Raw genomic sequence first — 89,870 nt, 5'->3', positions numbered from 1 at the left:
CCGTGACCCCGCCCGCCCCCTTAGCCAAGCCTGATGCGCCGAGACGTCTGTCGCTGCGTGCGCCGCTGGATCTGCTTTTTCTGTTCTGCTGCGTGGTGCTGACGGCCGACGTGCTGGTCCCCGAGATTTTCGGCCACGGCAAGACCAAGGACTACTTGCTCTGGTACTGGGCCGGACAGCAGGTCTTGCAAGGTGGGCCGCTCTATCCTGCTATGGCCCGCGACTATTTCGACTTCATCTATCCGCCCCTGCCTGCGATCCTGCTGGCGATCCCGACCTGGTTCGGCAAGATTCCGCTCTATGTCGTCCTGTCGATCTTGAATGCTGTGGCGTGGTGGTACACCGGGACGTTCTCCCAAGTCATGACAGGCTCGGACCGCAAGCCTGGCCGCTGGCTGGAGGCGCTGCCGGTCCTGGTCACGGTGGCCTTCGTGTTCGACATGTTCGATCTGGGCCAGCCGAATCTCGTCCTGCTCGCGATGATGCTCTATGGCTTCTGGAGTCTGCGGCACCAGCGGGCGTGGCTCGCCGGCTTCTTGTTCGCGCTCGCCGCCGCCATCAAGGTGTTTCCGATCGCTGTGCTGCCCTATCTGCTCTGGCGGCGGAAGTGGGCCGCCCTTGTCAGCACCATCGCCTTCATCGGCATTCTTCTCTATTTCGTGCCGGCGCCGATCCGTGGCTTCGAGCGCAACGCGGCCGAACTTGCGACCTGGTACCAGGGCATGGTCGGGACGAACTCGGAGAAAGGCTTTGGCCAGCGTGACGAACAGAACTGGTCGTGGGTCAACCAGTCCCTCATCGCCGTCACGCATCGCCTGGTCCGGCCGATCAACTACAATCAGGACGATCCCAGCAAACCGCCGCGCACGATCAATGTGGTCGAGGTCGACTACAGGACGGCGAACTGGATCGTGCTTGCGGTTTCGGCGTTGCTCGGGCTCGGCTTCATCGCGATCATGCCAGGGCAGGCGCGGCGAACGGCGCGCTCGGATGCCGAGGAACTCGGCATTCTGTTCTGCCTGATCACGGTGGCCTCGCCTCTGGCCCGGCAATACTACTTCATGTGGCTGTTCTTCCCGATCACGGTATTGATCCATCGCGCCGCATTCGACGCGCGGGCGCATGTGCGCGTGGGAACCTGGCTTGCTTTGGGGGCCGCCGGCGTCCTCATGCTGCTGTCGCTGCCGTGGTTTCCCAAGGTCATCCAGGCCTGTGGCAACAACCTCGCTGCGACGGCCGTCCTCGCAGGGTGTCTCGCCTGGCACATCCGGCATCCGCCGGTTGCGGCTGGCCCCAAGGCCGCGCCGGCGTTAAAAGCGCAGACATCTTGAGACCCCCGCAATCAGGAACACGACAATGTCAAACACGCAGCTTCAATCCGTGCTCGACCACATCGACAAGGATTTCGACAACAGCCTGGAGCGCCTGTTCTCGTTGTTGCGGATCAAGTCGATCTCGGCCGATCCGGCTTTTGCGGATGATTGCAAGGCTGCGGCCGAGCATCTCGCCAGGGACATCGCCAGCTTCGGTGTCGCGACCGAGGTGAGGCCGACCGCGGGCCATCCCGCCGTCGTCGGCAGGACCGGAGCGGGCGGACGGCCGCACGTGCTGTTCTACGGCCATTACGACGTGCAGCCGGTCGACCCGCTGGCTCTCTGGCACCGTCCGCCGTTCGAGCCCGTTGTGGCGGATCATGCCGACGGCCGCAAGATCATCGTTGCGCGCGGCGCCGAGGACGACAAGGGGCAGGTGATGACCTTCGTCGAGGCCTGCCGCGCCTGGAAGAAGGTGACGGGCTCGCTGCCGGTCGACGTCACCTTCCTGATCGAGGGCGAGGAGGAGGTCGGCTCGAAGAATTTCGTGCCCTTCATCGAGGCGAACAAGCACGAGTTCAAGGCAGACTACGTGCTGGTCTGCGACACCAGCATGTGGGACAGCAACACGCCGGCGATCACGACCTCGCTGCGTGGCTTGCTCTATGAAGAGCTGAAGATCACCGCGGCCAATCGCGATTTGCATTCCGGCGTGTTCGGCGGCACCGCGATGAACCCGATCCGGGTGCTCACGAAAATTCTGGGCGGCCTGTTCGACGACGACAACCGCATCACCATCCCCGGCTTCTATGATGGTGTGAAGGATACGCCGTCCGACATCCTGGAGCAGTGGAAGAAGCTCGAATTCACGCCCGAGACCTTCCTCAAGCCGGTCGGGCTGTCGCTCCCGGCTGGCGAGAAGGGCAGGCTGCTGGTCGAGCAGGCCTCGACGCGTCCGACCTGCGACGTCAACGGCATCTGGGGCGGCTATATCGGCGAAGGCTCCAAGACCGTGATCCCCTCACATGCTTCGGCCAAGGTGTCGTTCCGCCTTGTGCAGGGCCAGGATCCCGCCAGAATCCGCAAGGCCTTCCGCGACTACGTATCGGCGCGCATTCCCGGCGACTGCAAGGTGGAGTTCGGGGACCATTCCGCTGCGCCCGCGGTGGCGCTCGACTGGACCATGAAGCCGCTCGCCGCCGCCAGCAAGGCGCTGGCCGCGGAGTGGGGCAAGGAGACTGTGCTGATGGGCTCGGGCGCCTCGATTCCGATCGTCGCCGACTTCAAACGCACGTTGGGCCTCGACTCGCTGCTGGTGGGTTTTGGCCTCGACGACGACAACATCCACTCACCGAACGAGAAATACGACCTGCGGAGCTTCCAGAAGGGCATCCGCTCCTGGGCAAGGATCCTCGCCGCGCTGGCCGAGGTGAAGTAGGGCGCGCTATCCCGTCATTGCGAACCTAGCGAAGCAATCCAGAATCTCTTCGCGGAAGCAGTCTGGATTGGTTCGTCGCAAGGGCTCCTCGCAATGTCGAGCGGAGAGGCCGACGGCCCAACAAAAACGCCGCCCGGGATTGGGCGGCGTTTCATTCCAAAAGGCGTAGAGGTTCGTTGGGCGCTACTCTACACCAGATCGAAAATATCTCAAGACCTGTAGCCGGGATTGACGCGGTCGAGCTTGCGCAGCAAGGGCGGCCACACGAGATTGGTCGCGCGCAACTCGGCGCGGTCGCGGTTCGACAGCAGCTCGGTGTTCTTGTCGATCGCGATATCGTCGACCGGATAGACCGGCGTGCCCAGCGCGCGCGTGCGCACCTGCATCGAGCAGGCGCGCTCGAGGTGATACATGCGCTCGAAGGCGGAGGCGACCGAGCGGCCAACCGTGAGCGTGCCGTGGTTGCGCAGGAGCATGTGGTTGTGGTCGCCGAGATCCTTCTGCAGCCGCGGCCGTTCGTCGTGATCGAGCGCAATGCCTTCATAATCGTGATAGGCGAGGTCGTGGGTGACGAGCTGGGCAGTCTGGTTCAGCGGCAGCAGGCCTTCGGCGCTGCTTGACACCGCAGTGCCGTCGAGCGTGTGGAGATGCAGCACGCAGATCGCGTCCTCGCGCACCTCGTGGATCGCCGAATGGATGGTGAAGCCGGCCGGGTTGATGCTGTATTCGCTCTCGGAGAGCTGGTTGCCGTGCAGGTCGACCTTGACGAGGCTCGAGGCCGTGATTTCCTCGAACATCAGCCCGTAGGGGTTGATGAGGAAGTGATGGTCGGGACCGGGCACGCGCGCGGAGATGTGGGTGTCGACCAGATCGTCCCAGCCGTACAGCGCGACGAGGCGATAGCAGGCGGCCAGATTGACCCGTTGTTGCCACTCCGCCTCCGTCATGTTCGACGGCACTTCCCTAAGGCGCGCTTCCGCTGGCGACATGGCTGATCTCTCCGAAACATCGTTGTTGCGGGGAGGGAGCGTAGTCTTGGCGGCGATCGGCAGCAAGGCGATCAAAGCGCGGCAGTCAAGCGTAGCCCGCATGGAGCGCAGGCGGAATGCTGGGAGCCCAGCCAAAGACTCCGCGATTGCGCCGCGAGGTCCGGGGCTACGCCCAAGAGGAAATCGCTACGGCGCCGGGATCGACAGCAGGGTGGAAATGCCGCGGCCGCGGATGTCGTAGACGCGGGCGAACACCACGTCGTCGCGCTTGATCTCGACCATGACGGGCGCGGTGAGGCCCTTGCAGTAGAACTCGCCGAGCGTCATGGCGAAGTCGGCCGCATTGGAATCCCAGCCGATGGTGAAGTCGGGCCCGAGCGCGACCTGGGCCGGGCGCTGCGGACCGCAGACCGCAACCTTCCATTTGCGGTTGCTGGGCGGCACTTCCTGGCGCTCGACGAGCTGCTCGCGCAGTTCGTCGGAGGCCTGCTTCAAGGCGAGGCCCCAATAGTCCAGCATGAAGCGGTCGTCGGCGCCGCGAACGGTCCCGGCGACGTGGTTGAAATGCGTGTATTGGTAGGGGTGCAGCCGGATCATCTCGGCGAGCGACAGCGCAAGGCCGAAGCAGAAGGTGGCGAGCACGACCGGTTGCCAGGTGCGGTGATTGGCGCGCAGGCGCTCCATGGCCCAGGCGAACGCGACGCCGCCGAGCACCGCCATCGGCGGGATCACGAAGACGAAATGACGGATGCCATTGTACAACGCCGGGCGCTTCACCATCGCGATCGCGAGCGGCAGGGTTGCGGCCAGCGTCAGCATCAAGAGGATGGTCTTGCGGCGCGCCGGAACCCCGCGCCGCGGCAGCATGGCGAAGGTGCCGAACACGGCGCCGGCCGTCAGCACCAGCATGACCTCGGGCAGCTGCAGCGCGAACAGCGTCGGCAGATAGGACCAGGGCATGTCGGGCACCGACACGATCGCGCCGTCGAACATCTCCTTCCACGGCTTCTCGAAGAAATGCGAGAAGTAGGTCAGCGCCTCGAAGGGATTGCCGGGCTCCATGATCGACCACGGCCAGATCAGGCCCATCACGAGGTAGCCGAGCACGAGGCCGGGCAGCAGCACATAGACGACATGGGCGAAGCGGCGGACCGATTCGCGCAAGCCTTCAGTGCGCAATTCCTCCAGGAGCAGCGGCATGAAGCCGAGCACGGCGTAGACCAGTGCGAGCCCGCCGAGAATGCGGCATCCCAGCGAAAGGCCGGCACCCAGGCCGACGATGAGGACCGTGCGTGGCGACGGCTGCGGATATTCCTCGGCGAGACGGACAAGGCCGAGCATCAGGATGATCATGGCCACCGCGAAGGGCGCATCCTTCGGGTTCATGAACATGTGGCCGTAGAAGATCGGGCAGAGCGCGAGCAGCAGGAGCGAGGCAAGACCCGCAAGAGGTCCGCCGATGCGGCGGCCGAGCCGCCACGTCACGGCAAGGCCGATCACGCCGACGATGGCGCCGACCAGGCGGCGCGTCTCGAACAACTCGAGCGGAATGAGCTTGTGCAGGAGGGCCGCGACCATGTCGAAGCCGCCGCCATACATGTAGAGATTGGCGAAGGAGAGCGCCGCGGTGTCCTTGAAGCCGGAACCGAACATCCGCAGCAGCAGGTCGGCGTATTCGGCGTGGGTGTAGTCGTCCCAGCCGAGCCCGTAGTCGCGGAAGGTCAAGCCTGCGATGACGGCGACCGCAGCCAGCACCAGCATGGCGAGATCGTCGCAGGTCCGTTCGACCGAGCGCCGAAGAGGCGTGTCGATCGCCGAAGTCGTGATGGAAGTCATGGCTATCGGTGCCCCGGAATCCCCTCTCGGCCCTGCTGGTGCGCGCGGACCTGCTCCCTAGACTCCGTATATCGCAGTTCCATTACCAAGTAATTGGGCATTATGGCTAAATTCCTGATGCGACGCAGCAATTCCGTTTATTGAGAGCAGCCTTATGCTGTACCGAGCGGGAGCTGAAGGGAATGTGAATAAGTCCCTGATTTCCTTCCCTTTAGGAACACCGCCTACAATTGGTGGTTGGCGTGGAACATCGTATGACGGTATCGTGGATAGCGGTTGTCGCGTGTGGATGCGCGGCCGGGGGTGAGTTCGATGAACTTGGCATTGTTGATCGTGGGGATTTGCGCCTTCCTGGCGGGTCTCCTTGCGATCATTTTCGGCCTGACGATCAGGGAATTCAGCCTCGGAGGAACTCTCATAATCTCCGGCGCCATTGGCGTCTGCTCCGGAATGTTACTGGTCGGCCTGCATCTCGTGGTGCTCGAGCTCAAGGGCATCGCTCGCCGGCTGGCCGCTGCGATCGCGCCGTCCGAGGTTCGGGTCAGGCCCGTGCTGCCGGGCCTCGCTGTATCAGGCACCACCGCGCCCGAGCCGGCGCCACCGTCCGCTGGTCCGCCGCCGTGGCAGAGCGAAGCTGCCGCGCGCGAGCGTCCGCGCGTCGAGGGCGCGCAGGAGGCCGAAGCCCCTGCGCCGCCTCCTGCCCCGGAAGCGCCGCGCCGGCGCAACCTGCTGTTCACCTCGATCTCGCGCAAGGAACGCGAGCGCGCGGAGGCGAAGGCCACTGAAGGTGCGCCGCAGCCGCCTGCGGAGCCCAGTGAGGCCCCTGACCATCCGCCTGCGAGCTTTGACGTTGCCTGGCCGAAGCCGGACCGTATGCGGCCGCAGGAGCCGCCGGCGGCCCCGCGCCGTCCGCCGCCGCGCTCCCCGTCGACCTTTGCGGAGGCCGCCCCGCCGCCTGCACCCGAACCGCCGCCAGCTGTCGAGCCGGCACCCGTGACCGTGCTCAAATCCGGCGTCGTCGACGGCATGGCCTATTCGCTCTATTCCGACGGCTCGATCGAGGCGCAGATGCCGGAAGGCATGATGCGCTTTGGCTCGATCGACGAGCTCCGCGCCCATCTTGACCAGCGCGCTTGAGGCCGCTGCGCATAGTCAAGCGGCGCTGTCCACCAGTCATCAGCGCCTCGTCGTCAGTCGTCCTGTTTCAGCCGAACGTGTTGTTGACATGGAATACTCTGGCGTCGTCAATCCCGTGAGACGCAAGGCGAGGGAGAGCGGCCGATGTCGGACGCGGGGGCCAAGAATTTCATCGAGCTGACGGCGAGCATCGTGTCGGCCTATCTCAGCAACAATCCGACGCCGGCAGCGGAGATTCCGAACCTGATCAGCCAGGTGCATGGCGCCCTGGTGCGGGTGTCGTCGGGCCGCACCGAGACGGCGCCGCTCGAGCCCGCAAAGCCGGCCGTGTCGCTGAAGAAGTCGATCGCGCCCGATTATCTGGTCTGTCTGGAAGACGGCAAGCGTTTCAAGTCGCTGAAGCGCCATCTGCGCACGCAATACAACATGACGCCGGAGCAATACCGCGAGAAGTGGGGCTTGCCGGCCGACTATCCCATGGTCGCCCCGAACTATGCGGTGGCACGCTCGCAGCTGGCCAAGCAGATGGGTCTCGGACAGCAGCAGCGGAAGCGGAAGTAATTTCCTACGACGCCTCCGCGAGCGCCTCCTTTGCGTCGGTCTTGATGCGCTCGACCATCGAGCGCAGGCCATTAGAGCGCTGTGGCGTCAGATGATCGCGAAAGCCGAACTCGTTGAACACGGCGATCGCGTCGGTATCGAGGATCTCTCGCGGCGTGCGGCCCGAATAGAGCGCAAGCACGATTGCGACCAGCCCGCGCACGATATGCGCGTCGCTGTCGCCGCGATATCTGAGAACCGGCTCGCCATTGCCGCGGTCGACCAGCTTCTGGAGCCAGACCTGGCTCACGCAGCCCTGCACCTTGTTGGCGGCGGAGTGTTCCGCCTCCGGCATCGGTTCCAGGGTACGGCCGAGCTCGATGACATACCGGTAGCGGTCGTCCCACTCGTCCAGAAGCTCGAAATTGTCCCTGATTTCGTCGATCGTCGTCATGCTGGCCCGTGTTCGCGTTCAGGCCAATATAGGGTCGCGAAGCCGTGAAATCGATAGGGCTTGGGGGCTAATTCGAGACCTCAGGGCCGCGCCATTCCAGCGCGAGGTCGTCCTGGGTCAGGGTGTCGCGCGGCGCTTCGCTCGCGGCAATGTCGCCTTCGCCGGCCATGGCGATCGAGCCGGTATGGTCGGGCGCCTTCTTGTTGTCGGTCTTGTTGCCGTCGTTCTTCTCGTTGGTGATCTGCTCTTTCTTGTCGTTGATGATCTGGTAGAGCTTCTTCGCGCCGTCCTGGGCCCGCTGGCCGATGATGGTCGCGGCCTGTCCGCCGACCTCGCAGGCGGCCGGCTGGCGCTTGCAGAAATGGGTCATGTCGGAGACAGCCGCGGTCGCAGCCTGCACCGCGTCGGCGGCGCCGATCTGCGGCAGCTTCTCCGATTCGGGCGTCTTGTCCCGCGGCAGGAGCACCAGTACCAGCCCGAGCCAGAATGTGATGCGAAGCAGAAAGCGCATCTTGCGACCTGTCCGTTAGATTCCGCCCGCGGCGATCTCCGCGGAAGTCGGACCTAGCAACTCTCGATAAATCGCAAGTGATTGCCTTGAGCTTAATTCGCGGAAAATTTACGCAAGATTCTTCGAAGGCGACGGTGTCGTAAATTTTCGATTGACGCCCGCGCCGCGGTTCTGCTGGCCGCCCGCATCCACCAATTCGAAACCATGCGGCGGAAGGTGAAACCCTGTGTTCACCATCCCGACCGAAGACGTCGCCAAATCGTCTAAAAAGCTTCGCGATCGCGCGGTGTCGGGCCGCACACGGCGTCGCCTTAGCACTCGTTTAAGGTCGCTCTGACACGGTGGCTCAACGACAAGGAGGCGTTCCGGCGCGTCTTCCAAGAGACGATTGAGCCGAAGCGCGAGACCCGTGACAGTTTTGAGTATCATCCGCGATTGTCTCGATGCGCTGCTGCATCCCTCCGCGCGCTACGATGCGCTGATGCGGGCGCGCCATCGTGCCTTCATGGCGCCGCGGCTGCTCGGCAGCCTGGCCGCCTTTGCCGCATTCCCGGTTTATCTCGCCATGCGTGGCGCCCCGAGCGCAGTCGAGGTCGCGGCCTTTGCATGGCTGATCGCGCCCATCATGCTGTCCTGGTTCCTTTCGCGCACCGGACGCTACGAAGGCGCGCATGTGCTGTCGTCGCTGGCGCTCGTCGGCCTGATCATGGCGGTCGCGGTCACGACGGGCGGCATCCAGTCATTCGCCGCGGTCTGGCTGGTCGTGGTTCCCCTCGAAGCCGCGCTGTCGGGCTCGCGCCGCGTCGCGGCTTTCGCTTCGCTGCTCGCGCTGTCCTGCGCCGGGATGCTGATCCTGATCGGCCAGCTCGGCTGGCTGCCGCTGGAGGAGCCGAGCGCGGCCGAGCGCGGCGTACTGATGGCCCTCGGCGTTGCGTCTGCGACTCTCTATGCCGCAGGCCTCGCCTTCGGTGCGGAATCGCTCGCGCGCACCAGCGTCGCGCTGTTGTCGCGCGAGGAGGAGCGTTACCGTCTGCTCGCGCGCAACATGAGCGATGTCATTTCGCGACATCAGCCTAACGGTGCGGTGCAGTTCATCTCGCCGGCGGTGGAGGCCATGCTCGGCGTGCAAGTGGAGCAACTGCTCGGCCACGGCCTGTTCGACCGCGTCCATGTCGCCGACCGGCCGGCCTATCTCACCGCTCTGTCGGATGCGGCGCGCGGCGACGTCGCAAGCGTCGAGTTTCGGCTGCGGCGGGAGCCCGTTGGTTCCGAGCGCGGTGAGGTCGATTTCATCTGGGTCGAGATGCGCTGCCGCCCGCTCGACCCGGATCTCGGCCGCCGGCATACGGATCGTGATTCCACCCGTGAGGTCGAAGTCGTCGCGGTCATGCGCGACGTCACCGACCGCAAGCTTTTCGAGCAGGCGCTGGATCAGGCGCGCAGCGCCGCCGAGGCGGCCGATGCCGCCAAGACCGGCTTTCTCGCCACCATGAGCCACGAACTGCGCACACCGCTCAACGCCATCATCGGCTTCTCCGAGATGATCGCGCAGGAGCACAGCCTGATGCTGGGGGCGGCCCAGCGCAAGGAATACGCCCAGCTCATCAACGATTCCGGCCAGCATCTGCTGTCGGTCGTCAACGGCATCCTGGACATGTCGAAGATGGAGTCGGGCAATTTCGAGATTGCGTCCGAGCCGTTCGCGCCGCGCGCGTCGCTGCTGCATTGCTGCAATTTGCTGGCGCTGAAGGCGCGGGAGAACGGCATCGACCTGATCACCGACGCGCCGCAGGACCTGCCCGTCATGACCGGCGATCCCAGGGCGTTCAAGCAGATCGTGCTCAACCTGGTCGCCAATGCCATCAAGTTCACCGAGCGCGGCGGCCAGGTCTCCGTATCAGCCGCGGTGTCGGGTTCGCAGTTGACGCTGCGCATCAGCGACACCGGCGTCGGCATCGCAGCCGACGACCTCAAGCGCATCGGCGCGCCGTTCTTCCAGGCCGGCAGGACCTATCAGCGCCGTCACGAAGGCACCGGTCTCGGACTTTCGATCGTGAAGAGTCTCGTGGCGTTGCATCTCGGCGAATTGACGGTACAAAGCAGGTTAGGAGAGGGCACCGCCGTCACCGTCAAGCTGCCGCTCGTCTACACGCCGCCCCAGGTCAGGCCGGCCGAGAGCAACATCGCGACGCTGACGCCGGTGCTGCGCCAGGACCTTCAAGACCAAACTCACGACCAGTCTCAGGACCAACCCGCTCTGGTGAAGAAAAGTGCCTAGGAAGTCTGCCAAGGATGAAGCCGCTCCGCGCCGCCGTGGCGCGAAGGCCGCGGCCGTCGATGTCGAGACCGAACGCAACCTCGTGATGCGCGTGCTGCTGAACAGCCCCAAGGATACGCTGGCCGGCCTCGTCGCCGCCGCGGCGATCAGTGCGATCGTTGCCAATGCGCTGTTCCTGCAGACCGGCCGGCACCCCGCGCCGATGTTCGGCACGGTGATCAATCTTCCCGCGCCGTCGTCCGTGCCGCTGTCGAACCCGATGCCGCGTCCGCGCCCCGTCGGCGCCGATACATCGCCGCTCGAGCCGCGAGCGACGGAGTTTCGCGTCGAGCCCAAACCTGCCGAGCGTGCCGTCGAAAAGGCGCCCGAAAAGCCCGTCGAGGCGACCGCCTCGACGCGCTCGAACGATCCCATGACCAGCCTGGTCAAGGCGACGACCTCGACGCCGCCCGCGGCCCTGCGTCCGCCGGCGCCGATTCCGGCGCAAAGCCCGGCCGCGCGGCGTATCGCCGGCGTGCAGCGCGCGCTGTCCGAATATGGCTACGGCAATCTGAAGATCACCGGCACGATGGGCGGCGAGACCCAGTCCGCGATCCAGAAGTTCGAGCGCGAGCACAAGATGCCCGTCACCGGCCAGGTGTCCGATCGGCTGCTGCGCGAACTCGCTGCTGCGATCGGACATCCCGTTGAATAGCCGCACGTCAAACCGGCATTGACGTAAATCAATTCCGACGTCCGACGCCCGCACAACAGGCCAGGTCCGCAAGAGCGCGATTTGCGTGGGATCAATGACGGCGGGCGGCTTCGGGGAACATGATCACTCATCCTCATCAAGGTAGAGAGGTCGTCATGTTCAAGGTTTCGATTCTCGTCTGGATCATGCTCGGCACGACGCTGGCGGGCATCAGCCTGATCGTGGTGCTGATGGTGCCGAGCTTCGCCGCCGACGCCATCAGGAACATCCCCTATGCCGTGGCCGTGGGATTTGCGCTCGCGATGCCGCTGTCATATTTCGTCGCGACCCAGATTCGCGGCGGCCAGGGCGGCGGCGCGCGCAAGGCGTGAGTCTCACGACGTGAGGCTGGCGTGAGACCTCGTGCTGGCCTATCGTCGAATTCATGCGTTTGAAATCTAACATTTGGGTGGCGGCTTACTTGCGCCGCTGCCAGACCGAGGGCGTGTTCGGCGCCGTGCGCCGCCGCGGCGCCGAGGAGGCGGGCGCGGTGTTCGTCAAGGTGTCGCTGCTCGATGGCAATGCGATGCTGTATGCGCCGGCGCCGCAGACCGTCTATGACGACGGCCGGCCCATCGATCGCTTCTTCGTGCCCGTGTCGCCGCAGCCTCTGCCGGAGCACACGATCGAGGAGCGGCTGATCAAGGAAATCCGCTTCGATCCCGACGCGTGGATCGTCGAGACCGAGGATCGCGCGGGCCGGCATTTTCTGGAATTGGCGAAGACGTAGCTGCTGCTCCAGGATCATTGCGAGCCAACGGGTCCGCGCGAACCGCGGCCCGATGACAGGCTCCGCGAAGCAATCCAGAATCTTTCCGCGGAGGGACTCCGGATTGCTTCGCTGCGCTCGCAATGACGAGCTTGTGGAGGCGTTGCGCACCCCACATCCAATATCGCTGCCTCATGGCCGGCTTTACCGGTCCGACGACCCGCCGGTGCCCTTCCGCACCCCCGGCGCGGAGCCCGGCTGCGCGCCAGGCCGCGTCTGGCTCGCGCCGCCACGTGCGCGCTGGCGTTCGCCGTCGTGCAGCGCTGCCTGGTACTTTGCGCGCGTGACAGCGAGCGTCGAGCCGCGCCAGGCCGCCAGCATCACCAGCGCCGAGTGCTCGGCGAGGCGGTCGTAAAGCCGCGACAGCCGGTACACGGCGTTCACGGAGGTGCCGATCTCCGGCTTGAAGAACAGCAGGATGCGCTGGAAGACCGGGCTCGGCATGTCGAGAGCGCGCGCGGCGACCGCGAGTGCCTCGCCGCCGGCATCGTCGACGATCTGGGCTGCGGCGCGCGAGGGCAGGATCAGGCTGTCGCCGAGCTCGAAGGTGAAGTTCTCGACGTCGCCCGCGATCGCCGCCATTTCCAGGATCTGGATCGCGCGCTTGGCGCGCACGGTCGGGATGCGAGGGGCGGCCTTCAGCGGGGTCTGCGCCAGATTGTGCAGGATCAGCGCGCGCTGGGAGGCCCCGGCGCGGAAGAATATGTCGTGGATCTCGGCCGCCTCCTTCGGCTGCATCGCCATGTCGGCGGCCATGCGCTGCTCGGCTTCGGTCGGCGCGCGTGCCGGAGAGGGGCCGGCCGGCGGGGCGGGGAGCCCCCGGGCCAGTGGAACCCTGCGCCCTTCCTGTGTCGCGACCAGCCCGAGCTTCTGCAGGATCGGGACGGGCGTCTGCGGATAGACCGCGAGCCGCGCCTTTACGGCGGCGCGCGTCGCATCGTCGACCTGGTCGATCAGCCGCGTGGCGAGCTCGACGAACTGCCGCTGCTCATCGTCGCTGTGGGTGCCGGTCTGGACATACAGGTCGGTCAGCACGCGCAGCAGCGTCGGACGGACATCGACACCTTCGCGACGGGACAGGGTCATCAGCCCGTCGAATCCGGGAAACAGCGACTTGCTCATGGAGGCGTACGCAACTCGGAAAAAGATACTCGCGAGCGAGTCTAGCGCAGGTTCTTTTAAAGCCTCGTTAAGGAAAACGAGGCGTGAAGCCGACTGTGGAATTCGAGGCGTTGTCGTGCCGCAACGGGACGCCGCGCCTGACCCGTGTGGTTACGGTCCGCAGGCCGCGTTTACACCCCGTTAACCATGAGCTGATCTTAATGAACGAATATTGCTGGGGCGCGTTCGCTCGCGCGGCAATTGAGAGAGCTGACATGGGGACCATCATCGAATTTCCGGCCGGTCGCCGGGTGGGCTCGTCGGGGGATGTCGCTCCGCGCGCGGACATGGGAACGGTGCTGATCCTTCCCGTGATCCGGATCGAGCGTGAGGCGGACGAAACCAGCGGCGATCGCGGGCCGGAGCAGGGCGCAGCGCCGGGGCGCCGTCGTCGCCGTCGCTGACATCCGGCCTCATGCAATGCCGGAATCCATCCGCCAGATCCGGCCTGTCCGATCGGCCGTCCTGCTCGCCCTGCTAGGCGCGGGGCTCTGCGCCTGCAGCGGCGGCGATTTCGGCCGCACCCGCGCCGACATGCGCAGCGACGACATGCATCGCTGGCTGGGCGCCGAGGTCACCTCGAGCGTCGGCCTGAGGCCCTCGCAGTTCCAGCTCACCGACGAGGAGCGTCAGCTTCGCGACCTCGCCTATCCCATGATCGAGCCGCCGCTGTCGCGGCCGGCCTGGAAGAGCGTGTTCGGCGACTACAAGGCGCTGCCATCGCCCTGGCGGCAGAAGATCTTGTTCGACCGCACCATGTACGGACGGACGCTGATCGACGAGCCGCACCGCTCGCATTCCTCGCGCTATGCGCAGCTGATCGAGGACGTCCGCAACGACATCACCCGGTTCGAGCCGTTCTTCGCCAGCGCGATCCGCGTCATCGATCTCGACAGGAAGCGCGATGCCAGTATGGCGCGCGTCTCCGCGCTCTCGCCGAGGGAAAGGGAGGACGCGGTCGCGCGCATGCAGGAGAACTCGCTGATCGTGCAGTGGGTGCAGCAATGCCTGGAGCAGCGCGTCTCATCGTACCGCTGGGCGCTGGAGCGCCTGGTGATCCAGGCTCCCGACGGCATGGCCGCCGACGCCGATCGCCTGATCGGCGAACTGGCCGCCCAGACTGCCAATCCGCCGGTCGCGGCACAGCCGCCCTATGGCCGGGCGGTCATCTCGAAGGGCTGATCATACAACGCCGCCGCTGGCCGAGTGCAGCCATCTCGCCCTCGCGGCAAAATCAGCAAGTTGACCTGAGGCGCCCACCCATCCCCGGACCTCGCCGGCCGTAGCGCCTAGCCCCATTGAGGCATCTGGGAACCGCCTTGATGGCCCTTGTCCTTCCGTGCGGTCCGGATAGGATCATCTCGTTTATTGTTTATTCAAGTCATTTTTCCAAAGGTTGTTCGAGATGAGCTTAGACGCCATTGGTCCGTTTAAGAGCCGTCTGGACGTTACCCCACGCCAATTGTTGGCACTCGCCCTTCTGCTCGGATCGGCCGGCTCCGCAGCCGCGCTGACCAAGGAGGCGGCGATCGAGAACTGCCGGATGACTGTCGGCAGGCCGATCGTGCAGGCCTGCATGCGTGCAGGTGGCGGGCCGGCTGGCGGTGCCAATCTCGAAGCTTGCCGCGCCAAGGCCTCAACCCAGGTCAGGGCCTGCGTGATGGCGGCGCTGAACGCCGCCAATGGCCGTGCCAACGTCGCAGTCGAGCTTCCCAAGGAAATGGCACCCAAGCTCGAGGCGGGCACCGTGCTCCCGAAGGACTTCGTTGCGCCGCCGCGCAGCATCGCCGACATCACGGCGATCCTCGACGGCGACAAGCCCGACGAGAAGACGATCGCGGAATTGAAGTCGGACGCCGAAGCCGTGCCGACCGGCAAGGAATCCCGTCAGGATCTCGCCCAGCTCTATTTCGATCGCGCCAATGCGCGCGCGCAACTCGGCCGGCTCGCCGAAGCGATGTCCGACGCCGACAAGGCCGTGGAAGTCGGGCGCGGCGCCGTCAGTCCGAGCTTGCTGGCGCGGATGTTTCAGCTTCAGTCCCTGCAGCACGCTCTTGCGGGGGACCCGAAGCGCGCGCTCGAGATCATGCAAAGGCTTTTGCGCGAAGCGGCCAGCATGCCGGGCGCCAAGGGATGGCAGTTCAACACCAACCGCGCGATCGCCGCCGTTCTCATCCAGATGGGCGACGTCGCGCAGGCTGAGGCCTATCTGCGCCGCAGCCAGACCGCGATCCAGGAGGCCCGGACCAGCGGCCATCCCAATTGGCGATCGGCTTATTCCAGGTTTGGCCAGAGCTGGGAAGGCGAGCTGGAGCTGGCTCGCGCCCTGATTTTCGAGGCGCGCGGACAGTTTGCCGACGCCGAGACCGCCTATCGCAATGCGGAGGTGCGCAAGCGCGCGAGCACGAAGGCGATCATGGAATCGGACAACGCGCCGGCGGAAACACTCCTGCAGCAGGCGATCGACGGCACCGTGTTGAACCAGGCGCGGATGAAGGCGAAGCAGGGCAGGCTCGCTGAAGCCGAGTCGGACGCGCGCCGCGCGCTGCTGTCGCGCCTGAAGGACACCGGCAAGTACAATCCCGTCACGCCGCGTTTCGTGATGGGGCTGGCGGGCATTCTGGTCGATCAGGGCCGTTACGAGGAGGCCGAGAAGCTCGGACGTGTGGCGCTCGAGATCAACAAGAGCGTGGGTGTGCCGGAGGACTCGCAAGCGACGGTGCAATTGTTGTCGCAGCTCGCCGGCATTCTGACGCTTCGGCGCCAGAATGCCGAGGCGAATGCGATATTTGCGAGGATCGACAAGGCCGTGGCCAGCTGGGATCCGCAGCGCCGTCAGGTTTTCGAACTCAATCCGTCCCGGATCCTATCGCTTTATGGCTCCGGTCAGTTGGACGCAGGCATCGCCGCGGCCGAGCAGCTCGTGAAGAAGCAGATCGCTCGGGTCGGCGAGAATCATTTCGATTCCGCCTCGGCGCGCGGCACGCTGGCGGTCGGACTGATGCGCGCACGGCGCGATGCTGAAGCCATCCGGGAGTTCAAGGCTGCGATCCCGGTCATGGTGGCGAGCGCCGGAGAAAACGCCGACGACGAGAACACGACGGTGGTGGCCGCGCGCAGCCAGCGGCTGCAGACCATCGTGGAGAGCTATCTGCTGCTGCTTGCCAGGGCCGTCGGAACCGGCAAGGAGGTCGGCGAAGAGACGTTCGGCCTCGCTGATGCTGTCCGCGGCCGTTCGGTGCAGCAGGCGCTGGCGGCTTCGAGCGCGCGTGCGGCTGCAAAGGACCCTGCGCTTGCCGAACTCGTGCGCAAGGAGCAGGACCTCAACAAGCAGGTCAACGCCCAGCTCGGCACGCTCAACAACGTGCTCGCGCTTCCCGCGGCGGAACGGGACGAGAAGGGCGTCGCGCAAATCCAGGCTTCGATCAGCGCCTTGCGCGCGCAGCGCGACAAGGCGCGCCAGGAGATCAAGCAGAAGTTCCCGATCTACGCCGATCTCGTCTCGCCCAGGCCGCCCAGCGTCGCCGAGATCCGCACCACGCTGGCCGACGATGAGGCCATGCTGTCGTTCTATTTCGGCCAGAACGGCAGTTTCGTCTGGGCCGTGCCGAAGTCGGGGCCGGTGGCATTCGCCGCCGTCCAGGCCAGGATCGGCGACATCGAGACGAAGATACGCAAGCTGCGCGAAGCGCTCGAGCCGCAAGCTGCGATGATCTCTGACATTCCGCCGTTCGACCTCAAGCTCGGCTACGAGCTCTACGAACTGCTTCTCAAGCCGGTCGAGAGCGGCTGGAAGCCGGCGAGGAACGTGATCGTGGTGACCAACGGCGCGCTGGGATTGTTGCCGCTGTCCTTGTTGCCGACGGCGCCGGCGGAAGTTGCCGCCGACGAGGACCCGCTCTTCATCGGCTATCGCAAGGTCCCGTGGCTCGCGCGGACGCATGCCGTGTCGACGGTGCCTTCGGCGGCGGCGTTGCGCACGCTGCGGCAATTGCCGCCGGGCAGGCCCGGCCGCGGCGACCTCGTGGCCTTTGGCGATCCCTATTTCAACAGCGAGCAGCAGGCCGAGGCGGAAGGCGAAGGGGAGAAGGTTCAGATCGCCGACGGCGGTGGCAATATCACACGCGGAGGCCCGCTGAAGCGGCGCAACAGTCCAAGGCTCGAAGGCGTCGACAGCGCCGAGCTCGGTCTCCTGCCTCGTCTGCCCGATACCGCCGACGAGTTGAAATCGATCGCGCTGGCCTTGCAGGCGGATCCCTCCAAGGTGCTGTTTCTCGGCAAAAGCGCGACCGAGAGCGCGGTGAAGACCATGAATCTGTCCGGCTTCAGGATCCTGGCCTTTGCCACCCACGGACTGGTCCCGGGCGAGCTGAACGGGCTGACGCAGCCGGCGCTCGCTTTGTCGTCGCCGGCGGTGACCGGGGAGGGCGGCGACGGCCTCCTGACCATGGAGGAGATCCTCGGCCTCAAGCTGGACGCGGACTGGGTCATTCTCTCGGCCTGCAACACCGGCGCCGGCGCTGGAGCAGGGGCCGAGGCCGCATCCGGGCTTGGGCGCGCGTTTTTCTACGCCGGAACGCGCGCGCTGCTGGTGACGAACTGGTCGGTCCATTCGCAGTCGGCGCGGCAATTGGTGACCGACCTGTTCAAGCGGCAGGCCGACGATCCCAAGCTGTCGCGCAGCGAAGCGCTGCGCCAGGCGGCGATGGCCCTCGTCGATGGTCCGGGCTATCTCAACAGCGAAGGCAAGACCGAGTTTGCCTATGCGCATCCGCTGTTCTGGGCACCGTACACCATCATCGGCGATGGCGGCTTTCGTTGACGAACAGGGAGGAGGGGCAGGGAAAATGAAGCGGAAAGTCTTGTTGGGCCTTGTGGCTGCAGGTTTGTCGTTCTCGGCACCGTCGCGCGCCACGCTGTTGATCTCGGAGGAGGAAGCGAAATTGCCGCCGCCGAAGGGAGCGGTTGCCGTCGATCAGCGCGGCATCCTGCGCGGTCCCAAGGTCGAGTTCGTCTCGCCGGGCGCCTCGGCAAGCTCACCTCTCCGGCTGGTGTTGAAATTTCAATCCTATGGCGGGGCAAAGATCGATCCGGAGTCGGTCAAGGTGATCTTCCTCCGGACGCCGAACGTCGACCTGACCCCTCGGGTCAAGCCCTTCGTGCAGGCCGACGGCATCAACATGCAGGATGCGGAGCTGCCGCCCGGCGAATACACGGTGCGCGTCGATATCAAGGACAGCGATGGCCGGCCGGGCACGACCGTCTTCACCCTGAAGGTCGCACCCAAGTGACGTGTCCTTACTGCCGGTCCGAGAGTGCAGAGGGAGCGCTGGTTTGCGCCTCGTGCGGGTGCGACATCGCCGTTCCCGCCACGCTGCTCGCGGAGCGCGACGATCTGCTGCGCAAGCGCGAGAAGCTGCGCGATGAACTGCGGCGGGCCAGGGACGAGGTCGAAGCCATCATGAGGCGGAGAAAGTCGCGCTAGCGATGGAATGTCCGTTTTGCGCCGAGACGATCAAGGACGAAGCCATCGCGTGCAAGCATTGTTCGCGAGACTTGCGCGTCGTACGGCCGACGCTTATCGAGATCGAGGAGATCGTCGCCGAGCTGGACAAGCTCAGGCGCGATCTCGACCGCGTCAATGTCCGCCTCGAACGCTACAACAATCCGCTGCGCTATTTTGGAACGCATGCGGTGCTCTATATCTTGATTCCGTCCCTGCTGCTGGTGATCGCGCATGTGCTCGTGACCATCACCTTCAACGTGTCGCCGATCCCGCTTCGGATTGCATCGATCGTCATCCCGCTCCTGTTCGGATTCGTGGCCTATCCGCTGCACCGGGTCTCCGCCCTGACGGCATTCGTGCTGGCGTTCCTGGCCGCAGGCGTCAGCATTCTCGCGATGCTGACGGTCACCGGCCTGCACGATGATGTCCCGATCTTGCCGACGGTCTGGATCGAGTGGCAGGAGGTCTTCGAATATGGCGCGAGCATCCTACTCGCTTTCGTCTCCGGAAACATTCTCAGCGTCGTGATCTTCCAGATCCTGCCGCGTGTGCTGACCCAGGGCGGTAAGCCGAATGCGTTCGCCTTCCGCGTGGCGCGCCTGCTGGGGCAGCACGTCGGCGAGGAGCAGCTGCGCCGCCGCGCCCGCCTGATCCAGGACCTCATGCAGACGGCGGGGCCGCTTGCCGGCGTCGCTGCGACCGGTGTCGGCTCCATCTACGCCGGACTGAAGGGCTTCTTGCTCGGATAGCGGAAAAAGAGGCCCCAGCTCGCGGCGGTATTGGGGGGCATTGAGCTGGGGCCATCGGGGTCGCCCTTGGGGAAGGGCAGCGGGAAAACTCGGCAATTGCAGAAATGTTCCTGTCCTACGTCCAGGCCGCGAGGTGTCCAAGCCGGCGCATCCGCTCCGATGCATCACAGGGTCGCTATCCCCAGCGCCGGTCGCAGCGTGTATTTACGGCGTTCCGTTCCGCCGTTGGAACAAACAAGGCTGTGTGCGACAAGGCAGGGCGCCAGGCGGGCAAGTTGTGGCGGCGGAACGCCTGACGTCGTTGCGCCTGTTTCGCCGCTTGGACAGTGGCTCGCAGCATCCGTGGCGACAGCATCGAGCCGAGCAGTTGCTGCTCGAGCCTGGCCTCGCTTGTTGGCGAGTGGATACGGATCGTCGGGAGTGCCGGATGCATTGAGGGTACTCCAGTGGCAGGCAAGCCTGCTTGCTCATGGAGCTGCAAGCCGCCGTCGAGAAAGCACAGTCGCACTGGCGGCAACAGAACCGGAACTGACTCACTAGATTAGAGCTCTCCTCCTACATCGATGAGCCCCGCCTTGGCCCCACCTTGGAGGTTTGCGGTTCGGTTCGGCGTGTGAACTCTTCGTGACGCGCCGCCGTCATGCGCCGGTTGACAGCCCGGCTTCCCAGGTTTCTATTCGAGCCATCGGGGATATGCGATCTCCCCGCGAGGCGACATGCCCAAGAATCGCGTCCTGATCACCAAGGGCGCAGCATGTCATCCTGCATCTCCGTTCATCTCACAAATTGTCTCCTCGGCATGACGACGGACCAACGCATGCGCGTCCGTGCCGCGACTCTGTTGCGCTTCTTGGGCTTCATCCGGAGCAGCGCGACGAAACAACTTCACCTGGGGCAGGGACACGGCCAGGAGAACGACCATGCGACCACGGACGATCCTTCACATGCTCCTCATTCTCGCAATCGCGAGGGGCGTATCGACCGCACGCGCGCTGACTCAAGAGGAGCTCGCCGCCAAGCTTCAGGCGGCCGGTTACACGCAGGTCAGCGACATCAAGTCGACAGCGGAAGGGACGACCGCCAAAGCGGTGAAGAACGGCAAGCACGTGCGGCTCGTCATCGACAGCAGCGGCCAGATCAAGGAGCAGAAGTGAGTGACTGGCTGAATTCCAAGCTTGAGGGAGCAGATCAATGCGAAAGACAATCTCGGCGCTGATCGGCATCGGCGCCTGCTTCGTCGCGAGCGCTCACGCGCAGGACGTCGACTGGCAGAAAGTCGACGACATGCTGGCGCGAAAGCCGGCCGTGACCGGCGACGTGCATCGCTACGGCTTTCCGCGCACCGATCTCACGGTGACGCTCGACGGCGTGACCATCAAGCCCGCGCTGGCGCTCGGCGGCTGGGTCGCGTTCAAGCCCGCGCATGGCGGCGTCATGGCGATGGGGGATCTGGTGCTGCTCGAATCCGAGATCAACCCGGTCATGGCGAAGATGATCGCGAGCGGGCTGGAGATCACCGCCGTGCACAATCATCTGCTCGGCGCGAGCCCGGCGACGTTTTACATGCACGTGGCCGGCCACGGTGACCCCGTCAGGATCGCAGCGGCCCTCAAGGAGGCGCTCGCCGAAAGCAAGACGCCGCTGTCGGCTGCCACTTCGACGGCCGCTCCGCCGGCCATCGAACTCGACACTGCGCGGCTCGACAACATCATCGGCGTCAAGGGCCAGGCGAACGGCGGCGTCTACCAGTTCAATGTCCCCCGCCGCGATCCCGTCACCGAACACGGCATGCAGTTGAGCCCGGTCGGGCCGCTGGGCGTTGCAACCGCCGTCAACTTCCAGCCGACCGGCGGCGGCAAGGCCGCGATTACCGGCGACTTCGTGCTGACGGGCGACGAGGTGAACCCGGTGATCAAGGTGTTGCGGTCGCACGCCATCGCCGTGACGGCCCTTCACAGCCATATGCTGGACGAACAGCCGCGTCTGTTCTTCATGCATTTCTGGGCCAACGATGATGCGATCATGCTCGCGAGCGGCGTGCGTGCCGCGCTCGACAAGACCGCGAGCACGAAGAGCTGATCTTCGCAGGAGGTCCGCGAGCCTCTGCGCGCCGGGCAATCGGCCGGCGCGCAGAGGCGCCGCAAGCCTATCGAGCTTCGACCACTTCGCCGTCTTCTTTCACGAAGCGGCCGACGGGATTGTCCAGGAGATCGATCACGGCTTCCGACGGTCGGCACAATCGCGCGCCCTTTGGCGTCACCACGATCGGACGGTTGATCAGGATGGGATGGGCGAGCATGAAATCGAGGAGTTGGTCGTCGGTCCATTTGGGATCGTCGAGGCCGAGCTCCTTGTACGGTGTTCCCTTCTCGCGCAGCAGCGCGCGGACCGGAACGTCCATCGCCGCGATCAGCTCCTTGAGCTTGTCCCGTGACGGCGGCGTCTTGAGATATTCGATGATGACAGGCTCGACACCGCTCTGCCGGATCATCGCCAGGGTGTTTCGCGAGGTGCCGCAAGCCGGGTTGTGATAGATCGTGACGCTCATCGACGTGTCTCCGTGACTGGCCGACCGGTATCTATCGTTGCCGCACCGCCGCCGGCAAATGATGAGTTCATTGGCGGGCCTCGGCGGTCGTCGGGACTTTACCGGTCCCCGCTTCGTACCAGCCCCGCGTGGCCGTGACGATGCGGACGACGGACAGCATCACCGGGACCTCGACGAGGACGCCGACCACGGTCGCCACCGCCGCGCCGGAGTCCAGGCCGAACAGGCTGATCGCGGCGGCGACCGCCAGTTCGAAGAAGTTGCTCGCGCCGATGAGCGCCGCTGGAGCCGCGACGCACCAGGCCACGCCGAAACGCCGGCTCAGCCAATAGGCCAGGCCCGCATTGAGATAGACTTGCACAAGAATAGGGACGGCGAGGATCGCAATGACGGCGGGCTGTTTGACGATCTGCTCTCCCTGGAAGCCGAAGAGCAGCACCAGCGTCGCGAGGAGCGCGACAAGCGAGAGAGGCTGCAGCATCCGCATGACGCGGTTGAAGCTGTCGTCGCCTCCTCGCAGCAGCACCTTGCGCCACAGCTGAGCGACAATCACGGGAACCACGATGTAAAGCACGACGGACAACAGCAATGTGTCCCAGGGGACGCTGATCGAGGCCACTCCGAGCAGCAATCCCACCAGCGGCGCGAACAGGAAAACCATGATCACGTCGTTGAGTGCGACCTGGCTCAGAGTGTAGTGGGGTTCCCCCTCGCACAAATTGGACCAAACGAACACCATCGCAGTGCAGGGTGCAGCCGCAAGCAGGATCAAGCCGGCGATGTAGGACGGGATCTGGCCGGACGGTAGCCACGGTGCGAAGAGGTGACCGATGAAGAAGGAGCCCAGCAGCGCCATCGAGAACGGCTTCACGGCCCAATTGATGAAGAGGGTGACGCCGACGCCGCGCCAATGCTCCCGGACCTGGCCCAGTGAGCCGAAGTCGATCTTCAACAACATCGGCACGATCATGAGCCAGATCAGGATCGCGACCGGCAGGTTGACCTTGGCGACTTCGGCGGCTGCAACCGCGCCGAAGAAGCCGGGCATGACGTGTCCCAGTGCCACGCCGACCACGATGCAAAGCGCGACCCACAAAGTGAGGTATCGTTCGAAGATGCCCATCGTCACGCCACGTCGCTTTTGCCGGACGTTGCCCCCTCGGAGCGGTCGATTTCCCGAAGCTTGGTCCCCAGCGAAAGCCGGTCTATGCCGCTGAGAGGCAGGTTCACGAACGCGCCGATACGGTTCTTCTGGTAGCGGAAGGCCCGCGAGAAGGCCGCAAGTCTTTCGATCTCGGTGCCTTCGACGGCCGCAGGATCTTCGATGCCCCAATGCGCGGTCGTCGGCCGGCCCGGCCAGACCGGACAGGATTCGCCGGCTGCGTTGTCGCAGACGGTGAAGACGAAATCCATCACCGGCGCATCGGGCGCCGCGAACTCGAGCCAGCTCTTCGAGCGCATCCCGTCGACCGGATAGTCCATGCTCTGCAGCGTGCGCAGCGCCAGCGGATGCACGGCGCCTTTCGGCGTGCTCCCTGCGGAGAAGGACCGGAAGCGCCCGGCACCGTCCTTGCGAAGAATCGATTCCGCGAGCACGGACCGGGCCGAATTGCCGGTACAGAGGAACAGCACATTGTAGACGCGATCAGGCACGGGCCTTCTCCTTTCGCTTGGGAGCGCAGCACGATTGCAAAGTCTCGACGACGGGCTCGCAGACTTCCGGCCGTCCGCCGCAGCAATCGCGCAGCAGGAAGACGGCCATGTCGCGAAATTCGCCGAGGTTGGCGCGGTAGATGATCGAGCGGCTGTGCCGCTCGGAAGACACCAGCCGCGCGCGGCTCAGGATCGACAGATGCGCCGAGAGCGTATTTTGGGGGACTTCCAGCAGGCGCGCGAGGTCGCCAGCCGCAAGACCGTCAGGCTCGTGTCTGACCAGCGTCCGGAACGCCTCAAGGCGGGTCGGTTGAGACAGCGCGGCGAGCGCCAGGACGGCTTCTTCTGTTTCCATATATCGAGATTTATGGAATTGTTGTCGTCGCGTCAACCTGAAATCCGTCACCCGTGAGCAGATATTTCGAATATTCTAGCAATAGCGTTTGACAGGAGATGTGCATGTGTGCATCGTGGCGCCCATGAAGGTCGATGACGCAGCAGCACATTTGGAAGCCCTGGGGAATCGGACCCGGCTTCAGATCTACCGCGCATTGGTCCGGGCCGGGCACGCGGGCATGCCGGTTGGCCGCCTGCAGGACAAGCTGAAGATCCCGGCGTCAACGCTGTCGCACCACATCAAGACCTTGGTCTCGGTCGGACTGGTCAGCCAGGTCAGGGAATCGACGACCCTGATCTGTCACGCCAACTTCGATGCCATGCGGGGCTTGGTCGACTTCCTGGTCGCGGAGTGCTGTGCGGACGAAGCCGGATGTAAGGACGCTCAGACCGCAGCCTGACTCATTTGGCCATTTTTTCCATAATTCTAGAAGGATGGAGAGTTCGCAATGGAGAAGAAGACGGTAGCGATCATCGGGGCGGGGCCGGTCGGTCTCGCGGCCGCCGCGCATGTGCTCGAACGCGGCATGTCCCCCGTCGTGCTCGAAGCCGGACCCGAGGCCGGACATGCGGTGCGTCAATGGCAGCATGTCCAGCTCTTCTCGCCGTGGGAATACAACGTCGACAAGGCGTCGGCGCGCCTGCTTGCGCCGACCGGCTGGAATTCGCCGAACCCGAGCTCCTATCCGACCGGCGGCGAGCTGATCGAGCGCTACCTCGCGCCGCTCGCAACGCGAACACCACTGCGCGACACCATCCGGACCTCGAGCCGCGTCACGGCCATCAGCCGCGTCGGCTTCGACAAGGCCAAGACGAAGGGGCGGGAGCAAGCGCCTTTCGACCTCCGCTATCAGAACGGCAGGGGTCCCGAGGTGCTGCGCGCTGACGCCGTCATCGACGTGTCAGGCACGTGGTTCTCGCCCAATCCGGCCGGCAGCAACGGTCTGCCTGCGATCGGCGAACGCGAGCGCACGGATCGCATCGCCTATGGCATGCCGGATGTGCGGGGCACGGACCGCGGCAGATATGCCGGCAAGACCGTGGCCGTGCTCGGTGCCGGCCATTCCGCGCTGGGCACGCTGATCGATCTTTCGCGGCTCGCCGAGGAGGTGCCCGGCACGCAGCCCGTCTGGCTGCTGCGCGGCGGCGATCCTGCAAAGGCCTTTGGCGGCGGCAGCAACGACAAGCTTGCCGCGCGCGGCGAGCTGGGATCCACCTTCGCCGCGCTCGTGGCTGCCGGAAAGATTCGAGTCGAGACCGACTTCGGTGTCACCCATCTTTCGGAATTCGAAGGACGTCTCAGGATTTCGGCAGGCGCCTGCTGCGGTGCGCGGAGCGTGATTGCGGATGAGCTGGTGGTATCGACCGGCTTCCGTCCCGATCTCTCGTTCCTGTCCGAGCTGCGGCTTCGGCTCGACCCGGCAATCGAGGCGCCCGTCGCGCTCGCGCCGCTGATCGATCCCAACGAGCATAGCTGCGGAACGGTGCGGCCTCACGGCGCTCGCGAACTCGCGCATGACGAGCCGGGCTTCTATCTCGCCGGCATGAAATCCTACGGCCGGGCGCCGACCTTCCTGATGACCACCGGATACGAGCAGGTCCGCTCGATCGTCGCCGGCATCGCGGGCGACAAGGAGGCTGCCGCACGGGTCGAGCTCGTGCTGCCCGAGACCGGCGTTTGCACACGTGGCAGCGTCGAGTCCGCCGGCGCAGCGGGATGCTGCGGCGGTCCGGCCAAGGCCGAACCCTCAGCCTGCTGTGCGGCGGACGAATCGGCCAAGAAGGCAGGCGGCGCGGGATGCGGCTGCTCATGAGGCGAGACACTGCGAGGCCGCTCGCTGTCGTCGTCGCGCTCGGCAGCGCCCAGACCGTCGCCTGGGCGTCGAGTTACTATCTCCCGGCGATCCTGGCTGCGCCGATTGCGCACGATCTCGGTCTTGCACCGACTTACGTGTTCGGCGCGCTGTCGGGAGCGCTGGTCATCTCCGGCCTGCTCGGTCCGAGAGTTGGTCATGCCATCGATACGTTCGGAGGGCGCACCCTGCTTGCCGTCTCGAATCTCGTCTTCGTGGCGGGCCTGTTCCTGCTGTCCGTGTCCCATGGCGCGGCAGCGCTGATCGCAGCCTGGATCCTGCTCGGGATCGGCATGGGCATGGGCCTCTATGAAGCGGCGTTCGCGACGCTTGCGCGCATCTACGGCGCCAATGCGCGAGGAACGATCACCGGCATCACCCTGATCGCCGGCTTCGCCAGCACCCTGGGCTGGCCCCTCACGACGTGGCTCGCTTCGGAATACGGCTGGCGCACTGCTTGCCAGCTATGGGCGGTGATCCATATCGGCCTTGCATTGCCGCTCAATCTTTCTCTGCCTCGTGCCGCCCCATTGGAGCAGGACTCCCGACCGGGCACGAATGCGAGCCAACAAGCCGGCGGCCAGAGCGAAACCTTCGCAATGATGCTGCTGGCGTACATGTTTGCGGCCGCAAGCTTCGTCAGCTCCGGGGTCTCGGCCATTCTACCGGCCATGCTGGTTGGGTTCGGCGCCACGCCGTCACAGGCGTTGTTCGCGGGAGCATTGGTCGGACCTGCGCAGGTCGGCGCCCGCCTTCTGGAAGCAGGATGGCTCAGCCGGTTTCATCCGCTGCTGTCGGCAAGGCTCGCCATGCTCATGAATCCGATCGGCGTGCTTGCACTGGTCGCGGGCGGCCCCTGGCTCGCTCCGGCCTTCACGGTGCTCTATGGCGCGGGCAACGGCATCATCACCATTGCCCGTGGTACGCTGCCATTGGCGCTGTTCGGGCCGGTGGGATTCGGCAGGCGTGTCGGTGTGATCTCGCTGCCTTCGAGGGCAACAGGCGCCTTCGCGCCGCTTGCGCTGGGACTGATGGTGGAGCATTTCGGCAGCAGCGCACTCTGGATCAGCGCGCTGGCCTCGGTCTCCGCCTTCTTCGCGCTTCTGCTGCTTCGTGCAGATCGGACGACATGAGGCCCAGATCCGATAGGAGGAGAGCATTCGTAGCTTGCACGGCTGGCCGCTGATTGCGGCGATGTGCATCGGTCAGCTCGGCAATCTGTTGCCGCATGTGACGTTGTCCGCGAATCTGGCGCAGCACCTCATGCCGGCGTGGGGGCTATCCGCCGCGGAAGGCGGGCTGATGGCGAGCGGTTACGCCTTTGGTTACATGCTGGCAGTGCCTGTACTCACGACGCTGACCGATCGCATCGATGCGCGGCTCGTACTCCTGGGCGGCTCTGTCGTGAGCGGACTCGCGACTGTCGCGTTTGGCATCTTCGCGCAAGGGTTCTGGTCAGGGACGATCATCTGGTCACTTGCGGGATTGGGTTTTGCCGGTGCCTACATGCCGGGGCTCAAGGCACTGACAGACCGGTTGCCCGCCGGCGACACCTCGCGGGCAGTGACGCTGTACACCTCGAGCTTCTCGGTGGGCGTCGGCCTGTCGTTCCTGGTTGCGCAAGTCCTCGCCGATCGCTGGGGGTGGCGGACAGCCTTTGATGTGACCGGCATCGGTCCGGTTGCGATGGTGGTCGCGTGTCTTGCGATCGAGCGCCGCAGCCCCGCGCCGAGAGCGGGACGTCTGTTGAACTTTGCGCCCGTCTTCGCCAACCGCGAGGCGCTCGGCTACATCTTCGGTTACGGCGCTCACTGCTTCGAGCTCTATGGGATTCGCACCTGGCTGGTCGGATTCTGGACCTTCGTCGTCGCGCATCAAGGCGCGCCGTCATGGCTGACGCCCGTTCTGATGAGCTTCTGCTTCGCGGTGATCTCGATGCCGGCCAGTATCCTCGGCAACGAGGCTGCGCTGAAGTTCGGGCGGCATCGGGCGATAACGGTGGTGATGATCGGTTCGGCCTGTGTTGCGCTGGCCATCGGTCTCAACGCGACGGCTCCGGCATGGGTGCTCGCGCTGCTGCTCATGATTTATGGCCTGACGGTGCCGGCGGACTCAGGCGCGCTGACGGCCGGCATGTCGGCCGCGGCTGACTCCGAGCATCGCGGGGCGACGCTGGCCCTCCATTCAACGGTTGGCTTCGGCCTCTCGGCGATTGGAGCGTGGGGAACCGGGGTTGCGCTCGATGCTGCTGGCGGTCCACAGAGTGCAAGGGCCTGGTTGCTCGTGTTCATCGTGCTCGCGGCCGCGATCGCGTTGGGTCCGCTCGCGTTGCTATGGGCGCGGATGCCTCCGTCCGAGACGCACCTATCGAGGTCAAGATAGCCAACCCGAGCGTTCGCAGCGTGATCGCGGTGAGGCGCCGGAATCCCGGTCACGAATGCTTGACCCGGATCAAAGAATGCATTCGGCCGCGGGATATGTTACAAACGCTGCGGTTCCAGAAGTGTCCAAACGGTAAAAGCAGATTTGATGCGGATCGTCCGTACCATCCTGGCATTCGTCATCGCCATATCCCTGGCGATGCTGCCGGCTGGCGCGTCCGCGTCCAGCCTCGCCGTGTCGTCGGGCGACATGCACGCGACCACGGTCATGAGCGGCGAGGGCGACATGTCGATGGACGATTGTTGTCCCGACATGAAGGGAACGGGCTCCGACACCGCCGGCTACAAGTGCGGGATGGGCTTCTGCTGTGTCGGGAGCACCACCGCGCTCGCAGACGTCCGTCCCCTCGCTTTCGAATTCATTGCCGTAGGGGCGGGGAAGACCGCCATTCCCGCCGACCAGGTCGTCTCCTTCCTCGGCGGCAGCCCTCCCTTCCGGCCTCCTCGAGCCTGATCTCGCAAAGCCAGCGACGCGTGCGGCACGGCTGCGCGCGACGATGACTGACGTGCGCGCTCCATGCGTCACGGCGGAAGATCAATCCATGAGGACAGGACAATGCTTTCCAAATTCAGCACCGCGGCCGTTGCCGCCACCCTTTCACTCGCCGCAACGGCCGCGATGGCGGGTGCCGGCGATTACGCGTTCGAGCCGGTCAATCCCGAGATGAAGAAGGGCGACGATGTCACGCTCGCCGTTCGCTTGACCAACAAGCAGACCGGCAAGCCGGTCGCGGATGCCGTCATCTTCAAGACGCGCGTCGACATGGCGCCGGACGGCATGGCCGAGATGGAGTCGGCCGTCGCGCCGCTGCCGTCCAGGGAGCCAGGCGTCTACGCCTTCAAGACGGACCTGCCGATGGCCGGCCGCTACCAGGTCACGCTCTCGGCGAAGGTGCAGGGCGAGCCTGACACGGTCACCGGCAAGGTCATCGTCAAGGCGACGAAGTGAGCCTTCGGGCGCCCGATGGCGCCCGAACTTCTCTCTCCCATTCACATGGACGCGCGCCCGAGGCGCGCGGAATCTGGCGATGAACACGCTCCGTCTTCTCACCGCACTCGCGCTCGCCGGCGGCCTGGCCCTGGGCGCTGCCTGGTCCATGAACGGACGCTGGTCCGTTCATGCCGAGGTCGCTCCGGGCACGGCCAACGCTGCCCGGGCGCCGCTTTATTTCCGCGATCCGGGCGGCGCGCCGCTTTGGTCGGCCGGTCCAAAGAAGGATGACCGCGGGCGGGACTATCTGCCGGTCTACGATGACGACGAGGTAACTGCAGCGGCAACGAAGCCACCGCAGGCGGCTTCATCGCGAAAAATCCTCTACTACCGCAATCCCATGGGGTTGCCCGACACCTCGCCGGTGCCGAAGAAGGATCCGATGGGGATGAACTATGTCCCCGTTTACGAAGGCGACGACGTCGACGATGGAACGGTGAAGCTGTCGCCCGGCAAGATCCAGCGCACCGGCGTGAAGTCCGAGCCGGCTGAGCGGCGGTCCATCCGGGTGCTGGTGAAGGCACCCGGCACGATCCAGTTGGACGAGCGCCGCGTGTCGGTGATCGCGATGCGCGCCGAAAGCTTCGTGCAGAAGGTCGCGGACGTCACCACGGGCACGCGCGTGAAGGCGGGCCAGCCGTTGATGGAGATCTATAGTTCTGCCGTCGCGTCCGCGGCGGCTGAATATCTTGCGACGATCACCTCGAAGACAGTGGGTGGTGTCGAGACGTACGGCCGCGGATCGCGGCAACGGCTGGTCAATCTCGACGTTCCCGAGCAGGCCATCGCCGAGATGGAGAAGACGCGCGTCGCGCCCGTCACCATCCACTGGGCGGCGCCGCGCGACGGGATCGTGCTCGAGCGCAATGCGATCGAAGGCATGCGCGCCAATCCCGGCGACGTGTTGTTCCGCATCGCGGACATCTCGCTGGTGTGGGCGCTGGTCGATGTCGCCGAGCGCGATCTCGGCAATATCACGGTGGGGCAATCCGTTGCGGTGCGCGCGCGCAGCTTCCCTGGCCGAAGCTTCACCGGAAAGATCGCCGTGATCTATCCGCAGGTGAATCGTGAAACCCGGACGGTCCGCGTCCGCATCGAGCTTGCCAATCCCGACGCGATGCTGCTGCCGGACATGTATGTCGATGCCGACATCGACACGGCAGACGGCGCGCCCGTCCTGGCGATCCAGGATAGCTCGGTGCTCGACACCGGCACGCGCCAGGCCGTGCTCGTCGACAAGGGGGACGGGCGTTTCGAGCCGCGCGAGGTGAAGCTCGGCCGGCGCGGAGGCGGCTACATCGAGGTGCGGGACGGCCTTGCGGACGGCGAGGCCGTGGTCACATCCGCCAACTTCCTGATCGATGCGGAGAGCAATCTGAAGGCCGCGCTCAAGGGCTTCGCCGAGGCTGCTCCTCAGGCCTCCGACGCGGGCCATGCGACGGCAGAGCACAAATGATCGCGCGCATCATCGCCTGGTCGGCGCGCAACCTGCTGTTGGTGCTGTTCGGCACCGGCTTTGCGGCCGCCGCCGGCCTCTACGCGCTGCTTCACCTCCCGCTGGACGCGATCCCCGATCTCTCCGACACGCAGGTCATCGTCTATACCGAGTATCCCGGCCAGGCGCCGCAGGTGATCGAGGACCAGGTCACCTATCCCTTGACCACGGCGATGCTGACCGTGCCGAAATCGAAGGTCGTGCGCGGCTTCTCCTTCTTCGGCGTGTCGTTCGTCTATGTGATCTTCGAGGACGGCACCGACATCTATTGGGCGCGTTCGCGCGTCATGGAATTCCTGAACGGCGCGGCATCGCGGCTTCCTGCCGGCGTCACCCCGACCATCGGGCCCGACGCGACCGGCGTCGGCTGGGTCTACGAGTACGCCGTGATATCGAGGGAATTGAACCTCGCGGACACGCGCACGATCCAGGACTGGAATCTGAAGTTCGCGCTGGCCAAAGCCGAAGGCGTCGCCGAGGTCGCCAGCATCGGCGGCTTCGTCAAGCAATACAACGTGGTGCTCGATCCGCAGCGGATGCGCGATCGCGGCATCAGCATGCAGAAGATCCGGGAGGCGATCCGCGCCAGCAACGCCGACGTCGGCGGGCGCACGGTCGAGCTGTCGGAGTTCGAATACGTCATTCGCGGCAAGGGCTACATCAAGAGCATCAACGATCTCGGCAACATCGTCCTGAAGACGAACAACGGCACGCCGGTGCTGCTGCGGGACGTCGCCAATGTCGAGCTCGGACCCGACGAGCGGCGCGGCATCGCCGAGCTGAACGGCGAGGGTGAGGTCGCAAGCGGCATTGTGCTGCAGCGTTTTGGCGTCAACGCCCTCGACGTCATCGAAAACGTCAAGAAGCGCTTGAAGGAGATCGCGAGCAGCTTGCCAAAGTCGGTCGAGATCGTCCCGGTCTATGATCGCTCCAATCTGATCTACGCGGCCATCGACACGCTCAAGCACACGCTGCTCGAGGAGAGCATCGTCGTCGCGCTCGTCTGCATCGTGTTCCTGCTCCACGTCCGCAGCGCGCTGGTCGCGATCCTGATGCTGCCGGTCGGCGTGCTGATGGCGTTCGGCGCCATGAAGCTGCTCGGCCTCGGATCCAACATCATGAGCCTCGGCGGCATCGCGATTGCGATCGGCGCCATGGTGGATGCCGCGATCGTCATGATCGAGAACGCCCACAAGCACCTCGAACGCGCCGAGCCCGGTCAGTCGCGCGTCCAGATCCTGATCGATGCGGCGTCCGAGGTCGGGCCGGCGCTGTTCTTCAGCCTGCTGATCATCACCGTGTCGTTCATGCCGATCTTCACGCTGGAATCGCAGGAGGGGCGGCTGTTTAGCCCGCTGGCCTTCACGAAAACCTTCGCGATGGCCGCGGCGGCCTTGTTGTCCGTCACTCTGGTGCCGGCGCTGATGGTCATCTTCGTCCGCGGCAGGATCGTGCCGGAGCACAGGAATGTCATCAACCGCTTCCTGATTCTTATCTACCGCCCGGTCATCAAGGGCGTGCTGCGCGCCAAGACGCTGGTGATCCTGGCCTCGCTGGTCGTGCTCGCCGTCACGATTTGGCCGGCGCGGCAGCTCGGCACCGAGTTCATGCCGACGCTGAACGAGGGCACGCTGCTGTACATGCCGACGACGCTGCCCGGCATCTCGGTCACCAAGGCGGCCGAACTGATGCAGACGCAGGACCGCATCATCAAGTCGTTCCCGGAGGTCGCGTCCGTCTACGGCAAGGCGGGACGGGCGGCGACCGCAACCGATCCGGCCCCGACCGAGATGTTCGAGACCGTCGTCAGCCTGAAGCCGAAGGAGCAGTGGCGTCCCGGCGTCACCGTCGACAGCCTGATCGCGGAAATGGACAAGGCGCTGCAGTTTCCGGGCGTCTCCAACGCCTGGACTATGCCGATCAAGGCGCGCATCGACATGCTGTCCACCGGCATCCGCACGCCTGTTGGCGTCAAGGTGATGGGCACCGACCTCGTCGAGATCGACCGGCTGGCGAGGCAGGTCGAGCGGGTGATCAAGACCGTCCCGGGCACGTCCTCGGCCTATGCCGAGCGCGGCATCGGCGGGTACTATCTCGAGATCGTCCCGGACCGCGAGGCGCTCGCCCGCTATGGCATCCTGATCCAGGACGTTCAGGACACCATCGCGGCCGCTCTCGGCGGCCAGACAGTCACGACGACCGTGGAGGGACGGCAGCGGTTCACGGTGAACATGCGCTATCCGCGCGATCTGCGCGACAATCCAAAGGCCATCGCCAGCGATATCCTGGTGCCGATGCCGGCGGGCGGCGCGGTGCCGCTCGGCGAGGTCGCGAAAGTCGAGCCGGCGCGGGGGCCGACCTCGATCCGGACCGAGAACGGCCAGCTCGCGACCTACGTCTACGTCGACATCCGCGATCGCGACATCGGCAGCTACGTCGCCGAGGCGCAACGCGCGGTGACTGACAGCATCCAGTTCCCGCCCGGTTATTACGTGGTCTGGAGCGGCCAGTACGAGTATCTCCAGCGCGCCGCGGCGCGCCTGAAGATCGTGGTCCCCGTGACGCTGACGATCATCTTCCTGCTGCTGTACCTGAACTTCAGGGCCATGACCGAGACCCTCATCGTCATGCTGTCGCTGCCCTTCGCGCTGGTCGGCGGCATCTGGATGATGTCGTGGCTCGGCTTCAACCTGTCGGTCGCCGTCGCGGTCGGGTTCATTGCGCTGGCCGGTGTGGCCGCCGAGACCGGCGTCGTGATGCTGATCTATCTCGAGCACGCGCTGGCCGAGCTGAGGGCGAAGCGCAGCGCCGAGAGCAGGGTCTTCACCCGCCAGGATCTGCACGAGGCCATCATGGAAGGCGCGGTCGAGCGCGTCCGTCCCAAGATGATGACGGTGGTTGCCATCATGGCGGGCCTGCTGCCGATCATGTGGAGCACTGGCGCCGGGTCGGAGATCATGCAGCGCATCGCGGTGCCGATGATCGGCGGCATGATCTCTTCGACGCTGCTGACGTTGATCGTGATCCCGGCGATCTTCGGGCTGGTGAAAGGCTTCCGCTTGCCTCCCAAAGGCGAGGATAAAGGACAACCGACCGAAATGCCAAAGCCGATCAGTGCGAGATTGCGGGTGGCGGAGCCTGCCGAATGAGGCGAGCCATGATGAATGACATCGTGTCGGGGACGTTGGGGACGATGAATTGATCACCGCATCGATCATCATCGTTCTAGTATTGGGCGCGACGATGCCAGGAGATGCGCGCATGGGCTTCTACAACGACATCATTCTTCCGCGGCTCTGCGACCTTGCGATGCGCAACAAGGAACTTGCGTCCTACCGTCAACGCGCGACCCGTGCGGCTCAGGGCCGGGTCCTCGAGATCGGCATCGGCTCCGGCCGCAACCTGCCGTTCTACGGACCTACGGTGACGCGGCTTGTGGGGCTTGAACCCGCTCCAAAGCTTCTCGAGATGGCGCGAACCGCGCCACATCCGGAAACTCCGGTCGATCTCGTTGAAGCTTCGGCCGAGGCAATTCCGATCGAGGACCGCAGCATCGACACGGTCGTGACGACCTGGACCATGTGCAGCATTCCGGACGTCGATCGCGCGATGACGGAAGCGCGGCGTGTGCTGAAACCGGGAGGGAAGCTGGTCTTCGTCGAGCATGGCCGCGCGCCCGAACCGGGCGTGCGCTGGTGGCAGGATCGCCTGACCCCCGCGTGGATGCGCATCTCGGGCGGTTGTCATCTCAATCGGGACATTGCCGACGTCCTGACCCGGAACGGCTTTCGCATCGACGAGATGCGCACCGGATACATGAATTGGCTGAAGCCCATGACGTTCATGTACGAGGGCCAGGCGAGTCCTCGTTGATGGCCGCGACGCTCCGGCCTTGAGATCCAACGATGAAGCGAAAGGAAGCCGAAGATGAAGGAACGCGCACATGTGATGACCCGTCGATCGCTTGTGGGGCTGATGGCGGCGGCAGCGGCGGCAGGCCTGGCCAGGCCTGCTGTTGCGGCGCAGGCCGAAGAAACCACCGTCACGGTGCATAGGGATCCGAGCTGCGGCTGTTGCGCCGGCTGGGTGCAGCATCTCCGGGACGCAGGATTTGTCGTCCAGGTGGAGGAGACCGCCGATCTCGACGCGGTTCGGAATCGGCTCGGCATCCCGCCGGACCTGGTCGCGTGTCACACGGCAGAGGTCGCGGGTTATCTCGTCGAGGGGCACGTGCCGGCTGCGGCCGTACGGCGCCTGCTCTCGGAGCGTCCCATCGCGAAAGGGCTTGCCGTGCCGGGCATGCCGGTCGGATCGCCCGGGATGGAAGGCGGCACGCCGCAGCCTTACACTGTCGTGCTGTTCGGTACCGGTGGTCACAGGCCATTCATGCGCTTCATCGGCTCGCAGGCGATCGGTTGAGAGCCCTTGATGAACGAGCGCTCCCGGCCTCCGGCGTCATGGAAACCGAGGTCGCAGCCTGCCGAAGGTCCCGCGTAGGTCACCGCCGGGCTTCGATACCGAGCGCCTGGGGGCTTTGAAGACGATGCGGCTGTTTACGCCATCGCCGAGTCATGATTGGTTGATGTCCTGCAACAGGTGGTGGAGAGTCATGAAGATCGTCGTTTTGATCGTCGCCTTGCTCGCGCCGGCTGCCGCTTGGGCGCAGACACCGTATGCCGGTATGCAGTCCCGCCACATCAAGGCGCTCTCGGACCAGCAAATTGGCGATCTGCGGGCGGGACGCGGCATGGGGCTCGCACTCGCGGCCGAGCTCAATGGATATCCCGGGCCCTCCCACCTGCTCGAACTCGCGGACCAACTGGGGTTGAATCCGGAGCAGCGGAGCAGGTTCGAGGAGATGTTCTCCGAGATGAAGGCCGAGACCACTCCCATCGGCGGCAGATTGATCGAGAAGGAGGCGGATCTGGATCGGCAGTTCGCCAGCCGTACGATCACCGTCGAGAGTCTGGAATCTGCCACCGCGGCGATCGCCAGGACGCAGGGTGAGCTGCGGCAGGCCCATCTCAAATATCACCTGCGCGCCGCGGCGGTTCTCGACCAGGCACAATTGGCAAGATACGCCGAGCTGCGCGGGTACACGTCCGACGGCGCTACGCAGCGCCACCGCCACCATCAATGAGCTGGCGCACGAGCCGAGCGTCGCCAATCCCCGGATGATGCCAAAAGAGCCGGTCTCACGTCCGTAGCTACGGCTGCGGAGGAAAGCGGTCGAACGCCGGCAGTTCGTGCGCGTGCTCCATCCAGCGCAGCCGCTCGGCGACCTGGATCTGCATCGTTGCCGGCACGGCCTCGGGATCGTCGTAGGTCGCGCTCTGGATGTCGATGATGCCGGGCATCATGCCGGCATTGAAATAGAACAGTCCGGTGCCGCAGTCGCCGCAAAAGTGCCGTCGGACATGTTCCGAGGAGTGATACACCTTCGGCTCGCCCTTGGTCACCTTGACGGCATCCTCCGCGTACATCGTCCAGCCGACGACCGGGGCGCCGGCGTGGAGCCGGCAATCGCGGCAGTGGCACAGCGCGTGGACGATCGCCTCGCCCTGGATCTCATAACGGATCGCGCCGCAGTGACAGCCGCCGGTGATGGTGCTCATGCGTTCCTCCGATCGAGTTCTTTGTATCGATAGCCATCGCGCCGGGCGGCTTCAACAGCGCAAGCGACCTGAAGTTGCGTCCTACTGTCGCGTGACAGCTGCTGCCATCGTGTGCTGATGCGAGGTCGGTTCCGGAGAATGGGCGCGGCCGGTTCCGCGCGAGAGCGCCGACGCCGCGCTTCCGAGGATCGTCCACAGTCACGTCCGGGTCGAGGACGAGAACCGCGGTTGCAGAGGCTATTGAGCGCGGCAGCCACGCACTCAAGTGACAGCACTAAGTATGATCCGGAAAACTGCGCAGCGGTTTTCCGAAGAGATCATGCTCAAACAATAAGCTAAAGCGCGATGACGACTCGTCCTGATCTCATTGCGCTTTAGCGGTGCTTGGCCACCACGTTGAACCACAGCGTCGCATTGTAGAGGTCGTCCGTCGCCTGATCCGGCGTGACGGACGGCGCCGCGCGATGATCGATCACCAGCAGATGGGGACCCGGCTTGGCGATGGGAACGGTCGCCACGCCTTCGGCGTCCGTCCTGAATTTTGGAATGTCCTTCTCCGCAACGACCGTCTTGCCGTCGCCACGTTCGACCTCCGCTTCAGCGAGAGGCTTGCCGCGAAACAGCACCTTGACCTTGAGCATCTCACCTGGCCTCGCCTTGGCTGGCTCGGTGAGCGGCACAAGCTCGAGATCGTGTCCGAGCACCTCCTGCCACGGCGCGTCAGCCCCTGTGATCGCCTTTGCGAACTTTCCGGACCAGAAGCTCTCGGCAGCGTCAGGCACCAGCCGCCGGGTGGCGTTGCGATAGAGGCCGTCTGTCGTCTTGACCCAGAATCCGTTGTCGTAACGCGCCGCGAGCAGCGTATGTCCGGCATCGTCGAACGGTCTTGTTCGTGCGATCTGGATGCCGTTGTCGGATGCGCCCGCAAGTCCGTCGAGGAGCGAGGTGCGGCCTTTCGGCGTCACCATCAGGAGGTTCACGACCTTGTCTGCGAAAGCCGGCGGCCGGTCGTCCGGATGACCGTAGTTGACGATGGCGCGGCGTGCGGTGGCCGGCCCCGAGAAGGTGAGCCAGGCATCATGCGCCGAAGCGGAGGCTATCGACCCGAGAACGAGTCCGGTCGCGAGCAGCGTGTGGGCGAGACGAGGGAAGATACGGTTCATTTGGTCACCAGCTTTGGATTTGTCGCGGCCATGACTGTCGGGAAACGATACGAAACGCCCGCGAGCACGGCGATTGTCGGCTGCGCGCTGACGAAAATGTCTGACGTGTTTGCGCCGACGGGATCGCCGAAATTGATGGCGATTTCGCTGAGGCGATCACCGGGATACCAGGTCGCCTGCGTGAACGCGGTCCATCCCTCGGGCCAGGAATAGGCGAGCTTGCCGGTCACGCGGGAGTAGGGTGAGGTCGTGATGAGGCCGTCCTGAGTCAGGTTCTTCCTGCCGACGAAGGTCACATAGGCCGAACCGGACAGGACTTGCGCATTGACCGTCGCGACGTTGAAGTCGACGCCGACATTGGCGACGTAGCTCGGCACGTTCGGGACGAAGTAGGAGGGCGCCGCGTCGATGAGGCGAGCCGAGACGCCGCCATAGTTGGCGAATAGCGAGACGTTGTTGACGGGATCCTTGATCACGAACCAGCGGGCATCGACGTCGTATCCGTTGCGCTGGGCTTTACCCAGGAACGTCACCGGCAGACCGGGCGCCGCCTGAAACGCTTCGTTGGCCGAGTCCGTCGTCCAATAGCTCGCGAGCAGTCTGAAGCGATCGAACGCCAACTGGACGCCGCCTTCGCGGCTGACGATCTTGAATGGCTGAATGCCGGGATTGCCGATCAGCTCCGCGGGCACGTCGATGCTGCGGAAACCCTCGCCGTAATTGGCGAACAGCTCCAGCCATTCGAATGGCGCGATGGCGACGCCGGCCTTTGGGCTTGCGATCCCGTTCGACATGTTCGGCGTGCCGCCGGGCGTGATGCGGTCGTCGATGTCGTAGTAGAACTGGTCGTAACGGCCGCCGGCCGTGAACTTGAGCCATGGCAGCGGCTTGACCTGGACCTGACCGAAGCCGGCGATGTTCGTCTCGGTCAATCCGACATTGACTGCGGCCGGGCCGGACACCGCGCGTGCGGTGGTCGGCGCCTGGAACGCCTCGATGAAATCGGTGCGCCAGTTGCTGCCGAGCAGGACCTGCACGGGGATGTCGTCGCCGATGGCTCCGCTCCAGACCTTGCTGACGCGGCCGCCGACCATCGTGCGGTCCTCGTGCTGAAAGCGCTGGCCGCTGCCGAAATCCGCGAAACGGTTCGAGAACTGGTGGCTGACGAACAGCGAGCCTTTCAGCTCCTGGTCCTGTGCGCCGGAGCTGTAATTGGTGACGAGGTTTTCGAGCTGCTTGTTGCCGCCGTCGGTCGGATTGGTCGCCGAGCGTTCGGAGATCGTTCCGGCGGCAATGGCGTCGCGACTGGCATAGCCGGGCGAGCCGTATTCGGTGCCGTAGGCCTGTGCACGGAACGACACGGTGGCGCCGTCCGGAAGCGTCGTCGTGACCTTGTTGGACGAGTTGTAGCGATTGATGAAGCTGTTATCGCGATAGCCGTCGGTGTGATACCCTTCGAATGCCAGATAGGGCAGCCATGCGCCCTGGGTCATGCTGTGGGTCGCAACGCCCCGCGCCGTGCCTTGCGTGCCTCCGGAGACGCCGACGCTGGCAAAGGGTTCGGCCTGCTTGGTCGTGATGTTGACCGAGCCGCCCATATTGGAGTCGCCGTACTCGACGGAAAACGGCCCGCGCACGATCTCGATGCTCTTGACGGTTTCCGGAAACAGCACGTTGAGGTCGGCATAGTTCGGCGTGTGCAGCGAGGAGACCTCGTTGAGCGGAAGGCCGTCGATGTAATAGGCGATGTCGCGGCCGTGCTCGGATTCGGTATAGCCTCGCAGCGAAAGCCCGTAGCCGATCCCGCCCTGGCCATAGTTGGACACATTGAAGCCGGGGAGCGAGCGGAACAGGTCGCCATAGGTTGCGACCGCCAGCCGGCTGATTGCCGGTGCGTCCATCACCGTCACCGCCGCCGGCAGTGCGGTCACCGCGCTCGACACGTCGGCCCGTCCCGGCGTCGCGCCAGCGGAGAGGCCCACGCTCGATTGCCGTTGCGATGAAGGCTGCGATTCCTGCGCCCGGCGCGGGGCGCTTGTCCTTGCCGGAGGCTCTGTGCGTCGTACGCGTCTCGGGGCCGCCTCGGGCGCCGCGACCGCAACCGGCGGCAAAGACCCGGCCGCGGATCCCTCCGGTGCCGCCTGGGCGTGAACTGAGTCTTCGGCCGAAGCGCCTGATAACGCGATGCCGACCAGAACCAGGCGCCAGGAAATGCTACGCAACTTAGCCCCCGCTATCACATCGACGGCCGCGCGACGGTCTCCGGCAGGCGATGGGATGTTTCGTATAGGTGGTCATACACTAGTATGACGTCTTTGGTCGATCGTCATACTTGCATGAGCAGGTTGCGGGCCAATCACAGCGGGCTTGGACGCGTGCGGTGGGAAAGCCGATGGGATTCAGGGTGTGTTGCGTGCTTGGACGTCGGATCTTTGCAGCGCATCGGCGCCTCACGGTAGCGGTGCCTGTGGAAAGACGCTGTCCACCACGTGGAAACCGCCATTGAAATCTTGTTGAGAGCGCGCCACCGGCAACCGGCCGTACCGATGAATAGGTGAGTCGAATGCGCGCTTGACAAGACTGCCCAGCAAGAACAGCTGACGCGAGCCGAAGCTGCTGCCGCCCGTGAAGGTATCGTTGCCGCCCCGAGCATGACCGGACACGTCGCCGCCCGCGTCACCGTAGGCAGTGTTGCTCGGGGAAGCGAACGTGAAGGTATCGTCGCCGCCACGAGCAAGATCGAACATGTCGCCGGCCGCGTCACCGTAGAAAGTGTAGTGGATGGGGCGCCCCCCGGAAACGAGGACCCCGTGAAGGTGTCGTTGCCGCTCCTCGAAAAATCGAACATGCCGCCGCCAGCATCTCCGATCAAGATAGTGGTGTTTGAGTCACCCGCGAGGACGTCATCGGTGCCATGATGCTCAAAAATGCTCGGGATTATTGACGAAGGTCAACTCGTGAGGGCGCCAAATCTGGTCGGCCGCCCAGCGAACACCGCAGGACTGATTGGAGTCGGGACTCTGTCCAGCACTCTCCGAGATAGCGAAATGGGTGACATCCCACGAATATTCATGGATGATTCCGGCGGGGAGGCGATAGTCTACGGAATCCGAAGACGTCAGATCGCAGAGCCTGACGCATCGTCCAGGCCAACGCCGCTGCGACAGCCAACCAACTGCCAGTGATCTCTCGGTCATCCCAATCTCTGCTCCGAAATAAAAAACCCGCGGCGGATTGCTCCGCGCGGGTGTGACGAACTTTCGATGATGCCAGTATGCCGGTGTTTTGCCCGACGAGTCAAAGGGGCGTACGCGTCGACCGGTAGCTTCGTCGTCGCTGACCGAAGAGCATAATGATTTCAATGCTCCGGCTACTGTGCATGGGGTTGTTTTCGCAGTATTTCGTTTTGCGTTGCCGCTATCGCCGCGCTCACCGCCGGCGGCGCGGCGCCTCGGCCTTGGCTGGCGGCTCGGTCTGCGGCGCACAAGTGGCGGCCGCGAGCGAGCCTTGCGCCTGCGGCATCAGGCCGGGCTCGGGCGCGAGCGCCTTCATCAGGATCAGGCCGGTCGTGCTGGGGGAATCGATGATCAGCCGATCGGCCGCGGTGACCTCTTCGTCCTCGGGCAGCTCGCTGTGCTGCGCTTCCGTCATCAGGTCGAGCTCGATCACCTTCTTGCCGGCCGAGCGGTCGTTGATGGCGTAATAGGCGATCTCGTTGCGGGTGTAGAACGACACCGAGGTGTAGGCCTGGCTGACGGGCACCGTCAGCTTGATAGGTCCGCCCGACAGATCGTAGCGGCAGATCGCCAGCGCAAAGGCCGGATCCATGAACGGCATCGGCGAAGTGTTGGGGTCGGCGAGCGGAAGCTGGGTGACCGCGTTGACCTTCGTCACCGGCGTCAGCCGCGAATAGGCATCCTGCGTCGCGATCCGCGGCAGCGCCAGCACGCTGACGAGATGGACCACGAGGCCCAGCACCACGCCGGCAACGATCGTGAACATGAGCCGGATCATGAGCAGCCCACCGTGGTGATGCTCGGCATCGGCGCATCGCGCTGGGTGCGCGTTGCGACCCCGACCGGGGTGTCGTAGAGGCGCAGCATCAAGGCGTAGCGCTCGATGCCGCCGGTCGGCAGCCAGTTGCCGGCACGGGAGCGCGAGGCGATGCGGATCTCGAACGAGCCGTCGGACTGCCGCACGATCTCCTGGCTGGTGAAGCCGTAGCGCTGCAACGAATTGGCGACGAGATGGCCTTTGCGATCGTACAGCGTCAGCGTCCAGAATCGCGCTGGTGGCGTCACGCCGGAGACGACGACATCGCAGCGGCCGTCGAGCGCCTTCTTCTTGTCGTCGGTGGTGGCGGTGAAAGCGACGCCGTCGCCGGTGCCGATCGGCAGCTCGCCGTTGCGCACGATGGTGGCGCGCGAATAGGGATCGACGTCGGCGGTGCCGGTGCGCGGCCGCGCGGTCCAGGCGCCGATGGTCAGCGCACCGATCTCGGTGCCGCGCGTCGTCGTCATCCAGGTCGCGCCGACGCCGACCACCGTCGCGAGAAGCAGCGCCGTCAATGTGATCAGGATCAGCCGCACTTGCTTTCGATCAGTTCTTGCGTGGCGCGGACGCGTTGACGTTCTCTTCCGCATAGTTCTGCGGGAAGGCGAGCGCGCTCGTCGCCGAGGACGGCCTGGCCGACTTGCTGTCGTCGGCCGCGGATTTATTCGCGGTCTTGGCCGCATCATCGAGCAGCTTCTCGACGCGCACCAGGACGTCGGCGCCGCGCTTGGTCAGCACCGGCGGCGGCCCCGGCTTGGTCTCCAGCACTTTCGGTGCCGCATTGGCCTGCGCGTTGCTCACGTGCTGCGGCGGCAGCTTCTGGCCCATGCCGATGCCGGGGATCTCCCGGACCTCGACGCCCTGATGCGCCGCGAGCATGATGTCGTGCCAGGTCTGCGCCGGCAGCGAGCCGCCGGTCATGCGATTGGTCGGCGAGTAGTCGTCGTTGCCGTACCAGACCGCGCAGGTGAAGTTGCCGGTGTAGCCGACGAACCAGGCGTCGCGATACGCATTGGTCGTGCCGGTCTTGCCGGCGGTCGGAATGCCGTCGAGCGCGGCGCGGCGGGCGGTGCCTTCGCTGACGACGTGGCTCATCATGCCGGCCATGTCGGCGGCAACGGAGGCGGGAATCGCCTGCCGCGGCTTCGGGCCGTCGCGGTCCCAGCGCCAGACGAGGTCGCCGGCGCCGGTGCGCACCTCCAGCACCGAATGCGGCGTCACCGCCTTGCCGCGGTTGGGGAAGGTCGCGTAGGCGACGGCATGCTCGAGCACGGTGACTTCGTCCGAACCGATCGGCAGCGACGGCGTGTCGGGCAGCGGCGCCTTGAGACCGAAGCGGCGCGCGACCTCGACGATTTTGGCGCGGCCGATCTTGGCGGGGTTCGGCGCCTTCGGCTGATCCCGCCGGCCGATCTCGATCGACAGCTTCACCGGTACGACGTTGATCGAGCGCGTGATCGCCTGCGTCAGCGTCACCGAGCCGGAATAGGAATGGCCATAATTCTGCGGGCACCAATTGCCGATGCAGACGGGGCCGTCGACCACGATCGAGTTCGGCGTGTAACCGTTCAGCAGCGCCGTGGTGTAGACGTAAGGCTTGAACGAGGAGCCGGGCTGCCGATAGGCATCGGTGGCGCGGTTGAACTGGCTGGCGCCATAGTCGCGGCCGCCGACCATGGCGCGGATGCCGCCGTCGAGATCGGCGACGACGGTCGCCGCCTGCGTTGCGTGATAGTCGCGGCCGAACTGGCGCAGCTGGTTCTCGACGGCGTCTTCCGCCGCCTTCTGCACGTTGGTGTCGATGGCGGTGCGGACCACGAAGACGCGCTCGGTGTAGGACTTCGGGAAGGTGTCGACCAGCTTGCGCATCTCGTCGAAGGCGTAGTCGAGATAGTAGTTCGGCGACGCCTCGTCGCGGCGGTCGACCGCGAACGCCGGGTTGCGGCGGGCGCCGAACACCTGGCCCTCGGTCATGAAGCCGGCATCGACGAGGTTGTCGAGCACGACGTTGGCGCGGGCGCGCGCGGCGGGCAGGTTGATGTGGGGGGCGTATTTCGTCGGTGCCTTGAACAGGCCGGCGAGCATCGCAGCTTCCGCCAGGGTCACGTCGCGCGCCGACTTGTTGAAGTAGAAATGTGCGGCGCCGTCGACGCCGAACGTGCCGCCGCCCATATAGGCGCGGTCGAGATACAGCTTGAGGATCTCGTTCTTGGTCAGGCGCCATTCCAGCCAGATCGCGAGGAAGGCCTCGTTGACCTTGCGCTCGATGGTGCGCTCGTTGCTCAAAAACAGATTCTTGGCGAGCTGCTGGGTGATCGAGGAGCCGCCCTGGCGGACGCCGCCGGCCTGGGCGTTGGTGACGAGCGCGCGCGCGGTGCCGGCGATGTCGATGCCGAAATGTTCGTAGAAGCGGCGGTCCTCGGTCGCCAGCGTCGCCTTGATCAGGACATCCGGAAAATCTTCCAGCGGGATCGAATCGTTGTGCTTGATGCCGCGGCTGCCGATCGGATTGCCGTAGCGGTCGAGGAAGGTCACCGCGAGATCGGATTTCTTCAGCCAGTCCTCGTCCGCGGTCTCGCGGAAGGCGGGAATGGCGAGGGTGAGCATCACGACGAGGCCGCCGAGCCCGAGCGTCGCGGCCTCCGACAGCGGCTCGATGAACACCCAGCGCTTCCAGCGCCCGACATAGAACCGGTCCATGAAGGTCGAGTAGCGCTCGTAGAGCTCGCGGATGCCTTTGGCCGAGGAGAACAGCGAGGAGTCGATGCGCGCATCGAGGTCGAGGAAGAAATTCCGGACCCTCTGCTTCCAATGCGGTGGTATGATCTGGCGCACCTAGAACCCTTGAGGCTTGCTTCGAAAGCGTTCAAGCACCCGGCCGGGGCGGCATCGAGACGTCTTGAGGGAATGTTGCGGCAAACCCAAGGCGCCCGGCCAGCATCCGAGGGACTTGCTGTTCCTTCTAGCCGAGCGGGGCCCATAAACCAATGGTCACGCTCGCGATTTTGAACAATAGGCCTAATTGACCCCGGTTCATTACGGGCTTCAAAGCGGCCTCGCTTGCACCCTTGCGGCCGTGCCCCCTAGATGGCGTTGCCGTAGCTCTTTTCGAATTTTGTTGAGGCGCATGACCGCAGCTCCCAAACGACCGTCAGGCCAGGAAGAATTCTTTTGGAAAACCAAGACGTTGGAAGAGATGTCGGGGGCCGAATGGGAAAGCCTTTGCGACGGCTGCGGCCGCTGCTGTCTGAACAAGCTCGAAGACGAGGACACCGGCCGGATCTACTTCACCCATGTCGGCTGCAAGCTGCTCGACGGGGCGAGCTGCGCCTGCAAGGACTATCCGAATCGTTCCGACAAGGTTCCGGATTGCGTCCGCCTGACCCCGGCCAATGTCCGCACCCTGAACTGGCTGCCGCCGAGCTGCGGCTACAAGCTCGTCACCGAGGGGCGCGACCTCTATTGGTGGCATCCGCTGGTTTCGGGCGACCCCAACACCGTCCATGAAGCCGGCGTTTCCGTCCGCGGCCGCGTGGAGGGTAGCGAGGAGGAGATCCCGGATGAGGATCTCGAGAACCACATCGTGCAATGGCCGGCCGTACTGCCGAAACGGGCCCGTCTGAAGCGACGCCCAAGGGACTGACAAGGGACTGATCCGCCGCCCTTTTGAGATCACGTGTTCGGGATGGCCCCACGGCGGGATGCACCCATGCGCCATGGTGCCTGCCTGGGAAGAACTTTGCTGTCTACATTGGATTGCATAGAACGAATCCTTCGCGGCGTTGCGCCGCCACATGACGTCCGATCGAGATGAACAAGTTCGAACGGCAGAGCGCTGCCGACGTCAAGACATTGCCTGACGACATTGCCGAAGAGCTGTCCCGCCTTCCCGGCGAGGTGTTGAGCGTCGATGACGCGCCGCCCATCGCACCGCCGGTACCGCTGACCTCCGACGAGGTCCGCACCATCGTCATCAGCCTGATGCTGACGATGTTCCTGGCAGCGCTCGACCAGACCATCGTGGCAACCGCGCTGCCGACCATCGGGCGACAGTTCCAGGACGTCTCCAATCTCTCCTGGGTGATCACAGCCTATCTGCTCGCCTCGACCGCGGTCGCGCCGGTGTTCGGCACGCTCAGCGACATCTACGGTCGTCGCGTCATGATCATCATCTCGCTCAGCCTGTTCGTCGCGGGCTCGATTCTGTGCGCGATTGCCCCGAACATGCCGATGCTGATCCTGGCGCGCGGCCTTCAGGGCCTCGGTGGCGGCGGCATCATGCCCGTGGTGCAGACCGTAATCTCCGACGTGGTGAGCCCACGCGAGCGCGGGCAATACCAGGCCTATTTTTCCAGCGTCTGGATGGTCGGCGGCATTCTTGGCCCGGTCATCGGCGGCGTGTTCGCCGAGCATCTGCACTGGTCGATGATCTTCTGGATCAACCTGCCGCTCTCGGCCGCCGCGATCGCGCTCTTGCTGCCGAAGATGAAGAAGATCCCGGTGTTCCACCGCAAGCGCAAGGTCGACTGGCTCGGCGGCGTGTTGCTGATGGCCTCCGCCGTCGTCTTCATGCTGGTGTTGACCTGGGGCGGCACGCGCTATCCGTGGCTGTCGCCGACCGTGCTCGCGATGGTGGGTGGTGCGGTTGCGCTCGTCGTCACCTTCGTCTGGCATGCCCGGCGGGCGGACGAGCCGTTTCTGCCTCTGCCGCTGCTCGGCGGAAGTGTCGTACCGTTCGGGCTGATGGCAGGCGGCTGTGCGCTTGGCGCGATCACGGGCCTCACGGTCCAGCTTCCGCTCTATTACGAGTCCGTCTATCACCTCAGCGCCAGCGAGGCGGGCCTTGCGCTGATTCCGCTGGCGGCCGTCTCGACCCTCGGCGCGGCCATCGCCGGGCGCACGATGGCTCGGGCCAAGCACTACAAGCGCGTCGCCATCATCGGCACGTCCTGGGCCGCGCTGTGCGGCCTTGGTCTCACGCTGACGACGCTGCCGTTATGGGGCCTTTTGACGCTGATGGCCGCGTTCGCGCTCGGCCTCGGCACCACCTTTCCGGTCTGCGTGGTCTCGGTGCAGAATTCGGTCGCGCGGCCGCAGGTCGGCACCATCACCGGCGCCTTGAACTTCTTCCGCTCGCTGATGTCCTCGTTCACGGTCGCGGCTTTCGCAGCCATCCTGCTGATCGCGCTCGGCACCGACATCCCGCTCGCCGGCGAACATCACGCCGCCGGCGCCGTGGCGATACCCGCCGACGACATGCGGCACGCGTTCCGCTACGTGTTCGGCGCCGCTACCGCGCTGATGACCGCAGCTGCGCTGTGTCTGATCATGATGGAAGAGCGGCCGCTGGCCGGGCCCGCCGTTACCAAGCACGTCGAGATGGCGGAGTAGAGACGGCTCAGCCGCCGTTTCCATCCGGGAACCTGCTCTTCCGCGGCAGCAGGATCGTAAATTCGGTGAACACGCCAGGTTCCGTCGCGACGTCGATCGTGCCGCCGTGTTGCTTCACCACGATGTCGTGGCTCATCGACAGCCCGAGGCCGGTGCCTTCGCCGGCCGGCTTGGTGGTGAAGAACGGATTGAACATCTTCTCCTTCACCTCGCCCGGAATGCCGGTGCCGTTGTCGCGGATGCGGATCTCGACGCTGTCGCCGCGGTCGCGCGTTGCGGCAAGCACTGCGGGCGCGTAGTCGGCGGCGCTGTCCGCCCTGCGTTTTGCGACTGCATGGAAGCCGTTCGAGATCAGGTTCAGCAGCACCCGGGTGATCTCCTGCGGAAACACTTCGGCTTGCCCGGCCGCGGGATCGAGCTCGCGCTCCAGCGTCACGTTGAACCCCGGCTTCTCGGCGCGCGCGCCGTGATAGGCGAGGTTGAGGCTTTCCTCGACCAGCGCGTTGATGTCGCTCAGCCCATGCTCGCCACCGCCCTCGCGCGAATGCAGCAGCATGTTCTTGACGATGGAATCGGCGCGGCGGCCGTGCTGCACGATCTTTGCCAGATTGTCCTTCAGGAGGCCCGTCAGCTCCTCAACGTCCGCGCGCACGTCCTCGGCGAGCGACACCGGCGCAAGCACATCGTTCAGCTCCTCGGTCAGCTCGGCAGACAGCGAGGCAAAATTGTTGACGAAGTTGAGCGGGTTCTTGATCTCGTGCGCGATGCCCGCGGTGAGCTGGCCGAGGGATGCGAGCTTCTCGGTCTGGATCAGACGGTCCTGCGCGGCGCGCAAATCGTCCAGCGATTTGGCGAGCTCGCTTGTGCGGTCCTGCACCTCGTTGAACAGGCGCGTGTTCTCGACTGCGATCACGGCCTGGTCAGCGAAGGTCTTGAGCAGATTGACCGCCTTCTCCGGAAATTGACCGGGCTCGCGCCGCGTGACGGCGATGGTGCCGATCGCAATGCCGTCGCGCAGCATCGGCACCACGAGGATGCTGCGATAGCCTCGGGTCCGCGCCAGTTCCTTCATGGCCTCGGTGAGGCCGGGCTCGTTCTGCATGTCGCTGCGGAATGCATACTCTCCACTCCTGGCCACCCGGCTGTGAATGCCTGATGCCGACAGCGGAGCCGGGAAGGAGCTGAGCAGGTCGGCGTTGCCGGCTTCATTGTCGGTGGTGAAGGCTGCCAGATGCAGCATGCCGTCGATCACGCGGGTGACGGTGGAGGAGTGCCCGCCGATCAGCGCCTTGGCGCTGTCGGAGATGGCCTGGAACACCGGCGTGACGTCTGATGGTGATGCCGCGATCACCTTGAGGATATCGGCGGTCGCGGTTTGACGTTCCAGCGCTTCCCCGATCGCGTTGAACAGGCTGACATTCTTGATCGCGATCACCGCCTGGTCGGCGAAGGTCTGAAGCAGCCGCACATGATGCTCGGCGAAGCTGCCTGTCGCACGGCGCGTAGCGATGATGATGCCGATGGCTTCGCCCTCGCTCATCAGCGGGGTGAACAGCATGCTGCGATAGCCCCGCGCACGCGCGATGTCGCGTGCGGCCGGCTCGAGCTCGGTGTCCGGCAGTTGCGCGGCGACACCATTGGCAACGAGCTGATAGGGCGGGAATTGTGCGAACGGCACGGGGAACGAGGCCTGGAGCACGCGGTCGCCGGCCGGATCGGTCGGCGTGAATGCCGCAAGGTGGGCGGCGCCGTCGATGTAACGCAGCACCGCGGTGGAGAAGCCTCCGATCAGCCGGTTGGCATTGATGGCGATCGCCTCGAACACCGGCTGCACGTCGGACGGCGAGGCCGCCATCACCTTCAGGATGTCCGCGGTGGCGGTCTGGCGTTCGAGTGTCTCTTTCGTCTCATTGAACAGTCGCGCATTCTCGATCGCGATCACCGCCTGGTCTGCAAAGGTCTGGAGCAGCTGCACGAGGTCGGGCGCGAATGCACCGGGCTCAGCGCGCGTGACGCTGATCATGCCGACCGGCGCACCCCGGTTCATCAGCGGCATGAACAGCACGCTGCGAAAGCCGCGCAGCCGCGCCAACTCCCGGTTCAGCTCAGGAACGTCGGCGGCCTCGCTGTCCGGAAACTGGATCGTCTCGCCGTCGCGCACCAGGGCAAAGGTCGGGAAGTCAGCGATCTTGCGCGGGAACGCGGCCCTCAGCCCTTCGTCCGCCTCCGGGCTGGTCGGTGTGAACGCCACGAGGTGCAGCTCATCGCCGATGAACTGGAGCACGGTGGCGGAGAAGCCGCCGAGCAGGCGCTTCGAGCTGGACGCGATCGCCGCGAAGACTGGTCGCGCGTCGGAGGGCGAGGCCGCGATGGTGCGCAGGATCTCGGCGCTGGCGCCCTGGCGATCCCGAGCAATCGCAAGCTCGCCGCGCAGCTGCGCGTTCTCGGCTGCCACCGACTGCAATCGGCGTTCGAGTTCCTCGATTTCATCGGAAGGGGTGGTCATTTCTAATCCGGCTCGATGCCACGACAGGCGTGACACCTCGGCGGATTATCACATCTTCCGCGGCCGGTGCCAGCGCCTGCGGTTCAAGCCCGGCCCGTCTCACATGCCTGGCCGCGACACCTCCGTCTCCTTGCTGGTGATGAACTCCAGCAGCACTGGGATGCCTTCCCCTGTCTTCTGGATGCCGCGCCTGATCGCGGGGATGATGTCCTCCGGTCGCGTCACTCGTTCGCCATAGCCGCCGAAGGCGCGCGCCATCGCGGCGTAGTCGCCGGAAATGTCGGTCGAGCGATACTTTTCGGTCGAGACCGGCATCACCTTCAGTTCGATCGCCATCGAGAAATTGTTGAGCAGGATCGACATGATCGGGATGCGCTCGCGCACCGCCGTCTCGAAATCCATGCCCGTGAAGCCGATGGCCGCATCGCCCCAGACGTTGATGCAGAGCTTGTCGGGCCTTGCGAGCTTGGCGCCCATCGCCAGCCCAAGGCCGTAGCCAAGTTGCGTCGTCTTGCCCCAGCCGAGATAGGTGAGGGGCTCGACCGCTTTCCAGAACGGAGAAAGCTGGTCGCGCGGACTGCCGGCATCGTGGGTGATGATGGTGTTCTCGATGTCGACGGTGTGCTGGAGGTCCCACAGCACGCGGTACGGGCTCAAGGGTGCGTCGTTGCTGGTCAGCTTCGGCATCCATTTCGCCAGCCACTCCTCGTGCGAGGCCGCGATCTCGGCCGCGACCGCCGAGGCGTCGCGATCCACCGTGACGGTCTTGCCGATCTCCTCCAGCAGCGCGTCGAGCACGAGGGCGGCGTCGCCGACCAGGCCGATCTTCGCTTCCACGTCCTTGTTGAGATGATTGGGATCGAGCGTGGAGTGAATGATGGCCTTGCCCTTCGGCATCGCGATGCCGAAATTGGTCTCGGTGAAGGAGCAGCCGATGCCGAAGATGACGTCGGCCTCGCTCAGAAACTTCGGAACCGCGCGCGGCACCGCAAGGCCGCCGGAGCCGAGCGAGAGCGGATGCGTTTCCGGAAACGACGACTTGCCACCGAGGCTGGTGGTGACGGGGATCGCCAGGCGCTCGGCGAGCCGTTTCAGTTGCGGCCAGGCCTGCGCGTAATGCACGCCTTGGCCGGCATAGATGACCGGCCGCTTCGCGTTAATCAGAAGGCTGGCCGCTTCCTTCACATGCACGGGGTCGGCGCCGTAACGGGTGCGCAGCACTGGCGTGTAGTCGAGCGGCTCCGGCACCTCCTCGTTCCACATGTCCGAGGGGATCTCGACGATCACAGGCCCGCCGCGGCCGTTCTTCAGCTTGGTGAAGGCGCGGCGGAAGATGTTGGCGACTTCGGTCGCGAGGATGATCGGCTCGGACGATTTCGCGAACGGCTTCATCGCCTCGCTGGAATTGAAGTTCGGCTCGATATGCGCAAGCCGGCGCTGATAGCCCATCGGCAGCACCAGCACGGGAACGGATTCGCCGAAGCACTGCGCGACGCCGCCCATCGCGTTCTCGGCGCCCGGCCCATGCTGCATGCAGAACGCGCCGATCGAGCGCCCCGACGTCACGCGCGAGATCGCATCCGCCATGTGGATGCCGACGCGCTCCTGCCGCACCATCACGGGGCGGATCTCGGCTTTGGCCGCATGCTCGATCAGATGGTTGACCGGATAGCCGCAGAGGATCTCGATGCCCTCGCGCCTCATGATTTCCGCAATGGCGGTGCCGAGCTTCATGGCGTCTCTCTCCCCTTAAGGCTTGACCGGTTGATCCGGCCGGTTGGGCAGAGAGGATCAGGAATCCCGCGAACCGTAAAGCGCGCGAGGCGAGTGCCGCGGTAGCCCAGCTATGCACCGCGAGCGTGCGACGGCTCCGGCTGGCGAGAGTGGCCGCGGCCGAACGTTGCCCGCCCCACGGGCTGCAGCAGGCGCCTGGCAGCAACCAGATCCGGCGTCTCGAGGCCCTCTGCGAAGCCTTCATAGATCGGAGCAAGCAGTCGGACAGCCTTGATCCTGCGGCCGGTCCCGATCCAGTGTGCAGCGAGATCGGTGGCGATGCGCAATTCGAATGTAACAGCCCCTATGGCGTGCGCTTCGGCGAGTGCCTGTAGTAGCCGCTTTTCAGCGCGCCGCGGCTCGCCGGCTTGGAGAAGAACCGCTGCGTCGACCCGCTGAAGTTCTGAGCGGCACCAGCGCTCGCCCTGACGTTCCTGATGGCCGATCGCGCGCGTGATGGCCTCGCGCGCTTCGGCGATCCGCCCTTGTCGCAAATAGGCGCGGGCGAGGACCGCGAGATAGCTGCCGATCCGCATTAAGAAGCGACATTCGATCAACTCTTCGATCGCGGCCCGAATATCCTCCACCGCGCGCGGATCGCCACGCTGGTCGCGAAGGCAAGCGGAGAAATAGCGTTCGACCGGAACCCAGCGCGAGATGCGCTCACGTTCCAGGTTGCGACGCAGACGCTCCGTGAAGCTCGCGAGCGCGTTCAGATTACCGGTTTCGAGCGCGACAGGAAGCGCGGCGAGCCCGAGTGCATTCGACTGCGACACCCAATGGCCACTGCGATCCGCGGCCTCGACGGCGTCGCGGGCCAGCCTCGCAGCGTAGTCGGCCTGCCCCTGCATCCACGCCACGAACGGCAGGTTGAAGCGGGCTGTAATGAATCGGTAGACTTCGTTTGCATCCTTGCGCGAACGGCCCTCGGCCAGCGAATAGGTTGCTGCGAGACGATCCAGAACCAGGCGGCTCTTATTCAATTCGCCGGCAAAGGCGCGGGCCCAGGCCAGGGCCCGATCCGCTTCCGACGTTGCCGTCGAGTCGCGATCCCTGTCAGCCAGCTGCGTGGCCTCCTCGAGATAGGTTATGGCGCGCGGGACCTGGCCAATTTGCAGCAGGTAAAAGGCAAAACCCACCAGGGCGCGCTGCTGATACTCGATCGTGCCGGCGTTCCTCGCAAAGGCGATCGCATCGAGCCAGGCGACCTCGTTCTCATTCGACATCTTGCGGGCATAGAACAGGCTCCATCCAAGTGCGCAGGCGAGCTTTGCCTTCCACAGATCGTCGCACGCGACGGTCTCGGCCAGGGCGAGCGCGTCTTTCAACCACGCCTGTGCTTCCGACAGGATGGAGGTTTCCGACCACAAGGTGATCGCTGCAACCGTGAGCCTAATTCCCAGGACAGGATCGCCTTGCTCGCCGAATGCCCATGAAAGAGCGGCGCGCAAATCGGCGATGCGACCAAGGTAGCGCTGTGTCCAATCGGCCGGCTCGCGCCAGTTCCATTCCTCTTCGGATTGTTCGAACAGCGCGAGGACGCGTTGCGCATGGCGGCGTAGCGTCTGGCGGCAGGCGGGATCGGCCCGGCGCCGCTCGGCGGCATAGCGCCGCGTGCTGTCGAGCAGCCGGTAGCGCAGGCTTGCGCCCTGGGCCTGCGCGCCCAGAAGCGATTTGGCGACGAGACTGCCGAGGCCGGTGACGACGTCGACTGGCGTGAGCCCTGCCGCCTCGGCGACGAAGATCGCGTCCTCAACCTCGAAGGAGTCGCTGAAAAGCGACAGCAGGCCGAACAGTCTGGCTTCCCTCTGCGATAGCAGCTTGAAGCTCCAGTCGATCGTCGCCATCAGGGTTTCCTGGCGCGGCGGCGCGCCATCGGCGGCGGGGGCGCGAAAACCCAGATTGTGGTCGAGGAGTGCCACCAGTTCGCGAGGATTGAACCTGCCGATCTGGGCTGCCGCCAATTCGATGGCCAGTGGAAGGCCGTCGAGCGAGTGGCAGACCCGGGTGACGGCCTCGCAATCGCTATCGCCGAACTGGTAGTCCGACCATTCGGCGGCGCGGCGAACGAACAACTGCACCGCCGGAAACCTGAGGGCCTGATCGACGGTCAGGGCGTAGCCTGATCTCGGCGAGGCCAGCGAGCCAAGCCGGACGACATGCTCGGTGGCGGTGCCGAGCGGTTCGCGGCTCGTGGCAAGCAACCTGGAAGACGATGTGTCCGCCATGAACCGGCCGGCGAAGATCGTCGCGGCGGGCAGCACATGCTCGCAATTGTCCAGGACGAGCAGCATTTGCCGCGGTCTCAAATAGTCGAGCGCCGCAGCCAGACTGTTGTCCGGATTGCCTCTGATGCCCAGTGCCGTCACCAGTGCCGCGCCGAACAGCGTCGGGTCGGAGATCGTGGCGAGATCGACGAAGCAGACGCCGTCGCGACACCGTGGCGCAAACGCCTGGGCGGCCGCCACGGCAACTGTCGTCTTGCCGATTCCTCCGGCGCCAGCCAGGGTCACGTGCCTGTTGTCGGCCAGCAGACCGGCGATTTCAACGATTTCCGCTTCACGACCAACGATGCCGCGCGGCAATGGCGGAGTGGACAACAGAAGCGGTTCGGAGAACGCCAGATCATCCTCGATCTCGCCGATGCTGATTTGCACCTCGGCGATGAACTTGTAACCGCGGCGCGCCACGGTCGCGATGTAGACGGGCTCGATCTGGGTATCTCCCAGCGAACGCCGCAAGCTCCACATGTTGACCTTGAGATTGCTGTCGTGGAGGAAGGTGCCCGGCCAGGCCGCGGCCATCAACTCATTCTTGCTGACGAGTTCGCCGCAACGCTGCACCAGCACTTGCAAGAGTTCGAATGCGCGCCCGCCCAATTTGACCGGGCGTCCGTCGAGAAGGAGCAACTGGCGGCGCGGAACCAGCCGAAATGGGCCGAAGCAGTATGTGAGTTCCTGTCGGAGTGTGGCCCGTTGCCGTGTCTCCGTGGCAGCCCGCATTGATCCATGCCAATCGATCGAAGAGATCGTCTGCCATTATCACGCACTGCAAGCTGGTTGAAGAGAGTCATTCTGAATTCGCACGATTGCCGGCGGTCTCTGCCGCAGGATTGCTGCGACAAAACCGCTCGCGTGCCGACCGGCAAGTGCCGGCCCGCGGGACGGCTTCTTGACCGCTTCGGCTATTTCTGGGGCTTGCCTAGAACCGCCATGCGCATGACTTCGACGCCACCGTCGGCAAGTTCCGGAAGCTTGGCGAACCAGTCCTTCACATACGGCATCGCGTTGTGCGCGTCGAAATCGGCTTGGCTGGCGAAGACCTCGTAGAAGATGAAATGACCGGGCCTGGCGCGGTCTTCCTGAAGGAAATAAACCAGGTTGTGGGGATCGCCGCGAACCAGCGCGATCAGCGGCAGTGTGGCGGCGCGCAGTGCGTCTTCTTTCCCGGGCTTGGCTCTCACCTGCGCCACCACCGAATACGCGCCATCCGGAATCTCCTGATAGCGCACGCGCGGTGCTTCCTCGGCGACCGCGGACGGCGCCGTCATGGCCATCGAGGCGGCCAACAGCAGCGCGCAAAGCGAATTGCGGACGAGACTTTGCATGATGAGCTCCTTCACATGTGATCGTGAGTGCGAGGCGGCAAGGTCACCGGCACTGACCGGTCGCGCGCCACGGTTGAGGCGTCAGCGCACGACTTTTTGCTGCCGCTTTGCCAGGGCCTCGCTGAAGCGCTTCTTGACCGGGTCGAGCGCTTTGACGAATTCGAGTTGCTCGCCCTCGGGGCCTTTGCAATAGATCAGCTCCCAACCGTTCGAAGGCTCCGCCGTCACGCGGTTCGTGTTGGCGCTGCGTGGAGCCGCCTTGCGGTCTGCTTCCGTCATGACGCGGATGGTGCGGTTCGCTCTCACCTGCGTCATGCCGCGGCGCGCCGATTCGGCTTCGAGATCGGCGATGAACTTGTTGAAGTCGACGTCGTCGCGAACGTAGAAGCAGATGTGCATCATGCGCGGAAACGCCGGGCTCATGTGCTCCAGCGGCTCGGCAAAGCTCTTCGTGCTGCCCATAGGCTGATCGGCCTCACGATATTGCAGCAGTTCGAGGACCATGTTGTCGAACTGGATGAAACGGACATCGAGCCGCTGCGCTCCGCTTCTCAGGTCGGGAACGCCGATCGTCCGCGGATTGACCCCGCGTGCGTTCGCCTCGATCTCCTGATCGGCCAGCAGCGTGTTCTGGACCCCGTCGCCCTGGAAGTCGCCATGACGAAAGACCTCGGTGCCGCCGAGCACCTCCGTATAGAACTCGTAAGCCCGCTCCATGTTCTGGACCGTCAACCCGAAATGCTGGACACCCTGGAGCCGCGCGCCGAGCGGCGCCTCGTTGCGCTCGGCTGGGGACATGCTGTCCGGCGCCGCGGACGCGGCTGACGGCATGCTGGCGACCGCAAGACCGGTGATCATCGCGGCGCCTGCCGTGCGAAGCAGGTTGCGGCGTTCGATTTCGGCAATGTTGCACGTTTCGTCGGTCATTCTCGTCTCCTTGGTCCGTGAGTTATGTCATGTGCCGGTCAGCCGGCGTCCGGAAGCGGAGCAGCTGGATTGACGAGACCGGCCGATCGAAGTTCGCGCCAGAAATCGCCGGGTATTGATTGGTCAAGGGCCGCGCGGTCCTCGGCGATGCGGGCGGGCCGGCTCGCCCCGGGAATCACGGCGGCGACCACCGGGTTCGCCAGTGCGAACTGCAGGCCTGCGGCCTTCATGCTGATGCCGTAGCGATCGGCGATCGTCTTGATCCGAGCCACCTTGTCGAGGATTTCCGGAGGCGCTGGCGCATACTCGAAGTTCGGACCGCCGACGAGCGCGCCCGAACTGTAGGGGCCGCCGACGACGATCGCGAGCTCATGCTCCGCGACCATCGGCATCACCCGCTGAAGCGCACGGGCGTGGTCCAGCAGCGTGTAGCGGCCCGCGAGCAGGAATCCGTCGGGGCGCGGCTCGTCGAGCGCGAGCAGCAGCTCGATCGGTTCCACCCGGTTGACCCCCAGCCCCCATGCCTTGATCACGCCCTCGTCGCGCAGCCGGTCGAGCGTCTTGAACGCGCCCTTGCGGGCGCTTTCGAAGACCGAAAGCCACTCGTCTCCGTAGAAATCCTGCGCGACGTCATGCACGAAGGCGATATCGACATGGTCCGTGCCCAGCCGCTTCAGGCTGTCGTCGATCGAGCGCAACGTCCCGTCCCGGGAATAGTCGTTCACGATCCTGTTCGGGCGCCCATGTTTGAAGACGCCGCCTTTCTCGCCGAGATCGCGGCCCCCGACATCCTCGATCTCGTCCAGGATCAGGCGGCCGACCTTGGTGCTGACCACGTAGTCGCTCCGCTTCCGGCCGACGAGCGCCGCGCCCATGCGGATCTCGGCAAGCCCCGCGCCGTAGAACGGCGCGGTGTCGAAATAGCGTATGCCGTCCTCCCAGGCTGCGTTGACCGTCGCGAGGGCTTCCTGCTCCGGGATGTCGCGGAACATGTTGCCGAGCGGCGCTGCACCGAAACCTAATTGTCCCGGCAGAACATCCTTGAGGGCCATGTTGCGAGTCCTTGGGTGACAGCCACGACCATCCGTGTGGATTGCGCCGATCTCAGTCGGTTGCGGAGGTGTCTGCACTTCTGATGAAGGCCGCGACCTCGTGCGGATGCGACAGCATCACCGCGTGGCTGCTTTTGATCTCCGTCACCTTCGCGCCCGAGCGCTTGGCCATGGTGCGCAGCAAGCTCGGGGGGATAATGTGATCCTCCATCGTTACCATGTAATAGGTCGGCTTCGTCTTCCAGGCCACGCGCTCGACCTTGGTCTGCACCGCCTGCAATCCAAACGGCAGTTGCGCCGCAGCCATGAAGCGGGCTGTTGCGGCATCGACGCCGGCGGCGAACGCGGTCGGGAATTTATCGCGTTCGACGAAGAGATAATTGCCCTCAGTGACCAGCGGACCCTTGTGCTCGCCGGGCGGCACGGGTGCTTCCGAAAGCGTGGCGACCGACTCCCCGACATCGGGAGCATATGCCGCGAGATAGACCAGGCTGCGAACCTTCGGATTGTCGCCGGCTTCGGTGATGACCATTCCACCATAGGAATGCCCGACGAGAATGACCGGATGCCGCGCCTTGGCAATCACGCGCTCGGTCTCCGCGACATCGTCACGAAGCGAGATCGTTGGCTGCTGGACGACAAGCACTTCATAGCCCGCCTTCGAGAGAAGGTCGTAGGTGTTCTTCCAGCCCGATCCGTCGACGAAGGCGCCGTGGACAAGGACGATGGATACGGTCCTCTCGGCCGCGACCGCGGCGGAGGCTGTTGCGATCGACATTGCGGCAAGCGCAAACATAATCATCTTCATAATAGGCTCCGGTCTCGATACGGCGGCATTGCCGTTGATGCGCCTCTCACTAGTGCACGCTCGCATTGCGGTATTTCCGATTCCTGCGCGATGACGCACGCATCTTGCTCAAGTGCGACGAGACCAGCTTTCGAAGCCGAACGCGCCTGGCTCCAAGTCGTTGGTTTGCCTGGCTTTTACCTCTTTTAACCGTGCCGGCTCTGGACTTCGCTCCTGCGCCTTGTGAGAAATCCGCATCGGCGTGGCAGCAGCCGGGCTGCAACTCACCACCGGATGGAATGATCGCTCGCTCGCGATACGGGGCCGGGATTCGCCGCAACTGAAGCGGAGGACATGATGGCGCTCGTGACGCATGCAGATCAGAAATATCAGAACAGCGAGAAGCTCGCGGCGGCCAGCGATTGGCCGGGGCTGAGCATCGAGCACCGCAAGTTCGAGGCGGGATGTCAGGCAACGCCCGTTCCCATCTGCACCGAGCTCGTCATGCTGCTCTCAGGCGGTGGGATGGTGTGCCGCGCCGGCAACGGTGAGGTCCAGAAGAGTCTCGCGCGGCCGGGGATGAGCTACCTCGTGCCTGTGGGGACGCAGGAGAGCCATCTCGAGCTTTCCGATCGGATGGAATGCCTTCATCTCTATCTGCCGCCGGCGCTGCTGGACCGGAGCGCCCTTGCGGATTTCGACATCGATCCCGCAAAGGTCGAGATCGCCTACGCCCACGGCTTGGCAGACCAGGTGCTATTCCACCTCTGTTCGCCGCTTCGCGACCTGCTCCATCGTCCCCGCCAGCCGACCGATGCGCTGTTCGTGGAGGGTATCCAGGTTGCGCTCGCGGCGCATCTTCTGGGAAACTATACGACCGACCGCTGGCACGCACCCGACAGGTCGCCGTCGCTCGATCTGCGGCGCCTTCAGCGCGTGCTGGACTATATCGAGGCATCTCTACGCGGCGACATCCGGCTCGAGGATTTGGCAGCCCAGGCCTGCCTCAGCCCCTATCATTTCTCCCGGCTGTTTCGCGAGGCGACCGGATTGTCGCCGCACCGCTACGTCACCGATCGCCGCGTCCAGGCTGCGCGGCACGAGCTCGCACGCGATCGCCTGTCCCTGGTCGAAATTGCCCTGGAGTTCGGCTTCGGCTCGCAGGCCAATTTCACGCGCGTGTTCCGCAAGGCCGCAAGTCTCACGCCGGGGCAGTATCGCGAATTGTGCTGCGGCCAGGCGGACGCGAAAGCCGATCGGCACGAGATGGCATTCCGCAGGGATTGCGCATGATCCCGCAGGATTCGGGAATACGGTTCAGCTTGCATCGTGCAGTGCTGTTACGACGATCAGATAGGCGAGGGGATTTACCGACATGATCGAGCTTACGGTGAACGGGATCAAGCGCCAGGTCGACGTCGTTCCCGAGATGCCCTTGCTGTGGGTCTTGCGAGACGAGCTCGGCATCACCAGCGCAAAATATGGCTGCGGGGTCGCGCAATGCGGCGCCTGCACCGTTCACATCGACGGCAAGGCGGTGCGGTCCTGCCAGTCGCATATCGGCGAGGTCGCGGGCAAATCGGTCATCACGCTCGAAGGCCTGGACAACAAGGAGCACCACCCGGTCTTGCAGGCCTGGATCGAGCATCAGGTGCCGCAATGCGGCTACTGCCAGACCGGACAGATCATGCAGGCGATCTCGCTGCTCAGAAAGATTCCCAAACCAACGGACGAGCAGATCAATCAGGTGATGTCCGGCAATCTCTGCCGTTGCGGCACCTATCCGCGCATTCGTGCCGCGATCCATGCGGCCGCGGCCAAGAAGATGGCGGAGAAGTGAGATGGGCCACATGCAGACACTTTCCCGCCGCGCGTTTGTCTTCGGCTCCGCCGCGATGGCCGGCGGAATCGCCTTCGGCGCCTACGCCAGTGCCGAAGCGGCCACCAGCGCAAGCGACAATCCGTTGGCCGCCGGTCTTGGCCCGAACTCGGTGACCTTCAACCCCTGGGTCGAGATCAGCCCGGACAAGATCACGCTGATCGCGCAACACGCCGACATCGGCCAGGGCGTCGGCTCGGTGCAGCCGATCATGATCGCCGAAGAGATGGACCTCGATCCCGGGCAGTTCGAGATCCGCTTTGCAGAGCCCAGCCCCGCCTATTTCAACACGGGCTTCGCCGACGAGTTCGCGCCGTTCGTCGCCGCGGACCAAAGCCCGGCCGCAGAGGAGGCGCGCGCTGCCACACTCGAATGGTTGCGAAAGTCGGGCCTGCAAATGACGGGCGGATCGAGCACGATTCCGGACACCTACCAAAAGCTGCGTCTTGCCGGTGCGGTCGCGCGCGAGACGCTCAAGGCCGCTGCGGCCAAACGGTCGGGCGTCGCAGCGGCCGACCTTCGCACTCAATCGGGCCATGTGATCCTGCCCAATGGAACCAAGATCGCCTATGTCGCCCTCGCGGCGGAGGCGTCGAAAATTCCGCCGGTGCTCGATGCTCAGCCGCGCGACCCGTCCAAATGGCGCATGCTCGGCAAGCCGATGATGCGGCTCGACGTCCGCTCGAAAGTGATGGGCGAGCTGAAGTTCGGCATCGACCAGAAAGCGGAGGGCATGCTGTATGCCTCCGTCAAGCTGAACCCCAGCAAGGGGCAGCCGCTGAAATCATACGACGCCGGCAAGGCGCGATCGATGCCGGGCGTCAGGAAGATCCTCGAAATCAACAATGGCGTGGCAGTGATCGCCACGAACAGCTGGTACGCGATGAAGGCGGTCGACGCCATCGCTTGCGAGTGGGCGCCCTCGGCCTATCCCGCCGAGCAGGCCGACCATTGGAAAGTGCTGGAATCCTCTTTCAAGCCGGAATTTCTGGGCAAGGAGTGGAAGAAGATCGGCGACATCGAAGCCGGCCTGAAGACGGGCAAGCTCGTCGAAGCCGAATATCGCGCTCCTTACGTGGCGCATCAGCCGCTCGAGCCGCTCAACGGTATCGGCCTCGTTACCGACAACGGCATGGAGATCTGGGTCGGCCATCAGAGCCCACGCTTCGTGCAATGGGTCGCGGCGACCGCGATCGGCCTCAAACCGGAACAGATCACCTTCCACAACCAATGGACCGGCGGAAGTTTTGGCCATCGTCTCGAGTACGAGAACGTCCGCGTTCTCGCCGAGATCGCCAACCAGATGAAGGGCACGCCGATCAAGCTCGTGTTCTCGCGCGAAGAGGATTTCCTCCAGGACATTCCGCGGCAGATTGCGATCGCGCGGCACCGCGGCAGCGTCGACAAGAGCAAGATCGTCGCCGCCGATCTGCAACTGGCCTCGACGACGCCGCTCAAGGGACTGCTCGAGCGTTCGGGCACGCCCTCGAAGGATCCCGACGGGCAATTGGCCGCCGGCCTGTGGAACGTCTACTACGACATCCCCAATTTCCGGGCCACCAGCTACGAGGCGCAGGGACTGTCGCCGAGCACCACATGGCGGTCGGTCGGCGCCTCGACATCGGGCTTCTTCACCGAAAGCTTCGTCGACGAATTGATCCATGCGGCCGGTCTCGATCCCATGACGGCGCGCATCGCGATGTGCACCGTGCCGCACTATCGCAAGGTGCTGGAGACTGTCGCGGAGATGTCGGACTGGAAGGGGCCGCTCGGCAACGGTCGAGGACGGGGCGTTGCCTTCGTGGAATCGTTCGGCACACCGACCGCTGAAGTCGTCGAGGTGACGGCCACGGACCGGGGCATCAGGATCGACAAGGTCTGGGTCGCGGCTGATGTCGGCAAGGTCGTCGACCCCCTCAATTTCGAGAGCCAGGTGCAGGGTGGCGTCGTCTGGGGGCTCGGCCATGCGATCAATTGCGAGCTCACTTACGCAAAGGGCGCGGTGCAGCAGACCAATTACAACCACCATGAAGCCATGCGGATTTATCAATGTCCGGTCATCGAAGTTCGCGGGCTGGAGAACGATCCGAAGGTGAGGGGCATCGGAGAGCCGCCGGTTCCGCCGGCCGCGCCTGCGCTCGCCAATGCGATCTTCGCGGCCACCGGAAAGCGGATTCGCGAAATGCCCTTCAACAAGTTCATCGATTTCGTGTGAGGCGAGCCATGAGGAGATCTCTGATTGCGGTCGTCTTCGCAGCTTCTGCCATCGCGGCGCTCACCGGGATTGTTGCAGCCAAGGACGAGGCGGGCAAGGACGTGCTGCCGTCCGGCAGCGTCAGCCGCGCCGAGGGACTGGAGGCCTGGAAGCGGATCGAGGCCGTCGTGACCCATCCCCGGTGTGCCAACTGCCATGTCGATGCCAAGGCGATACCGATCTGGACGCCGGCCGGCGAAACCAGGCCCCGCCCGCATGGCATGAACATCCATGGCGGCGAGAGCCGCATCGGCGCGGAGGCGATCCCGTGCGCGACCTGTCACATGACCTCGACCCAGGCGAACGAGCCGGCACCGTCGCCGCCGCGCGCGGGTATCGACTGGCAACTCGCGCCGGTGGCTTTCATCTGGTTCGGCAAAAGTGGTGCCGAGATTTGCGCGCAGATGAAGGATCCAAAGCGCAATGGCGGCCGGGACGCCGCTGGCCTCGTCGAGCACTTGCGGCACGATGCGTCACTGAGCGGCTTCATTCCGCGGGGCTGGGCGCCGGGCGCAGGCCGTTCGACGCCACCGGGCACCTTCGAGGATCACGTCAAGGACATGGCGATGTGGGGAGCGGCCGGACAGCCCTGTCCGAACTGATGCGTTCGCTGTCTCACTCGGGCTGACCAGTCTCCTATTTGCAGTTCTTGCAAATCGTCAGCTTTCGCCTCAGCGCCTCATCGTCCTGATCGAGCGATTCCTGCCCTGCGGAACCGTTCTTCGCTGCGCGTGACCTCGCGGGCGGCGCGACCAGATTCGAGGCGTCGCGGTCTTCGCTGCCGACGGTGAAGCCGTCGTAATCGGCAGCGGGATTCGGCGAGAGCGGTAGCGCGCCGATCACAGGCGTCGAAGTATCTGTGCCGGGCGTCGCCAAGGCTGGATCGCGCTTCGGCCGCGAATTCTTGGCGTTCGAAGGTGGGGGCGATGCAATCGGAGCAAGCGAAACGGGCGGTGCTACCGGAGCCTGCCCCCTCGCGCTATCCTGTGCCCAGAGGCCGACACACACAAGGCCGAGGCCCAAGAACGTCGCGCGTCTCATCGGCATCCTCAAATGGCTTTGTTCAATGATCGATCGCATGGTCATTCGAGCCAGGCCATGTGGACGAATATCAGAGCTCAAATGACCATCAAAGTTGACGGAAATGGGGAGCTGGCTCGACCCGGGCCACGATCCCTTGTGTGGCCCGACGGACAAGACACGCTATAGCTGGGTCAATCGCGGTCCGCAAGATATTCGTATTGACCGAAATTCGGATTTGACGTAAAGACCGATACATCCCGCCCGCCACAAGGGGCGTTTCGCGATCGTCACGGGACGCGGGCAGGGATGCGGTGGCCGCGACGGCGTCGGCGCGCAAGATTGGCTGCAGGGCGGTGATCCCGTGAGCAGCAGCGGGCGCGATACGACACGGCGCTGACAGCGTCTTCGTATGGTCTCGACGGTGAGCGCACGCCAGCCGGTGAGAGCCCAGCGAAGATGTGCGCGGACGGAGAAGTCGTGTGGTCCTGACGCCCGGGGTCTGTGCGTCAAGTCATGTGGTGATGCTCACGGCCCAACCGGGCACGCACATCAGCCATCTGCATGGCGACGGGGGCAATAGTGCATCGCTCCCCGGGGAGAGCACGAAGGACACCGTTAAAACCATCCGCGCAGGGAAGGCCGGGATTCCGGCGTCACCTGTCGTCCACCCCGTGCGCGTTCTCATCGCACACGGGACTTCGGGTGCCTGCCGGTGCCCGGCCTTCCTTGCGCCCTCGCTTCGGATGAGGGCGGAAGAGGACAGCAAAGCTCGGGCGAAATGTGCCGCGAGGCCGCGAAGGTGTGTCCAGATGAAATGCGAGTCGTTAGAGCGATGTCGTCTCTCCACACTCCGTCATTGCGAGCGCAGCGAAGCAATCCAGAATTGATCTTCCCCCAAAAAAGTGGACATGGATCAAGCCGATTTTAACTCCATCTCGACCGGGCTGATGTAGCCGATGGCCGAGTGTCTCCGGGTTTGATTGTAGAAGCCTTCGACGTAAGCGAAGATGTCGCGCTCGGCTTCATTGCGGGTCTCATATTGCCGGTGATGGATCAATTCGGTCTTGAGTGTGTGGAAGAAGCTTTCCATCGGGGCATTGTCGTAACAGTCGGCTCTGCGGCTCATCGAGGGCCGGAAGCCGGCGGCCTGCAGTGCTTGGCGGTACTCGGTTGAAGCATATTGGGTGCCGCGATCGGAATGATGGATCAGCCCGGGACGGGGCTTTTGTCCCTTGATCGCCATCCGTAATGCGGCGAGAGGCAATTCGGCGCGCAGATGGTCGTCCATCGCCCAGCCGACGATACGACGGCTGTACAGATCCATGATGGCCGCCAGGTACAACCATCCCTGGCCGGTCCAGACAAAGGTGATGTCGGCGAGCCAGACCTGATTGCGCATGGCGGCCGAGAAGTTCCGACCCAGCAAGTTCGGCGCGATCGGGAAGCCATGCCCGCTATCGGTGGTGCGGCATCGCCGCGGCCCAGCGGAGATGGCTCGAACGCCATGATGGCGCATCTGCCGCTCGATCCGGCCTCGGCTGGCATGGTGTCCCTGGGCCTTGAGTTCGATATGAATGCGCGGGCTGCCATAGCGGCCATGACTGTGGCGATGAACGCGCTTGATGTCCTCCAGCAGCTCTCGATTGGCCACGACCCGAGGGCTTTCCGGGCGGGATCGCCAAGCGTAGTAGCCCGCGGGCGAGACGCCGAGCACACGGCACATGATCTTGACCGGATAGTCCGCGCGGCGATCTTCGATGAAGCGGAACCTCATGTCCGGGGTCCAGCAAAGATCGCGATCGACTTTTTTAAAATGTCGCGCTCCATCCGCAACTGTTCGTTCTCCCGCTGCAACCGCGCAATCACGTCCGCCTGGTCCGCCGACGGCACCGCCGCTTGCCGTGTGGGGGCCTCGGCGCTGCCGTCGGCTCTCGCCGTGCCCTGCTCGGCCACCCATCGGCTCAGCACCGAGCCATCGAGCCCAAGCTCCTTCGACACCGACTTCGCCGAACGGCCGCTCGACAAAACCAGATCAACCGCCTGCCGCTTGTACTCGTCCGAATAAGACCGCCGCTGCCGTTTCGCCATCTGACACCTCTCACTATCCTAAGCTATAGGTGTCCACCGATTTAGGGGAGGCTCAGAATCCCTCCGCGGAAAGATTCTGGGATTGCTTTGCTTCGTCGCCAGAGCTCCTCGCAATGACGGTGGGTGGGGAGACGCCGATGCCTATTTACGGCGACCGGCGCCCCGCTACGCCTTCTCCTCCAACGCGCGGCGCAGCCTTCGGATGATGACGCCGCGGGCGCGGTCGTCGGCGGCGGCTGCGACACGATCGTTGATGTCGAGCATGAGCTCGGACATCTCGTTGTGCCAGTCGAGACGGGTGACGGCCTCCGGCGCGAGCCGCCGGCGATGATCCACGTCGAGCACCCGCGGTTCGGGTGCAGCGAGCTCATAGATGTCGTCCAGCATCGGCTGGTAGATCTTGGCCGCGGGAATGATGCGTTCGGCCACGCGCTCGGCAAGCCCCGCAATCGCGCCTTCCTCGCCGTGGACCAGGAACAGCCCGCGGGCGATCGGCCGGCGCGCCGCGATCCAGCTGGCCATGCCGGCACCGTCGGCATGGCCGGAATATTCGTCGATCATGCGGATGCGGGCCGCGACCTTGATCTCCTCGCCCTGGATCCGCACGGCCTTGGCGCCGTTCTGGAGGAAACGGCCGAGCGTGCCGTTGGCCTGGAAACCGGCGAGAAGCACGGTCGCGCGCTCGTTCCACAGCCAGCGCTTCAGATGATGGCGGATGCGGCCGGCATCGCACATGCCGCTCGCTGCGATGATGATGTGGAATCCGCTGAGACGCATGATCGCCTTGCTCTCGTCCACGGTTTCGGTGAACTTGAGATGCGGCGAGTTGAGCAGGCGGGTGACATCGACGGAGGGGTCGAGGCTCTCGGCATGGCGGCGGAACACTTCGGTCGCGCGGATCGCGAGCGGCGAATCGAGGAAGATCGGTGCCGTCGGAATCTCGCCGTGCTCCATCAGGTCGACGAGATCGACGATCAGCTCCTGGGTGCGCTCGACCGCGAAGGCGGGCAGCAGCAGTGCGCCGCCGGCCGCCGCGGCATCGCGCACCTCGGCGGCGAGGTGCTTGCGGCGGAGTGCAGGTGTCATGGCCTCACGCACCCGGTCACCATAGGTCGATTCCGAGATGACGTAGTCGAAATCGGTCGGCGCTTCGGGATCAGGCTGGAGCAGCTTGGCCTCCGGGCCGACGTCGCCGGAGAGCAGCACGCGCACCGGCCGCGCCGAACCTTGCTCGGCGATTTCGAGCTCGATCGAGGCGGAGCCGAGCAAATGGCCGGCGTTCCAGTAGCGCGCGCGGACGCCCGGGATCACGTCGGTCCAGCGTTCATAGTCGACCGGGCGAAACGATTGCATCGATGCGATCGCATCGGCCTGCGTGTAGATCGGCTGCACCTCCTTGCGCCCGCGCGAGGCGTTGCGCCGGTTGAGCTGGGTGACTTCCGATTCCTGGATGCTGCCGGCGTCGGGCAGCATGTAGGAGCAGAGGTCGATCGTGCCGCGCGTCGCCAGGATCGGTCCCTCGAATCCTGCGCGCACGAGTTTCGGCAGCAATCCGCTGTGGTCGATGTGAGCATGCGTGAGCAGCACGGCATCGATATCGGCGGGGCGAAACGGAAAGGCGCCGTAGTTGAGCTCCTTCAGCGTCTTCTGGCCCTGGAACAGCCCGCAATCGACCAGGAAGCGGCCGGTCGCGGTCTGGAACAGGTAGCTCGAGCCGGTCACGGTGCGGGCGGCGCCGCAAAATCGAACGGTGATGCTCATGTCGTCGTCTCCGGAAGCTGTGTCGTGGCCAGTTCGGACCGCAACGCGGCCGCGAGAATCTCGTCGAGCGCAATCGCATTGGTCGGATGCGGCACGCTATCGGTCGAGCGGATCGACCGTATGCCGGCCTCGGTGAATGCGGCGATCATCGCGGGTGGAAACAGCGCATGCGTCACGACCGCATCGACGACCGTCGCCCCCATTGCGGTCAGCGCCTTCGCTGCGGCCGTCAACGTCGTCCCGGAGGAGACGATGTCGTCCACCAGGAGCGCCGGTCGTCCCGAGAGCAGGGCGGGATCGACAAAACTGACGGCCACGGAGCGATCGCCATGCCGCGTCTTTCGCGCCACCGTGTGCTGCAATCGCAACCGGCCCGCGACATCGTTCACCCAGGGCTCGGACTCCATGTCGGGCCCGATTACGACGGTCGCCGGATCGATGCTGCCCGCCGCCAGCGCCTTCGCGATCGCCGGCATGGCGGACAGGTTCTCCGCTTCGATCCCAGGAAATACGGACCTGATATCGGGAGTGCGATGCAAATGCGCATCCACGGTGACGACACGGTCCACGGTCGTTGCAAGCAGGCGGCCCATGGCGCGCTGGCTGATGGCCTCGCCCGCTTGAAATGCAGCATCCTGCCGCATGTAGCAGAGATAGGGCGCGACCAGGACCAGCCGCTTCGTGCCGTTACGGCGCAGGGCCTCCGCAGCGAAGAGCAGGGTGATCAGCTTGTCGTTGGGTTGATCGAGCGAGGCGTGGAGAATCGTCGTGTCGGTCGCCGGCGCGACTGCGACGCGCAGTTCTCCGTCCGGAAAGCGATGCACGGCGATCTCGCCGCAGGCGAGTCCAAGCCGCGCCGCGAGGCGCTTCGCAGCATCGACGCTGCACGGCAATGTCTGGAGCGCGAGCGTGCTCACGGCGTCGTCGTGCCCTGCAGGGCTTCGTGACCGTTGACGAGATACCCGGTCTCTTCGGCGGCGGCGTCGGCAACCAGATCATGCTCGGGATGGTCGAAAGTGTAGACGCGATAGAGCGGCTCGCCCTGCTCGACGCGGTCGCCGATCTTCTTGAACAGGCGGATGCCGGCGCCCTTGTCGAGCGGCGCGCCGGCGGTGCGCGCTAGGCGGTTCAGACGCAGGCAGTCGATAGCGGACACGATGCCGTCATGCATCGCCTTGACGTCGAAGCTGAGCGGTCCGAGCTCGTTGCTGCAGGTAGAGGGGCCCTGTGCATCGATGATCTTCTGCATCTGCTTCAGCGCCGCGCCGCTGTCGAGCAGCTCGCGCGCCCGGGCATAGCCGGCACCGCCGCGCAGCTTCGGATCGTATTCCAGGAGATGGGCGGCGAGCCGGAGCGACTTCTCGCGCAGATCGCGCGGTGCGGTCGGCTCGTTGCCGAGCACCGCCATGACGTCGTTGGCTTCGAGCACCGGCCCGATGCCGTTGCCGATCGGCTGGCTTCCGTCGGTCGTGATCACCTCGACCGAGCGGCCGAAGCGGTCGCCGACGAATTCGAACAACTTTCGCAGCCGCATGGCCTCGACGCCGCCGCTGACCTTCGCGGTCGGCCCGACCGGAATATCGATCAACAGATGGGTCGAGCCTGCCGCGATCTTCTTGGACATGATGGAGGCGACCATCTGCTCGCGGGTATCGAGGCTCAGGGGACGCTCGACCGAGATCAGGACGTCGTCGGCCGGCGACAGGTTCACGTGCCCGCCCCAGATCAGACAGCCGTTGCAGGCGGAGACGATCGCCTTCATCTCCTCGACGCCGACATTCACCCGCGCCAGGACCTCCATCGTGTCGGCGGTGCCGGCGGGCGAGGTGATGGCGCGCGAGGAGGTCTTCGGTATCAGCAGGCCATGGGCGGCGACGATCGGGACCACGACCATCGAGGTGCGATTGCCGGGGATACCTCCGATGCAGTGCTTGTCGACGACGACCGGGGTCGGCCAGACCAGTTGCGTGCCGGCCTGCGCCATTGCCCCCGTGAGGGCGAGAAGCTCGTCGCTGGTGATGAAGCTCGCCGAACTGATCAGGAAGGCGGCGATCTCCATGTCGGAGTAGCGATAGTGCGCAAGGTCGCTGATGATCGCGCCGATCTCGGCCTGGTTCAAGGTTCGTCCGCGGATCTTCGCGCGCACGGCTTCCAGGCTCTCGGGAGGCGAGGCAGGCCTGACCGTTACCAGCGTTCCGACGGCTTCCGCGAAGCGCCGGAACGCAGGTTCGGAAAGGCCGATCTCGTCCGAAGCCGCCAGCGAATCGTCATCCGTGATCAGCAGCGTCGCCAGCAGAGCCTTGCCGCCCCGTCGAAGCTCGACGCGGCTGAAGCCGCGGAAGATCTCCGCGCGCAGCGCCTTCGAGTGCCGCGAGACGACGACCACGTTCTCACGGCCGGTATCGAGGCGGACGCGGCGGATCTTCAGTTGGGAGTGCGGAAGGTCTGGGTGCATGGACAAGCCGGCGGCAGGGAGTTGGGCCTCCATGCTTAAGCGTCCCACACCTGATGCTGTTGACCCAGATCATGGCCCGCGGGGCCGGCGGATATCGGCGAGAAGCGCGGCGCGCCGTTGCGCAAGCCGGGGCGGCGGTTACTTCATCGCCGAGCTGATCGAGTTGAACTTGTTGTTGAGCAGCGCGCCACCCGTGTTGTTCACGGCGGTCACGATTGCCAGAGCGATCCCGGCGGCGATCAGGCCATACTCGATTGCGGTTGCGCCATTCTCATCGGCAAGGAAAGACCTCAGCAAACGCATTGCCAGCTCCTGTTCATCCGATCCAATGTATGGTCGCGTCCTTATTGGACTCGCAAATCGATCTAATATGTCTTTGTGCTCGCCGGAAGAATTAAGCCCGGGCCATCGCGCTTTTCGCTCATACGACGGCATTCATTAAATTAAGGTTCCATCGATCCCTCCAAGTGGATTCGAACGGCAGCCCCGGGGTTGCGCCGGCGCAGTGCCCTTTAAGGCGTGATCATGCGGGCCGCTTAACCGATTGTTGAGCCTGTTCGTCGATGGGCCGGCACGCACATCTCCATCGCGCTTCATCCGCTCCGGCCGTCCGCATTCAGCGCCCGCAGCATGGCGATGCGGGCGAACATCACCCAACCGCCGCCCGTCTCGGCGGCATTGATCAAGGTTTCGATGGCGATCTGCCAGTGCGCCGTGTGCTGGGTGTCCTCAGGCAGCTGCATGATGTAGTCCGCCGCATCCTGAAGCGTGAGCAGCCTGCGCCTGTTGCCCATGCGAACGGGATCGTCGAACGCCGTCGACCAGGGCATGTGTCAGGCCGCCTGATCGACGGGGAGAGACATCGCGGCGCGTTCGCGCGGGGATGGCGCTAGCCGGCCTTCTTCGCCCGCGCCGGTGCCCGCACCGGCTTGTCGGCCTTCTGCGAAGCGTCCTTGGCCGCATCCCTGGTTGCTGTCTTCGCCGCGGCGTCCTTGCCGCTCTTGCCGGCGATCGGCAGCAGCATCTCGCGCTGACCCTCGACGCGCTTCTTCGGCCTCTTGCCTTTGATGGTCTCCTTGGCGACCTTCGCCGTGGGAGCTGCGTCCTTCTCGTTCGCGATGCTCTTCTTCAGCGCGTCCATCAGATTGATGACATTGCCGCCGGTCTTCGGTGCGGCCTTCGCGGTGATCGGCATGCCGCTGCGCTTCTTGTTGATGAGATCGATCAGGGCGGTCTCGTAATGATCCTCGAACAGCTCCGGCTCGAACGCGCCGGACTTCTTCTCGACGATGTGTTTCGCGAGGTCGAGCATGTCCTTGGTGAGCTTCACGTCCTGGATGTCGTCGAAATATTCCTTTTCGCTGCGAACTTCGTAGGGGTAGCGCAGCAGCGTGCCCATCAGCCCGCTGTCGAGCGGCTCCAGCGCGATGATATGCTCGCGGTTGGTCAGCACCACGCGGCCGATCGCGACCTTGTCCATGCTGCGGATGGTCTCGCGGATCACCGCATAGGCGTCGTGGCCGACCTTGCCGTCCGGCACGAGGTAATAGGGCCGGATCAGATAGCGGTTATCGATGTCGGCCTTCGGCACGAACTCGTCGATCTCGATCGTATGGGTGGAGTCGAGTGCGATCTCGTCCAGCTCGTCCTTGGTGACCTCGATATAGGTGTCGGTGTCGACCTTGTAGCCCTTGACGATGTCCTCGGAGGTCACCTCGTCGCCGGTCTCGGCGTCGACCTTGAGGTACTTGATCCGGTGGCCGGTCTTGCGGTTGATCTGGTTGAACGAGACCTTCTCGGTGTCCGAGGTGGCCGGATAGAGCGCGACCGGGCAGGTCACGAGCGACAGACGCAGAAAACCCTTCCAATTGGCGCGGGGGGCCATGGGCTACTCCAGACGCAACAGAGGACAAGCGGCGAGGATAACATCGCCCAGGTGCGAATCATAGCAACCGCCGGCGCGGAATCTTGCAACGGCGTTAATCGCTGCCTGCGCCGTATTGCCGGCGCCCCATGGTCCGGAACATCGCCCGGGATCACGCGTTGCCCCGGCACTTCAGAGCCGCGAGGAAAGTCGCGGCCATCGCAAGCGACAGCCACAGATCGAGGTCACCATGGCAACCACGCGAGAGCAGAACCGCATCGTGGAAACTCCGACCGAGGCGCGCCAGGGCGAGCCCGGGCCTTCGGTGGCGGCGCTGCTCGCCATCTCGACCGGACTTGCGATCCTGATCCTCGCCGTCGTCTGGTTCGTGTTCTTCCGGACCTGACGGCCGGATCCGGACGCCGGGGGCCCCCCGGCTCGCCGCAACGCGGCACATTGCGCCCGCCATGCCGCCGGCTCGTCCTGCGGCATGGCGGGCGCAGTCGCATTGGCTCGCGACAGGTTCTATATGACCAAAAAGTAACGTAGCCCGGTTCCGCGCGTTCATATTCAGTTCACGCCGGAATTGTTCATCTCTGGCGGTGTTCATGCAGCCTGTTCTTGCAGTCGATCTTTGGAGAGAAGCGTGCGCCTGCTCGTTGTTGAGGACGACCCAGATCTCAATCGCCAGCTCACCAAAGCGCTGACCGACGCCGGCTATGTCGTCGATCGGGCCTTCGATGGGGAGGAGGGGCACTATCTCGGCGACAACGAGCCGTATGACGCCGTGGTGCTCGACATCGGCCTGCCGAAGAAGGACGGCATCTCGGTGCTGGAGGCCTGGCGCCGCAACGGCCGCACCATGCCGGTCCTGATCCTCACCGCACGCGATCGCTGGAGCGACAAGGTGCAGGGGTTCGATGCCGGCGCCGACGACTATGTCGCCAAGCCGTTCCACCTGGAGGAGGTGCTGGCGCGCATCCGCGCCCTGCTGCGCCGTTCGACCGGCCACGCCCAGAGCGAACTCAGCTGCGGCCCCGTCACCCTCGATACCAGGACCGGCCGGGTCAGCGTGTCGGGCAATCCCGTCAAGATGACCTCGCACGAATATCGGCTTCTGGCCTATCTGATGCACCATTCCGGGCGGGTGGTCTCGCGCACCGAGCTGGTCGAGCATCTCTACGACCAGGATTTCGACCGCGACTCCAACACCATTGAGGTGTTTGTCGGCCGTATCCGCAAGAAGCTCGATGTCGACATCATCCAGACCGTCCGGGGCCTCGGCTACCTGCTAACCCCGCCGCCTGCACCGGGCGCTTGAGGCCTGGACTTCGCGCCGTCCGGGCTTGACGGCCGCCCTGACACGGGCCTTGGTCGATCCATGACCTCCGACGACCTGACTTCCAGCCCGTGCCGGGACCGTTCCGATGGCCGCTAGCTCGCTTGCGAACCGACTGTTCCTGTCGGCGACCGCCTGGCTGGTGGTGATCCTGGCCATCACCGGAGTGGTGCTGTCGTCGGTCTACAAGAACGCCACCGAGCGCGCCTTCGATCGCCGGCTCAATCTTTATCTGCGCACCCTCATCGCCGAGGTCGCGACCCCCGACGAGCCGCCGGACCGCCAGTTCCAGTCGCTCGGCGAGCCCCTGTTCGAGCTGCCGCTGTCCGGCTGGTATTGGCAGATCACGCGCACGGACACCGAAAAGCCGGAGGTGCGCTCCTCGCGCTCGCTCTGGGACAAGAAGCTGCCGAAGCTGGAAGACCAGGGCGCCGAACTCACCGCCGCCGGCATCCGCCTCGCCTATGTCGACGGCCCGGAGGGGCAGAATCTGCGCATGGTGGAACGGCCGGTCGACCTCGGCGCCGACGGCAAGTTTCTCGTCAGCGTCGCTGGCGACGACACCGAGATCTTCGACGAGACGCGGAGCTTCGACTATTATCTCGGCGGCACCTTCACCGCGCTCGGCATCGTGCTGCTGCTGACGACCGTGTTCCAGGTCCGCTTCGGCCTTGCGCCGCTCAAGCGCATCTCGGAGTCAATCGCCGACATCCGCTCCGGACGGGCGGAACGGCTCGAGGGTGAATTCCCGGTCGAGATCGCGCCGCTGGCGCGCGAGACCAATGCGCTGATCGATGCCAATCGCGAGATCGTCGAGCGCGCGCGCACCCATGTCGGCAATCTCGCCCACGCGATCAAGACGCCGCTCTCGGTTATCGTCAACGAGGCCGGTGCCCATCTGGCCGATCCGTTCGCGGCCAAGGTGATGGAGCAGGCGGACCTGATGCGCGACCAGGTCGCCCATCATCTCGAGCGTGCGCGCATTGCGGCGCGGGTCTCGGTGGTCGCGACCGTGACGGAGGTGGCGCCTGCCATCGAGGCGCTGCGGCGGACCATGGAGAAGATCTATCGCGATCGTGGCATCGTCGTCGAAGCCAAGGTGGATCCGTCGGCAAAATTTCGCGGCGAACGACAGGATCTGGAAGAGATGGTCGGCAATCTCGTCGACAATGCCTGCAAATGGGCAGCCTCGCGCGTCCTCATCGAGGTTTTGGTCGAGGCGCCGCACCGGGCGGGCGCGGGTCCGCGCCTGCGGATCATCGTCGATGATGACGGCCGTGGCCTGTCGGAAGCGGAGCGCGCGCAGGTCTCAAGGCGCGGCCAGCGGCTCGATGAGTCCAAGCCCGGATCGGGACTGGGCCTCTCCATCGTGGTTGACCTCGCCGCGCTCTATGGCGGCAGCCTTTCGCTCGGCGCTGCGCCGACCGGCGGCCTGCGCGCCGAATTGGTCCTTCCGGGACTGTAATCGCTTGTTTCGACGCCGTTTTTCGTCTTCCTCGATCTCCCGCCAGAGGAATCCAGGGGCATTCGGACACACTTCCTAAACGGCTTCTTAAGTGGGGTGTCCTATGATCGCGCCCGGACGCATCCCATGTCCGTCATTTTACCGTGCATTACCCGGGCGCATGAGCCAGACATCGATCGAGCGGCTGAGGGAATATCTCGCGCAGCTCCCGCAGCAGGCGCAGACCCTGCTGATGCGGGAATTCGAGCGCGCGCTGGAGCGCGGCCAGGACACGGCTGTCGCGACGCTGGTGCTCGAGCAGCTGCGCAAGATCGTCCGCAAGACCGAAGTCGACGAGGCTCCGCCGCCGCGCACCGACGATCTATCCCGGCTGCTGTTCCAGATATTGGAACCGTTCCTGGTCGAGGCGGGCACTCCGCTCCGGGCCGGCCAGATTCGCCGCTCCTCGCTCCAGCCGATCTGGCAGTGGCTCGGCCGTGACGGCGCGCCGGAGAAGGTGAACGAATTCGAGGCGGTACTGTCGCGCATGCCGGCGGACGATGCAGGGCAGGTCGAAGCCCTGGCCTCGAAGCTCCAGTCGGTGGCGGCGGATGCCATCTTCGAGCTGACGGGGCCGGGCGGAGGCGACAAATCGCGCGCGCTGGCGCGTGTCGGCCCGCCGAACGTGATCGAGGATCTTTATTCGGTTGGTGCGATACTCCAGGTCCGCGAGGCCATCGCCACGGTGAACGAGAGGCTGCCGCGCTTCCTGCGCGCCTTCGGTGATCCCCAGATCGCTTCGGTGACGTCAGCGCTCAACATTCCGGCGCTGCAGACGCCGCAGATGCTGCCCTTCGCGCTCTCGATGATCGTGCAGCGCATGACCGCCCCCTGGCAGATCATCCGCCTCGCCATCAAGATTGCCGCGTCCGACGACGAGATCCGCGTGGCGGCAACGCCTTATGGCGTCGCCGTCACGATCGCGCTGCATGATTTGTCCCGCGTGGCCGCGATCCTTCGCATGGACATCAAGCGCGGCCATTTCGACAACGTCGCCGACAATCTCAAGACGCTGCACGACGGCGTGCGCGGCCTGCGCACCGAGCTCGACCTGCGCAACGATTCCGCCTGGGGCAAGCAGTTGACATCGATCCGCGCCGATATCTCCAATGCGCTGCAATCCGAGATCGACAGCGTTCCCGGCCGCGTTCGCCGTATCCTGCGCCAGCGCCCCGAGAAAGACATTCCGCCGGGCGCGCGGGTCGACAGCACGGAGGTGGAGGAAGCGGTGGCGCTGATCGACTTCGTCGCGACCTGCCGCAACTATGCGAGCGAGCTTGCGATCAACGAGGTGACGCTGCGCACCTATTCCGATCTGCAGCAATATGTGGAACGCTCGACCGAGCAGCTGGTGCAGTCGCTGCGCGCCGCCGATCACAAGGTCCGCGCCTATCGACAGCAGCAGGTGCAGGCCGCGATCCGCTTCTGCCAGGTGCTGTTCGGCGACGATTATGCCTCGCTGATGAGCCGGGCCGCGGAGAACGCACTCACTGGCGAGCGCAAATCGTCGCGGGCGGGCTGACTAAGCGAAAATTTCGTTCGCGCAATTTCTGGTTGATCATATCGATGGCGCGCCGTACGGTCCCCGAGCAAGTTTGGGGAATTTCTATCTGTGGGCGCATGAAACCCGTTATCAGCTCGATCGAGATTGAGAACCGCGTCATCGTTGCCAAGTATCAAAGGCTGATGGTTGGCGCCAAGGTGGTGCTGGTTGAGAAGGCGAGCGATCGCCAACTGCCGGAGACAATCACGAGGGTTGCATCTCGGGTTCCGGTGGGAGCGCTGCGCATCAGATTGCCGGATGCAATCAAGCCGGGAACATACTTCCTGAGGGCCTTCAATGGGCACGGCGAGGACGCGGCGCGAAGTTCGGACTTCGAGATCGGCTAAGCTGTTGGATTTTCACTATTTCGGGACTGTATGCGGTCGCGCGCTTTGACAATTGTCAATTGCCGCATCGTCCGGCCGTGGTGTAAAGGCACCTATAGGCGCGGTTCGTGCGCTGCCGGAAGCTTGCCAGATGACTCTATGGTTCGTGTTCGCGCTGATGACGGTCGCGGCGATTTTCGCCGTGCTCTGGCCGCTTGGTCGCAACAGCGGCGCGCAAGACCAGGGCAGCGAGGTCGCGGTCTACAAGGATCAGCTGGCCGAGATCGAGCGTGATCTCGCCGCAGGGCTGATCCCGGCGCCGGAGGCCGAGGCTGCGCGCATCGAGATCAGCCGCAGGCTGCTCGCGGCGGCAGCCAGCGAGCCCGCAACGGCGCCGAAGTCGAACCTCAAATGGCGCCGTGCGGCGGCCGTGCTGGCGCTCGCCGGCCTGCCGCTCGTTGCGGTCGGCGTCTACATGCCACTCGGCTCGCCGCGGCTTCAGGACTTTCCCCTGGCGCAGCGGGAGCGCGGGTCCGGCATGGCACAGTCGCTCGAGAGTCTCGTCGTGCAGGTCGAACAACATCTCGAAAAGAATCCGACTGACGGGCGTGGCTGGAACGTGCTCGCGCCGGTTCTGGAGCGGCTCGGCCGCTTCGACGACGCGGTGCGCGCCTATCGCAACTCGCTCACCTACAATGGCGAGAGTGCGGAGCGCCGGTCCGATCTCGGCGAAGCGATCTCGGCTGCTGCCGGCGGCGTGGTGACCGCCGAGGCCAAGGCCGAATTCGAGCGAGCACATGCCTTGAACGCCGACGATCCCAAGGCGAATTACTTCCTGGGTCTTGCCGCCGAGCAGGACGGCCGCAAGGGCGATGCAGCCACGATCTGGCGCGCGCTGCTTGCGAAGGCGCCCGCGGATGCGTCCTGGCGTGCGCTGGTGCAGTCCTCGCTCGCGCGAGTCGGTGGGGGCGGCACGATGCCCGCGCTGTCCGATGAGACGCTCGCTGCTTCCAAGGATATGGCCGAAGGCGATCGCAACGCGATGGTGCGCGGCATGGTCGATCGTCTGGCCACGCGGCTGAAGCAGAACGGTGACGATGTCGAGGGTTGGCTGCGTCTGGTGCGCGCCTATCTCGTGATGGGCGAGCGGGACAAGGCCGTGGGGGCATCGGCCGATGCCCGGCAGGCGGTTGCCAGCGACGCCGAGCGGCTGCGCCAGCTCAACGACGGCCTGAGGACTCTCGGGCTCGGCGGATGACGATTTCGGGACGAGAGATGCGGAGAACGGATACGCCATGACGCGCAAGCAGCGACGTATGACCATCATCGGCGGCTCGCTCGCCGTGCTCGCGCTCGCGGCCGCGCTGGTGCTCAACGCACTTCGCGACTCCATCGTGTTCTTCTCGACGCCAACCATGGTCGCCGAGAAGCATGTCGAGCCCGGCAAGCGGTTTCGCCTCGGCGGGCTGGTGCAGCCCGGCTCGCTGCAGCGCGGCGACAATCTCGCGGTGACCTTCGAGGTCGCCGACGGCAATGCAAAGCTGCCGGTCGCCTACAAGGGCATCCTGCCCGACCTGTTCCGCGAAGGGCAGGGCGTGGTCGCCGAAGGCGCACTCGACGCCAACGGCGTGTTCAAGGCCGATACGGTCCTTGCCAAGCACGATGAGACCTACATGCCCAAGGACGTCGCCGACGCCCTGAAGAAGCAGGGGCACTGGAAGGACGATTACGGCAAGCCTTCTGACAGCATCAAGGCTCCCGAGGGAGCCAAGCCTGCGGCCACGACCGCACAGGGCAATCCGCAAGGAGCAATGCGGTGATCGCAGAATCCGGACATTACGCGCTGGTGCTGGCGCTTGGGCTGGCGCTGATTCAGTCCATCGTGCCCCTGGTCGGCGCGCGCCTGCGCGATGCCGCCCTGATGAATGTGGCGCGCTCCACGGCGCTGGCGCAGCTCCTGTTCGTCGGTGTGTCGTTCGCAGCGCTCGTGATGCTGCACGTGAATTCGGATTTCTCCGTCGCCAACGTCTACGAGAACTCCCACTCGACGAAGCCGCTGCTCTACAAGATCACCGGCGTGTGGGGAAACCATGAAGGCTCGATGCTGCTGTGGGTGTCGATTCTCGCGCTGTTCGGTGGATTGGTCGCTGCTTTTGGAAACAATCTGCCGCTGTCACTGCGCGCGCATGTGCTCGCCGTCCAGGCCTGGATCGCCAGCGCCTTCTATCTCTTCATCCTGGTGACATCGAATCCGTTCCTGCGCATCGCGAACCCGCCGGTCGAGGGCCGCGATCTCAATCCGGTGCTCCAGGACATCGGTCTCGCCGTGCATCCGCCGATGCTCTATCTCGGCTATGTCGGCTTTTCGATCTCGTTCTCCTTTGCCATTGCGGCGCTGATGGAGGGACGGATCGATGCGGCCTGGGCGCGCTGGGTGCGGCCGTGGACGCTGGTGGCCTGGATATTCCTGACGCTCGGCATCGCCATGGGCTCGTACTGGGCCTATTACGAGCTCGGCTGGGGCGGCTGGTGGTTCTGGGATCCGGTCGAGAACGCCTCGCTGATGCCGTGGCTCGCCGGCACCGCGCTGTTGCATTCGGCGCTGGTGATGGAGAAGCGCAATGCGCTGAAGGTCTGGACCATCCTGTTGTCGATCCTGACCTTCTCGCTGTCGCTGCTCGGCACCTTCCTGGTGCGCTCGGGCGTCATCACCTCCGTGCATGCCTTCGCCACCGATCCCACCCGCGGCGTGTTCATTCTGCTGATCCTCTGCCTGTTCATCGGCGGCAGCCTTTCGCTGTTCGCTGGCCGCGCAACGTCGCTGAAGCAGGGCGGCCTGTTCGCGCCGATTTCGCGCGAGGGCGCGCTGGTGCTGAACAATCTGCTGCTCACCGTGGCCTGCGCGGTGGTGCTGTTCGGCACGCTCTATCCGCTGGCGATGGAGATGCTCGCGGACTTCAAGATGTCGGTCGGCGCCCCCTTCTACAATCTCACCTTCGCTCCGCTGTTTACGTTGTTGCTGCTTGCGGTGCCGTTCGGGCCGATGCTGGCGTGGAAGCGCGGCGATCTGCTCGGCGTGATGCAGCGCCTGCTCGCGGCCGGCGTTGCCGGGCTTGTCGCCGTCGCGATCGCCTGGGGCTGGGCGACTGGCGGCAGCACGCTGGCGCCGCTCGCGATCGGGCTCGGTGTCTTCGTCATCGCCGGTGCTGTCACAGAAATCGTCGAGCGGACGGGGCTGGTTCGTCTGCCGTTCGCAACGGTGCTGCAGCGGGCGCGCGGCCTGCCGCGATCGGCCTGGGGCACGGCGTTTGCGCATGCCGGCCTCGGCGTGGCGCTGATCGGGATCGTTTGCGAAACCACCTGGAACAGCGAACACATCGCGACCATGAAGCCGAACGACGTCGCCCATGTCGCCGGCTATGACCTGAAGCTCGACGGGCTGTTTCAACGGCAGGGCCCGAACTACCGCGAGATGATCGCCGAGTTCAAGATCAGCCGTGATGGCGAGGCGCTCACGGTCATGACGCCGTCGAAGCGCAGCTTCACCACGCGCGGGTCGTCCACGACCGAGGCCGCGCTGCTGACCCGCGGCGCGAGCCAGCTCTACGTCTCGCTCGGTGATGCCACCGCCGAAGGCGCCATCGCCGTGCGTATCTATTACAAGCCGATGGTGCTGCTGATCTGGTGGGGGCCGGTGCTGATGGCGTTCGGCGGCGTGCTCTCGCTCTCCGACCGCCGCCTGCGGGTCGGCGCGCCGAAGCCGGCGCGGGCCAGGCAGCGCCTCCAGCCCGCAGAGTGATCCGATGCACCGGATGATGGCCGCGTTCGTCGCCTTGATGCTGCTGGCGTTGCCTGCGGTCCACGCTGTTCAGCCCGACGAGATCATGTCGGACCCCGCCAAGGAATCGCGCGCGCGGGAGCTATCGCGCGAGCTGCGCTGCATGGTCTGTCAGAATCAGTCGATCGACGATTCCGATGCCCCGCTGGCACGCGACCTGCGGCTCCTGGTGCGCGAGCGCATTGCGGCGGGCGACAGCAACACGCAGGTGCTCGACTTCCTGGTGGCGCGCTACGGCGAGTTCGTGCTGCTGAAACCGCGCTTCGAGCGGCAGACCTTTCTGCTGTGGCTGCTCGGGCCGCTGTTGCTGATCGGGGGCGGCCTGGCGCTGTGGCTGCAAATCCGCCGTCGCTCGCGGGGTGGTGCCGACGTACCAGCGCCGCCGCTCACGCCCGAGGAGAAGGCTCGGCTCGCGGCCTTGATGTCGGACGAAGCCAAATCTTCCTAACGGCGTGGAGTCGTCAGACTACGTAGTGCTACGTAGCCCGCCGGCCGCGGCCGCGTGGTTCATGCTATGTTGACCTTTGTCTGGAAGCTTGTCGCGAGATTTCGATTCCAGACTCTGAGTCCCCGATGTTCGCGAACAGCAATCTGACGATCCGCTTCCTGGTCGGCGCCGTCGTCGCTGCATTATTGTTCCTGCTGGGCATCGGCGGCGGCACCGGCTTCATCGCGGTGCTCTATCTCAACAACGAGATCACCAGCCTGTCCTCGGACTTCGCCACACTGAGCGGCCCCGTTCGCGACCATGCCATGCAGATCTATCAGCAGGCGCAGACCGCGTTCTCCTATTTTCTGGTCGCCTGCGGCATTATTGCTGTCGTCGCCGCCGCGATCTGCCTCACCACCTGGTTCGCCGTGCGCAACGGCATTCTCAGTCCGCTGGCGGCGATCGTGCATGCCATGCGCGAGGTCGCCGACCAGAAGTTCGAGACGCCCGTTCCCGGGCTCGGTCGCACCAACGAGATCGGCCTGCTCGCAGGTGCGCTGGAGGTGTTCAAGACCAGCGGCCTCGAGCGGCGCCGCCTCTCCGAGCAGCAGCTGCACGAAGCGCAGCATCAGGCCGAGCGGTCGAAATTCCTGGACGATCGGATCAAGCGCTTCGACGATCTCGTCGCCAGCGTCGTCGACAGCGTGGCGTCATCGGCCGTGCATCTGAAGACCAATGCCGAGACGCTGTCGCGGACGGCCAACGACACCAGCACCAAGGCCAATGCGGTCGCGAGCGCCGCGAGCCAGGCCAGCGCCAGCGTGCAGACGGTCGCGGGTTCTGCCGAGGAGATGACCAATTCGATCGGCACGATCAGCCGCCGCGTCACGGATGCGACCCAGCGCGCCGAGGGCGCGGCGTCCCAGGCCGAGAAGAGCCGCGATACGATCCACACGCTGTCGGATGCCGCCGACAAGATCGGCGAGGTCGTTCAGCTCGTGCAGGCGATCGCATCGCAGACAAATCTCCTGGCGCTCAACGCCACCATTGAGGCGGCCCGAGCCGGGGAGGCGGGCAAGGGGTTTGCCGTGGTCGCCTCCGAGGTGAAGAATCTGGCGCATCAGACCAGCAAGGCGACGGAGGAGATCACCTCCCATGTCGCCAGCATTCAGGGCATCACCGCGGAGACCCGCGGCGCGATCGACGGTATTTCCAGGACGCTGTCGGAGATTTCGTCCATCATGTCCGGCATCGAGGTCGACACCGCCCAACAGCGCAACGCCACGCAGGAGATCACGCGCAGTGCCCAGGACGCCGCGCGTGGCACACTCGACGTCTCCAACCATATCGTCCAGATCACCTCGACCTCTGCGGAGACCGGCCGCATGGCCGCCGAGGCGCGGGATTCGGCGGTCGATCTGTCGCAGCAGGCCGAGACCCTGAAGCGCGAGGTCGACGAGTTCATCGTCAGTGTCAGGGCGAGCTGAGTGCGCCAAAAATTGCGCTCCTGCCCGTTCCGGGAACTCGGTTAAGTTCCTGGAAGACCACGATTTTCGGCATGCGCTAAACTGCCGCATCCAGCTCGTCTCTTCATTACGAAAGTTTAACCGCGCAGCCAGCGCACGGTAAGGCGCGAGCCCCCATCTTCAGGTCCGTAAGGTGCTGGCATCCGGCGCCAAAGGAATTCAAGGCCCTGGAGATTTCTGCATGACCGAACGTCCCGACCTTTCGAATCTTCCGTCGTACCGGCAGCCGCGCCGCTCGGTGTTCTCTGCGCGCAAGCTCGCGCTGATGGCATCGGTCGTCGTCGGCCTCGGCGCGGCCGTCTACGGCTTCAGCCCGTCGACCTCGCCGGCCGATCTGTTCTCGAGCCCGGCGCATGCCCAGGTCAACAACGAGGTTCGCAAAGTCGAGCGTCCGGTCGGTTTTGCGGACATCGTCGAACGCGTGAAGCCGTCGGTGATCTCGGTGAAGGTCAACATCAAGGAGAAGATCGCGAGCAACGATGACGGCGATGATTCCTCCTCGCCGTTCCAGCCGGGCTCGCCGATGGAGCGCTTCTTCCGCCGCTTCGGCGGTCCCGATGGCTTCCCGGGCCTGAAGGGCGGCCGCGGCCGCGTCGTGCAGGGCCAGGGCTCCGGCTTCTTCATCTCGGCCGACGGCTATGCCGTGACCAACAACCACGTGGTCGACGGCGCCGACAAGGTCGAGGTCACCACCGATGACGGCAAGACCTACACCGCCAAGGTGATCGGCACCGACCAGCGCACCGACCTCGCGCTGATCAAGGTCGAGGGCGGCTCGAACTTCCCGTTCGCCAAGCTTGCCGACAGCAAGCCGCGGATCGGCGACTGGGTGCTTGCGGTCGGCAATCCCTTCGGCCTCGGCGGCACCGTGACCGCGGGCATCGTTTCGGCCAGCGGCCGCGACATCGGCAACGGCCCCTATGACGACTTCATCCAGATCGACGCGCCCGTGAACAAGGGCAATTCCGGCGGTCCCGCCTTCGATACCAACGGCGAGGTGATGGGCGTCAACACCGCGATCTACTCGCCCTCCGGCGGCAGCGTCGGCATCGCGTTCTCGATTCCGGCCAATACCGTCAAGAGCGTGGTCGCGCAGCTGAAGGACAAGGGCTCGGTCAGCCGCGGTTGGATCGGCGTTCAGATCCAGCCCGTGACCTCGGATATCGCCGACAGCCTCGGTATGAAGAAGGCCGAAGGCGCTCTGGTCGCCGAGCCGCAGACCAACGGTCCGGCCGCCAAGGCGGGCATCGAGTCCGGCGACGTGATCACGGCGGTCAACGGCGAATCCGTCAAGGACGCCCGTGAGCTCGCCCGCACCATCGGCGGCATGGCGCCGGGCGCGACCGTGAAGCTCAACGTGCTGCACAAGGGCCAGGACAAGGTCGTGAACCTCACCCTCGGCCAGCTGCCGAACACGGTCGAGGCCAAGGCCGACACCGACAATGACAGCGGCAAGGGTGCCAGCAAGGGCACCGACGTGCCCAAGCTCGGCATGACCGTTGCGCCCGCGAACTCCGTGGCCGGCGCCGGCAAGGAAGGCGTCGTCGTCACCGAAGTCGATCCGAAGAGCGCCGCGGCCGAACGCGGCTTCAAGGAAGGCGACGTGATTCTCGAAGTCGGCGGCAAGAGCGTGGCCACCGCGGGCGAAGTCCGCGACGCCATCAACGCGGCGCGGACCGACAACAAGAACAGCGTCCTGATGCGCGTGAAGAGCGGCGGCCAGTCGCGCTTCGTCGCGGTGCCCCTCGCCAAGGGCTGAGGCCGTAAGGAGGCCTACGAGATGAGGGGTATCGCCGGCATCAGTCGCCCCCGCCGCCGGTGCCCTTCGGGGAAGCAGCGCAACGCTGGCTTCCCCTGTCTACCTTCCGGTGGAATTACGCCCCCCTCCGTCGGAAGGCCTAGGGCGGTGAGGTCCCCCCAGCTTCACCGCCCGCCTTTTTCCTGCTTCGAGACTCTCCCGCTCGGCTTGCATGCCGTTGCCGCTCGCGCCATGTTTAGAGAAGGTTGACCTCCTTGACCGCCGCCGAACGCACGATGCGCCTCCTCATCATCGAAGACGACCGCGAATCCGCCGACTACCTCGCCAAGGCGTTCCGCGAAGTCGGACACATTGCCGACCACGCCGCTGACGGCGAGGAAGGCCTCGCGATGGCCGAGAACGGCGATTACGACGTGCTGGTGGTCGATCGCATGCTGCCCAAGCGCGACGGCCTGTCGCTGATCGGCGCACTGCGCGACAAGGGCAACACGACGCCGGTGCTGATTCTCTCCGCGCTCGGGCAGGTCGACGACCGCATCAAGGGCCTGCGTGCCGGCGGCGACGATTATCTGCCAAAGCCCTATTCTTTCGCCGAGCTCCTGGCTCGTGTCGAAGTGCTGTCGCGCCGTCGCGGCGGCCCCGCCGAGGACACGCTCTACCGTGTCGGCGATCTCGAGCTCGATCGGCTGTCGCATCGCGTCGCCCGCGGCAAGGACGAGCTGACGCTGCAGCCGCGCGAATTCCGCCTGCTCGAATATCTCATGAAGCACGCCGGCCAGGTGGTGACACGCACCATGCTGCTCGAGAACGTCTGGGACTATCATTTCGATCCGCAGACCAACGTGATCGACGTGCACATTTCGCGGCTCCGCTCCAAGATCGACAAGGGTTTCGAGCGCCCGCTGCTGCACACGATCCGCGGCGCCGGATACATGATCCGTGACGGCATTCGGTAAACTCGTCCGCACCACGGCGTTCCGGCTGACGCTGGTCTATCTGCTGCTGTTCGCGATATTCGCGGCCTCGCTGCTGGCCTATTTCGCCTGGAACACGCGGCGGCTTATCACCGAGGAAATCACGCAGACGGTCAATGCCGAAACCTCGGAGATCAACGAGATCTACGGGCGTCGCGGCCTGTTTGGCCTCGTGCGGACGATCGAATATCGGGCGCTGCGCCCGGGCGCGAACCTCTATCTCGTGACCACCCCGACCGGTCAGGCGGTTGCCGGCAATGTCGGCTCGCTCGCGCCCGGCGTGATGGCGACCCGTGGCTGGTCCGAGACCGCCTACCGGCGGATCGAGGATACGGATGATCGCGACCATCGCGCGCTCGTTCGCGTCACCGAATTGGAAAACGGCTTCCGGCTTCTGATCGGCCGCGACCTCGCCGAGCGGCGGCGCCTGTTCGGTATCGTCGCCAAGGCGGCGCAATGGTCGGTCCTCATCGTGGTGGTGCTTGGCCTCGCCGGCGGCATTTTCGTCGCGCGGAGGGTGCTGAGGCGCATCGACGCGATGACCGGCACAGCGCAGCGGATCATGACCGGAGATCTCAGCGAGCGCCTGCCCGTGGGGCGCAGCGGCGACGAGATCGATCGTCTCGCCGAGAACCTCAACGCCATGCTCGAGCGGATCGAGGCGCTGATGGCGGGCCTGAAGGAGGTCTCCGACAACATCGCCCACGACCTCAAGACGCCGTTGACGCGGCTGCGCAATCGCGCCGAGGAGGCGCTGGCGAGATCAGGCTGCGAGGCCGATTACCGTGCCGCGCTGGAGCGGACCATCGAGGAATCCGACGGACTGATTCGCACTTTCAATGCGCTTCTGATGATCGCGCGCGCCGAGTCCGGACAGGCGCGCGGCAACATGGATGATTTCGACGCCGCCGAGGTCGCCAATGGCATCCACGAGCTCTACGAGCCCCTGGCTGAGGACGACGGCATGACCTTGAAGGTGAAGGCCGATCCGACGCCGGTTCATGCCAACCGCGAGTTGATCAGCCAGGCGCTCGCCAATCTGGTCGAGAATGCGATCAAGTACGGCAAGCCCGCTTCGCAACCCGCGGGAACCGTGGTCAGCATGGATAGCCGGCAGATCACGATCGAGGCCCGGCGTGAGGGCGATCAGGCGCTGCTCAGCGTCACCGATCGCGGCCCCGGGATCCCCGAAAGCGACCGCAAGCATGTCGTCGAGCGATTCGTCCGGCTGGAGGCGAGTCGCACGCTGCCGGGCTCCGGCCTCGGCCTCAGCCTCGCCTCGGCTGTTGCCACGCTGCATGGCGGAGAACTGCGGCTGGGCGATGCCCATCCCGGTCTTGTCGCCACGCTGGTGCTGCCGGCGCGTGCGGGCGACAGGGTTGCTCCGCCAATGCCGGATGTGCCACAGAAGGTGGCATGAACCACTCCGCGCCGGGAAACGCGGACAAGCATGGTGAGAGACTGTCCGCACGCTTCGCGGAGGCTCCCCATATTGCCGCTTCCACAACCGACGAGCGACGTTTCGAAAGCTGGCTGGCCGAGCTCGAGCCGGCCCAATCGGCCCGTCTGGAAGCGCTCCTGGGCCATCGCTTCACCCGCGACATCCTGGCCGGGATCGCGGAATTCTCGCCCTATCTGTTCGACCTGGTGCGCGCCGATGCCCCGCGCCTGATCCGGCTGCTCGAATGCGATCCGGATACGCATCTCGCCGCACTGATCGTCGAGGCAAGGGGCGCGGTGCTCGCGGCACCTGACGAGGCCGAGGTGATGCGGCTGCTTCGCCGGATGAAGGCCGAGGCCGCGCTGCTGATCGCGCTGTGCGACATCGGCGGTGTCTGGCCGGTGATGCGGGTGACGGCGGCGCTCACCGATGTTGCCGTGTCCTCCGTGCAGGCCGCGCTGCAATATCTGCTGCGGCAGGAAGCCGCACGCGGCAAGCTCTCGCCGCCCAATCCGGAGGCGCCCGAAGAGGGCTGCGGGCTGATCGTGCTTGCGATGGGCAAGATGGGCGCGGGCGAGCTGAACTATTCCAGCGACATCGATCTGATCGTGTTCTTCGATCCCGATACGACGACGCTGGCGGCGGACATCGAGCCGCAGCCGTTCTTCGTCCGGGTCACGCAGGGCATGGCGCGCATCCTCCAGCAGCGCACCTATGAAGGTTACGTCTTCCGGGTCGATCTGCGCCTGCGGCCCGATCCGTCCTCGACGCAGGTGGCGATCTCGCGGGACGCGGCACTGAACTATTATGAGCGGGAAGGGCGCACCTGGGAGCGCGCTGCGATGATCAAGGCGCGGGCCTGTGCCGGCGATGCCAGGGCCGGCGAGGCGCTGCTTGCGGAGATCGCGCCATTCGTCTGGCGCAAGCATCTCGACTTCGCCGCGCTCGCCGACGTTCACGACATGAAGCGGCAGATGCAGACCTATCGCGGCCAGAGCGAGATCGCGGTCGAGGGACATAACGTCAAGGTCGGGCGCGGCGGCATCCGCGAGATCGAGTTCTTCGCGCAGACGCAGCAGCTGATCGCCGGCGGCCGCCATCCGGAGTTGCGGGTGCGGCCGACGCTGATGGCGCTCGATGTGCTCGCCTCCAGCAACTGGATCACCTCTGCGGCGCGCGACGAGCTGACCACGGCCTATGAATTCCTGCGCCGGGTCGAGCATCGCCTCCAGATGATCGCCGACGAGCAGACCCATACGCTGCCTGAGGACAAGCAAGCGGTCGAGCGCTTCGCGTGGTTCTTCGGCTATCAGGATCGCGACGCCTTTGCGCGCGACCTATTGCGCCAGCTCCAGATCGTCCAGGGTCACTACGAGAAACTGTTCGAGGGCGACGATCCGACCGGGACGGCCAGGCTGCCGGCGCTCGACTACAGTGCGGGTCCCGACGACCCGCGCCTGCTCCAGCACCTGGCGACGCTCGGCTTCAAGAAGCCCGCCGCGGTCGCGCAGACCGTGCGCGACTGGATCACCGGCGACTACCGCGTCTTCCGCAATGAGGCGACGCGCAGCGCCTTCGTCGAATTCGTGCCGGCTCTGATCGACGGCCTTGCCCATGCCGAGGAGCCGGATCGCGCCGTCGTGGCGTTCGATCATTTCCTCGGGGCGCTCCAGCGCGGTGGCCGGCTGATCACGCTGCTCGGCCAGAACCGCGATCTCGTCGCGCTGGTGGCGCTGGTGCTGGGGGCGGCGCCGCGGCTCGGCGAGATGCTGGCGCGGCAGCCGCAGCTCATGGATGGTCTGATCGATCCGCGCTTCTTCGGCGCCATGCCCGACAGGCAGGAATTGTCGGGCCGGCTCGCGGCCACCGTGCGAGACGCGGACTCCTACGAAGAGTTTCTCGATCGCCTGCGCCTATTCGGGCAAGAGAGCCTGTTCCTGATCGGCACGCGTATCCTGTCCGGCACCGTCTCGGCGCAGCAGGCGAGCACGGCCTTTGCCGATGTTGCCGAAGGCATCGTCCATACCGTGCACGGCCTCGTCGCCGATCGCTTTGCCGCGCAGCACGGCCGGATCAAGGGGCAGGAGACCGCGATCATCGCGATGGGCCGGCTCGGCAGCCGCGAGATGACGGCGTCGTCCGACCTCGACCTGATCCTGCTCTACGACTTCGACAGCGACAATCCGGACTCCGATGGGCCGAAATCGCTTCACGGCGCGCACTATTTCGCGCGTTTCACCCAGCGCCTGATCAGCGCCTTCACGACGCGCACCAATTACGGCGTGCTCTACGAGATCGACATGCGGCTGCGGCCATCGGGGCGCGCCGGCCCGGTGGCCTCGAGTCTCGTTTCATTCGCGGACTACCAGGCCGCCGAGGCCTGGACCTGGGAGCATATGGCGTTGACGCGCGCGCGCGTGGTCTCGGCGTCGCCCGAATTCAGGGAGCGGATCGAGCGCGTCATCCGCGATGTCCTGACCCGCCGCCGCGATCCCGCAATCACGGCCAACGATGTCGCCGACATGCGGCGCGCGATCGCGCAGGAAAAGGGCGAGGCCGATTGCTGGGATATCAAGCATGCCGCCGGCGGCATGGTCGACATCGATTTCATCGCTCAATACCTCCAGCTCGTGCATGCCCACGAGAAGCCGAACATTCTCGACGTCAGCACCATGCAGGTGCTGGAAAATGCATGCAGGCTCGGTGTGCTCGCACAGTCCGAGACCGAGATCCTGCGTGCCGCGGCGCGGCTCTATCACGACCTGACGCAGATCCTGCGGCTTTGCGTCAGCGAGCGCTTCAAGCCGGAGACCGCTGGCACCGACCTCCTGCGTGTGATGGCGCGCGCGGGCGATGCGCCGGATTTCTCGTCGCTGGAGGCGCGGGTGAAGGAAACGCAAAGCGAGGTGCGGCGCGTGTTCAGGGCGCTGCTGGAAGGGACGTCGCCTGCTTCAACGAGGTAAGGGCCTCGCGCACATCAGGCGCCAGGCCCGCACCGCCCGCATCGAGATGGGCGAAGATCGCGCGCTTCATCCGGGGATCCCAGAATTTCTTGATGTGCTCGGCAATCCCCGGCACGGCCTTGTCATGGCCCTGGGTCTGGAAGAATTTGCCGATCTGGTTGGCCATGTAGATCAGGCGGTCAGGCGACATTGGCAACCTCCGTGGCATGGCGCGCGACGATCCGGCTGCCATGCGAAAATATCTCGAACCCGTCCTGCCGGGCGATCGCGATCAGCGTGATGCCGGCGGCTTCCGCCGTGCGTACCGCGAGTGCGGTCGGTGCAGACACGGCGACCATCACGGGGGCGCCGATCGCGGCCGTCTTCTGCACCATTTCCACCGAGACGCGGCTCGTCAGCAGCACCATGCCGCCGCGCGCATCCGTGCGGCTGCGTGATAACGCCCCGGCGAGCTTGTCGAGCGCGTTGTGACGGCCGACATCCTCGCGCAGCGCGACGATGCCGCCTGCAGGGGCCCAGAACGCGGCGGCGTGAACGGCGCGGGTTTGCATGTTGATCGATTGCAAGGGCGCGATGGCCTGCATCGCTGTCATGATTTGCTCCGGCGTGAAGGTCTGCCCCTGCGGTATCACGGCCGCCGGCCGCACCGCCTCGGCAATGGACTCGATGCCGCAGATGCCGCAGCCGGTGGGTCCCGCGACGTGCCGACGGCGTTCGCTGATGCGCGCAGCATCCTCCGGCGCCAGCCACATCCGCAGCTCGATGCCGTCGTCGAGACGGACCACGTCGAGCGAGCGAATGTCGTCGAGCGAACCGACGATGCCTTCGTTGACGCTGAAGCCGACCGCAAAATCCTCGAGGTTCTGCGGCGTCCCCATCATGACGGCGTAGGTGCCTCCGTTATAGGTCAGCGCCAGCGGTGTCTCCTCGGGGATCAGCCGAGCGCCCTCTGACGCGATGCCGTCGCGCCAGATCTCGCGGTCGATGGCCTGAACCGGCACGTGCATGCGGTTACTCCGCGGCTTCGGCCGGCGCGATGCGGCGGGAGTGCCGCGCCTGCGCGTCATAGGCCTTCTGCCAGTCGGACGGGCCGTTCGACGGCGAAACCTGCACCGCCGTGACCTTGTATTCGGGACAATTGGTCGCCCAGTCCGAATAGTCGGTCGTGATGACGTTGGCCTGCGTGTCCGGATGGTGGAAGGTGGTGTAGACGACGCCCGGCGCGACGCGATCGGTGA

At 65.0% G+C, this 89,870-nt stretch carries 81 protein-coding genes (1 of these 81 only partly in view); 47 read left to right on the top strand and 34 right to left on the bottom strand.

The genetic code is table 11. The features are described 5' to 3' along the window. The first annotated feature begins 2 nt into the window (after positions 1-2). Both EHH60_RS22190 and EHH60_RS22185 read left to right on the top strand, forming a co-directional pair. Positions 3-1,331: a glycosyltransferase family 87 protein gene (locus EHH60_RS22190; protein WP_124161563.1), complete on the top strand. Its 1,329-nt coding sequence runs from the start codon at positions 3-5 to the stop codon at positions 1,329-1,331. Between the two features lie 25 nt (positions 1,332-1,356). Further along, positions 1,357-2,751 carry a M20/M25/M40 family metallo-hydrolase gene (locus EHH60_RS22185; RefSeq protein WP_124161562.1) on the top strand — a complete coding sequence of 465 codons (1,395 nt, stop codon included), beginning with the start codon at positions 1,357-1,359 and terminating at the stop codon, positions 2,749-2,751. Between the two features lie 209 nt (positions 2,752-2,960). On the opposite strand, the gene EHH60_RS22180 is transcribed toward EHH60_RS22185, so the two are convergent. Then, positions 2,961-3,740, bottom strand: a complete 780-nt coding sequence (locus EHH60_RS22180) for a class II aldolase/adducin family protein (RefSeq protein WP_035671190.1) — start codon at positions 3,738-3,740, stop codon at positions 2,961-2,963. A gap of 186 nt (positions 3,741-3,926) precedes the next feature. Next, complete coding sequence (locus EHH60_RS22175) at positions 3,927-5,576, bottom strand: ArnT family glycosyltransferase (protein WP_124161561.1); 1,650 nt, start codon at positions 5,574-5,576, stop codon at positions 3,927-3,929. Positions 5,577-5,888: 312 nt separating this feature from the next. Here EHH60_RS22175 and EHH60_RS22170 point away from each other — a divergent pair, with 312 nt between their 5' ends. Continuing rightward, complete coding sequence (locus EHH60_RS22170) at positions 5,889-6,713, top strand: DUF308 domain-containing protein (RefSeq protein ID WP_199751740.1); 825 nt, start codon at positions 5,889-5,891, stop codon at positions 6,711-6,713. A 144-nt stretch (positions 6,714-6,857) separates the two neighbouring features. Then, the gene (locus tag EHH60_RS22165; protein ID WP_036005917.1) at positions 6,858-7,274 is read left to right on the top strand and encodes a Ros/MucR family transcriptional regulator; all 417 of its coding nucleotides are present in this window, start codon (positions 6,858-6,860) and stop codon (positions 7,272-7,274) included. Positions 7,275-7,278: 4 nt separating this feature from the next. On the opposite strand, the gene EHH60_RS22160 is transcribed toward EHH60_RS22165, so the two are convergent. Together EHH60_RS22160 and EHH60_RS22155 are read right to left on the bottom strand one after the other, a co-directional pair. After that, on the bottom strand, positions 7,279-7,707 hold the full coding sequence (locus EHH60_RS22160; RefSeq protein WP_124161559.1) for a SufE family protein: 429 nt from the start codon (positions 7,705-7,707) through the stop codon (positions 7,279-7,281). 67 nt (positions 7,708-7,774) lie between these two features. Continuing rightward, complete coding sequence (locus EHH60_RS22155) at positions 7,775-8,218, bottom strand: DUF5330 domain-containing protein (protein WP_124161558.1); 444 nt, start codon at positions 8,216-8,218, stop codon at positions 7,775-7,777. 409 nt (positions 8,219-8,627) lie between these two features. On the opposite strand from EHH60_RS22155, the gene EHH60_RS22150 reads away from it, so the two are divergent. The 4 genes from EHH60_RS22150 to EHH60_RS22135 all read left to right on the top strand — a co-directional run bounded on the left by EHH60_RS22150 (position 8,628) and on the right by EHH60_RS22135 (position 11,959). Beyond that, on the top strand, positions 8,628-10,496 hold the full coding sequence (locus EHH60_RS22150; protein WP_199751737.1) for a PAS domain-containing sensor histidine kinase: 1,869 nt from the start codon (positions 8,628-8,630) through the stop codon (positions 10,494-10,496). After that, positions 10,489-11,190, top strand: a complete 702-nt coding sequence (locus EHH60_RS22145; protein ID WP_124161556.1) for a peptidoglycan-binding domain-containing protein — start codon at positions 10,489-10,491, stop codon at positions 11,188-11,190. Before EHH60_RS22150 ends, EHH60_RS22145 begins: the two co-directional genes overlap by 8 nt. Positions 11,191-11,345: 155 nt before the next feature. Then, positions 11,346-11,561 carry a hypothetical protein gene (locus EHH60_RS22140; RefSeq protein WP_199751734.1) on the top strand — a complete coding sequence of 72 codons (216 nt, stop codon included), beginning with the start codon at positions 11,346-11,348 and terminating at the stop codon, positions 11,559-11,561. A 53-nt stretch (positions 11,562-11,614) separates the two neighbouring features. Then, a complete protein-coding gene (locus tag EHH60_RS22135) occupies positions 11,615-11,959 on the top strand; it encodes a DUF1491 family protein (protein ID WP_124161554.1) in 345 nt (114 codons plus the stop codon). A gap of 183 nt (positions 11,960-12,142) precedes the next feature. On the opposite strand, the gene EHH60_RS22130 is transcribed toward EHH60_RS22135, so the two are convergent. After that, positions 12,143-13,120 carry a DUF2336 domain-containing protein gene (locus EHH60_RS22130; RefSeq protein ID WP_124161553.1) on the bottom strand — a complete coding sequence of 326 codons (978 nt, stop codon included), beginning with the start codon at positions 13,118-13,120 and terminating at the stop codon, positions 12,143-12,145. Between the two features lie 254 nt (positions 13,121-13,374). Between EHH60_RS22130 and EHH60_RS22125 the strand changes: the two genes are divergently transcribed. The 8 genes from EHH60_RS22125 to EHH60_RS22090 all read left to right on the top strand — a co-directional run bounded on the left by EHH60_RS22125 (position 13,375) and on the right by EHH60_RS22090 (position 21,493). After that, on the top strand, positions 13,375-13,563 hold the full coding sequence (locus EHH60_RS22125) for a hypothetical protein (protein WP_035699736.1): 189 nt from the start codon (positions 13,375-13,377) through the stop codon (positions 13,561-13,563). Between the two features lie 16 nt (positions 13,564-13,579). After that, on the top strand, positions 13,580-14,341 hold the full coding sequence (locus EHH60_RS22120) for a hypothetical protein (RefSeq protein WP_124161552.1): 762 nt from the start codon (positions 13,580-13,582) through the stop codon (positions 14,339-14,341). A 223-nt stretch (positions 14,342-14,564) separates the two neighbouring features. Next, positions 14,565-17,981, top strand: coding sequence for a CHAT domain-containing protein (locus EHH60_RS22115; protein ID WP_124161551.1), 3,417 nt, complete (start codon positions 14,565-14,567; stop codon positions 17,979-17,981). A 25-nt stretch (positions 17,982-18,006) separates the two neighbouring features. Continuing rightward, positions 18,007-18,450, top strand: a complete 444-nt coding sequence (locus EHH60_RS22110; protein ID WP_124161550.1) for a hypothetical protein — start codon at positions 18,007-18,009, stop codon at positions 18,448-18,450. Beyond that, positions 18,447-18,644 carry a hypothetical protein gene (locus EHH60_RS22105; RefSeq protein ID WP_124161549.1) on the top strand — a complete coding sequence of 66 codons (198 nt, stop codon included), beginning with the start codon at positions 18,447-18,449 and terminating at the stop codon, positions 18,642-18,644. Before EHH60_RS22110 ends, EHH60_RS22105 begins: the two co-directional genes overlap by 4 nt. A 2-nt stretch (positions 18,645-18,646) precedes the next feature. Beyond that, positions 18,647-19,414: a hypothetical protein gene (locus tag EHH60_RS22100; RefSeq protein WP_124161548.1), complete on the top strand. Its 768-nt coding sequence runs from the start codon at positions 18,647-18,649 to the stop codon at positions 19,412-19,414. 920 nt (positions 19,415-20,334) lie between these two features. Continuing rightward, entirely contained in the window at positions 20,335-20,568 is a 234-nt protein-coding gene (locus EHH60_RS22095; RefSeq protein ID WP_124161547.1) for a hypothetical protein, read from the top strand. A 37-nt stretch (positions 20,569-20,605) separates the two neighbouring features. Beyond that, complete coding sequence (locus EHH60_RS22090) at positions 20,606-21,493, top strand: DUF1259 domain-containing protein (RefSeq protein WP_124161546.1); 888 nt, start codon at positions 20,606-20,608, stop codon at positions 21,491-21,493. 67 nt (positions 21,494-21,560) lie between these two features. Here the strand turns inward: EHH60_RS22090 and arsC are convergent, their stop codons facing one another. The 4 genes from arsC to EHH60_RS22070 all read right to left on the bottom strand — a co-directional run bounded on the left by arsC (position 21,561) and on the right by EHH60_RS22070 (position 23,970). Continuing rightward, positions 21,561-21,962, bottom strand: coding sequence for an arsenate reductase (glutaredoxin) (arsC, locus tag EHH60_RS22085; RefSeq protein ID WP_124161545.1), 402 nt, complete (start codon positions 21,960-21,962; stop codon positions 21,561-21,563). Between the two features lie 67 nt (positions 21,963-22,029). After that, entirely contained in the window at positions 22,030-23,085 is a 1,056-nt protein-coding gene (gene arsB / locus EHH60_RS22080; protein ID WP_124161571.1) for an ACR3 family arsenite efflux transporter, read from the bottom strand. Between the two features lie 2 nt (positions 23,086-23,087). Continuing rightward, positions 23,088-23,615 carry an arsenate reductase ArsC gene (locus EHH60_RS22075; RefSeq protein ID WP_124161544.1) on the bottom strand — a complete coding sequence of 176 codons (528 nt, stop codon included), beginning with the start codon at positions 23,613-23,615 and terminating at the stop codon, positions 23,088-23,090. Then, entirely contained in the window at positions 23,608-23,970 is a 363-nt protein-coding gene (locus tag EHH60_RS22070) for an ArsR/SmtB family transcription factor (RefSeq protein ID WP_124161543.1), read from the bottom strand. The genes EHH60_RS22075 and EHH60_RS22070 overlap by 8 nt, the downstream gene beginning before the upstream one ends. A gap of 124 nt (positions 23,971-24,094) precedes the next feature. Here EHH60_RS22070 and EHH60_RS22065 point away from each other — a divergent pair, with 124 nt between their 5' ends. From EHH60_RS22065 to EHH60_RS22015, 11 genes are all read left to right on the top strand, one after another. Continuing rightward, positions 24,095-24,412, top strand: coding sequence for an ArsR/SmtB family transcription factor (locus EHH60_RS22065; RefSeq protein WP_199751731.1), 318 nt, complete (start codon positions 24,095-24,097; stop codon positions 24,410-24,412). Between the two features lie 48 nt (positions 24,413-24,460). Then, positions 24,461-25,825 carry an NAD(P)-binding domain-containing protein gene (locus EHH60_RS22060; protein WP_124161542.1) on the top strand — a complete coding sequence of 455 codons (1,365 nt, stop codon included), beginning with the start codon at positions 24,461-24,463 and terminating at the stop codon, positions 25,823-25,825. Beyond that, positions 25,822-26,997 carry an MFS transporter gene (locus EHH60_RS22055; protein WP_245454553.1) on the top strand — a complete coding sequence of 392 codons (1,176 nt, stop codon included), beginning with the start codon at positions 25,822-25,824 and terminating at the stop codon, positions 26,995-26,997. The genes EHH60_RS22060 and EHH60_RS22055 overlap by 4 nt, the downstream gene beginning before the upstream one ends. 61 nt (positions 26,998-27,058) lie before the next feature. Continuing rightward, positions 27,059-28,246, top strand: a complete 1,188-nt coding sequence (locus EHH60_RS22050) for an MFS transporter (protein ID WP_124161569.1) — start codon at positions 27,059-27,061, stop codon at positions 28,244-28,246. A 147-nt stretch (positions 28,247-28,393) separates the two neighbouring features. Continuing rightward, positions 28,394-28,759, top strand: coding sequence for a hypothetical protein (locus EHH60_RS22045; RefSeq protein WP_124161540.1), 366 nt, complete (start codon positions 28,394-28,396; stop codon positions 28,757-28,759). 102 nt (positions 28,760-28,861) lie between these two features. Further along, positions 28,862-29,254, top strand: coding sequence for a FixH family protein (locus EHH60_RS22040; protein WP_124161539.1), 393 nt, complete (start codon positions 28,862-28,864; stop codon positions 29,252-29,254). A gap of 79 nt (positions 29,255-29,333) precedes the next feature. After that, a complete protein-coding gene (locus EHH60_RS22035) occupies positions 29,334-30,752 on the top strand; it encodes an efflux RND transporter periplasmic adaptor subunit (RefSeq protein WP_124161538.1) in 1,419 nt (472 codons plus the stop codon). Beyond that, positions 30,749-33,940 carry an efflux RND transporter permease subunit gene (locus EHH60_RS22030; RefSeq protein ID WP_124161537.1) on the top strand — a complete coding sequence of 1,064 codons (3,192 nt, stop codon included), beginning with the start codon at positions 30,749-30,751 and terminating at the stop codon, positions 33,938-33,940. The genes EHH60_RS22035 and EHH60_RS22030 overlap by 4 nt, the downstream gene beginning before the upstream one ends. A 112-nt stretch (positions 33,941-34,052) precedes the next feature. After that, complete coding sequence (locus EHH60_RS22025) at positions 34,053-34,664, top strand: class I SAM-dependent methyltransferase (RefSeq protein ID WP_124161536.1); 612 nt, start codon at positions 34,053-34,055, stop codon at positions 34,662-34,664. Between the two features lie 54 nt (positions 34,665-34,718). Next, on the top strand, positions 34,719-35,210 hold the full coding sequence (locus EHH60_RS22020) for a DUF411 domain-containing protein (RefSeq protein ID WP_124161535.1): 492 nt from the start codon (positions 34,719-34,721) through the stop codon (positions 35,208-35,210). A 190-nt stretch (positions 35,211-35,400) separates the two neighbouring features. Beyond that, a complete protein-coding gene (locus EHH60_RS22015) occupies positions 35,401-35,931 on the top strand; it encodes a Spy/CpxP family protein refolding chaperone (RefSeq protein ID WP_124161534.1) in 531 nt (176 codons plus the stop codon). 67 nt (positions 35,932-35,998) lie between these two features. On the opposite strand, the gene EHH60_RS22010 is transcribed toward EHH60_RS22015, so the two are convergent. The 7 genes from EHH60_RS22010 to EHH60_RS21980 form a co-directional block, all read right to left on the bottom strand. Further along, complete coding sequence (locus tag EHH60_RS22010) at positions 35,999-36,406, bottom strand: GFA family protein (RefSeq protein WP_124161533.1); 408 nt, start codon at positions 36,404-36,406, stop codon at positions 35,999-36,001. Between the two features lie 374 nt (positions 36,407-36,780). Continuing rightward, complete coding sequence (locus EHH60_RS22005; RefSeq protein WP_124161532.1) at positions 36,781-37,569, bottom strand: DUF4198 domain-containing protein; 789 nt, start codon at positions 37,567-37,569, stop codon at positions 36,781-36,783. Then, positions 37,566-39,551 (bottom strand): TonB-dependent receptor, encoded by a 1,986-nt coding sequence (locus EHH60_RS22000; protein ID WP_124161531.1) that lies wholly within the window; start codon positions 39,549-39,551, stop codon positions 37,566-37,568. The genes EHH60_RS22005 and EHH60_RS22000 overlap by 4 nt, the downstream gene beginning before the upstream one ends. Positions 39,552-40,019: 468 nt before the next feature. After that, positions 40,020-40,316 (bottom strand): hypothetical protein, encoded by a 297-nt coding sequence (locus EHH60_RS21995; RefSeq protein WP_124161530.1) that lies wholly within the window; start codon positions 40,314-40,316, stop codon positions 40,020-40,022. A 682-nt stretch (positions 40,317-40,998) separates the two neighbouring features. Continuing rightward, positions 40,999-41,583 carry a DUF1254 domain-containing protein gene (locus tag EHH60_RS21990; protein WP_124161529.1) on the bottom strand — a complete coding sequence of 195 codons (585 nt, stop codon included), beginning with the start codon at positions 41,581-41,583 and terminating at the stop codon, positions 40,999-41,001. After that, a complete protein-coding gene (locus EHH60_RS21985) occupies positions 41,580-42,158 on the bottom strand; it encodes a DUF1214 domain-containing protein (RefSeq protein ID WP_124161528.1) in 579 nt (192 codons plus the stop codon). The genes EHH60_RS21990 and EHH60_RS21985 overlap by 4 nt, the downstream gene beginning before the upstream one ends. A 10-nt stretch (positions 42,159-42,168) precedes the next feature. Continuing rightward, positions 42,169-44,457 (bottom strand): transglycosylase domain-containing protein, encoded by a 2,289-nt coding sequence (locus tag EHH60_RS21980; RefSeq protein ID WP_124161527.1) that lies wholly within the window; start codon positions 44,455-44,457, stop codon positions 42,169-42,171. Between the two features lie 292 nt (positions 44,458-44,749). On the opposite strand from EHH60_RS21980, the gene EHH60_RS21975 reads away from it, so the two are divergent. Together EHH60_RS21975 and EHH60_RS21970 are read left to right on the top strand one after the other, a co-directional pair. Next, positions 44,750-45,265, top strand: a complete 516-nt coding sequence (locus tag EHH60_RS21975) for a YcgN family cysteine cluster protein (RefSeq protein ID WP_124161526.1) — start codon at positions 44,750-44,752, stop codon at positions 45,263-45,265. Positions 45,266-45,432: 167 nt separating this feature from the next. Then, a complete protein-coding gene (locus tag EHH60_RS21970) occupies positions 45,433-47,013 on the top strand; it encodes an MDR family MFS transporter (RefSeq protein ID WP_124161525.1) in 1,581 nt (526 codons plus the stop codon). Positions 47,014-47,020: 7 nt separating this feature from the next. On the opposite strand, the gene EHH60_RS21965 is transcribed toward EHH60_RS21970, so the two are convergent. From EHH60_RS21965 to EHH60_RS21935, 7 genes are all read right to left on the bottom strand, one after another. Next, positions 47,021-49,519 (bottom strand): GAF domain-containing sensor histidine kinase, encoded by a 2,499-nt coding sequence (locus EHH60_RS21965; RefSeq protein WP_199751728.1) that lies wholly within the window; start codon positions 49,517-49,519, stop codon positions 47,021-47,023. Positions 49,520-49,618: 99 nt separating this feature from the next. Continuing rightward, positions 49,619-51,253: a thiamine pyrophosphate-requiring protein gene (locus tag EHH60_RS21960; RefSeq protein WP_124161523.1), complete on the bottom strand. Its 1,635-nt coding sequence runs from the start codon at positions 51,251-51,253 to the stop codon at positions 49,619-49,621. A gap of 110 nt (positions 51,254-51,363) precedes the next feature. Further along, complete coding sequence (locus EHH60_RS21955; RefSeq protein ID WP_245454552.1) at positions 51,364-54,201, bottom strand: ATP-binding protein; 2,838 nt, start codon at positions 54,199-54,201, stop codon at positions 51,364-51,366. Between the two features lie 275 nt (positions 54,202-54,476). Next, positions 54,477-54,848, bottom strand: coding sequence for a putative quinol monooxygenase (locus EHH60_RS21950; RefSeq protein WP_502697416.1), 372 nt, complete (start codon positions 54,846-54,848; stop codon positions 54,477-54,479). A 132-nt stretch (positions 54,849-54,980) separates the two neighbouring features. Next, a complete protein-coding gene (locus EHH60_RS21945) occupies positions 54,981-55,826 on the bottom strand; it encodes a VOC family protein (RefSeq protein WP_124161521.1) in 846 nt (281 codons plus the stop codon). Between the two features lie 38 nt (positions 55,827-55,864). Further along, positions 55,865-56,878: an aldo/keto reductase gene (locus tag EHH60_RS21940; protein WP_124161520.1), complete on the bottom strand. Its 1,014-nt coding sequence runs from the start codon at positions 56,876-56,878 to the stop codon at positions 55,865-55,867. Between the two features lie 52 nt (positions 56,879-56,930). Then, on the bottom strand, positions 56,931-57,656 hold the full coding sequence (locus tag EHH60_RS21935) for an alpha/beta fold hydrolase (protein ID WP_124161567.1): 726 nt from the start codon (positions 57,654-57,656) through the stop codon (positions 56,931-56,933). A gap of 366 nt (positions 57,657-58,022) precedes the next feature. Between EHH60_RS21935 and EHH60_RS21930 the strand changes: the two genes are divergently transcribed. From EHH60_RS21930 to EHH60_RS21915, 4 genes are all read left to right on the top strand, one after another. Beyond that, on the top strand, positions 58,023-58,958 hold the full coding sequence (locus EHH60_RS21930; protein WP_124161519.1) for a helix-turn-helix domain-containing protein: 936 nt from the start codon (positions 58,023-58,025) through the stop codon (positions 58,956-58,958). Between the two features lie 82 nt (positions 58,959-59,040). After that, positions 59,041-59,505, top strand: coding sequence for a (2Fe-2S)-binding protein (locus EHH60_RS21925; RefSeq protein ID WP_124161518.1), 465 nt, complete (start codon positions 59,041-59,043; stop codon positions 59,503-59,505). A gap of 1 nt (position 59,506) precedes the next feature. Beyond that, positions 59,507-61,759 (top strand): xanthine dehydrogenase family protein molybdopterin-binding subunit, encoded by a 2,253-nt coding sequence (locus EHH60_RS21920; protein WP_124161517.1) that lies wholly within the window; start codon positions 59,507-59,509, stop codon positions 61,757-61,759. Between the two features lie 8 nt (positions 61,760-61,767). Continuing rightward, positions 61,768-62,400 (top strand): hypothetical protein, encoded by a 633-nt coding sequence (locus EHH60_RS21915; protein ID WP_124161516.1) that lies wholly within the window; start codon positions 61,768-61,770, stop codon positions 62,398-62,400. Between the two features lie 34 nt (positions 62,401-62,434). Here the strand turns inward: EHH60_RS21915 and EHH60_RS38695 are convergent, their stop codons facing one another. From EHH60_RS38695 to ku, 8 genes are all read right to left on the bottom strand, one after another. Further along, on the bottom strand, positions 62,435-62,674 hold the full coding sequence (locus EHH60_RS38695; protein WP_349629075.1) for a hypothetical protein: 240 nt from the start codon (positions 62,672-62,674) through the stop codon (positions 62,435-62,437). Between the two features lie 1,060 nt (positions 62,675-63,734). Continuing rightward, positions 63,735-64,909, bottom strand: a protein-coding gene (locus EHH60_RS21900; protein WP_124161514.1) for an IS3 family transposase whose coding sequence is annotated in 2 segments (ribosomal slippage) — positions 63,735-64,600 and positions 64,600-64,909 — 1,176 coding nt in all. Because the reading frame shifts where the segments join, the coding sequence is not laid out codon by codon here. 165 nt (positions 64,910-65,074) lie between these two features. Beyond that, positions 65,075-66,670, bottom strand: a complete 1,596-nt coding sequence (locus tag EHH60_RS21895; protein ID WP_124161513.1) for an MBL fold metallo-hydrolase — start codon at positions 66,668-66,670, stop codon at positions 65,075-65,077. Beyond that, the gene (locus EHH60_RS21890) at positions 66,667-67,587 is read right to left on the bottom strand and encodes a ribose-phosphate diphosphokinase (protein ID WP_124161512.1); all 921 of its coding nucleotides are present in this window, start codon (positions 67,585-67,587) and stop codon (positions 66,667-66,669) included. The genes EHH60_RS21895 and EHH60_RS21890 overlap by 4 nt, the downstream gene beginning before the upstream one ends. Next, entirely contained in the window at positions 67,584-69,125 is a 1,542-nt protein-coding gene (locus EHH60_RS21885; RefSeq protein ID WP_124161511.1) for a thymidine phosphorylase family protein, read from the bottom strand. Before EHH60_RS21885 ends, EHH60_RS21890 begins: the two co-directional genes overlap by 4 nt. Positions 69,126-69,263: 138 nt before the next feature. After that, complete coding sequence (locus EHH60_RS21880) at positions 69,264-69,428, bottom strand: Flp family type IVb pilin (RefSeq protein ID WP_124161510.1); 165 nt, start codon at positions 69,426-69,428, stop codon at positions 69,264-69,266. Positions 69,429-69,718: 290 nt separating this feature from the next. After that, on the bottom strand, positions 69,719-69,955 hold the full coding sequence (locus EHH60_RS21875) for a hypothetical protein (protein ID WP_124161509.1): 237 nt from the start codon (positions 69,953-69,955) through the stop codon (positions 69,719-69,721). Positions 69,956-70,014: 59 nt separating this feature from the next. Further along, on the bottom strand, positions 70,015-71,010 hold the full coding sequence (gene ku / locus EHH60_RS21870) for a non-homologous end joining protein Ku (protein WP_124161508.1): 996 nt from the start codon (positions 71,008-71,010) through the stop codon (positions 70,015-70,017). A 229-nt stretch (positions 71,011-71,239) separates the two neighbouring features. Between ku and EHH60_RS37640 the strand changes: the two genes are divergently transcribed. The 14 genes from EHH60_RS37640 to EHH60_RS21805 all read left to right on the top strand — a co-directional run bounded on the left by EHH60_RS37640 (position 71,240) and on the right by EHH60_RS21805 (position 88,632). After that, positions 71,240-71,395 carry a hypothetical protein gene (locus EHH60_RS37640; RefSeq protein WP_162832009.1) on the top strand — a complete coding sequence of 52 codons (156 nt, stop codon included), beginning with the start codon at positions 71,240-71,242 and terminating at the stop codon, positions 71,393-71,395. A gap of 240 nt (positions 71,396-71,635) precedes the next feature. Further along, on the top strand, positions 71,636-72,310 hold the full coding sequence (locus EHH60_RS21865; RefSeq protein WP_011085905.1) for a response regulator transcription factor: 675 nt from the start codon (positions 71,636-71,638) through the stop codon (positions 72,308-72,310). Positions 72,311-72,416: 106 nt separating this feature from the next. Then, entirely contained in the window at positions 72,417-73,793 is a 1,377-nt protein-coding gene (locus tag EHH60_RS21860) for an ATP-binding protein (protein WP_124161507.1), read from the top strand. Between the two features lie 160 nt (positions 73,794-73,953). Then, a complete protein-coding gene (locus EHH60_RS21855; protein ID WP_199751725.1) occupies positions 73,954-75,354 on the top strand; it encodes a hypothetical protein in 1,401 nt (466 codons plus the stop codon). A 98-nt stretch (positions 75,355-75,452) separates the two neighbouring features. Further along, entirely contained in the window at positions 75,453-75,722 is a 270-nt protein-coding gene (locus EHH60_RS21850) for a hypothetical protein (RefSeq protein WP_199751751.1), read from the top strand. A 130-nt stretch (positions 75,723-75,852) separates the two neighbouring features. Beyond that, the gene (gene ccmI, locus EHH60_RS21845; RefSeq protein WP_124161504.1) at positions 75,853-76,959 is read left to right on the top strand and encodes a c-type cytochrome biogenesis protein CcmI; all 1,107 of its coding nucleotides are present in this window, start codon (positions 75,853-75,855) and stop codon (positions 76,957-76,959) included. A gap of 37 nt (positions 76,960-76,996) precedes the next feature. Then, on the top strand, positions 76,997-77,521 hold the full coding sequence (gene ccmE / locus EHH60_RS21840) for a cytochrome c maturation protein CcmE (RefSeq protein WP_124161503.1): 525 nt from the start codon (positions 76,997-76,999) through the stop codon (positions 77,519-77,521). Then, positions 77,518-79,500 (top strand): heme lyase CcmF/NrfE family subunit, encoded by a 1,983-nt coding sequence (locus tag EHH60_RS21835; protein WP_124161502.1) that lies wholly within the window; start codon positions 77,518-77,520, stop codon positions 79,498-79,500. The genes ccmE and EHH60_RS21835 overlap by 4 nt, the downstream gene beginning before the upstream one ends. Before the next feature lie 4 nt (positions 79,501-79,504). Further along, on the top strand, positions 79,505-79,987 hold the full coding sequence (locus EHH60_RS21830) for a cytochrome c-type biogenesis protein (RefSeq protein WP_124161501.1): 483 nt from the start codon (positions 79,505-79,507) through the stop codon (positions 79,985-79,987). 125 nt (positions 79,988-80,112) lie between these two features. Continuing rightward, a complete protein-coding gene (locus tag EHH60_RS21825) occupies positions 80,113-81,456 on the top strand; it encodes a methyl-accepting chemotaxis protein (RefSeq protein WP_124161500.1) in 1,344 nt (447 codons plus the stop codon). A 220-nt stretch (positions 81,457-81,676) separates the two neighbouring features. Continuing rightward, positions 81,677-83,254 carry a Do family serine endopeptidase gene (locus EHH60_RS21820; RefSeq protein ID WP_124161499.1) on the top strand — a complete coding sequence of 526 codons (1,578 nt, stop codon included), beginning with the start codon at positions 81,677-81,679 and terminating at the stop codon, positions 83,252-83,254. Between the two features lie 275 nt (positions 83,255-83,529). After that, complete coding sequence (locus EHH60_RS21815; protein ID WP_061020281.1) at positions 83,530-84,210, top strand: response regulator transcription factor; 681 nt, start codon at positions 83,530-83,532, stop codon at positions 84,208-84,210. Beyond that, positions 84,194-85,648, top strand: a complete 1,455-nt coding sequence (locus tag EHH60_RS21810; RefSeq protein WP_124161498.1) for a sensor histidine kinase — start codon at positions 84,194-84,196, stop codon at positions 85,646-85,648. The genes EHH60_RS21815 and EHH60_RS21810 overlap by 17 nt, the downstream gene beginning before the upstream one ends. Continuing rightward, positions 85,645-88,632 (top strand): bifunctional [glutamine synthetase] adenylyltransferase/[glutamine synthetase]-adenylyl-L-tyrosine phosphorylase, encoded by a 2,988-nt coding sequence (locus EHH60_RS21805; protein WP_124161497.1) that lies wholly within the window; start codon positions 85,645-85,647, stop codon positions 88,630-88,632. Before EHH60_RS21810 ends, EHH60_RS21805 begins: the two co-directional genes overlap by 4 nt. On the opposite strand, the gene EHH60_RS21800 is transcribed toward EHH60_RS21805, so the two are convergent. The 3 genes in view from EHH60_RS21800 to fdhF are tightly spaced (at most 4 nt apart) and all read right to left on the bottom strand, a layout consistent with a single transcriptional unit that may run on beyond the window. After that, positions 88,589-88,822 carry a formate dehydrogenase subunit delta gene (locus tag EHH60_RS21800; protein ID WP_199751722.1) on the bottom strand — a complete coding sequence of 78 codons (234 nt, stop codon included), beginning with the start codon at positions 88,820-88,822 and terminating at the stop codon, positions 88,589-88,591. The genes EHH60_RS21805 and EHH60_RS21800 overlap by 44 nt on opposite strands. After that, on the bottom strand, positions 88,812-89,639 hold the full coding sequence (gene fdhD, locus EHH60_RS21795; RefSeq protein WP_124161495.1) for a formate dehydrogenase accessory sulfurtransferase FdhD: 828 nt from the start codon (positions 89,637-89,639) through the stop codon (positions 88,812-88,814). The genes EHH60_RS21800 and fdhD overlap by 11 nt, the downstream gene beginning before the upstream one ends. A gap of 4 nt (positions 89,640-89,643) precedes the next feature. Beyond that, on the bottom strand, positions 89,644-89,870 hold the final stretch of the coding sequence (gene fdhF / locus EHH60_RS21790) for a formate dehydrogenase subunit alpha (RefSeq protein ID WP_124161494.1). The gene runs 2,647 nt beyond the window's last position; the window shows 227 of its 2,874 coding nt (coding positions 2,648-2,874); its start codon lies beyond the right edge, outside the window; its stop codon occupies positions 89,644-89,646.

This window comes from Bradyrhizobium sp. RP6 (assembly GCF_003837805.1).
GTDB lineage: Bacteria > Pseudomonadota > Alphaproteobacteria > Rhizobiales > Xanthobacteraceae > Bradyrhizobium.
The sequence above is the reverse complement of the archived record's forward strand: the minus strand, read 5'-3'. Positions and strand labels throughout refer to the sequence as shown.

Coding starts and splice junctions, on each gene's coding strand:
- EHH60_RS22165 (WP_036005917.1), top strand. CDS start 6,858: ATGTCGGACGCGGGGGCCAAGAATTTCATCGAGCTGACGGCGAGCATC.
- EHH60_RS22090 (WP_124161546.1), top strand. CDS start 20,606: ATGCGAAAGACAATCTCGGCGCTGATCGGCATCGGCGCCTGCTTCGTC.
- EHH60_RS21880 (WP_124161510.1), bottom strand. CDS start 69,428: ATGCGTTTGCTGAGGTCTTTCCTTGCCGATGAGAATGGCGCAACCGCA.
- EHH60_RS21830 (WP_124161501.1), top strand. CDS start 79,505: ATGCACCGGATGATGGCCGCGTTCGTCGCCTTGATGCTGCTGGCGTTG.
- EHH60_RS22025 (WP_124161536.1), top strand. CDS start 34,053: ATGGGCTTCTACAACGACATCATTCTTCCGCGGCTCTGCGACCTTGCG.
- EHH60_RS21805 (WP_124161497.1), top strand. CDS start 85,645: ATGAACCACTCCGCGCCGGGAAACGCGGACAAGCATGGTGAGAGACTG.
- EHH60_RS21820 (WP_124161499.1), top strand. CDS start 81,677: ATGACCGAACGTCCCGACCTTTCGAATCTTCCGTCGTACCGGCAGCCG.
- EHH60_RS21885 (WP_124161511.1), bottom strand. CDS start 69,125: ATGCACCCAGACCTTCCGCACTCCCAACTGAAGATCCGCCGCGTCCGC.
- EHH60_RS21935 (WP_124161567.1), bottom strand. CDS start 57,656: ATGTCGATCGCAACAGCCTCCGCCGCGGTCGCGGCCGAGAGGACCGTA.
- EHH60_RS22020 (WP_124161535.1), top strand. CDS start 34,719: ATGAAGGAACGCGCACATGTGATGACCCGTCGATCGCTTGTGGGGCTG.
- EHH60_RS21960 (WP_124161523.1), bottom strand. CDS start 51,253: ATGAAGCTCGGCACCGCCATTGCGGAAATCATGAGGCGCGAGGGCATC.
- EHH60_RS22065 (WP_199751731.1), top strand. CDS start 24,095: ATGAAGGTCGATGACGCAGCAGCACATTTGGAAGCCCTGGGGAATCGG.
- EHH60_RS21875 (WP_124161509.1), bottom strand. CDS start 69,955: ATGCCCTGGTCGACGGCGTTCGACGATCCCGTTCGCATGGGCAACAGG.
- ku (WP_124161508.1), bottom strand. CDS start 71,010: ATGGCCCCCCGCGCCAATTGGAAGGGTTTTCTGCGTCTGTCGCTCGTG.
- EHH60_RS21825 (WP_124161500.1), top strand. CDS start 80,113: ATGTTCGCGAACAGCAATCTGACGATCCGCTTCCTGGTCGGCGCCGTC.
- arsC (WP_124161545.1), bottom strand. CDS start 21,962: ATGAGCGTCACGATCTATCACAACCCGGCTTGCGGCACCTCGCGAAAC.
- EHH60_RS21950 (WP_502697416.1), bottom strand. CDS start 54,848: ATGGCCATGACGGCGCCGTCCGCGGTCGCCGAGGAAGCACCGCGCGTG.
- EHH60_RS22160 (WP_124161559.1), bottom strand. CDS start 7,707: ATGACGACGATCGACGAAATCAGGGACAATTTCGAGCTTCTGGACGAG.
- EHH60_RS21940 (WP_124161520.1), bottom strand. CDS start 56,878: ATGGCCCTCAAGGATGTTCTGCCGGGACAATTAGGTTTCGGTGCAGCG.
- EHH60_RS21945 (WP_124161521.1), bottom strand. CDS start 55,826: ATGACCGACGAAACGTGCAACATTGCCGAAATCGAACGCCGCAACCTG.
- EHH60_RS22010 (WP_124161533.1), bottom strand. CDS start 36,406: ATGAGCACCATCACCGGCGGCTGTCACTGCGGCGCGATCCGTTATGAG.
- EHH60_RS22030 (WP_124161537.1), top strand. CDS start 30,749: ATGATCGCGCGCATCATCGCCTGGTCGGCGCGCAACCTGCTGTTGGTG.
- EHH60_RS21850 (WP_199751751.1), top strand. CDS start 75,453: ATGAAACCCGTTATCAGCTCGATCGAGATTGAGAACCGCGTCATCGTT.
- EHH60_RS22005 (WP_124161532.1), bottom strand. CDS start 37,569: ATGAACCGTATCTTCCCTCGTCTCGCCCACACGCTGCTCGCGACCGGA.
- EHH60_RS21895 (WP_124161513.1), bottom strand. CDS start 66,670: ATGAGCATCACCGTTCGATTTTGCGGCGCCGCCCGCACCGTGACCGGC.
- arsB (WP_124161571.1), bottom strand. CDS start 23,085: ATGGGCATCTTCGAACGATACCTCACTTTGTGGGTCGCGCTTTGCATC.
- EHH60_RS22015 (WP_124161534.1), top strand. CDS start 35,401: ATGAAGATCGTCGTTTTGATCGTCGCCTTGCTCGCGCCGGCTGCCGCT.
- EHH60_RS22110 (WP_124161550.1), top strand. CDS start 18,007: ATGAAGCGGAAAGTCTTGTTGGGCCTTGTGGCTGCAGGTTTGTCGTTC.
- EHH60_RS22035 (WP_124161538.1), top strand. CDS start 29,334: ATGAACACGCTCCGTCTTCTCACCGCACTCGCGCTCGCCGGCGGCCTG.
- EHH60_RS22050 (WP_124161569.1), top strand. CDS start 27,059: ATGTGCATCGGTCAGCTCGGCAATCTGTTGCCGCATGTGACGTTGTCC.
- ccmI (WP_124161504.1), top strand. CDS start 75,853: ATGACTCTATGGTTCGTGTTCGCGCTGATGACGGTCGCGGCGATTTTC.
- EHH60_RS21815 (WP_061020281.1), top strand. CDS start 83,530: ATGCGCCTCCTCATCATCGAAGACGACCGCGAATCCGCCGACTACCTC.
- EHH60_RS22180 (WP_035671190.1), bottom strand. CDS start 3,740: ATGTCGCCAGCGGAAGCGCGCCTTAGGGAAGTGCCGTCGAACATGACG.
- EHH60_RS22155 (WP_124161558.1), bottom strand. CDS start 8,218: ATGCGCTTTCTGCTTCGCATCACATTCTGGCTCGGGCTGGTACTGGTG.
- fdhD (WP_124161495.1), bottom strand. CDS start 89,639: ATGCACGTGCCGGTTCAGGCCATCGACCGCGAGATCTGGCGCGACGGC.
- EHH60_RS22170 (WP_199751740.1), top strand. CDS start 5,889: ATGAACTTGGCATTGTTGATCGTGGGGATTTGCGCCTTCCTGGCGGGT.
- EHH60_RS22100 (WP_124161548.1), top strand. CDS start 18,647: ATGGAATGTCCGTTTTGCGCCGAGACGATCAAGGACGAAGCCATCGCG.
- EHH60_RS22120 (WP_124161552.1), top strand. CDS start 13,580: ATGCCGGAATCCATCCGCCAGATCCGGCCTGTCCGATCGGCCGTCCTG.
- EHH60_RS21860 (WP_124161507.1), top strand. CDS start 72,417: ATGGCCGCTAGCTCGCTTGCGAACCGACTGTTCCTGTCGGCGACCGCC.
- EHH60_RS22115 (WP_124161551.1), top strand. CDS start 14,565: ATGAGCTTAGACGCCATTGGTCCGTTTAAGAGCCGTCTGGACGTTACC.
- EHH60_RS21925 (WP_124161518.1), top strand. CDS start 59,041: ATGATCGAGCTTACGGTGAACGGGATCAAGCGCCAGGTCGACGTCGTT.
- EHH60_RS22125 (WP_035699736.1), top strand. CDS start 13,375: ATGGGGACCATCATCGAATTTCCGGCCGGTCGCCGGGTGGGCTCGTCG.
- EHH60_RS21975 (WP_124161526.1), top strand. CDS start 44,750: ATGACCGCAGCTCCCAAACGACCGTCAGGCCAGGAAGAATTCTTTTGG.
- EHH60_RS21855 (WP_199751725.1), top strand. CDS start 73,954: ATGAGCCAGACATCGATCGAGCGGCTGAGGGAATATCTCGCGCAGCTC.
- EHH60_RS21970 (WP_124161525.1), top strand. CDS start 45,433: ATGAACAAGTTCGAACGGCAGAGCGCTGCCGACGTCAAGACATTGCCT.
- EHH60_RS22045 (WP_124161540.1), top strand. CDS start 28,394: ATGCGGATCGTCCGTACCATCCTGGCATTCGTCATCGCCATATCCCTG.
- EHH60_RS22055 (WP_245454553.1), top strand. CDS start 25,822: ATGAGGCGAGACACTGCGAGGCCGCTCGCTGTCGTCGTCGCGCTCGGC.
- EHH60_RS21995 (WP_124161530.1), bottom strand. CDS start 40,316: ATGTTCGATCTTGCTCGTGGCGGCGACGATACCTTCACGTTCGCTTCC.
- EHH60_RS21920 (WP_124161517.1), top strand. CDS start 59,507: ATGGGCCACATGCAGACACTTTCCCGCCGCGCGTTTGTCTTCGGCTCC.
- EHH60_RS21915 (WP_124161516.1), top strand. CDS start 61,768: ATGAGGAGATCTCTGATTGCGGTCGTCTTCGCAGCTTCTGCCATCGCG.
- EHH60_RS22185 (WP_124161562.1), top strand. CDS start 1,357: ATGTCAAACACGCAGCTTCAATCCGTGCTCGACCACATCGACAAGGAT.
- EHH60_RS21965 (WP_199751728.1), bottom strand. CDS start 49,519: ATGACCACCCCTTCCGATGAAATCGAGGAACTCGAACGCCGATTGCAG.
- EHH60_RS22040 (WP_124161539.1), top strand. CDS start 28,862: ATGCTTTCCAAATTCAGCACCGCGGCCGTTGCCGCCACCCTTTCACTC.
- EHH60_RS37640 (WP_162832009.1), top strand. CDS start 71,240: ATGGCAACCACGCGAGAGCAGAACCGCATCGTGGAAACTCCGACCGAG.
- EHH60_RS21930 (WP_124161519.1), top strand. CDS start 58,023: ATGGCGCTCGTGACGCATGCAGATCAGAAATATCAGAACAGCGAGAAG.
- EHH60_RS21990 (WP_124161529.1), bottom strand. CDS start 41,583: ATGATCCGGCTCATGTTCACGATCGTTGCCGGCGTGGTGCTGGGCCTC.
- EHH60_RS22140 (WP_199751734.1), top strand. CDS start 11,346: ATGTTCAAGGTTTCGATTCTCGTCTGGATCATGCTCGGCACGACGCTG.
- EHH60_RS22130 (WP_124161553.1), bottom strand. CDS start 13,120: ATGAGCAAGTCGCTGTTTCCCGGATTCGACGGGCTGATGACCCTGTCC.
- EHH60_RS22175 (WP_124161561.1), bottom strand. CDS start 5,576: ATGACTTCCATCACGACTTCGGCGATCGACACGCCTCTTCGGCGCTCG.
- EHH60_RS22070 (WP_124161543.1), bottom strand. CDS start 23,970: ATGGAAACAGAAGAAGCCGTCCTGGCGCTCGCCGCGCTGTCTCAACCG.
- ccmE (WP_124161503.1), top strand. CDS start 76,997: ATGACGCGCAAGCAGCGACGTATGACCATCATCGGCGGCTCGCTCGCC.
- EHH60_RS22095 (WP_124161547.1), top strand. CDS start 20,335: ATGCGACCACGGACGATCCTTCACATGCTCCTCATTCTCGCAATCGCG.
- EHH60_RS22060 (WP_124161542.1), top strand. CDS start 24,461: ATGGAGAAGAAGACGGTAGCGATCATCGGGGCGGGGCCGGTCGGTCTC.
- EHH60_RS22135 (WP_124161554.1), top strand. CDS start 11,615: ATGCGTTTGAAATCTAACATTTGGGTGGCGGCTTACTTGCGCCGCTGC.
- EHH60_RS21800 (WP_199751722.1), bottom strand. CDS start 88,822: ATGTCGCCTGACCGCCTGATCTACATGGCCAACCAGATCGGCAAATTC.